128 protein-coding genes, 1 tRNA gene, 3 pseudogenes and 1 riboswitch (2 of these 133 cut by a window edge) are annotated in these 113,207 nt (G+C 44.2%); of the genes and pseudogenes, 101 read left to right on the top strand and 31 right to left on the bottom strand.

The features are described from left to right. The 7 genes from yqgP to MKX71_RS12370 form a co-directional block, all read left to right on the top strand. Nucleotides 1–1,276, top strand: partial view of a rhomboid protease YqgP gene (gene yqgP, locus MKX71_RS12400; RefSeq protein WP_256682876.1) — the 3' portion only. It extends 248 nt beyond the left edge of the window; only the last 1,276 of its 1,524 coding nucleotides appear in the window; its start codon lies beyond the left edge, outside the window; it ends in the stop codon at nt 1,274–1,276. 109 nt (nt 1,277–1,385) lie between these two features. Further along, nucleotides 1,386–1,601 (top strand): YqgQ family protein, encoded by a 216-nt coding sequence (locus tag MKX71_RS12395; RefSeq protein ID WP_004399107.1) that lies wholly within the window; start codon nt 1,386–1,388, stop codon nt 1,599–1,601. A 10-nt stretch (nt 1,602–1,611) separates the two neighbouring features. After that, nucleotides 1,612–2,577: a glucose kinase GlcK gene (gene glcK / locus MKX71_RS12390; RefSeq protein ID WP_003230132.1), complete on the top strand. Its 966-nt coding sequence runs from the start codon at nt 1,612–1,614 to the stop codon at nt 2,575–2,577. Between the two features lie 116 nt (nt 2,578–2,693). After that, a complete protein-coding gene (locus MKX71_RS12385; protein WP_003230133.1) occupies nt 2,694–4,610 on the top strand; it encodes an LTA synthase family protein in 1,917 nt (638 codons plus the stop codon). Between the two features lie 82 nt (nt 4,611–4,692). Continuing rightward, nucleotides 4,693–5,823: a M14 family metallocarboxypeptidase gene (locus MKX71_RS12380; RefSeq protein WP_015251708.1), complete on the top strand. Its 1,131-nt coding sequence runs from the start codon at nt 4,693–4,695 to the stop codon at nt 5,821–5,823. 61 nt (nt 5,824–5,884) lie between these two features. Then, a complete protein-coding gene (locus tag MKX71_RS12375; RefSeq protein ID WP_076458114.1) occupies nt 5,885–6,946 on the top strand; it encodes a hypothetical protein in 1,062 nt (353 codons plus the stop codon). Between the two features lie 2 nt (nt 6,947–6,948). Next, nucleotides 6,949–7,263, top strand: coding sequence for an MTH1187 family thiamine-binding protein (locus MKX71_RS12370; RefSeq protein WP_003230139.1), 315 nt, complete (start codon nt 6,949–6,951; stop codon nt 7,261–7,263). 31 nt (nt 7,264–7,294) lie between these two features. Here the strand turns inward: MKX71_RS12370 and MKX71_RS12365 are convergent, their stop codons facing one another. After that, on the bottom strand, nt 7,295–7,468 hold the full coding sequence (locus tag MKX71_RS12365) for a DUF2759 family protein (protein ID WP_003230141.1): 174 nt from the start codon (nt 7,466–7,468) through the stop codon (nt 7,295–7,297). 156 nt (nt 7,469–7,624) lie between these two features. Between MKX71_RS12365 and MKX71_RS12360 the strand changes: the two genes are divergently transcribed. After that, nucleotides 7,625–8,260: an MBL fold metallo-hydrolase gene (locus MKX71_RS12360; RefSeq protein WP_041850020.1), complete on the top strand. Its 636-nt coding sequence runs from the start codon at nt 7,625–7,627 to the stop codon at nt 8,258–8,260. Nucleotides 8,261–8,299: 39 nt separating this feature from the next. Here the strand turns inward: MKX71_RS12360 and MKX71_RS12355 are convergent, their stop codons facing one another. Next, the gene (locus tag MKX71_RS12355; RefSeq protein WP_003226300.1) at nt 8,300–8,545 is read right to left on the bottom strand and encodes a DUF2626 domain-containing protein; all 246 of its coding nucleotides are present in this window, start codon (nt 8,543–8,545) and stop codon (nt 8,300–8,302) included. A gap of 230 nt (nt 8,546–8,775) precedes the next feature. On the opposite strand from MKX71_RS12355, the gene mgsR reads away from it, so the two are divergent. Continuing rightward, nucleotides 8,776–9,156, top strand: a complete 381-nt coding sequence (gene mgsR, locus MKX71_RS12350) for a transcriptional regulator MgsR (protein WP_003230147.1) — start codon at nt 8,776–8,778, stop codon at nt 9,154–9,156. Nucleotides 9,157–9,222: 66 nt separating this feature from the next. Here mgsR and MKX71_RS12345 read toward each other — a convergent pair. Then, a tRNA-Gln gene (locus MKX71_RS12345) sits at nt 9,223–9,293 on the bottom strand. Between the two features lie 86 nt (nt 9,294–9,379). On the opposite strand from MKX71_RS12345, the gene rsbRD reads away from it, so the two are divergent. Next, complete coding sequence (gene rsbRD, locus MKX71_RS12340) at nt 9,380–10,216, top strand: RsbT co-antagonist protein RsbRD (RefSeq protein ID WP_173614187.1); 837 nt, start codon at nt 9,380–9,382, stop codon at nt 10,214–10,216. Between the two features lie 52 nt (nt 10,217–10,268). Here rsbRD and MKX71_RS12335 read toward each other — a convergent pair whose 3' ends face one another. Then, complete coding sequence (locus MKX71_RS12335; protein ID WP_003230150.1) at nt 10,269–11,597, bottom strand: hemolysin family protein; 1,329 nt, start codon at nt 11,595–11,597, stop codon at nt 10,269–10,271. A gap of 142 nt (nt 11,598–11,739) precedes the next feature. Here MKX71_RS12335 and corA point away from each other — a divergent pair, with 142 nt between their 5' ends. From corA to MKX71_RS12285, 10 genes and pseudogenes are all read left to right on the top strand, one after another. Next, nucleotides 11,740–12,693, top strand: coding sequence for a magnesium transporter CorA (gene corA / locus MKX71_RS12330; protein ID WP_015483432.1), 954 nt, complete (start codon nt 11,740–11,742; stop codon nt 12,691–12,693). 76 nt (nt 12,694–12,769) lie between these two features. Further along, nucleotides 12,770–12,892 (top strand): annotated as a pseudogene (locus MKX71_RS12325) (hypothetical protein); the annotation flags it as partial. Between the two features lie 211 nt (nt 12,893–13,103). Then, complete coding sequence (gene comGA / locus MKX71_RS12320; RefSeq protein WP_069322755.1) at nt 13,104–14,174, top strand: competence protein ComGA; 1,071 nt, start codon at nt 13,104–13,106, stop codon at nt 14,172–14,174. Further along, entirely contained in the window at nt 14,161–15,198 is a 1,038-nt protein-coding gene (gene comGB, locus MKX71_RS12315) for a comG operon protein ComGB (RefSeq protein ID WP_029317912.1), read from the top strand. The genes comGA and comGB overlap by 14 nt, the downstream gene beginning before the upstream one ends. A gap of 13 nt (nt 15,199–15,211) precedes the next feature. Next, a complete protein-coding gene (comGC, locus tag MKX71_RS12310; RefSeq protein ID WP_003230162.1) occupies nt 15,212–15,508 on the top strand; it encodes a comG operon protein ComGC in 297 nt (98 codons plus the stop codon). Continuing rightward, on the top strand, nt 15,498–15,929 hold the full coding sequence (gene comGD / locus MKX71_RS12305) for a comG operon protein ComGD (protein WP_014480256.1): 432 nt from the start codon (nt 15,498–15,500) through the stop codon (nt 15,927–15,929). The genes comGC and comGD overlap by 11 nt, the downstream gene beginning before the upstream one ends. Beyond that, complete coding sequence (comGE, locus tag MKX71_RS12300) at nt 15,913–16,260, top strand: ComG operon protein 5 (RefSeq protein WP_014480255.1); 348 nt, start codon at nt 15,913–15,915, stop codon at nt 16,258–16,260. Before comGD ends, comGE begins: the two co-directional genes overlap by 17 nt. Nucleotides 16,261–16,285: 25 nt before the next feature. Further along, nucleotides 16,286–16,669 (top strand): ComG operon protein ComGF, encoded by a 384-nt coding sequence (comGF, locus tag MKX71_RS12295; protein WP_032726158.1) that lies wholly within the window; start codon nt 16,286–16,288, stop codon nt 16,667–16,669. After that, nucleotides 16,670–17,044, top strand: a complete 375-nt coding sequence (gene comGG, locus MKX71_RS12290) for a ComG operon protein ComGG (RefSeq protein WP_014480253.1) — start codon at nt 16,670–16,672, stop codon at nt 17,042–17,044. 71 nt (nt 17,045–17,115) lie between these two features. Beyond that, nucleotides 17,116–17,295 (top strand): YqzE family protein, encoded by a 180-nt coding sequence (locus MKX71_RS12285; protein ID WP_029726723.1) that lies wholly within the window; start codon nt 17,116–17,118, stop codon nt 17,293–17,295. A gap of 41 nt (nt 17,296–17,336) precedes the next feature. Here MKX71_RS12285 and MKX71_RS12280 read toward each other — a convergent pair whose 3' ends face one another. Further along, complete coding sequence (locus tag MKX71_RS12280) at nt 17,337–17,663, bottom strand: YqzG/YhdC family protein (RefSeq protein ID WP_003246051.1); 327 nt, start codon at nt 17,661–17,663, stop codon at nt 17,337–17,339. A gap of 271 nt (nt 17,664–17,934) precedes the next feature. Between MKX71_RS12280 and tapA the strand changes: the two genes are divergently transcribed. The 3 genes from tapA to tasA all read left to right on the top strand — a co-directional run bounded on the left by tapA (nt 17,935) and on the right by tasA (nt 20,101). Continuing rightward, a complete protein-coding gene (gene tapA, locus MKX71_RS12275) occupies nt 17,935–18,696 on the top strand; it encodes an amyloid fiber anchoring/assembly protein TapA (protein WP_029726724.1) in 762 nt (253 codons plus the stop codon). Then, complete coding sequence (locus MKX71_RS12270; protein ID WP_003230181.1) at nt 18,680–19,252, top strand: signal peptidase I; 573 nt, start codon at nt 18,680–18,682, stop codon at nt 19,250–19,252. Before tapA ends, MKX71_RS12270 begins: the two co-directional genes overlap by 17 nt. A gap of 63 nt (nt 19,253–19,315) precedes the next feature. Further along, nucleotides 19,316–20,101: a biofilm matrix protein TasA gene (gene tasA / locus MKX71_RS12265; protein ID WP_014664586.1), complete on the top strand. Its 786-nt coding sequence runs from the start codon at nt 19,316–19,318 to the stop codon at nt 20,099–20,101. 92 nt (nt 20,102–20,193) lie between these two features. On the opposite strand, the gene sinR is transcribed toward tasA, so the two are convergent. From sinR to MKX71_RS12245, 4 genes are all read right to left on the bottom strand, one after another. Further along, a complete protein-coding gene (gene sinR / locus MKX71_RS12260) occupies nt 20,194–20,529 on the bottom strand; it encodes a transcriptional regulator SinR (protein WP_003226345.1) in 336 nt (111 codons plus the stop codon). Nucleotides 20,530–20,562: 33 nt separating this feature from the next. Next, the gene (locus MKX71_RS12255) at nt 20,563–20,736 is read right to left on the bottom strand and encodes an anti-repressor SinI family protein (protein WP_003230187.1); all 174 of its coding nucleotides are present in this window, start codon (nt 20,734–20,736) and stop codon (nt 20,563–20,565) included. Nucleotides 20,737–20,917: 181 nt separating this feature from the next. Beyond that, nucleotides 20,918–21,712, bottom strand: coding sequence for a YqhG family protein (locus MKX71_RS12250; RefSeq protein ID WP_003230200.1), 795 nt, complete (start codon nt 21,710–21,712; stop codon nt 20,918–20,920). A gap of 20 nt (nt 21,713–21,732) precedes the next feature. After that, nucleotides 21,733–23,406: an SNF2-related protein gene (locus tag MKX71_RS12245; RefSeq protein ID WP_029726726.1), complete on the bottom strand. Its 1,674-nt coding sequence runs from the start codon at nt 23,404–23,406 to the stop codon at nt 21,733–21,735. Between the two features lie 168 nt (nt 23,407–23,574). Continuing rightward, nucleotides 23,575–23,676: riboswitch (glycine riboswitch) on the top strand. A 171-nt stretch (nt 23,677–23,847) separates the two neighbouring features. Here MKX71_RS12245 and gcvT point away from each other — a divergent pair. The 3 genes from gcvT to gcvPB are packed head-to-tail and all read left to right on the top strand — an operon-like array spanning nt 23,848 to nt 27,771. After that, entirely contained in the window at nt 23,848–24,936 is a 1,089-nt protein-coding gene (gene gcvT, locus MKX71_RS12240) for a glycine cleavage system aminomethyltransferase GcvT (protein ID WP_339231175.1), read from the top strand. A gap of 29 nt (nt 24,937–24,965) precedes the next feature. Further along, entirely contained in the window at nt 24,966–26,312 is a 1,347-nt protein-coding gene (gcvPA, locus tag MKX71_RS12235; RefSeq protein WP_029317920.1) for an aminomethyl-transferring glycine dehydrogenase subunit GcvPA, read from the top strand. Beyond that, nucleotides 26,305–27,771, top strand: coding sequence for an aminomethyl-transferring glycine dehydrogenase subunit GcvPB (gene gcvPB, locus MKX71_RS12230; protein WP_339231173.1), 1,467 nt, complete (start codon nt 26,305–26,307; stop codon nt 27,769–27,771). Before gcvPA ends, gcvPB begins: the two co-directional genes overlap by 8 nt. Nucleotides 27,772–27,805: 34 nt before the next feature. Here the strand turns inward: gcvPB and MKX71_RS12225 are convergent, their stop codons facing one another. After that, nucleotides 27,806–28,186 carry a rhodanese-like domain-containing protein gene (locus MKX71_RS12225; RefSeq protein WP_339231172.1) on the bottom strand — a complete coding sequence of 127 codons (381 nt, stop codon included), beginning with the start codon at nt 28,184–28,186 and terminating at the stop codon, nt 27,806–27,808. Nucleotides 28,187–28,376: 190 nt separating this feature from the next. On the opposite strand from MKX71_RS12225, the gene lipM reads away from it, so the two are divergent. The 3 genes from lipM (at nt 28,377) to MKX71_RS12210 (ending at nt 30,742) form a co-directional block, all read left to right on the top strand. After that, a complete protein-coding gene (gene lipM / locus MKX71_RS12220) occupies nt 28,377–29,213 on the top strand; it encodes an octanoyltransferase LipM (protein WP_339231170.1) in 837 nt (278 codons plus the stop codon). A 99-nt stretch (nt 29,214–29,312) separates the two neighbouring features. Then, a complete protein-coding gene (mntR, locus tag MKX71_RS12215) occupies nt 29,313–29,741 on the top strand; it encodes a transcriptional regulator MntR (protein ID WP_003236923.1) in 429 nt (142 codons plus the stop codon). Nucleotides 29,742–29,866: 125 nt separating this feature from the next. After that, nucleotides 29,867–30,742, top strand: a complete 876-nt coding sequence (locus MKX71_RS12210; protein ID WP_015251724.1) for a patatin-like phospholipase family protein — start codon at nt 29,867–29,869, stop codon at nt 30,740–30,742. Here the strand turns inward: MKX71_RS12210 and MKX71_RS12205 are convergent. Then, complete coding sequence (locus MKX71_RS12205; protein WP_003226367.1) at nt 30,739–31,134, bottom strand: SA1362 family protein; 396 nt, start codon at nt 31,132–31,134, stop codon at nt 30,739–30,741. The two genes, MKX71_RS12210 and MKX71_RS12205, sit on opposite strands and share 4 nt — an antisense overlap. A gap of 39 nt (nt 31,135–31,173) precedes the next feature. Then, nucleotides 31,174–32,130, bottom strand: a complete 957-nt coding sequence (locus MKX71_RS12200; protein ID WP_339231168.1) for a DUF1385 domain-containing protein — start codon at nt 32,128–32,130, stop codon at nt 31,174–31,176. Nucleotides 32,131–32,356: 226 nt separating this feature from the next. Between MKX71_RS12200 and MKX71_RS12195 the strand changes: the two genes are divergently transcribed. From MKX71_RS12195 to spo0A, 27 genes are all read left to right on the top strand, one after another. Beyond that, nucleotides 32,357–32,893 (top strand): YqhR family membrane protein, encoded by a 537-nt coding sequence (locus MKX71_RS12195; protein ID WP_003230222.1) that lies wholly within the window; start codon nt 32,357–32,359, stop codon nt 32,891–32,893. An 86-nt stretch (nt 32,894–32,979) separates the two neighbouring features. Next, nucleotides 32,980–33,426, top strand: coding sequence for a type II 3-dehydroquinate dehydratase (aroQ, locus tag MKX71_RS12190; protein WP_003230223.1), 447 nt, complete (start codon nt 32,980–32,982; stop codon nt 33,424–33,426). Continuing rightward, entirely contained in the window at nt 33,423–34,484 is a 1,062-nt protein-coding gene (gene papA, locus MKX71_RS12185; protein ID WP_003230224.1) for an aminopeptidase PapA, read from the top strand. Before aroQ ends, papA begins: the two co-directional genes overlap by 4 nt. A 24-nt stretch (nt 34,485–34,508) precedes the next feature. After that, the gene (gene efp, locus MKX71_RS12180) at nt 34,509–35,066 is read left to right on the top strand and encodes an elongation factor P (RefSeq protein WP_003226377.1); all 558 of its coding nucleotides are present in this window, start codon (nt 34,509–34,511) and stop codon (nt 35,064–35,066) included. A 144-nt stretch (nt 35,067–35,210) separates the two neighbouring features. Continuing rightward, nucleotides 35,211–35,492 carry a YqhV family protein gene (locus tag MKX71_RS12175; RefSeq protein ID WP_106073560.1) on the top strand — a complete coding sequence of 94 codons (282 nt, stop codon included), beginning with the start codon at nt 35,211–35,213 and terminating at the stop codon, nt 35,490–35,492. 75 nt (nt 35,493–35,567) lie between these two features. After that, entirely contained in the window at nt 35,568–36,491 is a 924-nt protein-coding gene (gene spoIIIAA / locus MKX71_RS12170) for a stage III sporulation protein AA (RefSeq protein WP_247470557.1), read from the top strand. After that, the gene (gene spoIIIAB, locus MKX71_RS12165) at nt 36,485–37,000 is read left to right on the top strand and encodes a stage III sporulation protein SpoIIIAB (RefSeq protein WP_339231163.1); all 516 of its coding nucleotides are present in this window, start codon (nt 36,485–36,487) and stop codon (nt 36,998–37,000) included. Before spoIIIAA ends, spoIIIAB begins: the two co-directional genes overlap by 7 nt. Nucleotides 37,001–37,022: 22 nt before the next feature. Further along, the gene (gene spoIIIAC / locus MKX71_RS12160; protein WP_003153142.1) at nt 37,023–37,229 is read left to right on the top strand and encodes a stage III sporulation protein AC; all 207 of its coding nucleotides are present in this window, start codon (nt 37,023–37,025) and stop codon (nt 37,227–37,229) included. 6 nt (nt 37,230–37,235) lie between these two features. Then, entirely contained in the window at nt 37,236–37,637 is a 402-nt protein-coding gene (gene spoIIIAD / locus MKX71_RS12155) for a stage III sporulation protein AD (RefSeq protein WP_003230228.1), read from the top strand. A gap of 18 nt (nt 37,638–37,655) precedes the next feature. Continuing rightward, nucleotides 37,656–38,855 carry a stage III sporulation protein AE gene (gene spoIIIAE, locus MKX71_RS12150; protein WP_003230230.1) on the top strand — a complete coding sequence of 400 codons (1,200 nt, stop codon included), beginning with the start codon at nt 37,656–37,658 and terminating at the stop codon, nt 38,853–38,855. A 13-nt stretch (nt 38,856–38,868) separates the two neighbouring features. Further along, entirely contained in the window at nt 38,869–39,489 is a 621-nt protein-coding gene (gene spoIIIAF / locus MKX71_RS12145) for a stage III sporulation protein AF (protein ID WP_003230233.1), read from the top strand. Next, nucleotides 39,482–40,171: a stage III sporulation protein AG gene (spoIIIAG, locus tag MKX71_RS12140; RefSeq protein ID WP_014477307.1), complete on the top strand. Its 690-nt coding sequence runs from the start codon at nt 39,482–39,484 to the stop codon at nt 40,169–40,171. The genes spoIIIAF and spoIIIAG overlap by 8 nt, the downstream gene beginning before the upstream one ends. Next, complete coding sequence (gene spoIIIAH, locus MKX71_RS12135; RefSeq protein WP_003230250.1) at nt 40,172–40,828, top strand: stage III sporulation ratchet engulfment protein SpoIIIAH; 657 nt, start codon at nt 40,172–40,174, stop codon at nt 40,826–40,828. A gap of 156 nt (nt 40,829–40,984) precedes the next feature. After that, the gene (accB, locus tag MKX71_RS12130; protein WP_076458104.1) at nt 40,985–41,464 is read left to right on the top strand and encodes an acetyl-CoA carboxylase biotin carboxyl carrier protein; all 480 of its coding nucleotides are present in this window, start codon (nt 40,985–40,987) and stop codon (nt 41,462–41,464) included. An 11-nt stretch (nt 41,465–41,475) separates the two neighbouring features. After that, nucleotides 41,476–42,828, top strand: a complete 1,353-nt coding sequence (gene accC / locus MKX71_RS12125) for an acetyl-CoA carboxylase biotin carboxylase subunit (protein ID WP_003230253.1) — start codon at nt 41,476–41,478, stop codon at nt 42,826–42,828. A gap of 20 nt (nt 42,829–42,848) precedes the next feature. Further along, nucleotides 42,849–43,256, top strand: a complete 408-nt coding sequence (yqhY, locus tag MKX71_RS12120) for a fatty acid biosynthesis protein YqhY (RefSeq protein WP_003230254.1) — start codon at nt 42,849–42,851, stop codon at nt 43,254–43,256. Between the two features lie 263 nt (nt 43,257–43,519). Then, nucleotides 43,520–43,915 carry a transcription antitermination factor NusB gene (nusB, locus tag MKX71_RS12115; protein ID WP_003230256.1) on the top strand — a complete coding sequence of 132 codons (396 nt, stop codon included), beginning with the start codon at nt 43,520–43,522 and terminating at the stop codon, nt 43,913–43,915. A gap of 11 nt (nt 43,916–43,926) precedes the next feature. Further along, nucleotides 43,927–44,778 (top strand): bifunctional methylenetetrahydrofolate dehydrogenase/methenyltetrahydrofolate cyclohydrolase FolD, encoded by an 852-nt coding sequence (gene folD / locus MKX71_RS12110; protein WP_003230259.1) that lies wholly within the window; start codon nt 43,927–43,929, stop codon nt 44,776–44,778. A gap of 137 nt (nt 44,779–44,915) precedes the next feature. Further along, nucleotides 44,916–46,262 (top strand): exodeoxyribonuclease VII large subunit, encoded by a 1,347-nt coding sequence (xseA, locus tag MKX71_RS12105; RefSeq protein ID WP_339231161.1) that lies wholly within the window; start codon nt 44,916–44,918, stop codon nt 46,260–46,262. Beyond that, nucleotides 46,259–46,513 carry an exodeoxyribonuclease VII small subunit gene (locus tag MKX71_RS12100; RefSeq protein WP_003226409.1) on the top strand — a complete coding sequence of 85 codons (255 nt, stop codon included), beginning with the start codon at nt 46,259–46,261 and terminating at the stop codon, nt 46,511–46,513. Before xseA ends, MKX71_RS12100 begins: the two co-directional genes overlap by 4 nt. Next, nucleotides 46,503–47,393 carry a polyprenyl synthetase family protein gene (locus tag MKX71_RS12095; RefSeq protein WP_003230262.1) on the top strand — a complete coding sequence of 297 codons (891 nt, stop codon included), beginning with the start codon at nt 46,503–46,505 and terminating at the stop codon, nt 47,391–47,393. The genes MKX71_RS12100 and MKX71_RS12095 overlap by 11 nt, the downstream gene beginning before the upstream one ends. Nucleotides 47,394–47,567: 174 nt before the next feature. Then, nucleotides 47,568–49,469 (top strand): 1-deoxy-D-xylulose-5-phosphate synthase, encoded by a 1,902-nt coding sequence (dxs, locus tag MKX71_RS12090; RefSeq protein WP_003245985.1) that lies wholly within the window; start codon nt 47,568–47,570, stop codon nt 49,467–49,469. Beyond that, nucleotides 49,466–50,311 (top strand): TlyA family RNA methyltransferase, encoded by an 846-nt coding sequence (locus MKX71_RS12085; protein ID WP_003230264.1) that lies wholly within the window; start codon nt 49,466–49,468, stop codon nt 50,309–50,311. The genes dxs and MKX71_RS12085 overlap by 4 nt, the downstream gene beginning before the upstream one ends. Nucleotides 50,312–50,408: 97 nt before the next feature. After that, nucleotides 50,409–50,858, top strand: coding sequence for an arginine repressor ArgR (gene argR, locus MKX71_RS12080; RefSeq protein WP_003230265.1), 450 nt, complete (start codon nt 50,409–50,411; stop codon nt 50,856–50,858). A 36-nt stretch (nt 50,859–50,894) separates the two neighbouring features. Beyond that, nucleotides 50,895–52,625 (top strand): DNA repair protein RecN, encoded by a 1,731-nt coding sequence (recN, locus tag MKX71_RS12075; RefSeq protein ID WP_003230267.1) that lies wholly within the window; start codon nt 50,895–50,897, stop codon nt 52,623–52,625. 174 nt (nt 52,626–52,799) lie between these two features. After that, nucleotides 52,800–54,080: a SpoIVB peptidase gene (spoIVB, locus tag MKX71_RS12070; RefSeq protein WP_004398697.1), complete on the top strand. Its 1,281-nt coding sequence runs from the start codon at nt 52,800–52,802 to the stop codon at nt 54,078–54,080. 275 nt (nt 54,081–54,355) lie between these two features. Then, the gene (gene spo0A / locus MKX71_RS12065) at nt 54,356–55,159 is read left to right on the top strand and encodes a sporulation transcription factor Spo0A (protein WP_003226427.1); all 804 of its coding nucleotides are present in this window, start codon (nt 54,356–54,358) and stop codon (nt 55,157–55,159) included. Nucleotides 55,160–55,623: 464 nt separating this feature from the next. On the opposite strand, the gene MKX71_RS12060 is transcribed toward spo0A, so the two are convergent. After that, on the bottom strand, nt 55,624–56,742 hold the full coding sequence (locus MKX71_RS12060) for an NADH-dependent flavin oxidoreductase (protein ID WP_017696437.1): 1,119 nt from the start codon (nt 56,740–56,742) through the stop codon (nt 55,624–55,626). Nucleotides 56,743–56,814: 72 nt separating this feature from the next. Then, nucleotides 56,815–56,967: a hypothetical protein gene (locus tag MKX71_RS12055; protein WP_339231159.1), complete on the bottom strand. Its 153-nt coding sequence runs from the start codon at nt 56,965–56,967 to the stop codon at nt 56,815–56,817. 306 nt (nt 56,968–57,273) lie between these two features. On the opposite strand from MKX71_RS12055, the gene MKX71_RS12050 reads away from it, so the two are divergent. The 9 genes from MKX71_RS12050 (at nt 57,274) to prpB (ending at nt 65,891) form a co-directional block, all read left to right on the top strand. Next, a complete protein-coding gene (locus MKX71_RS12050; protein ID WP_014480225.1) occupies nt 57,274–57,570 on the top strand; it encodes a hypothetical protein in 297 nt (98 codons plus the stop codon). A gap of 19 nt (nt 57,571–57,589) precedes the next feature. Beyond that, on the top strand, nt 57,590–58,210 hold the full coding sequence (locus tag MKX71_RS12045) for an N-acetylmuramoyl-L-alanine amidase (RefSeq protein ID WP_076458098.1): 621 nt from the start codon (nt 57,590–57,592) through the stop codon (nt 58,208–58,210). Nucleotides 58,211–58,288: 78 nt separating this feature from the next. After that, the gene (locus tag MKX71_RS12040) at nt 58,289–59,020 is read left to right on the top strand and encodes a glycerophosphodiester phosphodiesterase (protein ID WP_251233053.1); all 732 of its coding nucleotides are present in this window, start codon (nt 58,289–58,291) and stop codon (nt 59,018–59,020) included. A gap of 127 nt (nt 59,021–59,147) precedes the next feature. Further along, entirely contained in the window at nt 59,148–60,329 is a 1,182-nt protein-coding gene (locus tag MKX71_RS12035) for an acetyl-CoA C-acetyltransferase (protein WP_106073553.1), read from the top strand. A gap of 24 nt (nt 60,330–60,353) precedes the next feature. Further along, a complete protein-coding gene (locus MKX71_RS12030) occupies nt 60,354–61,217 on the top strand; it encodes a 3-hydroxybutyryl-CoA dehydrogenase (RefSeq protein ID WP_339231155.1) in 864 nt (287 codons plus the stop codon). 27 nt (nt 61,218–61,244) lie between these two features. Next, a complete protein-coding gene (locus MKX71_RS12025) occupies nt 61,245–62,384 on the top strand; it encodes an acyl-CoA dehydrogenase (RefSeq protein WP_032726112.1) in 1,140 nt (379 codons plus the stop codon). 33 nt (nt 62,385–62,417) lie between these two features. Next, nucleotides 62,418–63,536, top strand: a complete 1,119-nt coding sequence (gene mmgD / locus MKX71_RS12020) for a citrate synthase (protein WP_339231153.1) — start codon at nt 62,418–62,420, stop codon at nt 63,534–63,536. Nucleotides 63,537–63,550: 14 nt separating this feature from the next. Further along, entirely contained in the window at nt 63,551–64,969 is a 1,419-nt protein-coding gene (locus MKX71_RS12015) for a bifunctional 2-methylcitrate dehydratase/aconitate hydratase (RefSeq protein WP_080333419.1), read from the top strand. Nucleotides 64,970–64,985: 16 nt separating this feature from the next. Next, nucleotides 64,986–65,891, top strand: a complete 906-nt coding sequence (gene prpB, locus MKX71_RS12010; RefSeq protein WP_003230302.1) for a methylisocitrate lyase — start codon at nt 64,986–64,988, stop codon at nt 65,889–65,891. Between the two features lie 41 nt (nt 65,892–65,932). On the opposite strand, the gene MKX71_RS12005 is transcribed toward prpB, so the two are convergent. Next, a complete protein-coding gene (locus MKX71_RS12005; RefSeq protein ID WP_003230304.1) occupies nt 65,933–66,169 on the bottom strand; it encodes a DUF2627 domain-containing protein in 237 nt (78 codons plus the stop codon). Nucleotides 66,170–66,321: 152 nt separating this feature from the next. On the opposite strand from MKX71_RS12005, the gene MKX71_RS12000 reads away from it, so the two are divergent. From MKX71_RS12000 to bfmBB, 8 genes are all read left to right on the top strand, one after another. Continuing rightward, a complete protein-coding gene (locus MKX71_RS12000; RefSeq protein ID WP_004398669.1) occupies nt 66,322–68,400 on the top strand; it encodes a sigma-54-dependent Fis family transcriptional regulator in 2,079 nt (692 codons plus the stop codon). Between the two features lie 124 nt (nt 68,401–68,524). Beyond that, nucleotides 68,525–69,424, top strand: coding sequence for a phosphate butyryltransferase (yqiS, locus tag MKX71_RS11995; protein WP_015251745.1), 900 nt, complete (start codon nt 68,525–68,527; stop codon nt 69,422–69,424). 11 nt (nt 69,425–69,435) lie between these two features. Next, the gene (bcd, locus tag MKX71_RS11990) at nt 69,436–70,530 is read left to right on the top strand and encodes a branched-chain amino acid dehydrogenase (RefSeq protein ID WP_003230309.1); all 1,095 of its coding nucleotides are present in this window, start codon (nt 69,436–69,438) and stop codon (nt 70,528–70,530) included. Nucleotides 70,531–70,548: 18 nt separating this feature from the next. Next, nucleotides 70,549–71,640 carry a butyrate kinase gene (buk, locus tag MKX71_RS11985; protein ID WP_213420169.1) on the top strand — a complete coding sequence of 364 codons (1,092 nt, stop codon included), beginning with the start codon at nt 70,549–70,551 and terminating at the stop codon, nt 71,638–71,640. Nucleotides 71,641–71,660: 20 nt separating this feature from the next. Next, nucleotides 71,661–73,085 (top strand): dihydrolipoyl dehydrogenase, encoded by a 1,425-nt coding sequence (gene lpdA, locus MKX71_RS11980; RefSeq protein ID WP_213420170.1) that lies wholly within the window; start codon nt 71,661–71,663, stop codon nt 73,083–73,085. A gap of 21 nt (nt 73,086–73,106) precedes the next feature. Continuing rightward, entirely contained in the window at nt 73,107–74,099 is a 993-nt protein-coding gene (gene bfmBAA, locus MKX71_RS11975; protein ID WP_004398565.1) for a 3-methyl-2-oxobutanoate dehydrogenase subunit alpha, read from the top strand. A 13-nt stretch (nt 74,100–74,112) separates the two neighbouring features. Further along, nucleotides 74,113–75,096 carry a 3-methyl-2-oxobutanoate dehydrogenase subunit beta gene (bfmBAB, locus tag MKX71_RS11970; RefSeq protein ID WP_004398638.1) on the top strand — a complete coding sequence of 328 codons (984 nt, stop codon included), beginning with the start codon at nt 74,113–74,115 and terminating at the stop codon, nt 75,094–75,096. 22 nt (nt 75,097–75,118) lie between these two features. Then, complete coding sequence (gene bfmBB / locus MKX71_RS11965; RefSeq protein ID WP_339231151.1) at nt 75,119–76,393, top strand: branched-chain alpha-keto dehydrogenase complex dihydrolipoyllysine-residue (2-methylpropanoyl)transferase; 1,275 nt, start codon at nt 75,119–75,121, stop codon at nt 76,391–76,393. A gap of 54 nt (nt 76,394–76,447) precedes the next feature. On the opposite strand, the gene bmrR is transcribed toward bfmBB, so the two are convergent. The 3 genes from bmrR to MKX71_RS11950 form a co-directional block, all read right to left on the bottom strand. Further along, on the bottom strand, nt 76,448–77,284 hold the full coding sequence (gene bmrR / locus MKX71_RS11960; protein WP_021479988.1) for a multidrug efflux transcriptional regulator BmrR: 837 nt from the start codon (nt 77,282–77,284) through the stop codon (nt 76,448–76,450). Between the two features lie 72 nt (nt 77,285–77,356). Next, on the bottom strand, nt 77,357–78,526 hold the full coding sequence (gene bmr, locus MKX71_RS11955) for a multidrug efflux MFS transporter Bmr (protein ID WP_003230328.1): 1,170 nt from the start codon (nt 78,524–78,526) through the stop codon (nt 77,357–77,359). Nucleotides 78,527–78,626: 100 nt separating this feature from the next. Next, a complete protein-coding gene (locus MKX71_RS11950) occupies nt 78,627–79,520 on the bottom strand; it encodes a diacylglycerol kinase family lipid kinase (RefSeq protein ID WP_167408274.1) in 894 nt (297 codons plus the stop codon). Between the two features lie 160 nt (nt 79,521–79,680). On the opposite strand from MKX71_RS11950, the gene brxB reads away from it, so the two are divergent. From brxB to MKX71_RS11920, 6 genes are all read left to right on the top strand, one after another. Continuing rightward, complete coding sequence (gene brxB / locus MKX71_RS11945; RefSeq protein ID WP_003226477.1) at nt 79,681–80,118, top strand: bacilliredoxin BrxB; 438 nt, start codon at nt 79,681–79,683, stop codon at nt 80,116–80,118. A gap of 267 nt (nt 80,119–80,385) precedes the next feature. After that, the gene (gene artP / locus MKX71_RS11940; protein WP_004398706.1) at nt 80,386–81,153 is read left to right on the top strand and encodes an arginine ABC transporter substrate-binding protein ArtP; all 768 of its coding nucleotides are present in this window, start codon (nt 80,386–80,388) and stop codon (nt 81,151–81,153) included. Between the two features lie 80 nt (nt 81,154–81,233). Next, nucleotides 81,234–81,893: an arginine ABC transporter permease ArtQ gene (gene artQ / locus MKX71_RS11935; protein ID WP_003230340.1), complete on the top strand. Its 660-nt coding sequence runs from the start codon at nt 81,234–81,236 to the stop codon at nt 81,891–81,893. Beyond that, the gene (artR, locus tag MKX71_RS11930; protein ID WP_339231148.1) at nt 81,886–82,608 is read left to right on the top strand and encodes an arginine ABC transporter ATP-binding protein ArtR; all 723 of its coding nucleotides are present in this window, start codon (nt 81,886–81,888) and stop codon (nt 82,606–82,608) included. The genes artQ and artR overlap by 8 nt, the downstream gene beginning before the upstream one ends. Nucleotides 82,609–82,678: 70 nt before the next feature. Further along, nucleotides 82,679–83,647 carry an aromatic acid exporter family protein gene (locus MKX71_RS11925; RefSeq protein WP_339231146.1) on the top strand — a complete coding sequence of 323 codons (969 nt, stop codon included), beginning with the start codon at nt 82,679–82,681 and terminating at the stop codon, nt 83,645–83,647. A gap of 51 nt (nt 83,648–83,698) precedes the next feature. Beyond that, nucleotides 83,699–84,229: a L,D-transpeptidase gene (locus MKX71_RS11920; RefSeq protein WP_116316557.1), complete on the top strand. Its 531-nt coding sequence runs from the start codon at nt 83,699–83,701 to the stop codon at nt 84,227–84,229. 19 nt (nt 84,230–84,248) lie between these two features. Here MKX71_RS11920 and prli42 read toward each other — a convergent pair whose 3' ends face one another. Continuing rightward, complete coding sequence (gene prli42, locus MKX71_RS11915; RefSeq protein ID WP_003226489.1) at nt 84,249–84,341, bottom strand: stressosome-associated protein Prli42; 93 nt, start codon at nt 84,339–84,341, stop codon at nt 84,249–84,251. 89 nt (nt 84,342–84,430) lie between these two features. Here prli42 and mce point away from each other — a divergent pair, with 89 nt between their 5' ends. The 3 genes from mce to MKX71_RS11900 are packed head-to-tail and all read left to right on the top strand — an operon-like array spanning nt 84,431 to nt 87,502. Then, the gene (mce, locus tag MKX71_RS11910) at nt 84,431–84,853 is read left to right on the top strand and encodes a methylmalonyl-CoA epimerase (protein ID WP_004399095.1); all 423 of its coding nucleotides are present in this window, start codon (nt 84,431–84,433) and stop codon (nt 84,851–84,853) included. Further along, nucleotides 84,846–86,369: an acyl-CoA carboxylase subunit beta gene (locus MKX71_RS11905; RefSeq protein WP_074794484.1), complete on the top strand. Its 1,524-nt coding sequence runs from the start codon at nt 84,846–84,848 to the stop codon at nt 86,367–86,369. Before mce ends, MKX71_RS11905 begins: the two co-directional genes overlap by 8 nt. A gap of 17 nt (nt 86,370–86,386) precedes the next feature. Continuing rightward, nucleotides 86,387–87,502, top strand: a complete 1,116-nt coding sequence (locus tag MKX71_RS11900; protein ID WP_003230352.1) for a tripeptidase T — start codon at nt 86,387–86,389, stop codon at nt 87,500–87,502. Nucleotides 87,503–87,542: 40 nt separating this feature from the next. Here MKX71_RS11900 and MKX71_RS11895 read toward each other — a convergent pair whose 3' ends face one another. From MKX71_RS11895 to mifM, 3 genes are all read right to left on the bottom strand, one after another. Next, the gene (locus tag MKX71_RS11895) at nt 87,543–88,271 is read right to left on the bottom strand and encodes a DUF2071 domain-containing protein (RefSeq protein WP_339231144.1); all 729 of its coding nucleotides are present in this window, start codon (nt 88,269–88,271) and stop codon (nt 87,543–87,545) included. Between the two features lie 181 nt (nt 88,272–88,452). Next, nucleotides 88,453–89,280, bottom strand: coding sequence for a membrane protein insertase YidC (locus MKX71_RS11890; RefSeq protein ID WP_003230359.1), 828 nt, complete (start codon nt 89,278–89,280; stop codon nt 88,453–88,455). Between the two features lie 30 nt (nt 89,281–89,310). Next, on the bottom strand, nt 89,311–89,598 hold the full coding sequence (mifM, locus tag MKX71_RS11885; protein ID WP_010886563.1) for a membrane protein insertion/folding monitor MifM: 288 nt from the start codon (nt 89,596–89,598) through the stop codon (nt 89,311–89,313). Between the two features lie 72 nt (nt 89,599–89,670). Here mifM and MKX71_RS11880 point away from each other — a divergent pair, with 72 nt between their 5' ends. Both MKX71_RS11880 and gndA read left to right on the top strand, forming a co-directional pair. After that, nucleotides 89,671–90,915, top strand: a complete 1,245-nt coding sequence (locus MKX71_RS11880; protein WP_004398755.1) for a DNA polymerase IV — start codon at nt 89,671–89,673, stop codon at nt 90,913–90,915. Nucleotides 90,916–91,024: 109 nt separating this feature from the next. Next, entirely contained in the window at nt 91,025–92,434 is a 1,410-nt protein-coding gene (gndA, locus tag MKX71_RS11875) for an NADP-dependent phosphogluconate dehydrogenase (RefSeq protein ID WP_003230365.1), read from the top strand. Nucleotides 92,435–92,559: 125 nt separating this feature from the next. Here gndA and zwf read toward each other — a convergent pair whose 3' ends face one another. Next, nucleotides 92,560–94,029: a glucose-6-phosphate dehydrogenase gene (zwf, locus tag MKX71_RS11870; RefSeq protein WP_014114310.1), complete on the bottom strand. Its 1,470-nt coding sequence runs from the start codon at nt 94,027–94,029 to the stop codon at nt 92,560–92,562. A gap of 226 nt (nt 94,030–94,255) precedes the next feature. Here zwf and rnz point away from each other — a divergent pair, with 226 nt between their 5' ends. Beyond that, entirely contained in the window at nt 94,256–95,179 is a 924-nt protein-coding gene (rnz, locus tag MKX71_RS11865; protein ID WP_004398681.1) for a ribonuclease Z, read from the top strand. Between the two features lie 81 nt (nt 95,180–95,260). Beyond that, complete coding sequence (gene rpmG / locus MKX71_RS11860) at nt 95,261–95,410, top strand: 50S ribosomal protein L33 (RefSeq protein WP_003226511.1); 150 nt, start codon at nt 95,261–95,263, stop codon at nt 95,408–95,410. Between the two features lie 43 nt (nt 95,411–95,453). Here the strand turns inward: rpmG and MKX71_RS11855 are convergent, their stop codons facing one another. Together MKX71_RS11855 and namA are read right to left on the bottom strand one after the other, a co-directional pair. Continuing rightward, on the bottom strand, nt 95,454–96,215 hold the full coding sequence (locus MKX71_RS11855) for an alpha/beta hydrolase (RefSeq protein WP_014477266.1): 762 nt from the start codon (nt 96,213–96,215) through the stop codon (nt 95,454–95,456). Nucleotides 96,216–96,323: 108 nt separating this feature from the next. Further along, entirely contained in the window at nt 96,324–97,340 is a 1,017-nt protein-coding gene (gene namA, locus MKX71_RS11850; protein ID WP_003230377.1) for an NADPH dehydrogenase NamA, read from the bottom strand. A gap of 171 nt (nt 97,341–97,511) precedes the next feature. Here namA and MKX71_RS11845 point away from each other — a divergent pair, with 171 nt between their 5' ends. After that, nucleotides 97,512–99,155, top strand: a complete 1,644-nt coding sequence (locus MKX71_RS11845) for a M20/M25/M40 family metallo-hydrolase (RefSeq protein WP_259266245.1) — start codon at nt 97,512–97,514, stop codon at nt 99,153–99,155. 40 nt (nt 99,156–99,195) lie between these two features. On the opposite strand, the gene proC is transcribed toward MKX71_RS11845, so the two are convergent. Next, on the bottom strand, nt 99,196–100,032 hold the full coding sequence (proC, locus tag MKX71_RS11840; protein WP_029317946.1) for a pyrroline-5-carboxylate reductase: 837 nt from the start codon (nt 100,030–100,032) through the stop codon (nt 99,196–99,198). 404 nt (nt 100,033–100,436) lie between these two features. Between proC and MKX71_RS11835 the strand changes: the two genes are divergently transcribed. The 5 genes from MKX71_RS11835 to MKX71_RS11815 all read left to right on the top strand — a co-directional run bounded on the left by MKX71_RS11835 (nt 100,437) and on the right by MKX71_RS11815 (nt 105,025). Further along, nucleotides 100,437–101,396, top strand: coding sequence for an MBL fold metallo-hydrolase (locus MKX71_RS11835; RefSeq protein WP_151262319.1), 960 nt, complete (start codon nt 100,437–100,439; stop codon nt 101,394–101,396). A 5-nt stretch (nt 101,397–101,401) separates the two neighbouring features. After that, the gene (locus tag MKX71_RS11830; RefSeq protein WP_015483409.1) at nt 101,402–102,181 is read left to right on the top strand and encodes an SDR family oxidoreductase; all 780 of its coding nucleotides are present in this window, start codon (nt 101,402–101,404) and stop codon (nt 102,179–102,181) included. Nucleotides 102,182–102,256: 75 nt separating this feature from the next. Further along, the gene (dsdA, locus tag MKX71_RS11825; protein WP_339231141.1) at nt 102,257–103,603 is read left to right on the top strand and encodes a D-serine ammonia-lyase; all 1,347 of its coding nucleotides are present in this window, start codon (nt 102,257–102,259) and stop codon (nt 103,601–103,603) included. 71 nt (nt 103,604–103,674) lie between these two features. After that, complete coding sequence (gene coaA / locus MKX71_RS11820) at nt 103,675–104,634, top strand: type I pantothenate kinase (protein WP_014480189.1); 960 nt, start codon at nt 103,675–103,677, stop codon at nt 104,632–104,634. 4 nt (nt 104,635–104,638) lie between these two features. After that, on the top strand, nt 104,639–105,025 hold the full coding sequence (locus MKX71_RS11815; RefSeq protein WP_339231139.1) for a VOC family protein: 387 nt from the start codon (nt 104,639–104,641) through the stop codon (nt 105,023–105,025). Here the strand turns inward: MKX71_RS11815 and MKX71_RS11810 are convergent. Beyond that, complete coding sequence (locus tag MKX71_RS11810) at nt 105,022–105,180, bottom strand: hypothetical protein (RefSeq protein WP_004398585.1); 159 nt, start codon at nt 105,178–105,180, stop codon at nt 105,022–105,024. The two genes, MKX71_RS11815 and MKX71_RS11810, sit on opposite strands and share 4 nt — an antisense overlap. Nucleotides 105,181–105,229: 49 nt before the next feature. After that, complete coding sequence (locus MKX71_RS11805) at nt 105,230–106,462, bottom strand: MFS transporter (RefSeq protein WP_339231137.1); 1,233 nt, start codon at nt 106,460–106,462, stop codon at nt 105,230–105,232. Nucleotides 106,463–106,731: 269 nt separating this feature from the next. On the opposite strand from MKX71_RS11805, the gene MKX71_RS11800 reads away from it, so the two are divergent. Beyond that, on the top strand, nt 106,732–106,872 hold the full coding sequence (locus MKX71_RS11800) for a hypothetical protein (protein ID WP_154817153.1): 141 nt from the start codon (nt 106,732–106,734) through the stop codon (nt 106,870–106,872). A gap of 146 nt (nt 106,873–107,018) precedes the next feature. Here MKX71_RS11800 and MKX71_RS11795 read toward each other — a convergent pair whose 3' ends face one another. Next, a complete protein-coding gene (locus tag MKX71_RS11795; RefSeq protein ID WP_015251766.1) occupies nt 107,019–107,225 on the bottom strand; it encodes a YqzH family protein in 207 nt (68 codons plus the stop codon). Nucleotides 107,226–107,390: 165 nt separating this feature from the next. Here MKX71_RS11795 and MKX71_RS11790 point away from each other — a divergent pair, with 165 nt between their 5' ends. From MKX71_RS11790 to MKX71_RS11760, 7 genes and pseudogenes are all read left to right on the top strand, one after another. Continuing rightward, nucleotides 107,391–108,629: a DNA polymerase IV gene (locus tag MKX71_RS11790; RefSeq protein ID WP_076458083.1), complete on the top strand. Its 1,239-nt coding sequence runs from the start codon at nt 107,391–107,393 to the stop codon at nt 108,627–108,629. Beyond that, nucleotides 108,626–108,964 (top strand): YolD-like family protein, encoded by a 339-nt coding sequence (locus tag MKX71_RS11785; protein ID WP_004398477.1) that lies wholly within the window; start codon nt 108,626–108,628, stop codon nt 108,962–108,964. Before MKX71_RS11790 ends, MKX71_RS11785 begins: the two co-directional genes overlap by 4 nt. A 185-nt stretch (nt 108,965–109,149) precedes the next feature. Further along, nucleotides 109,150–109,620, top strand: coding sequence for a GNAT family N-acetyltransferase (locus MKX71_RS11780; RefSeq protein WP_004398668.1), 471 nt, complete (start codon nt 109,150–109,152; stop codon nt 109,618–109,620). A 9-nt stretch (nt 109,621–109,629) separates the two neighbouring features. Beyond that, nucleotides 109,630–109,974: pseudogene (locus MKX71_RS11775) on the top strand (antibiotic biosynthesis monooxygenase). After that, the gene (locus tag MKX71_RS11770; RefSeq protein ID WP_339231136.1) at nt 109,967–110,998 is read left to right on the top strand and encodes a bifunctional GNAT family N-acetyltransferase/GrpB family protein; all 1,032 of its coding nucleotides are present in this window, start codon (nt 109,967–109,969) and stop codon (nt 110,996–110,998) included. The pseudogene MKX71_RS11775 and the gene MKX71_RS11770 overlap by 8 nt, the downstream one beginning before the upstream one ends. Next, entirely contained in the window at nt 110,995–111,318 is a 324-nt protein-coding gene (locus MKX71_RS11765; protein ID WP_003226552.1) for an iron-sulfur cluster biosynthesis family protein, read from the top strand. The genes MKX71_RS11770 and MKX71_RS11765 overlap by 4 nt, the downstream gene beginning before the upstream one ends. A 12-nt stretch (nt 111,319–111,330) precedes the next feature. Then, the gene (locus MKX71_RS11760) at nt 111,331–111,570 is read left to right on the top strand and encodes a YqkC family protein (protein ID WP_003230411.1); all 240 of its coding nucleotides are present in this window, start codon (nt 111,331–111,333) and stop codon (nt 111,568–111,570) included. Between the two features lie 39 nt (nt 111,571–111,609). On the opposite strand, the pseudogene MKX71_RS11755 reads toward MKX71_RS11760, so the two are convergent. Then, a pseudogene (locus MKX71_RS11755) lies at nt 111,610–112,525 on the bottom strand (alpha/beta hydrolase). 159 nt (nt 112,526–112,684) lie between these two features. On the opposite strand from MKX71_RS11755, the gene MKX71_RS11750 reads away from it, so the two are divergent. Next, nucleotides 112,685–112,909: a YqkE family protein gene (locus MKX71_RS11750; RefSeq protein WP_003230416.1), complete on the top strand. Its 225-nt coding sequence runs from the start codon at nt 112,685–112,687 to the stop codon at nt 112,907–112,909. A gap of 31 nt (nt 112,910–112,940) precedes the next feature. On the opposite strand, the gene MKX71_RS11745 is transcribed toward MKX71_RS11750, so the two are convergent. Further along, on the bottom strand, nt 112,941–113,207 hold the final stretch of the coding sequence (locus MKX71_RS11745) for an aldo/keto reductase (protein ID WP_339231135.1). 654 nt of this gene lie beyond the right edge of the window; the window shows 267 of its 921 coding nt (coding positions 655–921); its start codon lies off the right edge, out of view; the stop codon is at nt 112,941–112,943.

Genomic DNA, 113,207 nt, shown 5'->3' with positions numbered 1-113,207 from the left:
GAACGTGTTTTTTTCAACGGAAGCCCCAGTTGATGACTGGGAAGAGATTGCAAAAAAAACTTTTGAGAAGGGAACTGTGTCAGTTGAGCCGGCGATCGTTAGAGGAACGATGCTTCGAGATGATCTTCAAGCGGTTTTTCCATCATTTCGTACAGAAGATTGTTCAGAGGAACACGCTTCGTTTGAAAACGCGCAAATGGCGCAAGAACGCTTCCTTTCGCTAGTGCTGAAACAAGAAGAACAGAGAAAAACTGAAGCGGCGGTTTTTCAAAACGGAAAACCGACTTTTACATATTTATTTATTGCGCTTCAGATCCTGATGTTTTTCTTGCTCGAAATAAACGGAGGCAGCACTAATACGGAGACACTGGTGGCTTTTGGAGCAAAAGAAAACAGCCTGATTGCACAAGGAGAATGGTGGCGGCTTCTGACACCGATCGTGCTTCACATCGGCATAGCGCATTTAGCTTTTAATACGCTGGCTTTATGGTCGGTTGGTACAGCGGTTGAGCGGATGTATGGATCGGGCCGGTTTTTGCTGATTTATCTGGCTGCTGGCATTACGGGTTCGATTGCGAGTTTTGTGTTCAGCCCGTATCCTTCGGCAGGGGCATCAGGAGCCATATTCGGATGCTTAGGTGCATTACTGTATGTTGCTTTGTCTAATCGAAAAATGTTTTTAAGAACCATAGGAACCAATATTATTGTCATTATTATCATCAATCTGGGCTTTGGTTTTGCGGTTTCGAATATTGATAATTCAGGACATATCGGCGGCTTGATTGGCGGCTTTTTCGCTGCAGCAGCACTGGGGTTGCCCAAAGCCGGAGCCTTTGGAAAAAGATTGTTGTCAGCGGTTTTGCTGATTGCTTTGGCTGTTGGATTTTTATATTACGGATTGCATTCGCCTTCACACCAGGAGTCAGCGCTGGTTCAGCAGGCAAGCGAGCTGTATCAGGAAGGAAAGTATGAAGAAGTAACAGAATTGCTGAACGGAGAAGCAGCGCAAAAAGATGCCTCTGCCGATCTTTTGAAAATTCTTGCTGTTTCTGATATTCAAATCGGCGAATATGATCAGGCGGTTTCCCTTTTGGAACGAGCAGTGAAAAAAGAACCTAAAGACCATGCTTCCTATTACAATTTAGCGTTATTGTATGCGGAAAAAAATGAGCTTGCACAAGCAGAAAAGGCCATCCAGACGGCTGTGAAACTGAAGCCGAAGGAGCAGCGCTACAAGGAGCTGCAGCGGCAAATTGAAAACAATAAAGAATCATAGAGGTGGAATATGGAAAGGAAGCTGGCTTTTTTGTCAGCGTTTTCTTCTTGACTGACCGCTTCCTTATGAATACGCTTATGATAGTTAAGTTCAAGAAATGGTGAGGAAAATGAATACATTTTATGATGTGCAGCAGCTGTTAAAAACGTTTGGCCACATTGTTTATTTTGGAGACAGAGAGCTTGAAATTGAGTTTATGCTGGATGAATTAAAGGAATTATACATGAACCACATGATTGAAAAGGAGCAGTGGGCCAGAGCGGCAGCTGTCCTTCGAAAAGAATTGGAACAAACAAAAAACGGAAGAGATTTTTATAAAGGCTAAGGTGATAAAAATGGACGAGATATGGTTTGCGGGCATTGACCTGGGAGGAACGACGATTAAACTCGCTTTTATTAATCAATATGGCGAAATTCAGCATAAGTGGGAAGTTCCGACTGATAAAACCGGCGACACGATTACTGTCACAATTGCAAAAACAATCGACAGCAAGCTGGATGAGCTGCAAAAACCGAAGCACATCATCAAATACATCGGAATGGGTGCACCAGGCCCTGTAGATATGGCGGCAGGAGTGGTTTATGAAACAGTAAATCTAGGGTGGAAAAATTATGCTTTGAAAAACCATCTGGAGACAGAAACCGGCATCCCAGCTGTTATAGAAAATGACGCGAATATTGCTGCGCTCGGGGAAATGTGGAAGGGAGCGGGTGATGGCGCAAAAGACGTCATTCTCGTGACGCTTGGCACAGGAGTTGGCGGCGGCATCATTGCAAATGGTGAAATTGTACATGGTATAAATGGCGCCGGCGGAGAAATCGGCCATATTTGCAGCATCCCTGAAGGCGGAGCGCCCTGCAACTGCGGCAAAACGGGCTGTATCGAAACAATTGCGTCAGCAACCGGAATTGTAAGAATTGCAAAAGAAAAAATAGCAAATGCTAAAAAGACGACACGTTTAAAAGCAACCGAACAATTGTCAGCGCGGGATGTGTTTGAAGCGGCGGGTGAAAATGATGAAATTGCCCTTGAGGTGGTTGATTATGTAGCCAAGCATCTTGGTTTGGTGCTCGGAAATTTGGCAAGCTCGCTTAATCCATCCAAAATCGTTCTTGGCGGCGGCGTATCGAGAGCCGGAGAACTGCTGAGATCAAAAGTCGAGAAAACATTCCGCAAATGCGCGTTTCCGCGGGCAGCCCAAGCTGCTGATATTTCAATCGCAGCACTTGGAAATGATGCCGGCGTTATCGGAGGCGCTTGGATCGCTAAAAATGAATGGCTGAAACATCAAAATTGTTAAAATTGTGTAAATGAAATTGATTTTTTGTTGTGCTCAGGTTAAGATTTAATTTGATGTGTTAATGAGAATGTTGGGAATAGACTGATTTTTTTGAGCGTGCTGCATAGGAGGTTGAAATGCGAAAAACGTTTTTTTCGAAGATTTCATTTATGCTGATTGCCATTTTATTGATGTGGCTGAAAACGTATGCTGTTTACAAAACCAGTTTTCATATTAAAATCGACAATCTAACACAGGAATTTATTCTGTTTATCAACCCATTGAGTTTTTTGTTGCTTATTTTTGGCCTCAGCCTGTTTTTAAAAGGCAAAAACAGAAATCGCTACATTATCGCGATGAGCTGTCTTGTCACGTTTGTATTGCTGGCAAATATGGTTTTTTACCGTTTTTACAATGATTTCTTAACAATCCCTGTTCTTTTTCAAACGAGCAATATGGGTGATCTCGGAAGCAGCATCGGAACACTTCTTGAGCCGACAGACCTCCTATTAGCTGTAGATATTGCGGTTTTAATATGGCTTCACATCCGGCAAAAAGCTTTTCAATCGGACATTCCCTCAACGAAAAATGAACGGGCGGCTTATTTTTTGTTCGTTGCTTCTGTTTATTTCTTCAACCTGGGCTTGTCTGAGGCGGAAAGACCTCAGCTATTGACACGCTCATTTGACAGAGAAATGCTTGTTAAAAACATTAGCCTGTTTAATTTTCATATTTACGATGGCGTTCTTCAGTCAAAGCAATCCGCACAGAGAGCGTTGGCAGACAGCAACAGCCTGACGGAGATTGAAAACTACGTAACCGCTAATGCGAAGGATGCCAACAAACGCTTATTCGGCGCTGCAAAAGGAAGGAACGTCATTCTCGTATCCTTAGAGTCGACGCAAAGCTTCGTGATTAATGAAAAATTGAATGGAGAAGAAATCACGCCTTTTCTGAATGACTTTATAAAACAGAGCTACAACTTTAATAATGTTTACCACCAAACAGGCCAGGGGAAAACCTCGGATTCTGAATTTATCGTGGACAATTCACTGTATCCGCTTGGACGAGGTGCCGTATTTTTTACGAATGCGGGCAATCAATATATGGCCGCTCCTGAAATTTTGAAAAACAGTGGATACTATTCAGCGGTGCTCCACGCTAATAATAAGAGCTTTTGGAATCGTGATTTAATGTACGACTCATTTGGATATGATTCGTTTTTTGATATTAACTCGTATGATGTAACTGACGAAAATTCAGTCGGCTGGGGACTTAAGGATAAAGAATTTTTTGAGCAGTCTTCAGAGCTGATGAAAAATCTGCCTCAGCCGTTTTACTCGAGGCTGATTACACTGACGAACCACTTCCCGTTTGATCTTGATGAAGAGGATCAATTGATTGATGAATATGATTCAAGCAGCCAGACGCTAAATAAATATTTTCCGACAGTGCGTTATCAGGATGAGGCGCTGAAACGGTTTATCGAAAAGCTGAAGGAAGACGGGTTATACGACAACTCTGTTATTGTATTATATGGTGACCATTATGGTATATCAGAAAACCATAATGAAGCGATGGGGCAGTTTTTAGGAAAAGAAATAACCCCATTTGAAGAGGTACAGCTCCAAAAAGTGCCGCTGGTCATTCATATTCCGGGTATTACTGATAAAAAGCCGCAAACCATTGAAACAGTAGGCGGGCAGATTGATATCAGGCCGACGCTGATGAATCTTTTAGGGATTGATACGAAAGATCAAATTCAATTCGGCAACGATCTGCTTTCAGACGAAAAACTGGACTTCACGGTGCTCCGGGACGGGAGCTTTATCACAGATCAGGTTGTTTATACAGACGGTGCGTGTTATGACAAAGAGACGGGAAAACCGTTAGAAGAGACAAAACAATGTGAAGCATTTGCTGATAAAGCAAAACAGGAGCTATCACTTTCTGATGAAATCATTTATGGGGATTTGTTGCGATTTTATGACCAGAAAAGGCTGGACAATTCGTCAAAGCGGAAAGAAAAACAAATGCTTGATCAGGCATCATAATCACAATGTCTCCCGCATCGAAGTGAGCGGGAGGCTTTCTTTTTTTTAATACGCTGTCATATAGTAACAAAAAAGGGGGATGATGATGGCGTTTATTACTGTGAAACCTGAGATCAAGAACAATTTGGCCAATGTGGCGAAAGAACTGAAGATAGACGAGGAATTGCTTAAAAGTGCAAATCGCTCCGCACAAAAACATCAATTGTATTGCCCTGGTTATGTGATAGAGGAGCATAGCGGCAAAGAGCTTCAAACCATTCAGGACATAAAGCGCTTTTTACAGCCTCGGCAGCTGAAACTTTCAGATAGCTGGATTGAGCAAGAGAAAATCTATGATGATTCAGCTGTTGAAAAGGAAATAAAGAAGATTATTGATGTTTTTCCGTTTGTCTCATGCCGGGAAATTGGCCGTTCTGTACTCGGCAGGCCTATCTGGGAGCTGAAGGCTGGTGGGGAGCATGCCGTAAAAAAGGTCCATATGAACGCGTCATTTCATGCGAATGAGTGGATTACAACGTCTGTCCTGCTAAAATGGTTTAAGGAATACTGTATGTCATTATGCTGCAATTCGCCTTTCTTTGGCTTTTCTCCCATAAAGCTGTTTAACAGCACATCCTTATCCCTCGTTCCTCTTGTCAATCCGGATGGCGTTGATCTTGTTTTAAACGGATCAGAAGTCATGGGAGCCAGAAGAGATGAACTCGAAAGGCTAAATGAACATCGTCCAAATTTTAATGAATGGAAGGCGAATATAAACGGGGTTGATTTAAATAAACAATTTCCATCATTATGGGAAATTGAAAAATACCGAAAACCGACAGCACCCAGCTACCGCGATTTTCCGGGAATCTCTCCGCTTACGGAGCCGGAATCTATTGCGATGTACCGGCTGATCACGGAGAATCCGCCTGACAGACTGCTGGCTCTTCATACTCAAGGAGAAGAAATTTATTGGGGCTATAAAGGCCTTGAGCCTGAGGAATCTGCTGCCGTCATAAAGGATTTTGAGGAGTTAAGCGGGAACATTTATAAGGGAGTAAGGGATATAGACAGCTATGCTGGATTTCGTGATTGGTTTATTCACCATTATTTTAAGGAAGGGTATACGGTGGAACTTGGAAAAGGCCAAAATCCTTTGCCGTTTCAGCAGTTTTCACACATATATAACGCCACAAGCGGTATCTTGTGGAGGGCGTTATTTTTTCATGAGTAACTGAAACTTTTTCTTTTTTCTGCCGAAGCAAATATGAGAAAATAAAGATGATCGGAGGGGAATGCTGATGAGATCAGTTTGTTTTATTCTGCTGGCGGTATTGCTGTTTAGTTTATCGGCATGCGAACCATCTCATCAGCAGCAAAAACAGGCATCGGCGGCAAAAGATGAGAAAAAAGACATCATACCGCTTTCCGCGGAAAAAGCGGATGGGGCGGAAGGCTGGCTGAATAACAGCACAATATTATATACTGCGTCTAATCCGACGAAAACAGAGCTTTTTGCGTACCGCATCTTTACAGGCAAAGCGAAAAAGCTCTATCAAACGGATGGTCAAATCGTTGATGTTCAAATCAATGCGAGGGAGCAGATGATTCTGCTGCAAATCACACATAGCCAAAAGACGGCAGTGGTTTTGCTTAATGCAGAAGGAGAGACGCTTTACGAAAAAGATTACGAAACGTATGAGCTTGAAGCTGCTTGGAATCAGTATGATCCTTATCAAATGATGGTGACGGAATTCAATGAAAACTGGGATTTCCATACATATCAGGTGAATGCTAAAAAAGACGAATCTTTCTTAAGCCCAGTACAGGTTCCGTTCATTCATTGGACATCCAAAAATACATTTGATTATGTAAAAGAGGGAAGAGACGATAAAACAGGGCCTTTATATACGTTCGATACAGCTTCTAAGACGGAACAGAAGCTTGAGGATAACGTTCTATTCTTCGATTCTTTCCATCAAATGAGTTTTACTGTCAAATCAGCTTCCGGAGGAAAAGGGACGTATCAGTTTAAAACGCCGCAATCAACATCACCTGTTACAGCGAAATGGCCGCTCCAAGCGAAATATACAAGTTTGGCTCCAATGGAGTATGACTATGATGAAGCAGGAGGCCTGTTTTATACATTCAAACAAAGCGGCGATGCATATAAGCTCGCAGCAGTCAATGTAGCATCGGGAGAGACAAAAGATCTTGTGTCTCTGCGGGAAATGGAGCCGATTCAAATATCTCCGAACGGGAAATATGCGTTATACGGCTTTCATTTTGAGCAAATTATTTTATTGAAATCACATGAAACGAAGCAACTCATCATTGATCAAAAGGAGATGGAATAACGATGGCTATCGCAGATGTAACCATTATCCCAATCGGTACGGAAACACCCAGTGTCAGTGCTTACGTAGCCGATGTGCAAAAGATATTAGAAGGATATCAAGCAGAAGGGAAAATCAAATATCAGCTGACACCGATGAATACGCTGATCGAGGGAGAACTCAGTGACCTTTTTGCAGTCATTCAGGCAATTCACGAAGCGCCATTTCAAAAAGGATTGCACAGAGTGGCAACGAATATCCGCATCGATGACAGGCGTGACAAAAAAACGACGCTTGAGAGCAAAATAGAAAGTGTCAATAAACATTTACAGCCATAAAAATAAACCTGTATCCGATCGGATACAGGTTTTAATGTGCGGTTGGATACCCGCTGTTTATTACGGTCATCACGGTAAACCATCCAAAGACAAATAAGGTGGCACCGGCTAATAAAAACCCGAGTATATTTTTATTTCTAACAGAACGCAAGACTCCCCATAAAGCGAAAAGAGCGACAAGGCCGAAAATCACGACAAGTAACATAACACAGCCCCCTTTACATTGAAAAACCTGCAATTCTTTCCAGTTTTATTCTACCTGTTTTTTATAGGTTTGTCGATAGCGTTTTCATTGCGATTGTTTGAATCTTTTTTAAAAAACCCTCATAATAAGAGCATAAAAAAGAAAGAGGTGATAATAGTGAAATGGAGACGAATGCCAGTAGGGCCGATTCAAGCGAACGCATATTTTCTCATCAGTGATGATCAATGCCTGATTTTTGATCCGGGCGGCGAGGGACATAAAATCAATCAATACATAAAAGAAAAAGGGCTGACGCCTTTAGCCATTTTGCTTACACATGCCCATTTTGACCATATTGGGGCGCTTGATGAAGTGAGAGAAAAATGGGATATCCCTGTTTACCTGCATCAAAATGAAAAAAATTGGCTTGCGGACGCTTCTTTAAACGGCTCCGGCATGCTGCGAGGGATAGAAGTCACAGCTAAGCCTGCAGATCATCTAATTGAAGGCGACGGTGAGTTGAATATCGGGCCGTTTCATTTGGAAACATTATTTACGCCGGGACATTCACCAGGCAGTGTGTCTTACTACGTGAAAGATGCAGACTTGGTCATCTCCGGAGATGTCTTGTTCCAAGGCGGTATAGGACGTACGGATTTAATAGGCGGCGATCAAGAGACGCTGCTGACGTCCATTCATGAAAAACTGCTTACGCTTCCGGAACACACGCTGGTGTTAAGCGGCCATGGACCTGAAACAGACGTACTGACTGAGCAGGACCAAAATCCGTTTTTAAATGGGTTTTCATTGTAAAAAAAGAGACAAACCGATAAGGTTTGTCTCTTTCTGCATTTAATGGCCTCCGCCGCCGGGCACCATAATAAAAATTGAGTAATATGTAAAGCCGGCGAAGAAAATTGTTAAATAAGCGCCAAAAATATAAATATACATGCGTTCGGTTAAGTTCAAATACGATAGAAACACAAATAAGATCGTCTGTCCAAAAAATAAAAGGGAAGCATCTTTCATATCACCTAAATAAAACATGACTGCAAAAATTCCCGTCCAAAATCCTAACACCCGGAACATGCGATTCATTTTATCCCCTCCCGAGAGTCCCTCTGACTGTTATTATAATAGATCACACCTAGAAATGTAAACATTTTCATTATTAATATACAAATGGAATTTGTCCCTTTGATTGTGTTTTCTATTGTATGAATGTTTTTTAAAAAATAATCCGAAAAAAGTTCTGTAAATGGTTTAAATGAAAAATGATCCGGGTAGTTATTCTACAAAGAGATGGTTAACTGAGGAGGAAAAAACGAATGGAACAACAATTAACTTTTTACTCATATCCAAGCTGCACGTCATGCCGAAAAACAAAACATTGGCTTAAAGCACATCAAATTGAATTTAACGAACGGCACTTATTCAGAGAAACCCCGACAAGAGAAGAATTAAAGTACATTTTATCGTTAACGACAGAAGGAATTGATGAAATTTTGGCGACAAGAAGCCAGACTTTCAAAAATTTAAATTTAAACATTGAAGAAATGACGGTAAATGAGGTGCTGGAACTTTTAATCGAGAAGCCGAAGCTTTTGCGACGCCCGATTCTAGTAGACAACAAAAAGCTGGTGATTGGTTATAACCCGGGAGAACTGTTGAAGTTATCGAAGAAGAAAACGGTTCATCAATCTGCATGATGAAAAACCGAAGATCCGCTGATTTATTCGAATCAGCTTATCTTCGGTTTTTCACCTGTTCAGAAACTGGGCTAGCTGGATTCGAACCAACGATCACGGAGTCAAAGTCCATTGCCTTACCGCTTGGCTATAGCCCATTGAATCTAAACATAGTATGTGTAAAGGCAGACGCGTTATACATATATAGCGTACATTTTTCAAAAACAGGAGGGAGCTCATTAAGATGATAGCTCTTGATCAGCACTTAACAGAGCACAAAGAAGATATCACGCAACAATGGCTGGAAGTTTGTACGTCAAACGGCAGCTGGCTGTATTCAGCGAAAGATCAGCAAAAACTAGAACAAAAGTTAAAAGACCAGCATGAATTATTGGTGACCATCGTAGCAAAATCCCTTAGAAAAGAAGACGTAGAGGATGAGCTCAACCGGTGGTCTCTTCAATGCGCCAGAGACCGTGCCGTTCATGAAGTGACGGTTACACAAAGTGTCGGCCAGTTTAACACTTTCAGGCACATCATGTTTGAATGGATTCATAAATTCAGCGAAGCTTCTTCTCAAGACATCAGCATTCAGGAATTTTATGAGTGGAGCCGGATCTTGAATCAAAACATTGATGAGATCATCGAAGTGTTTACGGAAGAATATCACCAGGTGACCATGATACAATTAAACGCGCAAAAAGAAATGATTAATGAATTGAGTGCGCCGATTATGCCGATTACTGATGGAATTGGGATTCTTCCGCTTGTCGGTGAAATTGATACGCACAGAGCGAGGACGATTTTGGAGTCTGTGCTGGAGCAGTGCTCAGCGTTAAAGCTCTCGTATTTATTTTTAGATATTTCGGGCGTTCCTATCGTTGATACCATGGTAGCCTATCAAATTTTTAAAGTGATTGACAGCACCAAATTGCTCGGCATTGAGACGATTATTTCAGGAATCAGGCCGGAAATTGCCCAAACTGTCGTGAAGCTGGGTCTGGATTTTTCGAATGTGAAAACCGAGCAAAGTCTTGCTAAAGCCCTGGCCAATAAAGGGTTTAAAATAAAAGAGTGTTGATGCCTTTGCCATGTTTATCTTGAAAGATAGCAGCTGAACAGCCTTTCACGGGCTATTCAGCTTTTTTAACTTCTATAAATAAAATGTGATGGCTGTTGATGTCTTTTACCTTAAAAGAGTAGCCATCATATTCTATGGTACTTTCAGGCTCAGCGTCTATGTTTTGTGTCAAAAACCAGCCGCCCAAGGTGTCTACTTCTGCGTCCGATAAATCGGTTCCAAGCAGGCTGTTAACATCGCTGATTAATAATTTTGCATTTAACAAGTAATGATCCTTTCCAAGTTCGCGGATATGAGGCACTTCATCCGCATCAAATTCATCACGGATTTCTCCTACAATTTCCTCGATAATATCCTCGACAGTGACCAAACCGGACGTCCCGCCATATTCATCTATGAGGATCGCCATATGAGTGCGTTCCTTTTGCATTTTCAGCAATAGTTTATAAATAGGAATCGTCTCAATGACATGGATAACGGGCTGTACGAAAGGTTCAATTTGATGCTTCTTGATTGAAAAATCTTTCGTCAGCATGGAAAACAGCACTTCTTTCATATTAATCACGCCAATAACGTTATCTTTATCCTCTCTTACAACTGGGTACCGTGTATATTTTGTTTGCTTGACTGTTTCCTGAAGATTTGAAATGGAGTCTTCATCTAGTGACAAACTGACCATTTCATTTCGCGGCACCATAATTTCCTTTGCCATTCGTTTATCAAAGGTGAAGATATTATTCATGTACTTTAATTCACTTTTTCTAATCTCGCCGCTTTTATAGCTTTCAGCCAATAGGACCCGAAGTTCTTCCTCTGTATATGCCAGCTCGTGCTCTGATGCCGGCTTCAGTCCAAACACTCCTGTAATCAATCGGGCAGAGTGGTTCAACAGCCAAATGAATGGAAACATGATCTTATAAAACCAAATAAGCGGTTTAGCGAACAACAAGGTAATGCTTTCTGCTTTTTGAATGGCGAAACTCTTTGGAGCCAGCTCCCCGATAACGACATTTAAATACGTAACCGCTAAAAATGCGATGACGAGTGAAAGCAGGTGGGTAAGCGATTCATTTAAGCCTGCTTTATGAAAAAGCGGTCGAAGCAGAGTTTGCACAGTCGGTTCCCCAAGCCATCCCAGTCCTAATGCTGCGACTGTGATGCCCAGCTGACAGGCTGATAAATATTCATCAAGGTGAGTGATGACATGCTTTGCCGCTTTAGCACCTTTCTTTCCTTTTGCGACAAGCTGATCAATTTTGGACCGCCGCACTTTCACGATTGAAAATTCTACGGCAACAAAAAATCCTGTTAACAAAATGAGAATAGCGACTGCTAGTAAATTGACAAATTCCAAAACAACTGCCTTCTCCAAGGAAGGCATGCACCTCCCTTTTCCGATGTCTTTCTACATTCCATACCACCTGAAAATGCTCATAAAACATGTGTTGAAGCGGCAGACTGGTTTAGTGACGCGGTTATTGGGCAATTAAAGAATAAAGAACAAAAGTTTGGAGGATCTTGACATGAAGGCACATACAGGAAAGGATTGGTTTTGGTACCAAATGGGGCCTCAAGAAAGAAGTAAGGCAAGAGATCTAATCCATTTTTCTCACTGGCCTCAGTGTGAAAAGTGGTTTGAAAATAACCATCACGTTAATTTTTTGCGAGTAGATACAACTGAAACGGAAAATGAAGCGGTATTTGGGTCGATTGTTTATGATCAGGGGCTTGGTGAAGAAAAAGATCATACTGTTTTTCACTTTTATATCACCAGACAATATTTTTTCACAATCAATTTTGATTTTTCGATTTTGAGAGAGATTAAAGGAAAAGAAGTTGTCCGGCAAATGGAAAGAGCGGACAATGCGATAGAGGGGTTTTTAATTCTTCTCGGCGAACTAATGAATGCGTATTTAATCGGTGTTGATGAATTTGAAGTAAAGCTGAGAAAGCTTAGATGGCAGATTAAAGACGACAATAGCAAAAGCATTTTAAACCGTGTCCATCTCCTGCGCCATGAACTGATGATTTGGAAAAATTTGATACTAAGCGCTAAAAAAATTGAAATGGCGTTGAAAGAAACCTTTTTACCTCAAAATGAAGAGAAAAAGGATTATCAGCGGACACAACTGAAGATTGACAGGGGATTTACATACATCAGCGAATTTGAAGGGGAGCTTAACAATCTGCTGCATTCAGAGGAAGTCATTACCTCACATAGGGGGAATGAAATTGTAAAAGCGCTGACCATTTTCACGACGCTTTTTACGCCGATTACAGCTCTGGGGGCCTTATGGGGGATGAACTTTTCAGTGATGCCGGAACTGAATTGGAAATACGGATATCTCTTTTCTCTCTTATTGATTGTCACATCTACAGTTCTGATCTATCTCTATTTGAGGAAAAAAGGCTGGACGGGAGATATGCTGCAGGAGCGGAAGAAGAAAAAGAAACCTCGAAAAAGGCGGACTCTATAGGATGTTTCATATTTTGTACAGCGTGCCCCGTTTTTTCACCAGTCATATCAGGGTGACCGGATACGATGTCAAGGCGCTTATGGCAGAGCATCGAATCCGCCGTTTACCGATTCTTGAATATGGCCAAATTGCCGGTATTGTTGCATTAGGCGACCTTTCCGTTGAGAAAGATACTGGTCAAAAAGCGAAAACAGCATAATGAAAATGGAATCTAGCAGGCATGGTGACCATGTCTGCTTTTTTATTTATAGGGAAAATTATAATGACAGGGGTACATTCAGTTGAAAGTCTTTTTCTTGCCAGAAAGAAGGGATTTTTCAGCATATAACGTCTCACAAAATCACGTTTTCCCTGTTTGATTACCGCTCCTTCTTTTTCTACAATACGCATTGAAAGGAGAGGGAATCAAATTGGATTCAATAGAAAAGGTAAGCAAAAACTTGATTGAAGAAGCATATCTAACAAAGGCTTCTGATATTCACATTGTGCCGAGGGAGCGGGACGCTATCATTCATTTTCGGGTCGATCATGCCTTGCTGAAAAAAAGGGACATGAAAAAAGAAGAGTGCGTAAGGCTGATTTCACATTTTAAATTTCTTTCAGCAATGGATATAGGTGAAAGGCGAAAGCCGCAAAACGGTTCGCTTACGTTAAAGCTGAAAGAGGGAAATGTTCATTTAAGAATGTCAACGCTGCCCACAATTAATGAAGAAAGCCTCGTGATCAGAGTGATGCCCCAATACAATATCCCTTCGATTGATAAATTGTCGCTATTTCCGAAGACAGGAGCCACATTACTCTCGTTTTTAAAACATTCCCATGGCATGCTCATTTTTACCGGGCCAACTGGTTCAGGGAAGACTACCACACTATACTCTCTCGTTCAATATGCAAAAAAACACTTTAATCGAAATATTGTCACATTAGAGGACCCTGTTGAAACAAGGGACGAAGATGTTCTTCAGGTTCAGGTGAATGAAAAAGCCGGTGTAACTTATTCCGCAGGTCTGAAAGCAATTTTGCGCCATGACCCCGATATGATTATTTTAGGTGAGATCAGAGACGCGGAAACAGCTGAAATTGCGGTGCGGGCAGCGATGACGGGACATCTGGTACTAACGAGCCTTCATACGAGAGACGCAAAGGGCGCAATTTACAGACTGCTTGAATTCGGTATCAATATGAATGAAATCCAACAGACTGTCATTGCAATAGCGGCTCAGCGCTTGGTTGATTTGGCTTGCCCGTTTTGTGAAAACGGATGTTCATCAGTGTATTGTCGCCAGTCACGAAATACCAGGAGAGCTAGCGTTTATGAGCTTCTTTACGGGAAAAATCTTCAGCAATGTATCCAGGAGGCAAAAGGAAATCATGCAAATTACCAATATCAAACGCTTCGTCAAATTATCAGGAAAGGAATTGCGCTCGGCTATTTAACGACAAACAACTATGACCGGTGGGTTTATCATGAAAAAGATTAGAAAAGTCTGGTCGTTAAAGGATCAAGCGAGGTTATTAAAGAGGCTCGGTGAAATGACTGCGGGCGGATATACGCTTCTGGATGGATTACGCCTGATGGAACTTCAGATGAATAAGAGGCAGGCGGCTGACTTGACTGGTTCGGTCACTTGTTTGAGGGAAGGGGCTCCGTTTTATCAAGTACTAAAGAGTTTGTCATTTCATAAGGAAGCCGTAGGTATTTGTTATTTTGCTGAAACACATGGTGAACTGCCTGCTTCCATGATCCAGAGCGGAGAGCTGCTGGAACGAAAAATTGCACAGGCAGACCAGCTGAAAAGAGTGCTGCGCTATCCGCTTTTCCTCATCTTTACGGTCGCTGTCATGTTTTATATGTTACAGTCCATCATCATTCCTCAGTTTTCCGGTATCTATCAATCGATGAATATGGAAACCTCACGTTCAACCGATATGCTTTTTGCTTTTTTTCAGCATATTGATCTTGTGATCATTTTGCTTGTTCTTTTTACAGCAGGTATCGGGATTTATTATTGGCTTGTGTTTAAGAAAAAATCACCTGCCCGGCAAATGCTGATTTGTATCAGGATTCCTTTGGTTGGAAAGCTTGTAAAGCTGTTTAACAGCTACTTTTTTTCTTTGCAGCTAAGCAGCCTTTTAAAATCAGGCCTCTCAATTTATGACAGCCTTAATGCATTTAAACATCAAACGTTTCTCCCTTTCTACCGCTGCGAGGCTGAACAATTGATTGAACGGCTAAAAGCCGGTGAGTCAATTGAATCCGCTATTTGTGGAAGCCCTTTTTATGAAACTGATTTATCAAAAGTCATATCTCACGGCCAGCTGAGCGGCCGATTGGATCGGGAGCTTTTCACATACAGCCAATTCATATTACAGCGGCTGGAACACAAAGCGCAAAAATGGACAGGCATCCTTCAGCCAATGATTTATGGATTTGTTGCAGCGATGATCTTACTTGTGTATTTATCTATGCTTGTGCCTATGTATCAGATGATGAATCAAATGTGAAAGGAAGAGGCTGATGAATGAGAAAGGATTTACACTTGTTGAAATGTTAATCGTGCTCTTTATTATTTCGATTTTGCTTTTAATTACGATACCGAACGTCACGAAACATAATCAAACCATTCAAAAAAAGGGCTGTGAAGGCTTACAAAACATGGTTAAGGCACAAATGACTGCATTTGAGCTTGATCATGAAGGACAAACTCCGAGCCTTGCCGATTTACAGTCAGAGGGCTATGTGAAAAAGGATGCTGTCTGTCCAAATGGTAAGCGCATTATCATCACCGGCGGAGAAGTTAAGGTTGAACATTAAATTAAACGAGGAGAAGGGGTTTACCCTTTTAGAAAGTTTGCTTGTGTTAAGCCTTGCCTCTATCCTCCTGATTGCCGTCTTCACCACACTTCCTCCTGCTTATGACAATACAGCTGTCCGACAGGCAGCAAGGCAGCTGAAAAATGATATTATGCTCACACAGCAGACTGCTATTTCCCGTCAACAAAGAACAAAAATTCTCTTTCATAAAAAAGAATATCAATTAGTCATTGGTGATACGGTCATTGAACGTCCGTATGCAACGGGACTTTCTATAGAACTGCTGACATTAAAAGACCGTTTGGAATTTAATGAGAAAGGGCACCCGAATGCAGGCGGAAAAATACGAGTAAAAGGCCATGCCGTTTATGACATAACAGTTTATCTAGGGAGCGGGAGAGTCAATGTGGAGAGAAAATAAAGGTTTTTCTACAATAGAAACAATGTCTGCGCTAAGCCTGTGGCTGTTTGTGCTGCTGACAGTCGTCCCCTTGTGGGACAAGCTGATAGCTGATGAAAAAATGGCGGAATCACGAGAAATCGGCTATCAGATGATGAATGAGAGCATTAGCAAATATGTCATGAGTGGTGAAGGAGCCGCGTCAAAAACAATTACAAAGAACAATCATATCTATGCAATGAAGTGGGAGGAGGAGGGCGAATATCAAAACGTATGTATCAAAGCCACAGCTTATAAAGAGAAATCATATTGCCTCAGCATCCTGCAGACAGAATGGCTATACGCTTCTTAACGTATTATTTTCGCTCTCAGTCTTTTTGCTCATATCAGGATCGTTAGCTGCGATTTTCCATCTGTTTTTGTCTCGACAGCAGGAACATGACGGTTTCACACAGCAAGAATGGATGATTTCGATAGAACAGATGATGAATGAATGCAAGGAGTCACAGGCAGTTAAGACAGCCGAGCATGGGAGCGTGTTAATCTGCACCAATCTTTCCGGGCAGGACATCCGTTTTGACATTTATCATTCAATGATAAGAAAAAGAGTGGATGGTAAAGGGCATGTTCCGATTTTAGATCATATTACTGCCATGAAAGCTGATATTGAAAATGGTGTTGTTTTGCTGAAAATTGAGAGTGAGGACCAAAAAGTGTATCAAACTGCTTTTCCAGTCTATTCGTATTTAGGAGGGGGGTGAATGTATCGTACAAGAGGGTTTATTTATCCAGCTGTTCTTTTTGTGTCAGCGCTTGTGCTGTTAATCGTGAACTTTGCTGCTGCTCAATATATTTCACGCTGCATGTTTGAAAAGGAAACAAAAGAGTTATACATAGGAGAGAATTTGCTTCAAAATGGGGTGCTTCTTTCGATTCGGCATGTTCTAGAGGAACGGAAAGGCCAGGAGGGTACGCAGCAATTTCCATATGGACGGGTTTCTTATTACATTCATGATACATCGATAAAAGAACAAAAAGAAATCAACTTAAGAGTGTCAACGGAGTCGGGAACAGAAAGAACTGCACAGATCGTGTTTGATCAAAAACAGAAAAAACTGCTGAGATGGACAGAATAAAACAGTGTAAAGGGTATAAAAAAAGTCATGTGAGACAACACTTCATAATAATTGAATGATGAGGTGATCACGTGAAAACGAATGATTATGTTAAATATATGACGCAGCAATTTGTCAAATATATAGATACTCCGAGAGATGAGCGAAAAGAACGAAAAGAGGTGCGGAAAGAAACAAAAACGCCTGTTTCCCAGCAGTTGTTCGGTATTTTACCCTATGGCTTCAGACTTTGGCTGAAACGGAAAAAATAACCGCAAATAAACGAATAAGGTCCTTCAAAAAATGGAGGACCTTATTGATATTCTTCTAATATGGCGATTTTATTGACCTTTTGGCTATAAGGATCAAATGAAATCGTCACAAAAACGCCGAATTCTTTTGACCCTTCCCTCAGAGTTAAATGGTATTGCTTCACTGCTTCATCTTTTCTTTTACGGTCCCATACTTTTTGTTTGAACAGTACCTGTGCAAGCGGGTACCTTTTTTTTGCTTCTTTTACAGCAATCTCTTCCCATTTGGACATGTGGCGGGCGGTTACAAGCGGTGTTTCTTCTGCGTGAGCGGCTGTGGTGCCAAAGACGAGAAGAGATAGACAAATCACACATTGTTTGATCATCATGCTGTCACCCTTTCTTTGTTTATTATTACCAAATAATAATGGGATATGCATTTAAATTCTCACATAACAATCCCAAAAATTTCAAAAAAATTGAAAAAATGAGCAATACTGAGCAAGACTTTGTAATATGATGAAAACGTTCTTTTAAACGAACAAAATGAGCGATTTCGGTGTTTTTAAATCTATAAATCGTTGATTATACTCTATTTGTGAAGTTCTTTAAAGAGAACGATTATCATATCAAGTTACAGTGTTTTACAGGAGGTAAGATATGTTTCGATTGTTTCACAATCAGCAAAAGGCGAAGACGAAACTGAAAGTTCTGCTTATCTTTCAGCTTTCAGTCATTTTCAGTCTGACTGCCGCAATATGCTTACAATTTTCCGATGATACAAGCGCTGCTTTTCATGATATTGAAACATTTGATGTCTCACTTCAAACGTGTAAAGACTTTCAGCATACAGATAAAAACTGCCATTATGATAAACGCTGGGATCAAAGTGATTTGCACATATCAGATCAAACGGATACGAAAGGCACTGTATGCTCACCTTTCGCCTTATTTGCTGTGCTCGAAAATACAGGTGAGAAACTTAAGAAATCAAAGTGGAAGTGGGAGCTTCATAAGCTTGAAAATGCCCGCAAACCGTTAAAGGATGGGAACGTGATCGAAAAAGGATTTGTCTCCAATCAAATCGGCGATTCACTTTATAAAATTGAGACCAAGAAAAAAATGAAACCCGGCATTTATGCATTTAAAGTATATAAACCGGCAGGCTACCCGGCAAACGGCAGTACATTTGAGTGGTCGGAGCCTATGACGCTTGCAAAATGCGATGAAAAACCGACAGTCCCTAAAAAAGAAACAAAGTCGGACGTCAAAAAGGAGAATGAAACAACACAAAAGGATATACAGGAAAAAACAATGAAAGAAGAAACATCTCAAGAAGCTGTAACCAAAGAAAATGAAACTCAATCAGACCAGAAGGAAAGCGGGGAAGAGGATGAAAAAAGCAATGAAGCTGATCAGTAATATTTTATACGTGATCATCTTTACTCTTATTATTGTGCTGACACTTGTCGTGATTTCAACACGTTCATCCGGGGGAGAGCCGGCGGTGTTTGGGTATACATTGAAATCAGTTCTGTCAGGTTCGATGGAGCCGGAGTTCAATACAGGTTCCTTAATATTGGTCAAAGAAATCGCTGATGTGAAAGAGCTTCAAAAAGGTGACGTTATTACATTTATGCAGGATGCAAATACGGCGGTCACCCACAGAATTGTTGACATAACAAAGCAAGGAGACCATTTGTTATTTAAAACAAAAGGTGATAATAATGCAGCAGCTGATTCAGCGCCTGTATCGGACGAAAATGTTCGCGCACAATACACAGGTTTTCAGCTTCCATATGCAGGCTATATGCTTCATTTTGCCAGCCAGCCGATTGGAACGGCTGTATTATTGATTGTTCCCGGCGTGATGCTGTTAGTGTACGCTTTTGTGACGATCAGCAGCGCCATTAGAGAAATTGAAAGAAAGACAAAAGCCTTGGAAACAGATACAAAGGACAGCACCATGTCTACTTAACTTCAATTGTAAACCTGGCAACAGGTTTCGATATAAAATCATTCAATAAAAGGGGAGTTTACCATGGGTATGAAAAAGAAATTGAGTTTAGGAGTTGCTTCTGCAGCACTAGGATTAGCTTTAGTTGGAGGAGGAACATGGGCAGCATTTAACGACATTAAATCAAAGGATGCTACTTTTGCATCAGGTACGCTTGATTTATCTGCTAAAGAGAATTCAGCGAGTGTGAACTTATCAAATCTAAAGCCGGGAGATAAGTTGACAAAGGATTTCCAATTTGAAAATAACGGATCACTTGCGATCAAAGAAGTTTTAATGGCGCTTAATTATGGAGATTTTAAAGCAAACGGCGGCAGCAATACATCTCCAGAAGATTTCCTCAGCCAGTTTGAAGTGACATTGTTGACAGTTGGAAAAGAGGGCGGCAATGGTTACCCGAAAAACATTATTTTAGATGATGCGAACCTTAAAGACTTGTATTTGATGTCTGCTAAAAATGATGCAGCGGCTGCTGAAAAAATCAAAAAACAAATAGACCCTAAATTCTTACATGCAAGCGGTAAAGTCAATGTAGCAACAATTGACGGTAAAACCGCTCCTGAATATGATGGTGTTCCAAAAACACCAACTGACTTCGATCAGGTTCAAATGGAAATCCAATTCAAAGATGATAAAACAAAAGATGAAAACGGGCTTATGGTTCAAAATAAATATCAAGGCAACTCCATTAAGCTTCAATTCTCGTTCGAAGCTACACAGTGGAACGGCTTGACAATCAAAAAGGACCATACTGATAAAGACGGTTATGTGAAAGAAAATGAAAAAGCGCACAGCGAGGATAAAAATTAATAACAGCAATAAAAAGAGACGGCCCAGTATTCATATACTGGGCCGTCTCGATGGTTATTGACAAAAGAGGAGTTAGTGCCTCTGCTCAGGCACTACTCCTCTTTTTGGGATTTTCTCCATTTTTGATAATCTAAAAATTCACGAAATTGTTTTTTCGATACCCCGGATGTCATCGCATCGCGAACCAATTTCTCCCATTCACTATCTAATTGACCATCGTATTCGGTTTCATGTTTCTCATCGAGCAAAGTATGAACCGAGACGTCCAGAACAGCGGAGACTTTTTCGAGAAATTGAATGGAGGGGTTCGTTTGTAGATTTCGTTCTATTGAGCTTAAATAAGACTTCGCTACCCCAGCTTTTTCAGCTAGTTCTGATAGTGAGTAGCCTTTTTCTTTACGGTATTGTTTAATACGCTGGCCAATCAATGTCATCACCTTCCTTGTGATATTATAGCACATTCAGAAAGGATTTACGGTATGACTTCTGGCTGCCGGACCAGGATGAGCAGACTTTTTGTTTAAAAGTAAATATTTTCGTATTTCTTCCGGGCTGATATTTGCCTCTTTGGCTTCCACCATTAATTCAACCCATTCTTGATCCAATTCAAAGTGCTCTTGTTTTGCATTCTTCATGCAGTTTCTCCTCCTAAAATACTTGTTTATGTATTTCAGCCAGTCCGGCCATGACTTATTGTATGCTTCATTAGTCTCTGGAAGTCATTTGCCATTAAATCACCAGAATTTTTTTCCAATATACCTTTATTATAATCGTATTTTCTCAAAAAAACGAGAATGATGTCGAATGGTAAAAAAGTTAGCTTGAAATATTATTTTGCAGATAAAACAATCCGCCATTTTCAATTTCAACTGATATCTTTGGTTGATACAAGGTTTTCAGCGCCTGTTTTTCTAGATGGTATTCTTCTGGTTTTTCTTCTATATGCTCGTAAAACTTATCAAGCAATGTCATATCATTCTTCCACCTGTTAACCGCCTGTTCCGCCCAGTCGGACGGCTCCTGCATAGCGGATTTGGAAATATAGTTTTCCATACGCTTAAGTCCGCTTTCTGGTTTGATCATAGGTGAAATGGTGAAGCAATAGTCACATATTTGAGACGTCAGTGAAAACTGGGTCAGCTTGCTTTGAAAATCTTCAATTATCGTTCCAGAGACTAGGTGAAGACCTAGTGACAATAACTTATCCTTTTTCATGTCGGACTGGTATGAAATCGTGACATTTATACCAAGCCAAGGCTGAAGTGGGACTTTAGCTCCGGCTGATTCAATTTTCTCATACATTCTGGTAAATCTCCCATTTTGTTTAACAGCTTTAAATATTTGAAAAAGACGCGGGGCCCCAAAATATATAAATTCACCATCTAGGTCTTTTGGCGCATTTTCTTTATCTGTAATAAAAGTGATTTTCATTGGATTCGGATCACCGCCTGTCTTCTCGCGCCAATGCCAGTAGAAAGGGCGGTTCATGATTTGTTTGTCCATTTCAACTGTAAGCTGCACTGTCATATAGCCTAAGCCTTGATCGACGATTTGGCAGCTGTTTGCTTGAAAAAAACGCAGCAGAAAATCGTGAACCTCTTGCTGTCTCACTAATAAAACCTCCTTACAGGCTAAGATCCTCTTTTTTCAGCAGGCTGCTGTTTTTTATAAGACAAAAATGAGGTTAAGTTATCCATTTTTATTTTCATTTCTTCTTCTGTTGCTGAGTGATACAAAATGTCATGCAGATGCTCTTCAAAATTGTTCACTTGAATTTTCGTTAAAATATCATCAAGTTCACCGACCACTTTTTCAAACAAATGAATTTTTTCATATAAAAGCTTTAGAATATGCTCTTCTACCGTATGTTTTGTCGCCATGTTATAAATATGCACGTCACGCTCCTGCCCGAGTCTGTGAATTCTTCCGATTCTTTGCTCAAGCCGCATCGGATTCCATGGCAGGTCATAGTTGATCATGTGATTGCAAAATTGCAGGTTAATTCCCTCACCGCCTGCTTCAGTTGCAATAAGGACTTGGATTTTTCCGCGGAAAAGATCCTTCATCCAGTCTTTTTTTCCACGTTTAAATCCGCCTCTAAACGGCACAGAACTGATGCCGTTTTGCTGAAGAAACCACTGCAGATAAATCTGGGTTGCACGGTATTCTGTAAAAATGATGACCTTATCGTCGATCTTTTTGATTAAATCAACGACTTGAAGCGCTTTAGAGTTTTGTGTCACTTGATTGATGCGATCTATTAAAACTGAAATCGTATCCTCATCAATGGCAGGTGCTTGTTTCTCTTTTTGATCTAGCATCTTTTTCAGCGTCATATATACCGCTTCTCTGCTCGAACAGCATTCTCTTTGCAAGGTCATAATCGAGAACATGCTGGCTGGTTTATTGATACTGTCCTTCAAGCGAGAAATTTCATCATAAAGCGCCTGCTCTGATGGAGAAAATTGAATCGGCACTGTTTCAACATGGCGCTGTTTCCAATTCAGCCCTGTATCATGCCGCCTGTTACGGATCATGACTTTATTCACAAGATCTTTTAAATGTTCATGCGCTTCTAAACTGGATTTCTTCTTGGCGAACTCCTCCTGAAAGTGATTCTGACTGCCTAAATGGCCGGGTTTTAATAAGGACACCAAATTGAAAATCTCTTCGATACGGTTCTGGATTGGCGTCGCGGTAAGAAGCAGGCAATATTTTTTTACGAGATTCCGGACAAATTCATAGTTCTTCGTTTTGCTATTTTTCAGTTTGTGTGCCTCATCAATAATGACAAGATCATATGGGATAGACAGAACGATTTCTCGATGGGGCGAGCGCTTCGCGGTGTCTATTGATGAGACGACAATATCGCATTGCTCCCACACATAGCTTTTCTTTTGTTCAACAGCCGGAATCAAAAATTTTTCCTGAAGCTCTTTGACCCACTGTGACACAAGGGAAGCGGGCACAAGGATCAAAATTTTTTTTGCTAACCCGCGAATCATATATTCTTTTAGAATCAGTCCAGCTTCAACCGTTTTCCCGAGACCAACCTCATCTGCTAAAATCGCTTTCCCGTTCATTTTTTCAACCACTTTTTGCGCCACTTCAAGCTGGTGGGGGAGCGGCGTAAAGGAAGGCAGATATAAAGGAGCCCGTAAGCCTTCAAAATCTGGAATTGCTAATGTTTTCTGGATTTCTGCAGAGAGCTTGTACAGTTCCCAGTTTGCCCAAGGGCCATCGTTTTTCAGTCTTTCAGCAAATTCTTCAGGCCATTTTGCATCGTAGATCATTTCTGTATTCATTGCTTTGAAACCGCCTTTCTTATTCTTCGATTCTTAAGATGAATAATATAAGAAAAATCTGCCCAAATTGCTGTTGCCCAGCATATAGTGATGATGGTAGGATATGAGTATGTATTTGATGTAAGATATTGCTATAGTATGTCCATAACAGCATGAAAATATGAGCGAATGACAGCAAGGGGAGAGACCTGACCGAAAACCTCGGGATACAGGCGCCGAAGGAGCAAACTGCGGAGTGAATCTCTCAGGCAAAAGAACTCTTGCTCGACGCAACTCTGGAGAGTGTTTGTGCGGATGCGCAAACCACCAAAGGGGACGTCTTTGCGTATGCAAAGTAAACTTTCAGGTGCCAGGACAGAGAACCTTCATTTTACATGAGGTGTTTCTCTGTCCTTTTTTGTATGTTTTTTAGCTGCGCCGTTGATAAAGGGGAGGAATTAGATGCTGAACAGAACGCCGTTATTTGACCTGTATAAGGAATATGGAGGAAAAACGATTGATTTCGGAGGCTGGGAGCTTCCTGTTCAATTTTCTTCTATAAAAAAAGAACACGAGGCTGTCCGAACTGCAGCCGGTTTGTTTGATGTATCTCATATGGGAGAAGTCGAAGTGTCAGGGAACGACAGTCTGTCTTTTTTGCAAAGATTGATGACAAATGATGTTTCCGCGTTAACGCCAGGCCGTGCTCAATATACAGCGATGTGTTACCCGGATGGCGGAACCGTCGATGATTTGCTTATCTATCAAAAAGAAGAGAACCGCTATCTGCTTGTCATTAATGCTTCTAATATAGATAAAGACTTGGCTTGGATGAAAGAACATGCAGCAGGTGATGTGCAGATTGACAACCAGTCAGATCAAATCGCGCTCTTGGCTGTACAGGGACCGAAAGCAGAAGCGATCTTAAAAAATCTGACAGATGCAGATGTGTCTGCATTAAAGCCGTTTGCGTTTATTGATGAAGCCGATATCAGCGGCCGCAAAGCACTTATTTCACGCACTGGCTATACGGGAGAAGACGGGTATGAAATTTACTGCCGCAGTGATGATGCTATGCATATTTGGAAAAAAATCATCGATGCAGGGGATGCATACGGATTGATTCCATGCGGTCTCGGTGCACGTGATACACTCCGGTTTGAAGCGAAGCTCCCGCTCTACGGTCAGGAGCTGACCCGGGATATTACACCGATTGAAGCAGGTATAGGCTTTGCTGTAAAGCACAAAAAGGAGTCTGACTTTTTTGGTAAGTCAGTATTGAGTGAACAAAAAGAAAACGGAGCGAAGCGCAAACTTGTCGGTCTCGAAATGATTGAAAAAGGGATACCGCGGCACGGATATGAGGTTTTCCAAAATGGCAGGTCTGTCGGAAAGGTGACAACCGGCACGCAGTCACCGACATTAGGAAAAAACGTCGGCCTTGCCTTAATTGATTCGGAAACGAGTGAGATCGGGACTGTTGTAGATGTAGAGATACGCAAAAAATTAGTGAAAGCAAAGGTTGTCAAAACACCATTTTATAAACGCTAATATTTTTTCTTGGAGAGAGGAGACAACACATGAAGCACCGTTATTTGCCCGCAACAGAAAAGGATAAACAGGAGATGCTTGCTACTATCGGCGTAAGCAGCATCGATGATTTATTTGCTGATATACCGGAAAACGTCAAATATAAAAAAGAGTATCAAATCAAAAAAGCGAAATCAGAGACAGAATTAACAAGAGAACTGACAAAGCTGGCCTCTAAAAATCGTGATACCGTACAATACGCTTCTTTCTTAGGAGCGGGTGTATATGACCACTATCAGCCTGTCATTGTGGATCATGTCATTTCGCGCTCTGAGTTTTATACCGCATATACGCCTTATCAGCCAGAGATTTCACAAGGAGAGCTCCAGGCTATTTTTGAATTCCAAACGATGATCTGTGAACTGACAGGCATGGATATCGCCAACTCCTCGATGTATGACGGCGGAACAGCCTTGGCAGAAGCAGCAATGCTTGCTTCAGGCCACACGAAAAAGAAAAAAATTGTTGTGTCAAAAACCGTGCATCCTGAATCGCGAGAGGTGCTGAAAACGTACGCAAAAGGTCAGTATATTGATGTTGTTGAAGTACCCGCTGCGGATGGCGTTACGGATCTTGATGCATTGCGTCAAACCGTTTGCGAGAACACAGCCGCAGTGATCGTTCAATACCCGAATTTTTTCGGCCGGATCGAGCCGCTAAAGGATATTGAGCCTATCGCTCATCAAGGGAAATCCATGTTTATTGTTTCAGCCAACCCGCTGGCGCTTGGTCTTCTCACTCCGCCGGGCAAGTTTCAGTCTGATATCGTCGTCGGTGATGCGCAGCCTTTCGGCATTCCTTCAGCATACGGCGGCCCGCATTGCGGCTTTTTTGCCGTTACTAAAAAATTAATGAGAAAGGTGCCGGGCCGTCTCGTCGGACAAACGGAAGACGAAAACGGAAAAAGAGGCTTTGTGCTTACCCTGCAAGCCAGGGAGCAGCATATCCGCCGGGATAAAGCAACATCAAATATATGCTCGAACCAAGCTTTAAATGCGCTGGCAGCATCAGTGGCCATGACTGCTCTCGGAAAAAACGGCGTAAAAGATATAGCCCGCCAAAATCTCTTAAAAGCCAACTATGCAAAGCAAGAAGCAAAAAAAGCAGGCCTTACCGTTATGTTTGATGGGCCGATGTTTAATGAATTTGTCATCAAACTGGATGAGCCGGTGAGAGCTGTGAACAAGCGTTTGCTGGCAAAAGGCATGATTGGCGGATATGATCTTGGATTGACGTATCCGGAGCTTGACTGCCATATGCTGATTGCTGTAACGGAGCTGAGAACAAAAGAAGAAATTGACGCACTCATTCAGGAATTGGGGGATCGCCATGAGTAATCAGGACCAGGCACTTATTTTTGAACTTTCAAGAGAAGGCCGAATCGGCTACAGTCTGCCGGAGCTCGATGTACCGGAAATCGAATTGGAGGACCTCTTGTCAGACACCTATATTCGTGACGAAGACGCAGCGCTGCCGGAGGTTTCAGAGCTGGACATCATGCGCCATTATACAGCGCTGTCCAAACGCAATCACGGGGTGGATTCCGGTTTTTATCCTCTCGGTTCTTGCACGATGAAATACAATCCGAAAATCAATGAAAAAATCGCGCGTATACCTGGTTTTGCTGCGATTCATCCCCTTCAGGATGAAGACACGGTGCAAGGCGCATTAGAGCTTTTATATGATTTAAGCAAGCACCTTGAAGAAATAACGGGAATGGATGAGGTTACGCTTCAGCCTGCTGCCGGAGCGCACGGCGAATGGACGGGGCTGATGATGATCCGTGCCTATCATGAAGCTCGCGGGGATTTCAAGCGGACGAAGGTCATTGTCCCTGATTCCGCGCATGGGACGAATCCTGCATCAGCGACAGTAGCAGGCTTTGAAACCGTTACGGTGAAATCGAATGAAAAAGGGCTTGTTGATTTAGAGGATTTAAAAAGAGCAGTGAATGAAGAAACTGCAGCGCTTATGCTGACGAATCCGAACACGCTCGGCTTGTTTGAGGAGCAGATTACAGAGATGGCGGAAATTGTACACCAAGCGGGGGGGAAACTGTATTATGACGGCGCTAATTTAAATGCCGTTTTAAGCAAGGCGAGACCTGGAGATATGGGATTTGACGTGGTGCACCTCAACCTGCATAAAACATTCACAGGCCCTCATGGCGGCGGAGGCCCCGGCTCAGGCCCTGTCGGCGTAAAAAAAGATCTGATTCCTTATTTGCCAAAGCCAGTTTTAGTCAAAAAAGAGGGGCGCTTTACGTTTGATTATGACCGCCCTCATGCGATTGGCCGTGTGAAGCCGTATTACGGCAACTTTGGCATTAATGTGAGAGCGTATACGTATATTTGCTCCATGGGGCCTGACGGATTAAAGGCTGTTACTGAGAACGCAGTGTTAAACGCCAACTATATGATGAGAAAGCTCGCGCCTTATTACGATCTTCCGTTTGACCGCCATTGCAAGCATGAATTTGTATTATCAGGGAAGCGGCAGAAAAAGCTGGGAGTGCGTACGCTTGATATAGCAAAACGGCTTCTTGATTTCGGCTATCATCCGCCGACGATTTATTTCCCGCTTAATGTTGAAGAATGCATCATGATCGAGCCGACAGAGACCGAATCAAAGGAAACACTGGACGCGTTTATTGATGCTATGATTCAAATCGCAAAAGAAGCGGAGGAGAATCCGGAGCTTGTTCAGGAGGCCCCGCATACAACGATTGTAAAAAGAATGGATGAAACAAAAGCGGCGAGACACCCAGTGCTCAGATACGAGGCGGAAGAAAGATAAATAAAAACAGCTGTCTGGTAGACAGCTGTTTGCTTTATTGCTTCGCTTTAATCTTTCCGCCCCATTTTTTAAAGCCGCCTTTTAGGTTGTAAATCTCAGTGCAGCCGTTTTTGCGCAGGGTTTGTGCCGCGCGTCCGCTGCGGACACTGTTTTGGCAGTACAGGTAAACAGGCTTGTCCGTACGGATCTCATTTTTTCTCTGTTTCAGCTGGGAAAGCGGGATGTTGCGGGCGCCTAAAATATGTCCGCCCTCAAACTCATTTGGCTCACGAACATCAATAAGCTGCGCTTTGCGGTAACCCGCGCGGAATTCTTCTTCGGTAAGTGTTTTCATAATTCGCTGCTGATAGACATATGAAGCAATCATATAGATGATAAACGCAGCAAAAATAATCAAAACGATCATATTAGACAATGTGATTCTACTCCTTTAGCATATAAAATCAAAACCCTGCTTCATAAAACAAGGTCATAGAGCCGTTTTCGACAAATACTATTATAGTAAAGCACAGCGTGATTGTCATCTATAATGGAACTAAAATATTTTTCATTTTCCCGACAGTTTGATAAACTAATTCTATTAAAACGGTAAGGAAGGTCTTAAAATGCAAAAAGAAATTTGGCGGTTTATAGACTCAGGCAATGCAAGTCCTGCATTCAATATGGCGCTTGATGAAGCGCTTTTATATTGGCACAGCGAAAAGAAAATCCCCCCGGTTATCCGTTTTTACGGCTGGAATCCGGCGACACTTTCTGTAGGGTATTTTCAAAATATTAAAAAGGAAATCAATTTTGAAGCAGTACATAAATATAATCTCGGATTCGTCAGACGCCCGACCGGCGGGAGAGGTGTGCTGCACGATCAGGAACTGACATACAGCGTAATTGTTTCGGAAGAGCACCCCGAGATGCCGGCAACTGTTACTGAGGCTTACCGGGTTATTTCAGAAGGCATACTTCAAGGCTTTAGAAATCTCGGTCTGGACGCTTACTTTGCCATCCCGAGAACTGAAAAAGAAAAAGAAAGCTTAAAAAATCCGCGGTCATCTGTTTGTTTTGACGCGCCTTCATGGTATGAGCTAGTGGTTGAGGGGCGCAAGGTGGCGGGAAGCGCGCAAACGAGACAAAAAGGCGTGATTCTTCAGCATGGCTCCATTCTGCTTGATTTGGATGAGGATAAGCTGTTCGATCTGTTCTTATATCCGAGTGAAAGAGTAAGAGAACGGATGCAGCGCAATTTCAAAAATAAAGCGGTTGCCATTAATGAACTCACTGAAAAGCTGGTGACGATGGATGAGGCTCGTAAAGCCTTTAAAGAAGGATTTGAAACAGGTCTTAACATTCATTTGGAGCCATATGAACTTTCTCAGGAAGAGCTTGATTTTGTTCATCACTTGGCTGAAACAAAGTACGCTTCAGATGAATGGAATTATAAGCGGTAAACAGGGCTTTTGACCCGCGGAGCATCCTTGTTTTTTCAAGTTCATTAGTGTAAACTTGTAATGGTTTATAAAGTTAAGGTGCTTTTTGGGAGTGTTTCGATGACAACACCAAGTATGGAAGATTATATTGAACAGATTTATATGCTGATTGAAGAAAAAGGATATGCACGAGTTTCCGATATCGCGGAAGCATTGGCAGTCCATCCCTCCTCTGTAACAAAAATGGTTCAAAAACTAGATAAAGACGAATATTTAATTTATGAAAAATATCGCGGTCTCGTGTTAACGTCTAAAGGGAAAAAAATAGGCAAACGGCTGGTATACAGACATGAATTGCTTGAGCAGTTTTTAAGAATCATTGGTGTTGATGAAGAGAAAATATATAACGATGTCGAAGGAATCGAACATCATTTAAGCTGGAACAGCATTGATCGCATCGGGGATCTTGTTCAATATTTTGAAGAAGATGATGCCCGTAAAAAAGATCTGAAATCAATCCAAAAGAAAACAGAACATCATAATCAGTAAAAAGGCGGTCTCGAAGGAGGCCGTCTTTTTTGATACGCTGACGCCGCCCGTCATTCATTGGTCTATTTCTTCGCGTGTTTTCTTAAAATGGTAATAAACGATCGGATGGAGGGGGAGGGAATGATATGTATATTGACGGTGTGTTTTCCGGCGGAGGAGTAAAAGGCATTGCGCTTGCAGGCGCTTATGAAGCGCTTGAGGAAAAAGGCTTCCGCTTTAAAAGGGTTGCGGGTACAAGCGCGGGCGCCATTATTGCCGCTTTCATTGCGTCAGGTTACACCAGTAAGGAAATCCACGCTTTAATTGAAGAAGTGGACGGAGAGAAATTGCTGGATCAGAGGTACTCTTTTCTCCCCTTAAAAATGCTCCAGTGGGTGTCCATCTACTGGCGTCTTGGCTTATACAAAGGCGATACGATAGAAAAATGGATTGCTGATCTGTTAAGAGCGAAAGGCATAAGGGTTTTCGGCGATTTACAGAAAGGGTCTCTGCGCCTTATTGCTTCTGATCTGACAAACGGCACCATGATTGTTTTGCCGGACGATTTGGCCCGTTACGGGTTAAATCCCGATATGTTCCCGGTTGCCAGAGCGGTCAGAATGAGCTGCAGCATTCCGTATTTTTTTGAACCGATAAAATTAAAAACGGACACAGGCACCGCCACGGTTGTCGACGGAGGTGTGTTAAGCAATTTCCCCATCTGGCTGTTTTCAAAGGAAAGAAAGCGCCCTGTGATCGGTGTGACGCTTGCGCCGCGTGAAAGAGAGCGTCCGAAAAAAAATATCCGCAACGCTTTTGAACTGTTCGGCGCCCTGTTTGAAACGATGAAGGATGCCCATGACGCAAGGCACATTGCATCACGCTATGAACAAAATATCATTTTTCTCCCGGTTGATGGCGTAATGGCAACTGATTTTCATTTAACACAACAAAAAAAACTAGCCCTGATTGAGCTAGGTAAAAGACGGACAGAGCTGTTTTTAAAGCAGTGGACCTATTAAAAAAGCGCTCTGTTTTTCTTTTTATTTTTTTTCCCTTCTATAACAGTCAGCTGAGTCTGGCTTTTTTTCTTGAGAATCATCGGCTTAGGCTTGCTGGCGCTCGGAACGCTTCGCAGGTGGCTGACACGTCCCTTATGTCCGGCGCGGTGTTTTGCTTTTTGTTCTTTCATCCGGCGCCGCGATTGTTTCGCCGCTTTTTTGAAGGCTGCTCCTTCGCTGCCCGCATTTCGATTCATTACATATTTCACAATAAAATAAATAATGATACCTGCCACGATGACGGTTACCGCCATTTTTGCCATTTCTCCGGGATTGGTTACCAGCACATAGAGGAAACCGAACGCTCCCAGCGCAATTAATACAGCAATAATAGGTTGTACACGATGATTCATAACTGTCCACCTCCGAAAGTAATAGCAGGGCAACGGATTTTAGATGACGTTGTGAGAAGGCTTCTGATTTTGCTCAGACAATGCTTCGAGTCTGAGAAGTTCGTTAAAGCTTTCGATGGCAACTTCAACCTGTTCATCCTTAGGTTCCTTTGTGGTTAACAGCTGAAGCCACAGTCCCGGGTACCCAAGTAATTTCAGACCGGGAATGTCACGCACTTTGTTGGTCAGCTGCAGAACTTCAAAGGATATACCAAGCACGACCGGTATCAGTGCGACACGATCTATAACACGCAGCCAAAGCGGATCTGTCGGAACGAGTAAATAAACAAACATGCCGACAATAATCGTAAATAAAATAAAGCTTGATCCGCAGCGGTAATGAAGCCGAGATTGGTTTTGGACGTTCTCCACAGTAATTGGCAAATTCTGTTCATAACAGTTTATGACTTTATGTTCGGCTCCATGATATTGAAACACTCTTTTAATAAGCGGTGTCATGGACAAAAAAAAGATGTAACCGAGCAGCAAAATCAACTTAAACAGGCTTTCAACCGCGATTTGCGCCGTGTCCGAGGAAAAAATCGGCCTTGTCAGTTCAGCTAAGAAAACTGGAACCAATGTAAATACGAATTTACTGAACAAAAATGATAGGACGCCTATAACTGCGAGGCTGAGATACATAGACAGCCCGGAGGATTTTTTTTCTTCCTGCTCAAGTGTCTCGTCTTCAGATGGATCGAGCCCGTAACGTTCGCTTGAAAAATTCAAATGCTTTGTGCCGTTTGCACTCGCTTCGATAATGGCCGCGATCCCCCGTAAAAACGGGATCTTTTTCACGATGTTCAGTTTCGGGTTGTGTTTGCGTGGAAGCTTAAAAAAGTCAATGCTTCCATCCGTTCTTCTGATGGCTGTAACGTAATGATGCTTTCCGCCAAACATAACGCCTTCCACAACAGCCTGCCCGCCGTAAGCGGGCGGAACTTTATGTTTTGACATATTATCAACCTGCCTATTTCTTTAGGATTGCTAACCATTTCCTTTCACTCTATTGTACAGGAAACAGCGCTAAACCTCTAGATTGACAAGCTGAAAAAATTGCCATAGCCTTGCTTTTTCTACATGCATTATACCCGTTATTTTCAAATTTTACTCGCAGCTGTCAAAAAGTGTGAGCTTTTTTATTGACATTTCTTTTTTTGGGCACACTTTAACTGGAGGTGCCATGATGACAAGCGAAAAAGATACAGAACAAAATGAAGAATTGAATGAGAAGCAAAAGCCGCCTGTTTCAATGGCCGGCAGGGTGGCGGCAACAGGTTTTTGCGGAGGCGTACTTTGGAGTTTCGTTGCTTATATCGCATATTTGTTTCATTTTTCCGAAATCAGCCCGAATATGATATTGCAGCCGTTTGTGCTCGGAGAGTGGAAAAAACATGGGCTGGGAACGGTAATCAGCATCATTTTGATTGGAGTAATTTCAATTGGCGCAGCATTTCTTTATTTTCTTCTATTGAAACGTTTAAAAACAATGTGGCCGGGTATTTTATACGGCTTGGTGCTTTGGCTGCTCGTGTTTTTTGTTTTTAATCCGATTTTTCCAGATGTGCGCACGGTGACCGAACTGACATCAGATACAATTATTACGACCATTTGCATTTATTTGCTTTACGGGCTGTTTGTCGGGTATTCCATTTCATTTGAATACAATGAGCTGAATTCGGAAAAGCTTGCACGTGCGCTGGGAATGCATAGAGAATAGTGTATAATCCTTTTCCAGTATGATAAAATGTTCACGAGAAGTGAACATTTTTTACATGAGAAACCCTCGCAAAAAGGAGAGATTATGTGCCTCATTTTTTGATTTTGAACGGACCGAATGTTAACCGGCTTGGGAGTCGTGAGCCTGAAGTATTCGGCCGCCAGACACTGACCGATATTGAAACAGATCTTTTTCAGTTTGCTGAAGCCTTACATATCCAGCTCACTTTCTTCCAGTCTAATCACGAAGGTGATTTGATAGATGCGATACATGAGGCTGAGGAGCAATACAGCGGGATTGTTCTGAACCCCGGCGCCCTGAGTCATTACAGCTATGCGATCAGGGATGCTGTTTCAAGCATCAGTCTTCCTGTGGTAGAGGTGCATTTATCAAACTTATACGCCAGGGAAGAATTCAGGCATCAGTCGGTTATCGCTCCTGTTGCGAAAGGGCAGATTGTCGGTCTTGGAGCTGAAGGCTACAAGCTTGCTGTTCGCTACTTATTAAGCCAGCAAGGGGGAGAATCAAGATGAAGCTAGAGAAATTAAGAAACCTGTTTGGACAGCTGGGAATTGACGGCATGCTGATTACAAGCAACACGAATGTACGCTATATGACAGGGTTTACAGGTTCGGCGGGTTTGGCTGTTATATCGGGTGACAAAGCAGCGTTTATTACGGATTTTCGTTATACTGAGCAGGCGAAGGTTCAGGTAAAGGGTTTTGAGATCATTGAACATGGCGGCAGCTTGATTCAGACCACTGCCGACACTGTTGAATCGTTTGGCATCAAGCGTCTCGGCTTTGAACAGAACAGCATGACATATGGCACTTACGCTTCATACAGCGCCGTTATCAGTGATGCCGAATTAGTGCCTGTGGCTGAATCCGTGGAAAAGTTGCGCTTGATTAAGTCTAGTGAAGAGATTAAGATATTAGAGGAAGCTGCGAAGATTGCAGATGATGCCTTCAGACATATCTTGACGTTTATGAAACCCGGCATTTCTGAAATCGCTGTTGCCAATGAGCTGGAGTTTTATATGAGAAGCCAGGGAGCAGACAGCTCTTCTTTTGATATGATTGTCGCCTCAGGCCTTCGTTCAAGCCTTCCGCACGGTGTGGCCAGTGACAAACTGATTGAAAGCGGAGACCTTGTTACGCTTGATTTTGGCGCTTATTATAAAGGATATTGTTCTGATATTACCCGGACGGTCGCTGTAGGTCAGCCCAGTGATCAATTGAAGGAGATCTATCAGGTTGTATTTGATGCTCAGGCGCTTGGCGTCGCACATATTAAGCCGGGAATGACAGGAAAAGAGGCTGACGCCCTCACAAGGGATCATATTGCTGCAAAAGGCTACGGTGACTATTTCGGCCATTCAACCGGGCACGGGCTCGGCATGGAAGTTCATGAATCGCCGGGATTATCCGTCAGATCTTCAGCTATCCTTGAACCGGGTATGGTGGTCACAGTGGAGCCGGGCATTTACATACCAGAAACAGGCGGTGTCCGCATTGAAGATGACATCGTGATTACAGAAAACGGCAACCGGACAATCACCCATTCCCCAAAAGAACTTATTATTTTGTGATTGGAATATAGGAGGACATTAAACATGATTTCAGTTAACGATTTCCGTACAGGATTAACAATTGAAGTAGATGGCGGCATTTGGCGCGTCGTTGACTTCCAGCACGTAAAACCTGGAAAAGGTGCGGCATTTGTCCGCTCTAAACTCCGCAACCTTCGCACTGGCGCCATTCAGGAAAAAACATTCCGCGCTGGTGAAAAAGTAGCGAAAGCGCAAATCGAAACCAAAACAATGCAATATCTATATGCAAACGGAGATCAGCACGTATTTATGGATACTTCTTCTTATGAGCAGCTTGAACTGAGCGCAACTCAAATCGAAGAAGAATTAAAATACCTGCTAGAAAACATGTCTGTGCATATCATGATGTACCAGGATGAAACACTTGGTATCGAACTTCCAAACACAGTTGAGCTGAAAGTTGTTGAAACTGAACCTGGTATTAAAGGTGATACAGCGTCAGGCGGTACAAAACCTGCGAAAACTGAAACCGGGCTTGTTGTAAACGTGCCGTTCTTTGTGAATGAAGGCGACACACTTGTTGTCAATACATCAGACGGTTCTTACGTTTCAAGAGCATAGAAAGAAAAAAAGAAGTCTGTTCCCAAATGGGAGCAGGCTTTTTTTGTGCCCAAAAACAGAATCTTTCTTTTATACGAAAATGACAAGACTACTTCAGCAAGCTAGAGCATATCATATAAAAAAATGGGAGGTTGGGAGAGTGCTATGAAATTTTTACTTGGAAATATCAATTCTACTGTTTTAACAATGGCGGGATTACGAGTTTTATCCTCTATGATTGAGCTGACGGCAGCAATTGTCATGCTTGTAACCAACGATGTCCGGAAGGCGGTTGTGGTTAACGGCATTCTCGCTATTGTCGGTCCGTTGATTTTTATCATTACGATGACTGTCGGAATCTACCAAATTGCCGGGCAGCTTTCGTATGCAAAGCTGATTCTGATTTTTACGGGTGTTGTTTTGATTTTGGCGGGTGTTCATAAATAAAGAGAGGCTTGTCATAAAGTCTGCCTCACGTCATACATTTTAAAGAAGCCAATCGGTAGAAAGGAGGAGGCTCTGTTGAATGAAATCGCTGAGGTTCTCCCTGAATCCATGAAAAACGCCCTTTCTGAAATACCGGAACAACAATGGCTGGAAATCGAAGAAGTCAGAATTCGGATCAACCGCCCTGTTGAATTGATTCGAAGAGGACAACCTGTTTATTTGTCCTATGCGGGCACGGCCGAGGATGCCCATCTGATCCTGAGCCGGCTCAGCAACTATAGTATGTATACACTAGAAGAAGAGCTAAAGAAAGGGTATGTCACGATCAGAGGCGGCCACAGAGTCGGACTGGCGGGCAGAGTCATTACGGAAAACGGAGGTGTGAAAGGCCTCCGTGACATCGCATCTTTTAATATACGAATTGCCCGGCAAAAGCTGGGGATTGCGGAGCCGCTGCTTCCATATTTATATCAAGACAGCTGGCTGAATACGCTGATTATCGGACCGCCCCAAACCGGCAAAACAACACTTCTCCGGGACCTTGCGAGGCTCTCAAGCACCGGCAAAAAAACCATGCTGCCCGTAAAGACAGGAATCGTCGATGAACGGTCAGAAATTGCCGGATGTCTTCGCGGTATTCCGCAGCATCAATTTGGTCAGAGAATTGACGTGTTAGACGCCTGTCCAAAAGCTGAAGGGCTGATGATGATGATTCGATCCATGAGCCCTGAGGTGATGATTGTCGATGAAATCGGGCGTATGGAAGATACAGATGCACTTCTGGAGGCGCTGCATGCCGGTGTTTCAGTAATCGTATCGGCGCATGGCTGGAGCATATCCGACCTGATGAAGCGGCCTTCATTGAAGCGTTTGTGGGAAGAAAGAGCCTTTGACCGCTATTTGGAATTATCAAGAGCAAAAGGGCCGGGCACAGTGAGCCAAATTTATGACAAAGACGGAAATGTGCTGTCTAGGACGACGGGCGTGAAAACATGCTGAAGCTGCTGGGCGCTGTATTTATTGTGGTAGCGACAACATGGACAGGTTTTGAGATGGCGAAGATTTATACAGAACGGCCGCGGCAAATCCGCCAGCTGCGTGCGGCGCTTCAATCCCTCGAGGCTGAAATCATGTACGGCCATACACCGCTTCATACTGCTTCACAGCAGATTGCCAAACAGCTCGCACAGCCTGTTTCAGCTCTTTTTTCCGAATTCAGTGATCAGCTGGACAAGGGAAGTGATTCCGCGAAAACGGCGTGGGAGCAAAGCTTAAAGAAGGTATGGGACACCCTGTCTTTGAAAAAAAGCGAATACGAAGTGCTGAAGCAGTTTGGCGAGACGCTCGGGATTCATGATCGAATCTCTCAGCAAAAGCACATCAAGCTGGCGCTGACACATTTGGAAGCCTCTGAAGCGGATGCTGAGCAGGCGCAAGCGAAAAATGAAAAAATGATAAAAAGTTTGGGCTTTTTAGCGGGCTTGTTACTCATTCTTCTATTGATGTAAACGTGAGGGGAGCAAAAATAAAATGGGAGTAGACGTGAATGTCATATTTCAAATTGCCGGAGTGGGAATCGTGGTCGCTTTTTTACACACGATATTGGATCAGATGGGCAAGAAAGAATACGCTCAGTGGGTGACGCTGTTAGGTTTTATCTATATTTTATTTATGGTCGCCACGATTGTAGATGACCTATTTAAAAAGATAAAAGCTGTGTTTTTATTCCAAGGATAGGGGGGCTTGCAGATTGACATTGTTCAAATTGTAGGTTTAGGGCTGATCGCCACCTTCCTTTCTTTAATTGTAAAAGAACAAAAGCCGACTTTTGCGTTTTTAATCGTCGTTTTTGCCGGATGTGCCATTTTTCTTTATTTGGTAGACCAAATCTACGACATTATTCGAATGATAGAAAAAATTGCGATTAATGCAAATGTCAACATGGTCTATGTTGAAACCATTTTAAAGATTATCGGAATCGCCTATATTGCTGAATTCGGGGCACAGCTCACAAAAGATGCCGGTCAAGGAGCCATCGCCTCGAAAATAGAATTGGCGGGGAAAATTTTAATACTCGTAATGGCTGTGCCTATTTTAACCGTCATTATCGAAACGATTCTCGGACTTATACCTTCTATGTCATAACCGAAAGGAGGCGGTAGATTGAAGCGCTTTCAATGGGTTTTGCTTTTGGCCGTGCTGATCATAGCAGGCCGTGCAGAAATTGTACAAGCAGCTGGTAATGCAGAACAAACGGAAGACCATGCTGAAACAGCCGAGCAATTAGCGGAAAGGACAGCAGCCTCGCTTGAAACAGATAAGATCGGGGAATTTTGGAATGACATTATGACAGAATACGGCGGACTGCTGCCGGAAAGCCAAAAAGGCAGCTTAATGGAGTTTATCAATGGCGATAAATCATTCTCACCGCAAGAATGGCTGAAAGCTCTCTTTTCTTATTTGTTTCATGAAGTGCTTGCCAACGGAAAGCTGCTGGGCACATTGATTTTGCTCACGATTTTTTGCGTCATTCTGCAGCTTTTGCAAAATGCTTTTCAGCAAAGCACCGTCAGTAAGGTCGCTTACTCAATTGTGTACATGGTGCTGATTATCCTTGCGCTTAATAGCTTTCATGTGGCAATTAACTATGCAACTGAGGCGATTCAAACGATGACCAGCTTTATCCTGGCGCTCATTCCGCTCCTCTTGGCGCTTTTGGCTTCCTCAGGCGGAGCTGTATCTGCTGCCTTCTTTCATCCTGTTATCCTCTTTCTGATGAACACAAGCGGTCTCTTGATTCAGAATATCGTCATGCCGCTGATTTTCTTATCAGCAATTCTGAGCATTGTCAGCACCATGACCGAACAATACAAAGTAACACAGCTGGCCAACCTGCTCAGAAATATCGCCATCGGAGCACTGGCTGTTTTTCTTACCATCTTTCTCGGCGTCATCTCTGTTCAGGGAGCCTCCGCTGCAGTGACAGACGGCATTACGCTCAGGACGGCTAAATTTATAACCGGAAATTTTATTCCTGTGCTTGGCCGAATGTTTACAGACGCAACAGATACAGTAATCAGCGCCTCTTTACTGCTGAAAAATACGGTAGGGATTCTCGGTGTCGCTATTTTGATCTGTATCGCGGCATTTCCGGCAATCAAAGTGCTTTCCCTCGCTTTTATTTATAAGCTGGCAGCCGCGATTCTTCAGCCGCTTGGAGGCGGGCCCGTCATCACCTGCCTCGACGTCATCAGCAAAAGCGTCATTTATATTTTTGCAGCTCTCGCTATTGTGTCTCTCATGTTTTTTTTAAGCCTTACTGTCATAATCACAGCCGGAAACCTCACGATGATGATGAAATGAAGGAGGCAGGCGAATGAGTTTTTTAACGGAATGGCTTACCACTATCGTGTTGTTTATCCTATTTGCAATTGTGATTGATATGCTGCTTCCGAGCTCCAGCATGCAAAAGTACGCAAAAATGGTAGTCAGCCTGCTCTTGATTGTCGTCATGCTTACGCCGATTTTTAAACTTTTCAAGACAGACCCCGAAGTCATCTTTGAATACCTCACAAAAAACGGGCAGTCAGAGTCTGCCGACATAAAAAATCAAATCAATTCAAAAAAAATAGAAATACAAGCTTCCCAGCGCGCATATATTCTAGAAGAAATGGCTGTCCAACTAAAAAAGAAAGCGGAGGAGAGATTCAGTCATGATGAATATAAAGTAGGCCGCATCAAACTCACGGCAGGAGAAAAGGTAGATTCAGAAGAGGATATTAAAACAATCAGCGTGTATATGGCCCCGTCTTCTGAAAAAACGGTCCAAACGGTCGCGCCGGTCCACATTGATACAGATCATGCATACGTAACGAAAGAAGCAGCCGAACAAAAAGAAGCCAAACAGATACAAACGCAGCTCGCGGACATTTGGGAAATCGGAAGTGAGAAAATTACGGTTCATATGGAAGGCGGGGAGAGTGTCGGCAATGAATAAAAACGGATTATGGAATGTATTGAAAAAGCAGTTTCTTCCGGGACAAACGAAGGACGGCGAAAAGCCGAAGCTGACCAAATATCATTACTTTCTATTCGTTTTTGTTCTCGGAGTTTCCTTTATGCTTGTCAGCCAGCTGTTTTCTTCACCTGAGAAAACAGAAAACGCCAAAACGATAACGGCCGTATCATCGCAACATTCCGCAGACAGCAAAGAGAAAACAGCCGAAGTGTTTAAAGCCTCAAAATCTGATAAACCTAAAGACTCGATCGATGACTATGAAAAAGAGTACGAAAATCAGCTGAAAGAAATCCTTGAAACAATCATTGGTGTGGACGATGTCTCGGTTGTCGTGAATGTAGATGCAACGTCGCTGAAAGTATACGAAAAAAACAAATCAAACAAAAATACAACCACTGAAGAAACTGACAAAGAAGGCGGAACAAGAAGCGTTACAGACCAAACATCGGAGGAAGAAATCGTCATGATCAAAAACGGCGATAAAGAAACACCTGTCGTCGTCCAAACGAAAAAACCTGATATACGCGGTGTACTCGTTGTTGCTCAGGGAGTGGACAACGTTCAAATAAAACAAACAATTATCGAAGCGGTGACACGGGTCCTGGATGTTCCAAGCCACCGGGTTGCGGTTGCCCCTAAAAAAATAAAGGAGGATTCATAAATGCTTAAAAAACAAACCGTTTGGCTATTAACAATGCTCAGTCTTGTCGTGGTGTTAAGCGTCTACTATATCATGTCGCCGGAAAGCAAAAACGCCGTGCAGATGCAAAGTGAAAAAAGCGCGTCTGACAGCGGAGAGGTCGCAACTGAAAAAGCGCCTGCCAAGCAAGACACGAAAGAAAAAAGCGGTACAGAAACTGAAAAAGGAAAAGAAGATGGAACAAAGGGAACGAAAGATTCATCAGCAGACAAGGAAACATCCGCTGAAGCCAGTGAAAAAGGAACTGTTGTTACGGAAACAGCCGATGATGATCTGTTTACAACGTACCGTCTTGATTTAGAAGATGCCAGAAGCAAAGAAAGAGAAGAGCTGAATGCCATTGTATCAAGCGATGATGCAACAGCCAAGGAGAAAAGCGAAGCATACGATAAAATGACGGCTCTCAGTGAAGTGGAAGGAACAGAAAAACAGCTGGAAACGCTGATTAAAACACAAGGTTACGAGGATGCGCTCGTTAATGCTGAAGGAGATAAAATCAATATTACAGTCAAATCAGACAAACACTCCAAATCGAAGGCGACAGCCATTATAGACCTTGTGGCAAAAGAAATCAAAACAATGAAAGATGTCGCTGTCACGTTTGAACCATCCAAGTAAGAAAGAGGAAAAAGAAGCCCGCTAAACAAGCGGGCTTTTTGCGTTGCTGTCATATTAGAGTTGAATTCAAAAGTCCGCTCCTGTAAGATGAACATAGTATGTACTTTTAGTAGTAACCTATAAAAAAAGAAATTTCATACATAGGAGTGCGATTGAATGTTAAATATCAAAGAAATCCACGAGCTGATTAAAGCAATTGACGAGTCTACAATTGACGAATTCGTATATGAAAATGAAGGTGTATCCTTAAAACTGAAAAAACACGAAGCAGGCACGGTTCAAGTCATGCAGCAGGCACCGGCAGCACCTGTACAAGCACAGGCTCCGCAGGCAGTTCAGACGCAAGCGCAGCAAGCAGCGGCACCTGCCCAAGAAGCACCAAAGCAAGATGAGAATCTGCATAAAATCACTTCACCAATGGTAGGAACATTTTATGCTTCTTCATCACCGGAAGCTGGCCCGTATGTAACAGCCGGTTCAAAAGTAAATGAAAACACAGTTGTCTGCATTGTAGAAGCGATGAAGCTTTTCAACGAAATCGAAGCAGAAGTGAAAGGCGAAATCGTTGAAGTATTAGTAGAAAACGGCCAGCTGGTCGAATACGGACAACCTCTATTTCTTGTAAAAGCGGAGTAAGGAGACTTAACATGATTAAAAAGCTATTGATCGCCAACAGAGGAGAAATTGCTGTCAGAATCATCAGAGCCTGCAGAGAGCTCGGAATTGAGACTGTCGCTGTTTATTCAGAAGCTGATAAAGATGCCCTTCATGTTCAAATGGCCGATGAAGCTTTTTGTATCGGACCGAAAGCATCAAAAGACAGCTATTTAAACGTTACAAATATTGTGAGTGTTGCAAAGCTGACTGGCACGGACGCCATTCATCCGGGATACGGATTTTTAGCTGAAAATGCTGATTTCGCTGAATTATGTGAAGAAGTTAATGTCACGTTTGTCGGCCCGAGCGCTGACGCCATTTCAAAAATGGGAACAAAAGACGTTGCGCGGGAAACGATGAAACAGGCCGGCGTGCCAATCGTACCGGGTTCACAGGGAATTATAGAAAATGTGGAAGAAGCGGTTTCGCTTGCTAATGAAATTGGGTATCCTGTAATTATAAAAGCCACCGCAGGCGGAGGCGGAAAAGGAATTAGGGTTGCCCGCACTGAAGAGGAACTGATTAATGGCATTAAGATTACACAGCAGGAAGCGGCAACTGCATTTGGGAATCCAGGTGTATACATCGAAAAATACATAGAAGATTTTCGCCACGTTGAGATCCAAGTGCTTGCTGATAACTACGGAAATACGATCCATTTGGGCGAACGCGACTGCTCGATCCAAAGACGCCTGCAAAAGCTTTTGGAAGAATCACCATCTCCTGCCCTTGATTCAGAAATCAGGGAGCAAATGGGAGATGCAGCAGTAAAGGCTGCAAAAGCGGTTGGCTATACAGGTGCTGGAACAGTTGAATTTATCTATGACTACAATGAACAGCGCTATTACTTCATGGAAATGAACACGAGAATCCAGGTGGAGCACCCAGTCACAGAAATGGTGACGGGAACTGACCTGATCAAGGAACAAATCAAAGTGGCTTCAGGAATGGAACTGAGCCTCAAGCAAGAAGATGTTGAATTTGAAGGCTGGGCCATCGAATGCCGAATCAACGCAGAAAACCCAAGCAAAAATTTCATGCCGTCACCTGGAGAAATTAAAATGTACCTGCCTCCTGGCGGTCTTGGTGTCCGTGTCGATTCAGCTGCGTACCCTGGCTATTCCATCCCACCGTACTATGACAGCATGATTGCAAAGGTCATCACATACGGAAAAACGAGGGATGAAGCGATTGCCCGCATGAAGCGCGCATTGAGCGAATTCGTCATCGAAGGCATTGAGACAACAATCCCTTTCCATTTAAAACTGCTTGAACACGAAACATTTGTGAGCGGAGAGTTTAATACGAAATTTTTAGAAACATATGATGTAATGGGCTCATAATTTTTACGGAGGTGAATTGAATGAAAGACAACAGCTTGCTTAAAATGGATCACGAAGATACGCATTTGGGTAAGGTTGAGATTGCACCGGAGGTCATTGAGGTCATTGCCGGCATTGCAGCATCAGAAGTTGATGGAGTTGCCGAAATGCGCGGAAACTTTGCGACAGGCGTCGTTGAGCGCTTTGGCAAAGTGAATCATGGCAAAGGTGTCAAAGTCGACCTGGCGGATGACGGAATTACGATCGATGTATACTGTGTCGTTACATTTGGCGTTTCGATTCCGAAAGTTGCAGCATCCGTTCAGGAAAACATTCGTCAAACCTTATTAAATATGACGTCTCTTTCGATTAACGAGATCAATATTCACATCGTCGGCATTCAATTTGACACAAAAGCCCAAGAAGTCCAAATCGACGAAGAAATGTAAATGGCTTAACACGAAACCAAGGGGAGGGCGGCCCTTTGGTTTTTTTACACGTTACCCTTTATTTCAAAGCATGAAGAAAGCCGGCTTACATAGCCGAGTTTCTTCATGAACGTGAAATCCGAATAATCATATTAAGGTGTGTGAAAATATTCGGTAATAGGGTAAAAAAACCTTGATTTCAATATGCGGATACGAAAAAAATATGTTATGATCTCTTTGTGGCTTAACGACAAGCGGATAAAGAGGATCAAAGGAGAAAGAAAATGAAAAGAAGAACAGCAAGAGAAAAAGCTTTGCAGGCACTATTTCAAATTGATGTCAGCGATATTGCAGTGAATGAAGCCATAGAACACGCACTGGATGAAGAAAAAACAGATCCTTTCTTTGAACAGCTTGTACACGGGGTATTGGAACACCAAGACCAGCTGGATGAAATGATCTCCAAGCATCTGGTGAATTGGAAGCTCGATCGGATTGCCAATGTTGACCGTGCGATTTTGCGCCTGGCAGCATATGAAATGGCATATGCCGAAGACATTCCGGTGAATGTCTCCATGAACGAAGCGATTGAGCTGGCAAAACGGTTTGGTGATGACAAAGCGACAAAGTTTGTAAACGGGGTTCTTTCTAACATTAAATCTGATATTGAACAATCATAGGAGGAAAGAAAATGACTGCAACAATCATCGACGGAAAAGAAACGGCTAGAGAAAAACGCGAACAATTGGCAAAAGAGGTAGAAGAGCTTAAAAAGCAAGGCGTCACTCCCGGACTGGCGGTTATTTTGATTGGAGATGATCCTGCTTCTCACTCTTACGTGCGAGGAAAGAAAAAAGCGGCAGAAACAATGGGAATGAATTTCAAGCTCGATCAATTTGACAGCAGCCTCACAGAAGCTGAACTGCTTTCCATTATTGATCAATATAACCAAGACCCTGAGTTTCATGGCATTCTCGTTCAGCTTCCTCTCCCAGACCATATTTCTGAAAAAGCGGTGATCGAACGTATCTCTCCTGATAAAGATGTAGATGGTTTTCATCCGTTAAACGTAGGGAAAATGCTGCTTGGCGAAGATACGTTTCTTCCTTGCACGCCTCATGGAATTGTTGAGCTTTTGAAGAAAACCAATATTGACCTTTCCGGTAAAGAGGTTGTTGTAGTCGGCCGAAGCAACATTGTCGGCAAACCTGTCGGCCAGCTTTTATTAAATGAAAACGCGACGGTTACTTACTGTCATTCAAGAACAGAAAATATTACTGAACATACGAAAAAAGCGGACATCCTGGTGGTGGCAGTCGGCAGAGCCAACTTCATCAGTGCAGACCAGATCAAAGAGGGCGCTGTTGTCATTGACGTCGGCGTTAACCGTCTGGAAAACGGAAAGCTTTGCGGAGACGTTGAATTTGAAGGGGCAAAGGAAAAAGCGTCCTTCATCACGCCGGTTCCGGGCGGAGTAGGTCCGATGACCATCACGATGCTTGCGCATAATACTGTTAAATCTGCGAAACGTACGTTATCATAGATAATTGGAGATATTCACAGGCGAAATGTTTACCCGCCTTGAATATGAGCACGATACCCGCTTCTTCAGGCTCCTAAAGCCAGGGCGGGTTTTCTTTAGTTATGGTGCAGGAATGCTTAGGAGAGGAGTTTTTAGACATGGGTGAAGCAGCGTATGTGACCGTCTCAGCGCTGACAAAGTATATAAAACGAAAATTCGATGTAGATCCTCACCTTGGAAATATTTGGATTAAAGGCGAATTGTCGAATGTAAAGATACACACACGAGGGCATATTTATTTCACTTTAAAAGACGAAAACGCAAGAATGCAGTCGGTGATGTTCGCGAGACAAAGCGAGCGTCTGCCTTTTAAACCTGAAAACGGAATGAAAGTGCTGGTAAGAGGCGGAATTTCCGTATATGAACCGAGCGGAAACTATCAATTATATGCCAAAGAAATGCAGCCTGACGGGGTTGGAGCGCTTTATTTAGCGTACGAAGAATTAAAAAAGAAGCTTGCCGGAGAAGGTTTATTTGACGACCGCTACAAAAAACAAATCCCCGCATTTCCAGCCACAATCGGGGTTGTGACATCTCCAACGGGTGCCGCTGTCAGAGACGTTATTACAACTCTAAAAAGAAGATATCCCCTTGTAAAAGTCATTGTTCTTCCAGCGCTCGTACAAGGTGAAAATGCGAGCAGATCCATCGTTACGCGCATTGAAGAGGCAAATGAAAAAGAGATTTGCGACGTATTAATTGTCGGGAGAGGCGGCGGTTCGATAGAAGAACTGTGGGCATTCAATGAAGAAATTGTAGCACGCGCCATCTTTGCTTCCAATATTCCGATTATATCGGCAGTCGGACATGAGACGGATTTTACGATCAGTGATTTTGTCGCCGATATCAGAGCCGCGACGCCGACAGGAGCAGCTGAGATTGCTGTGCCTCATACCACTGATTTAATCGAACGCACAAAAACAGCGGAAGTCAGAATGACAAGAGCGATGCAGCAGCACCTCGGCCAGAAAAAAGAACGGATTCAAACGCTGCAATCGTCCTATGCCTTTCGTTTTCCAAAGCGTTTGTATGCGCAAAAAGAGCAGCAGTTTGACCTCGCGTACCAGCAGTTTCAAGCACAGCTGACCGCTCTTTTAGATCGGAAAAGCAGACAGCTGGAGCGTGAAACGTACAGATTAGAGGCACTGCATCCTCATGAACAGCTGAAACAAGCGAGAACACGATACCAGGAACAAACAAATCAGCTGAGAAAAAATATGAATATCCAAATGAAGCAGCTGCATTCCCAATTTCAAACCGTTCTTGGCAAGCTGAATGCACTAAGTCCTCTTCAAGTGATGGAAAGAGGATACAGCTTGGCTTATAAAGAAGATAAACTCATTAAAAGTGTCAGTCAAATAGAAGAGCAGGACCGGCTTGAAGTCAAGCTGAAGGATGGCGTGCTGACCTGTGAAGTATTAGAAAAGAGAGGGGAAGAAAAATGACAGACGTGAAAAAAAATGAAAACATGACATTTGAAGAAGCGATGAAAGGGCTTGAGAGCATTGTATCAAAGCTTGAAGAGGGAGATGTGCCTCTAGAGCAAGCCATTAACTATTTCCAAGAAGGCATGGCTCTGTCAAAAATGTGCCATGAAAAGCTGCAAAAAGTCGAAAAGCAAATGGACTTCATTTTAAAAGAAGACGGCGAACTGGCACCTTTCAGTGTTCAGGAGGAAGACGAAGGTGACAAATAAATTAACGAGCTTTCTGGCGGACCGGAAAAAAACAATTGAAAATCAGCTTTCTGTCTATACAGAAAAGCTTGATATGCCGGACTCATTAAAGAAATCTATGCTGTATTCTCTACAGGCCGGCGGAAAGCGGCTGCGGCCTCTGATTGTACTGGCTGTTTTAAATGCATATGGAAAAAGCGAAAAAGACGGCATTCCGGTGGGCTGTGCTGTCGAAATGATTCACACGTATTCGTTAATTCATGATGATCTTCCATGCATGGATGATGACGATTTGCGCCGCGGGAAGCCGACAAACCATAAAGTGTTTGGTGAAGCGACGGCAGTATTAGCGGGTGACGGGCTGCTCACAGAAAGCTTTAAGCTGATTACCTCCCACGTGTCAGACGAGGTGTCAGCAGAAAAGCGCCTGCGGCTTGTGAATGAACTGATTTCAGCGGCAGGCACCGAAGGCATGGTCGGTGGGCAAGTAGCTGATATGGAAGCGGAAAACCGACAAGTCACGCTTGAAGAGCTCGAATCCATTCATGAACGGAAAACTGCCAAGCTCCTTGGCTTTTGTGTAATCGCCGGTGCTATTTTGGCTGATGCGCCTGAGGAAGACATTGAAACACTGCGTACCTTCAGCAGCCACATTGGAATCGGATTTCAAATCAGAGACGATATTTTAGATTTAGAAGGCAGTGAAGAGAAAATCGGCAAACGTGTCGGCTCGGATACCACAAATGACAAATCGACATACCCGTCGCTTCTTTCATTGGAAGGGGCCAAACATAAATTGGATGTTCATATAAAAGAGGCGAAGCGATTGATCGGCGGACTCTCTCTTCAAAAAGACCTTTTATATGAGCTTTGTGATTTAATTGCGGCAAGAGATCACTAAAACGATCCTAATTTGAAGCGGCTGCACGAGGTATGGTAAAATGTAAGCAGTTTATATGAAAAATGAAAAGGAAAAGCGCGTTTGTCTTTTTTTATGTCTGAGATTAATGTCAGCTCGGCATGCAAAAGACATGTATCATTGCAGAAATTCATGCTGAAAGTGAGTTGATCCGCTTTGGATCTTTTATCAATACAGGACCCGTCGTTTTTAAAAAACATGTCCATTGATGAATTAGAGAAATTAAGTGATGAAATCCGTCAGTTTTTAATTACAAGTTTATCCGCTTCCGGCGGCCACATCGGCCCAAACTTAGGTGTCGTAGAGCTTACTGTTGCCCTGCATAAGGAATTTAACAGCCCGAAAGACAAATTTTTATGGGATGTAGGCCATCAGTCGTATGTCCATAAGCTGCTGACAGGACGCGGAAAAGAATTTGCGACGCTTCGCCAGTACAAAGGGCTTTGCGGATTTCCAAAGCGGAGTGAAAGCGAGCACGATGTTTGGGAAACCGGGCACAGCTCGACTTCTCTGTCAGGCGCGATGGGAATGGCAGCTGCCCGTGATATTAAAGGAACGGATGAATATATTATTCCGATCATTGGTGACGGCGCGCTGACTGGCGGTATGGCGCTCGAAGCCCTTAACCACATCGGCGACGAGAAAAAAGACATGATTGTCATCCTTAATGATAATGAAATGAGTATTGCGCCAAACGTCGGTGCCATTCACTCTATGCTCGGACGGCTCCGCACTGCGGGGAAATACCAGTGGGTCAAAGATGAGCTTGAATACTTATTTAAAAAGATTCCGGCAGTTGGGGGCAAGCTTGCCGCCACGGCGGAACGGGTCAAAGACAGCCTGAAATACATGCTCGTCTCCGGAATGTTTTTCGAGGAGCTCGGTTTTACGTATTTGGGCCCAGTGGACGGACATTCTTATCATGAGCTGATTGAGAATCTTCAATACGCCAAAAAAACGAAAGGCCCTGTTCTTCTGCACGTCATTACGAAAAAAGGGAAGGGGTACAAACCGGCTGAGACCGATACGATTGGGACATGGCATGGTACCGGACCATATAAAATTAATACCGGTGACTTTGTAAAGCCGAAAGCCGCAGCTCCTTCGTGGAGCGGTCTTGTCAGCGGAACTGTGCAGCGAATGGCGCGCGAGGACGGACGCATTGTAGCCATTACGCCGGCTATGCCTGTCGGTTCAAAGCTTGAAGGCTTCGCAAAGGAATTCCCTGACCGGATGTTCGACGTAGGAATCGCAGAACAGCATGCCGCAACGATGGCGGCAGCTATGGCAATGCAGGGTATGAAGCCGTTTTTGGCGATTTACTCAACCTTCCTGCAAAGGGCATATGACCAAGTTGTTCATGACATCTGCCGCCAAAACGCCAATGTGTTTATTGGAATTGACCGTGCAGGACTCGTTGGCGCTGATGGAGAGACACATCAAGGCGTGTTTGATATTGCGTTTATGCGCCACATTCCAAACATGGTCTTAATGATGCCGAAAGACGAAAATGAAGGCCAGCACATGGTTCATACAGCACTTAGCTATGACGAAGGCCCGATAGCGATGCGTTTTCCGCGCGGAAACGGACTCGGCGTAAAAATGGATGAACAGTTGAAAACGATTCCGATCGGTACGTGGGAGGTGCTGCGTCCAGGGAACGATGCTGTCATCTTAACATTCGGCACAACAATCGAAATGGCGATTGAAGCAGCCGAAGAGCTGCAGAAAGAAGGCCTTTCCGTGCGCGTTGTGAATGCGCGTTTTATTAAGCCGATTGATGAAAAGATGATGAAGAGTATCCTAAAAGAAGGCTTGCCAATTTTAACAATTGAAGAAGCGGTCTTAGAAGGCGGTTTCGGAAGCTCGATTTTAGAATTCGCTCATGATCAAGGTGAATATCATACTCCGATTGACAGAATGGGTATACCTGATCGGTTTATTGAACACGGAAGTGTAACAGCGCTTCTTGAGGAAATTGGACTGACAAAACAGCAGGTGGCAAATCGTATTAGATTACTGATGCCGCCAAAGACACACAAAGGAATTGGATCATGACGTCAAAGAAAGAACGATTAGATGTATTATTAGTGGAAAGAGGGCTGGCGGAAACGCGTGAAAAAGCCAAAAGAGCCATTATGGCGGGGATCGTCTATTCAAACGAAAACCGCTTGGACAAGCCTGGAGAAAAAATTGACCGCGACCTTCCGTTAACTGTCAAAGGAAACCCGCTGAGGTATGTGAGCAGGGGCGGCTTAAAGCTCGAAAAAGCGTTGAAGGAATTTCCCGTCTCTGTCAAAGATAAAATTATGATTGATATTGGCTCCTCCACCGGCGGTTTTACGGACTGCGCTTTGCAAAATGGAGCTAAACAGTCATACGCTGTGGATGTAGGCTATAATCAGCTTGCATGGAAGCTTAGACAGGATGAACGGGTCGTCGTGATGGAACGGACGAACTTTCGTTATGCAACACCGGCAGACTTTACAAAGGGCATGCCGGAGTTTGCCACAATTGATGTGTCCTTTATTTCACTGCGGCTCATCCTGCCTGTCCTAAGGACTTTGCTCGTACCGGGCAGCGACTGCATGGCTTTAGTTAAGCCTCAGTTTGAAGCGGGACGGGAATCCGTCGGCAAAAAAGGGATTGTTAGAGATCCTAAAGTGCATGCTGATGTGCTCAAGCGAATGATCAGTTTTTCTGCCGCTGAAGGCTATATCTGTAAAGGCTTGTCATTTTCTCCAATCACGGGAGGAGACGGAAATATTGAGTTTCTCCTTCATTTGCATTGGCCGGGAGAGGGACAGGAAGGCCAGGAACTGCCGGAAGAAGAGATCATGCGCGTTGTAGAAGAAGCACATAAGACGTTAAAAGAAAAAAAAGCAGATGTACCGGAATAATAGGGCGCTATTATTCCTTTTTTCTGCATTCATGTACAATGTGCAGAGAATCATATAACATAAAAGAACAGATAAGCTTGGAAATAGAGGTGCTTACATGAACAAAGGCCAGAGGCATATTAAAATCAGAGAGATCATTACAAGCAATGAAATCGAAACGCAGGATGAATTGGTCGACATGCTAAAGCAGGATGGATACAAAGTAACGCAGGCCACGGTATCACGGGATATTAAAGAACTTCACCTTGTAAAAGTTCCTACAAATAATGGTTCTTACAAATACAGTCTTCCGGCGGACCAGCGTTTCAATCCGCTGTCAAAGCTAAAGCGGGCATTGATGGACGCATTTGTGAAAATAGACTCAGCAAGCCATATGATTGTGCTGAAAACGATGCCGGGCAATGCCCAGGCAATCGGGGCGCTGATGGACAATTTGGACTGGGATGAAATGATGGGGACCATTTGCGGAGATGATACGATTTTAATTATTTGCCGGACTCCTGAAGATACAGAAGGCGTAAAAAACAGGCTCCTTGAACTGCTGTAACAGAAAATCTAACAAAGATAAGAGGTGTAATGCTGTTTGTTAGCTGAACTATCGATTAAAAACTTTGCCATTATTGAGGAACTGACGGTTTCTTTTGAACGCGGGCTTACGGTTTTAACAGGAGAAACCGGAGCCGGCAAATCCATCATCATAGATGCCATTTCTCTTTTAGTCGGAGGCCGCGGATCATCTGAATTTGTTAGATATGGGGAAGCAAAAGCCGAACTTGAAGGGCTGTTTCTGTTGGAGAGCGGCCATCCTGTTTTAGGCGTATGCGCTGAGCAGGGAATCGACGTTTCAGACGAAATGATCGTCATGAGAAGGGATATCAGCACGAGCGGGAAAAGCGTTTGCCGTGTCAATGGCAAGCTTGTCACGATTGCTTCACTAAGAGAGATCGGCAGGCTTTTATTAGATATTCACGGGCAGCACGATAACCAGCTGTTAATGGAAGACGAAAATCATCTCCAGCTTTTGGACAAGTTTGCCGGAGCCGAAGTGGAAAGCGCGCTCAAAACGTATCAGGAAGGGTACCAGCGGTATGTGAAGCTGCTCAAAAAGCTTAAGCAGCTTTCTGAAAGCGAACAGGAAATGGCCCATCGTCTTGATCTTATTCAATTTCAGCTCGAAGAAATCGAATCGGCAAAGCTTGAGCTTAACGAAGATGAACAGCTCCAAGAAGAGCGCCAGCAAATTTCAAACTTTGAGAAGATATATGAGTCGCTGCAAAATGCATATAACGCGCTTCGCAGTGAGCAGGGCGGATTGGACTGGGTTGGAATGGCATCAGCGCAGCTTGAAGATATATCTGATATAAACGAACCGCTGAAAAAAATGTCTGAAAGTGTTTCGAACTCCTACTATTTGCTTGAGGATGCCACATTTCAGATGAGAAATATGCTGGATGAGCTTGAATTTGATCCGGAACGCCTGAACTATATTGAGACGCGACTTAATGAAATCAAACAGCTGAAACGAAAATACGGTGCCACTGTTGAAGACATTTTGGAATATGCTTCTAAAATTGAAGAAGAGATTGACCAAATTGAAAACAGGGACAGCCACCTTCAAAGCTTGAAAAAGGAGCTTGACTCCGTCGGCAAAGATGTCGCAGTGGAAGCGGCAAATGTGTCACAAATCCGAAAAACATGGGCGAAAAAGCTGGCTGATGAGATTCATCGGGAATTAAAAAGCCTGTACATGGAAAAATCAACTTTTGATACGGAATTTAAGGTCAGAACAGCGTCACGCAATGAAGAGGCGCCGCTTGTAAACGGCCAGCCCGTTCAGCTGACTGAACAAGGGATTGACCTGGTGAAGTTTTTAATTTCAACCAATACAGGCGAGCCGCTAAAATCCCTTTCGAAAGTCGCTTCAGGTGGAGAGCTGTCACGGGTGATGCTTGCCATAAAAAGCATTTTCTCCTCACAACAGGATGTGACATCGATCATTTTTGACGAGGTTGATACCGGTGTAAGCGGCAGGGTCGCACAGGCAATCGCTGAGAAGATCCATAAGGTGTCAATAGGTTCACAAGTGCTGTGCATTACACACCTGCCTCAGGTGGCTGCCATGGCCGATACGCATCTTTATATTGCGAAGGAGTTAAAAGACGGCAGAACGACGACACGTGTCAAGCCGCTGTCTAAGCAGGAAAAGGTAGCGGAAATCGGGCGCATGATTGCAGGTGTCGAGGTAACCGATTTAACGAAACGCCATGCGAAAGAACTTTTAAAACAAGCGGATCAAGTCAAAACAACTGGGTAAGCTGCGCGAGAAGCGCAGCTTATTTTTTTCGTGCACATCCATTCGTTCATCAGTATATCCAATGTTTTTCTTCATATGACAGTTATAAATAAGCCGTCAGAAGGCAAAATTAAATGATGTAGCAGCAAGTCATAAAGAAGGTGTGGGATAGGAGCGAGGAGAGTGAAGTAGTGAATGCCCGATAACATCAGAAAAGCAGTAGGTTTAATTCTCCTTGTTTCGTTATTAAGTGTAGGTTTATGCAAACCGCTAAAAGAATATTTACTGATTCCAACGCAAATGAGAGTATTTGAAACCCAAACACAAGCGATTGAAACGAGTTTATCGGTAAACGCTCAGACATCAGAATCCTCAGAAGCGTTTACAGTAAAGAAAGATCCGCATGAAATCAAGGTGACGGGCAAAAAATCAGGTGAGTCAGAATTGGTATATGATCTTGCCGGATTTCCAATTAAAAAAACAAAAGTGCATGTTCTTCCTGATTTAAAAGTTATACCTGGCGGACAATCAATCGGTGTAAAACTTCATTCCGTCGGTGTTCTTGTCGTCGGATTTCATCAAATCAATACAAGTGAAGGCAAAAAATCTCCGGGAGAAACGGCAGGAATTGAGGCGGGCGACATCATTATTGAGATGAATGGACAGAAAATTGAAAAAATGAATGATGTAGCCCCATTTATTCAAAAGGCTGGGAAAACTGGTGAATCTTTAGACTTACTGATCAAACGTGATAAACAGAAAATCAAAACGAAGCTGATCCCAGAAAAGGATGAAGGAGAAGGCAAATACAGAATCGGGTTATATATCAGAGATTCTGCTGCCGGCATAGGCACTATGACCTTTTATGAACCGAAAACAAAAAAATACGGAGCACTTGGCCACGTGATTTCCGATATGGACACAAAGAAACCAATTGTAGTGGAGAATGGAGAAATTGTTAAATCCACTGTAACATCAATTGAAAAAGGGACAGGCGGTAATCCGGGAGAAAAACTGGCGCGATTTTCCTCAGAACGCAAAACGATCGGGGATATTAACAGAAACAGCCCGTTTGGGATTTTCGGCACACTGCATCAGCCGATTCAAAACAACATATCAGATCAAGCATTGCCGGTTGCGTTTTCTACCGAAGTCAAAAAAGGGCCGGCTGAAATTTTAACGGTTATTGATGATGACAAAGTAGAAAAATTCGATATTGAAATCGTCAGCACAACGCCGCAAAAATTCCCTGCGACAAAAGGAATGGTGTTGAAAATTACCGATCCAAGGCTGTTGAAAGAAACAGGAGGCATCGTACAGGGGATGAGCGGAAGCCCGATCATTCAAAATGGAAAAGTGATCGGTGCTGTCACCCATGTATTTGTAAATGACCCGACAAGCGGCTACGGTGTTCATATTGAATGGATGCTGTCAGAAGCAGGAATCGATATTTATGGAAAAGAAAAAGCAAGCTGACTGCCGGAGTTTCCGGCAGTTTTTTTATTTTGATCCCTCTTCACTTCTCAGAATACATACGGTAAAATATACAAAAGAAGATTTTTCGACAAATTCACGTTTCCTTGTTTGTCAAATTTCATTTTTAGTCGAAAAACAGAGAAAAACATAGAATAACAAAGATATGCCACTAATATTGGTGATTATGATTTTTTTAGAGGGTATATAGCGGTTTTGTCGAATGTAAACATGTAGCAAGGGTGAATCCTGTTAACTACATTTGGGGAGGAAGAAACGTGGAGAAAATTAAAGTTTGTGTTGCTGATGATAATCGAGAGCTGGTAAGCCTGTTAAGTGAATATATAGAAGGACAGGAAGACATGGAAGTGATCGGCGTTGCTTATAACGGACAGGAATGCCTGTCGCTGTTTAAAGAAAAAGATCCCGATGTGCTCGTATTAGATATTATTATGCCGCATCTAGACGGACTTGCGGTTTTAGAGAGGCTGAGGGAATCAGATCTGAAAAAACAGCCGAATGTCATTATGCTGACAGCCTTTGGGCAGGAAGATGTCACGAAAAAGGCCGTCGATTTAGGCGCGTCCTACTTTATTCTCAAACCGTTTGATATGGAAAACCTTGTCGGCCATATCCGCCAGGTCAGCGGAAATGCCAGCAGTGTGACGCATCGTGCGCCATCATCGCAAAGCAGTATTATACGCAGCAGCCAGCCTGAACCAAAGAAGAAAAATCTCGACGCGAGCATCACAAGCATTATCCATGAAATCGGCGTCCCAGCCCATATTAAAGGCTATCTCTATCTGCGCGAAGCAATCTCAATGGTATACAATGACATCGAATTGCTCGGCAGCATTACAAAAGTCCTCTATCCGGACATCGCCAAAAAATTTAACACAACCGCAAGCCGTGTAGAAAGAGCGATCCGTCATGCAATTGAAGTGGCATGGAGCAGAGGAAACATTGATTCCATTTCCTCGTTGTTCGGTTATACTGTCAGCATGACAAAAGCTAAACCGACAAATTCGGAGTTCATTGCAATGGTTGCGGATAAGCTGAGGTTAGAGCATAAGGCTTCTTAAACATGAGCTTATTAAGTGGTCATTAAATCAAACGTCTTTTATTTATTAGTTTGCGCTGATAAATAGGAGGCGTTTTGTTTTGGGGACATTTGTTAGTATGGGAGAAGAATATTAAGTATCCGCATATAGTAAAGGATGGGTTTGAAAAGTAAGGAAAGCAAATGGCGGTATTACCTGCACTCTTGGTCCATTCATACATCTTATAGGATCACGAAGCATGATCGACCCTAGATGTTTCCGTTATAAAATGAAACCTTTCTCCTGCAAAATCGTAAGTAAGGCGTATTCATGTAAAAAGGAGACGTACGAATGAAAAAGAAAAAAGCAAGAAAGCGTGAGGGGTTTTTCCTGGATTTTCTTTTCGAAGTTGGTGGGGAGCTCTTTCTTTTGCTGTTTAGATGTGTACACAAACTATTTATATAAAGGGAAAAAGACTGCCGAATCGTTTCGGCAGTCTTTGCACATTAATCTTTATAAGGCACCCAGCCTGGCGTGTTCACAATTGCTTGCCATAGCGGTTCAGGCAAATGATATTTTTCTTTATCTGTGCCTTTGATCACTGTTTCGATTTGCTTTTCACGGCCTTCTTTTACTTTTACCGTCCAGTCAGGGTCAACTAGAATTTCGCGTCCCATAGCGACCAGCGGAATACCGTTTTCGATGACGGCAAGCGCGTCATCAGCGGAATGGATGGAACCGACGGCGATCAGCGGCACTTTGTTTCCGACACGTTCATTCAATAAGTCCATGCGTGTGCGAGTCGGATCTGCACCGCGGCGCGCTTTTGAGTTCACGTCCATCAGTGAGATATGAAGATAATCCAATTCTTTATCCCCTAAAGCATCAACAAGCGTATAAGTTTCAGTCATTGTCAATCCCGGTGTCTCAGGTTCTTCCGGAGACAGGCGGTATCCGACTAAGAACGCACCCTTCGCATGTTCTGAAGCGGCTTTTTTCACTTCATCGACAATAGCGAGCGGGAAGGCTAATCGTTTTTCATCGCTTCCTCCCCAGCGATCCGTGCGCTGGTTGGTTTTCGGAGAATAAAACTGCTGAATTAAGTAGCCGTTTGCACCGTGAATTTCGACACCGTCAAAGCCGGCTTCAATGGCGCGTCTTGTCGCTTCTCCAAACGCCTTCACAATGTTTTCCACTTCTTCTTCTTTTAATGCGCGAGCAATTTGTTTGCCGTTATCAAACACGTCACTTGGCCCCACAACATCTTGTTGAGGAACGAGCTCAGACGGGCACTCAATACCGCCGTGATGAATTTGTACAACGGCTTTAGCGCCTTGTGCCTGAATGGCTTGTGCTAACTTTTTTAAACCTGGAATGTTGGAATCGTCATGGATGGCCGGCTGCCCGGGGAATGCTTTTCCGTCCGGTGTAACATTTGCGCAGGCTGTAATCACCATTCCCATCTCTTTTGAACGGGGGATGATGTAGTCGAGCTCCGCTTCAGATATTGTACCGTCTTCATTAGAAGCGTAATGAGTCATTGGTGCTACTGCGATCCGGTTGTCGATTGTAACGCCGCTTTTAAACGTAAATGGTTCAAACAGTGGCTTATACTTAGGATTCATTTGATCATCTTCTTTCGTTTGGATTCGCACATATTCTAGCCTATATGTAAAAATTAATGCAATTGATCTGCTTTACTGACTGAATATCTTGAGTACAGAGTGATGTTTTCGCCGCTCTTTTTCGGGGCCTTTGTAGCCGCCGCTTATTTGGTGGCCGATGGAGCATGTGATGACAGCTGCCGCCAGCAGCAGAACGAATTTTTTCATGGCTTTAACTTCTTTCAATAAAGTAAATATCCTTTAAAAGGTTACGCCTGGCTGACCCACCCGTCAAACGATTTGCTCACCTATTCTCAAATTTTTTAAAATGAATAAAAAGTTGCTTCTTTCCGCTAATTTTTTCTAGTTGGCGCCTCAATTAGACCCATCCTCATAGACAAATCTGCTCGTTATCTTTCTAACAACAGGAAATGATCGGGTCGTATAGCCCTTTTGAAAATCATGGAACTTACTCGCCTGCATTCGCGTTGTCTTTACAAATTCGCCATTCTGGTCAAAGATAAAAGCCAAACATCAGGAAGAGGTGGTCATGTGAAACAAACGGTTCTTTTGCTGTTTACTGCGCTCTTTCTTTCGGGGTGCAGTGTTGCAAGTGCGGATGACTCAGTGCCAAGGTTTACCGAAGAGGGAAAATACATTGGCTCGGCTGATCCTCATACGATTGCGGTGTCTCTTAATGGAGAAGAAACCATGATACAAGTTCCGAAGGATAAACGTGATGAATGTGAATCACTGCCAGATCAGACACATGTCCTGGTGAAATATACAAAGAAGGATAATGGAACTTTACAGCTGGAAGATATTCAGCTGCGAAAGAACTCGTCATAAAAAGACCGGAGGGAGTAAGTTGAGAATGTTATGGAGGAGCTTGGCGCTGTGCGGATTGGCTTTGACGCTCGCGCCTTGTGCACAGGCAGCAGAGCCGATAGAAGGGAAAACAGTGTATATTGATGCCGGACACGGCGGTGAAGATAGTGGAGCGGTCGGAAACGGGCTCTTTGAAAAGGATATTAATTTGGCTGTCTCAGAGCATGTGACAGACAAACTAAAAGAGGAGGGAGCCAAACCTGTTGCATCCCGGTCTGACGATCATTTTCTGACCTTGGAGGAAAGAGTGGCTAAGGCAAGTGCCAATCAGGCTGACCTTTTTGTCAGCATTCATGTGAATTCAGGGGTTGCTTCAGCTTCAGGAACAGAAACGTATTTTCAATCTGATTATGAAGGGGAGAACAGCCGGCGTCTGGCATCCGATATTCAGTCAGAGCTCGTTTCTTCCTTACAAACGAGAGACAGGGGCGTGAAAGAATCAGACTTTTACGTCATTACATATTCACAAATGCCAAGTGTGTTGGCGGAGCTTGGGTTTATCACTAACAGCTCTGACGCGGACAAGCTGGGAAGTGAAGAATACCAGCAAAAGGCCGCAGATGCGATTGTCAATGGCATTGATTCTTATTATGATCAGTAGATTGATACAGCCTTAATCCTAGAGTGGAGCCGACAAAATAAGTATAATGGAGAAAACTTTAGGGTTTGAGGTGAAACGATGACAAAGATTTTTGCCCACCGGGGGGCATCAGGTCAATTTCCCGAAAATACAATGCTTGCATTTGAAAAAGGAATTGAAGCCGGAGCGGATGGGATAGAGCTTGATGTACAGCTGACGAAAGACGGACGCATTGTTGTAATTCATGATGAAAGACTTAATCGCACGACATCACTTAAAGGATTCGTGAAGGATACAACCTATGATGAGGTAAAGACTGCGAATGCGGCCGCTGGTCACGATCAAGCGTACAGCGATATAAAAGTGCCGCTGCTAGAAGATGTGCTCTCGTGGGCGGTAAAAAAGGATTTTCTCATCAACATTGAATTAAAAAACAGCGTGATCCGCTATGAGGGAATGGAAGAAAAAGTGCTGGAGGCAGTGAAGCGATTCAATGTAGAGGACAGAGTCATCCTATCCACCTTTAATCATGACAGCTTGGCGCTATGCGCCCGGCTTGCGCCGCATATTGAACGGGCAGTATTAACTTCAGATGTGCTTTATCAGGCAGATCGATATATCGCGTCTATTCCGGCTTCCGGCTATCACCCGAAGCTAAACAGCCCAGGAGTCACAGATGAAGTGCTGAAGAAAATGAGGAACAGTTCGATTAAGGTAAGGCCGTATACAGTTAATCGTCTGGAAGATATGAAGCGTCTCATTGAAGCGGGAGCAGACGGCATGTTTACCGACTTTCCAGAAAAGGCTTCGGCATTGCTGAAAAATGAATAGTTGTTTAGAAGGAGGCTGTTTGACGCAGCCTTCTTTTTTCATTCATTCATGTCCGTTTCAAAGCATACATTCATAGAAGACAACTAGAAATTGTAAGCGCTGTCTATCTTCTGAATGAGGTGAAACCATGAGGAAAACAGTCATTGTAAGTGCTGCAAGAACGCCATTTGGCAAATTTGGCGGAGTATTGAAAGAGGTGAAAGCTGCTGAGCTTGGGGGCATTGTGATGAAGGAGGCGCTGCAACGGGCTGGAGTCTCTGGAGATGATGTAGAAGGAAACGTCATGGGCATGGTTGTCCAGGCCGGCTCAGGGCAGATACCTTCCCGTCAAGCTGCCCGTCTGGCGGGAATGCCTTGGAGTGTGCCGTCAGAAACACTGAATAAAGTCTGTGCTTCCGGCCTTCGCGCTGTCACTTTATGTGATCAAATGATTCGGGCGCAGGATGCGGACATACTTGTTGCGGGGGGGATGGAAAGCATGAGCAATATTCCGTATGCCGTTCCCGCCGGGCGCTGGGGAGCACGGATGGGGGACGGCGAGCTTAGGGACTTAATGGTGTATGACGGATTAACGTGCGCATTTGACGAGGTGCACATGGCTGTTCACGGAAATACAGCTGCCAAGGAATATACAATCTCACGAAGAGAGCAGGACGAATGGGCGTTGAGAAGTCATGCAAGGGCAGCTAAGGCCGCCGATGAAGGGAAGTTTCAGGATGAAATTGTTCCCGTCAACTGGATCGGCCGAAAAGGAAAACCAAACGTTGTTGATAAAGATGAAGCGATTCGCCGTGACACAAGTCTGGATCAGCTCGCAAAACTTGCTCCGATTTATGCAAGTGACGGTTCTATCACAGCCGGCAATGCTCCTGGAGTCAATGACGGAGCCGGCGCGTTCGTGCTGATGTCTGAGGAAAAAGCTGCTGAGCTTGGCAAACGGCCTCTGGCTACAATTCTTGGTTTTTCAACTACGGGAATGCCAGCGCACGAGCTGGCGGCAGCGCCGGGGTTTGCCATTAACAAGCTCCTGAAAAAGAACGGTTTGACTGTCCAAGATATTGACTTGTTTGAAGTAAATGAAGCTTTTGCTTCAGTTGTTTTGACATGTGAAAAAATCGTAGGTTTCGATCTTGAAAAAGTAAATGTGAATGGCGGTGCGATCGCGCTCGGCCACCCGATCGGCGCGAGCGGGGCGAGAATTCTCATGACGCTTGTTTATGAATTAAAGCGCCGGGGAGGGGGTCTGGGCGTTGCCGCTATTTGCAGCGGGGCAGCACAGGGAGACGCCGTCTTAGTGCAGGTTCATTAAAACATGATGAAAAAGGGGATTTGAATGGAAATCAAACAAATCATGGTAGCTGGCGCAGGTCAGATGGGGAGCGGAATTGCTCAAACAGCCGCCGACGCGGGCTTTTATGTGCGGATGTATGATGTGAATCCAGAGGCCGCGGAGGCAGGATTGAAACGGCTGAAGAAACAGCTGGCCCGTGATGCTGAGAAAGGAAAAAGGACCGAGACGGAAGTGAAGAGCGTAATCAACCGCATTTCGATTTCTCAAACGCTTGAGGAGGCAGAGCATGCGGACATTGTGATTGAGGCTATCGCAGAAAACATGGCGGCAAAAACTGAGATGTTTAAAACACTTGATCGCATTTGCCCGCCTCATACGATTTTGGCCAGCAATACATCTTCCTTGCCTATTACAGAAATCGCTGCTGTAACAAACCGGCCTCAACGGGTTATTGGCATGCATTTTATGAATCCCGTCCCTGTAATGAAGCTGGTAGAAGTGATTCGAGGCTTGGCTACATCAGAAGAAACGGCCTTAGATGTTATGGCATTAGCGAAAAAGATGGGGAAAACAGCGGTAGAAGTCAATGATTTTCCTGGGTTTGTTTCCAACCGTGTGCTTCTTCCAATGATTAATGAAGCCATCTATTGCGTGTATGAGGGAGTGGCGAAGCCGGAGGCAATAGACGAAGTGATGAAGCTGGGCATGAATCATCCGATGGGTCCGCTTGCATTAGCGGATTTTATCGGACTGGATACGTGTTTATCAATTATGGAAGTCCTTCACTCAGGCCTTGGCGATTCCAAATACCGTCCATGCCCGCTGCTCCGCAAGTATGTCAAAGCAGGCTGGCTTGGCAAAAAGAGCGGACGCGGTTTTTATGACTATGAGGAGAGGACTTCCTGAAGTCTATTCCATCCGGGGGTGGCCGAGTTGCATGTAACCCAAGAGCAAGTCATGATGCGAAAAATGGTGCGTGATTTTGCACGAAAAGAAATTGCTCCCGCTGCGGAAATCATGGAGAAAACGGACGAATTTCCCTTTCAGCTGATCAAAAAAATGGGTGAACACGGACTGATGGGAATACCGGTGCCGGAACAATACGGCGGTGCCGGGGCGGACGTTGTTTCTTATATTTTGGCGATTCATGAGATTTCTAGAATCAGTGCGGCTGTCGGCGTGATTCTCTCCGTTCATACCTCGGTCGGCACAAATCCGATTCTGTATTTCGGCAACGAAGAACAAAAGATGAAATATATACCAAAGCTCGCGTCAGGAGACCATTTGGGCGCATTTGCACTAACGGAGCCTCACTCGGGGTCGGATGCCGGGAGCCTCCGCACAACAGCAATCAAAAAGAACGGCAAATATCTATTAAACGGATCGAAAATATTCATAACGAATGGCGGAGCAGCTGATATCTATATCACATTTGCTTTAACAGCTCCAGATCAAGGCAGGCACGGGATTTCGGCTTTTATTGTTGAAAAAAACACACCCGGTTTTACCGTTGGAAAAAAAGAAAGAAAGCTGGGGCTTTATGGCTCCAATACTACGGAACTGATTTTTGATAATGCAGAAGTGCCTGAAGCCAATTTGCTTGGCAAAGAGGGGGATGGCTTTCACATTGCCATGGCGAATTTAAATGTCGGCCGGATCGGCATTGCGGCACAGGCCCTCGGAATTGCAGAGGCGGCTCTTGAGCATGCCGTTGATTATGCGAAGCAGCGAGTGCAATTTGGAAGGCCGATCGCAGCCAATCAAGGCATATCATTTAAGCTGGCTGACATGGCGACTAGGGCAGAGGCGGCAAGACATCTTGTCTACCACGCCGCAGACCTTCATAACCGCGGCCTGAATTGTGGAAAAGAAGCGTCTATGGCTAAACAATTTGCTTCCGATGCAGCCGTGAAGGCAGCGTTAGACGCCGTTCAAATTTATGGAGGATATGGCTATATGAAGGATTATCCGGTTGAGCGCCTGCTTCGCGATGCAAAGGTGACGCAAATCTATGAAGGGACGAACGAGATTCAAAGACTGATTATTTCTAAGTATTTGCTTGGCGGAACCTGATAGACAAAAAACGCATAAACGGAGGTTGAGGATATGGAGGAGAAACAGCATTATTCTCCAGGGTTGGACGGTGTGATTGCGGCAGAAACTCATATTTCTTATCTTGACACGCAGTCCAGCCAGATTTTGATAAGAGGCTATGATTTAATAGAACTTTCTGAAACAAAAAGCTATCTGGAGCTTGTCCATTTATTGCTGGAGGGCAGGCTGCCAGAAGAAAGTGAAATGGAGACGCTGGAACGTAAAATAAACAGTGCCTCAAGCCTGCCTGCTGATCATCTCCGTCTGCTTAAGCTGCTCCCTGAGGACACTCATCCAATGGATAGTCTGCGTACCGGCCTGTCGGCACTTGCTGGCTATGATCGGCAAATTGATGATCGGTCTCCTTCCGCAAACAAAGAACGCGCCTATCAGCTTCTTGGGAAAATGCCTGCCCTCACTGCTGCCAGCTACAGGATCATTAATAAAAAAGAACCAATTCTTCCGCTTCAAACCCTATCCTACAGTGCGAATTTTCTCTACATGATGACAGGGAAATTGCCGTCTTCATTGGAAGAACAGATTTTTGACCGGTCGCTCGTCCTGTACAGTGAGCATGAGATGCCGAATTCAACCTTTGCGGCCAGGGTCATTGCATCTACACATTCAGATCTTTATGGGGCTTTGACTGGGGCTGTCGCTTCCCTGAAAGGGAATCTTCACGGAGGAGCAAACGAAGCTGTGATGTATTTGCTTTTGGAGGCAAAAACGACATCTGATTTTGAGCAGCTTTTGCAAACAAAACTGAAAAGAAAAGAAAAAATCATGGGCTTCGGCCACCGGGTGTATATGAAAAAAATGGACCCGAGAGCACTCATGATGAAAGAGGCGCTGCAGCAATTATGCGATAAAGCCGGTGACCATCGTTTATATGAGATGTGCGAAGCGGGTGAGCGGCTGATGGAGAAGGAAAAAGGGCTTTACCCGAATTTGGATTACTATGCTGCCCCAGTGTATTGGATGCTCGGCATACCGATTCCTTTATATACGCCGATCTTTTTCAGCGCGAGAACGTCCGGTTTATGCGCCCATGTGATCGAACAGCATACCAATAATCGGCTCTTCCGTCCCCGTGTCAGTTACATGGGCCCGCGATATCAAACAAAACCATGAAAGGAACTGGTAGAATGCCGAAAACGGATCGTGTTATCGAAGAAATCACAGACTATGTGCTTGAGAAAGAGATTACTAGTGCCGAAGCGTATACAACAGCGGGGCATGTATTGCTGGATACCCTGGGCTGCGGGATCTTGGCGCTACGGTATCCGGAATGCGCAAAGCTGCTTGGCCCGATTGTTCCAGGAACGACTGTGCCGAATGGAAGCAAAGTGCCGGGAACGTCATATGTTCTCGATCCTGTGAGGGCAGCGTTTAATATCGGCTGCATGATTCGCTGGCTCGATTACAACGATACGTGGCTGGCGGCGGAGTGGGGGCATCCATCCGATAACTTGGGAGGGATCCTTGCCGCTGCTGATTATGTATCAAGAGTGAGGCTGTCTGAAGGAAAAGAGCCGTTAACGGTACGCGACGTACTTGAGATGATGATCAAAGCACACGAGATCCAAGGTGTGCTGGCGTTAGAAAACAGCTTAAATCGAGTTGGCCTTGACCATGTGCTGTTTGTCAAAGTTGCGACAACTGCTGTTGCGGCAAAGCTTTTGGGCGGCGGAAGAGAAGAAATCAAAAATGCGCTTTCGAATGCATGGATTGACAATGCAGCATTGAGGACATACCGCCATTCACCAAATACAGGCTCGCGTAAATCATGGGCGGCAGGAGATGCAACGAGCAGAGGTGTTCATTTGGCGCTGATGTCGTTAAAAGGGGAAATGGGTTATCCGACAGCCTTGAGTGCACCGGGTTGGGGGTTCCAAGACGTTTTATTCAATAAGAAAGAGATCAAGCTTGCCCGTCCGCTCGACGCTTATGTCATGGAAAATGTGTTATTTAAAGTGTCTTATCCTGCGGAATTTCACGCCCAGACAGCGGCGGAGTGCGCCGTCATTCTTCACCCGCAGGTAAAGAACCGGATTGATGAGATTGACCGAGTTGTCATCAGAACGCATGAATCCGCTATCCGAATCATTGATAAAAAAGGCCCGCTCCACAATCCGGCAGACCGTGATCACTGCCTCCAATACATTACAGCAATCGGTTTGCTTTTTGGTGATATCACCGCACAGCATTATGAAGCTGAAACAGCGAGTGATCCGAGAATAGATAAACTTCGTGATAAAATGGAAGTGACTGAAAATAAAACATATACCGAGGATTATTTGAAACCTGATAAACGTTCCATCTCAAATGCCGTTCAGGTTCATTTTAAAGACGGAACGAGCACGGAAATGGTGGAATGTGAGTTTCCCCTCGGCCATCGTTTTCGAAGAGAGGAAGCAGTGCCGAAACTGCTGGAAAAGTTTTCTGACAATCTCAAAACCCATTTTCCTGATAAACAGCACAAACACATTTATGAGCGCTGTACCAGCTATGAGACATTACAAACGATGCGCGTAAATGAATTCGTAGACATGTTCTGCATGTAAAAGGGGGATTTGTTTCATGTCGTGGATCGTCAATAAGCAATCGTCACAAGAGGAGCTTGCCGGGCGTTTCCGCAAGCTGATGTCAGCACCGGACATTCTTCAAATTCCCGGCGCCCATGACGGGATGGCCGCTTTGCTTGCGAAAGAAGCCGGTTTTTCTGCTATTTATTTGTCCGGTGCTGCCTATACAGCCAGCAGGGGGCTGCCTGATTTAGGGATCATCACATCGGCAGAGATAGCTGAACGGGCCAAAGATCTTGTACGTGCAGCTGATCTGCCTCTGCTTGTGGATATCGATACGGGATTTGGCGGTGTCTTAAATGCCGCCCGAACAGCCCGGGAGATGCTTGAAGCAAGGGTAGCAGCCGTTCAAATAGAAGACCAGCAGCTTCCAAAAAAATGCGGACATTTAAATGGCAAACAGCTAGTTCCGATAAAGGAAATGGCGCAAAAAATAAAAGCCATTAAACAAGCGGCACCCTCCCTTATTGTTGTTGCCCGTACTGATGCCAGGGCGCAGGAAGGGCTTGCTGCCGCAATAAAACGTTCAGAGGCTTACATTGAGGCGGGAGCGGACGCAATTTTCCCGGAAGCGCTACAGGCGGAGAATGAATTCCGCCAGTTTGCTGAGCGTATCCCCGTTCCGCTCCTTGCGAATATGACTGAATTTGGGAAAACGCCATATTATCGTGCCGATGAATTCGAAGATATGGGGTTTCACATGGTGATATATCCTGTCACCTCGCTTCGAGCGGCGGCAAAAGCTTGTGAGCGGATGTTTGGTTTGATGAAGGAGCACGGCTCACAAAAAGAAGGACTTCATGATATGCAGACACGAAAAGAACTGTACGATACGATTTCTTATTATGATTATGAAGCGTTAGACAAAACGATTGCCAAGACCGTTTTGCCTGACGAATAGTGCAACAAAAAAAGCCGGAGCATTCTCCGGCTTTTTTTCAGCTATCGTTTTCTGAATCGCGGGCTGACTTGATTGCGTTTTCTGTCTCTGTATAGAATGAACCCGGCCAGCACATAGAGGCCGATCGCAAAAAAGATGAATCCTGACAACCCTTGGAGCCAAAGAGCTGAAAATGGCTTGATTGTATGGCCGAAAAGTGTATCTCTCATCAGTTTAATGCCTAAAGCAGAAATAGCCCCGGGGATGACTAATATTAAAAGCGCAAGAAGTCGGCTCATCTTCAGAAAACCCCTTTATCTTTTCATTTCCTTTATTGTCCAGCGGAAAAAATATTTTGTCAAGAGAAGAAAACGTGGTAACATAGGGTTGTGCAAATTATTGCAACGGAATAAATAGGTGTGCAAAATTTTTCATGCAAAGGGGTATCGGGATGCAAAAGGTACTGATAGTAGGTGCCGGCAAAAGGGGAACGGCGTTATTACATATTCTGATTAAAACAGCCATCATAGATATCATTGCCGTAGTTGACAAAGACCCCGAGGCGCCGGGATTGAAAGAAGCAGAACAGTATGGGATTGCCGTATCATCTGATTGGAAACCTTACATACAACAAAAACCGGATATCGTCATTCATACCACCGGCGATCAAGCCGTGTTTGACGAGCTCCTTCAAAGAAAGCATGAAGATACCATTGTCATGCCGGGAAAAATGGCATACATCGTTTTTCAGCTGATGGAAGAAAAGCAGCACCTGATTCAAATGCTAAAAGAGCAAACCTATAAATATGACAGAATTTTTAATTCCACCCATGATGGAATGATTTTTATTGATATCAATGAAGAAATCATTCTCTTTAACCATATGGCCGAAAAAATGGTCGGAAAAAAACGTGAGGAAGTCATTGGGCGCCCAATAAAAGAAGTGATTCCGAGCACTAAGATGCCGCGGATTTTAAAAACAAGAGTGCCTGAATACAACCAGAAGCAACTGTTAGGCGATCATTTGCAAATTGTGACCACAAGACTGCCGATTATTGATGAAGGCGGACGTCTGCTCGGTGCTCTTTGTGTGTTTAAAGATATCACTGATGCGGTCGAGCTGGCAGAGGAAGTGACCAACTTAAAGCAGGTCCGTACGATGCTGGAGGCGATTATTCAATCCTCCGATGAGGCGATTTCTGTCGTTGATGAAAACGGCATCGGCCTGCTAATCAATAAAGCATATACGAAAATGACGGGGCTTTCTGAAAAAGAAGTCATCGGCAAGCCTGCAAACACTGATATTTCCGAAGGCGAAAGCATGCATTTAAAGGTGCTTGAAACAAGACGTCCTGTCCGCGGTGTCAGAATGAAGGTCGGCCCGAATGAAAAAGAAGTGATCGTTAATGTAGCACCGGTGATTGTGGACGGGATTTTGAAAGGCAGCGTCGGCGTGATTCACGATGTTTCCGAAATTAAAATGCTGACAGCGGAGCTTAACCGCGCCAGACAAATTATTCGCACGCTTGAAGCGAAATACACGTTTGACGACATTATCGGCAAAAGCGAGCAAATGCTGGTTGCGCTTGAGCAGGCGAAGCTCGGTGCGAAAACACCGGCAACCATCTTGCTGCGAGGGGAATCAGGAACAGGAAAAGAACTGTTCGCCCATGCCATCCATAACGAAAGTGACCGGAAATACAATAAATTTATTCGCGTGAATTGTGCAGCCCTTTCTGAAAACCTGCTCGAATCAGAATTGTTCGGCTATGAGGATGGTGCGTTTTCAGGAGCGAAGCGCGGCGGTAAAAAGGGTTTATTTGAGGAAGCAAATAACGGCAGTATTTTCTTAGATGAAATCGGTGAGCTGACACAAAATATGCAGGCCAAATTGCTGCGCGTCCTTCAAGAAAAGGAAATCGTCAGAGTGGGCGGCACGAAAGCGATCCCTGTCAACGTCAGAGTGATCGCGGCGACAAATGTAAATATTGAAAAGGCGATGGCGGACGGAACATTCCGGGAAGACCTGTATTACCGGATCAATCGCTATCCGATCTCCATCCCGCCTTTGCGGCAGCGGTTGGAGGACATTGAAGCATTGAGCGTCAGACTTATCCAAAAGATCAACCGGGATTACGGCAGGAATGTAAAAGGGCTCTCACAGCAAGCCTTGCGCGCCTTATCTGCCTACCATTGGCCTGGGAATGTCCGGGAGCTTGAAAATGTCCTTGGACGAGCCATGATTTTTCTGAATCCGCATATGGAATGGATTGAAAAAGATCACTTGCCTGTATTCGAACTTGAGCAAAAAGAAAATGACACAGACCAGGGAACAGGTTTTGATTTTCCGGATATTGAAGGCGAAAAGCTGTCTGTCGCAGTAGAAAAATTTGAAGCACATTTGATCCAGCAAACGCTTGAAAAGCATCATTTTAACCGGACAAAAACAGCAAAAGCTCTCGGTGTCAGCATTCGGAACTTATATTACAAAATGGATAAATATGGCCTTGCAAATGAAGGCATGCAATAATTTGCAGAATAAACGCAAACATCTGCACGAATGTTTCAATATACCTGGTATGACAGCACCCTTAAGAGCTGGCATGGAACTTGCATAATAAAAGGCGGAGTCGAAACAAGAAAGGTGGTAACAGATGAAGCTGAAAGATTTAATCGGCAAAGCGTCGATACACAAAAATAAGACCATTGCGGTTGCTCATGCTGAGGATGAGGAAGTGATCCGGGCTGTAAAGCTGGCAGCCGAGCACCTATCCGCCCGTTTCTTGTTAACGGGCGACAGCACAAAACTGAACGAGCTGACATCATCCATGCAAGGGCATCAAGTGGAAATCGTCCATGCCGATACTCCTGAGGAATCAGCGAATTTAGCGGTTCGTGCTGTGCATCATAAAACAGCGGACGTTTTAATGAAAGGCAATGTGCCGACTTCTGTTTTGCTTAAAGCGGTATTGAACAGACAGGAGGGGCTTCGGTCAGCAAGTGTCCTTTCCCACGTGGCTGTCTTCGATATACCGGATTTTGACCGGCTGATGTTTGTGACAGATTCGGCAATGAATATTGCTCCTTCGCTGGAAGAGCTCCGGCAGATTTTGCAAAATGCCGTTCACGTGGCCCATGCAGTGGGGAACAATATGCCAAAAGCAGCTGCCCTTGCAGCGGTCGAAACGGTGAACCCTAAGATGGAAGCGACCGTGAATGCAGCTGCTCTAGCTCAAATGTACAAAAGGGGCCAGATCAAAGGCTGCATTGTTGATGGACCGCTTGCTTTGGATAACGCAGTTTCTCAAATTGCCGCGGCCCAGAAAAAAATTTCGGGAGACGTAGCGGGCAACGCAGATATCCTTCTCGTCCCAACAATTGAGGCCGGCAATATTTTATACAAATCTCTGATTTATTTTGCCAAGGCCAGCGTGGCGGCTGTCATTACAGGAGCCAAAGCACCGATTGCCTTAACAAGCAGAGCGGACTCTGCTGAAAATAAACTGTATTCCATTGCGCTGGCAATATGCGCATCTGAAGAATACACACATTAGGAGGAACGAACATGGAACTTTTTAAATATATGGAGAAATATGATTACGAACAATTGGTATTCTGCCAGGATGAACAATCTGGATTAAAAGCGATTATCGCCATTCATGATACAACGCTTGGTCCGGCGCTTGGCGGAACGAGAATGTGGACATATGAAAATGAAGAAGCGGCAATTGAAGATGCGCTCAGATTGGCAAGAGGCATGACCTATAAGAACGCGGCGGCAGGCTTAAACCTTGGCGGCGGAAAAACAGTCATTATCGGCGATCCGCGCAAAGACAAAAATGAGGAAATGTTCCGCGCGTTTGGCCGCTATATTCAAGGGCTGAATGGCAGATACATCACGGCTGAAGATGTGGGTACAACGGTCGAGGATATGGATATCATTCATGATGAGACAGACTATGTCACAGGGATTTCTCCTGCTTTCGGCTCTTCTGGAAATCCGTCCCCAGTCACAGCGTACGGGGTGTACAGAGGAATGAAGGCAGCAGCTAAAGCTGCTTTCGGAACCGACTCTCTTGAAGGAAAAACCATTGCTGTACAGGGTGTTGGGAACGTAGCCTATAACCTTTGCCGCCACCTGCATGAAGAAGGAGCAAACTTAATCGTTACGGATATCAACAAACAATCTGTACAGCGTGCAGTTGAAGATTTTGGCGCCCGTGCTGTAGATCCTGATGACATTTATTCACAAGACTGCGATATTTATGCGCCGTGTGCCCTTGGTGCGACTATTAACGACGACACCATTAAACAGCTGAAGGCGAAAGTGATCGCAGGTGCGGCTAACAACCAATTAAAAGAGACACGCCATGGTGATCAAATTCACGAAATGGGCATTGTTTATGCACCGGATTACGTGATTAACGCGGGCGGTGTTATCAACGTGGCAGATGAGCTTTACGGCTATAATGCAGAACGTGCATTGAAAAAAGTCGAAGGCATTTACGGCAATATCGAGCGTGTACTAGAGATTTCTCAGCGTGACGGCATTCCTGCATATTTAGCGGCTGACCGCTTGGCAGAGGAACGGATTGAACGCATGCGCCGCTCAAGAAGCCAGTTTTTGCAAAACGGCCACAGTGTATTAAGCAGACGTTAAGAAATTGATCTGGAGGTTATGAAAGTGCTACATGACGAAAAACGCATTCTCACAATTAATCCAGGCTCAACTTCAACGAAAATCGGTGTTTTTCATAACGAAAGAAGCATTTTTGAAAAAACATTGAGACACAACATAGAAGAGCTGCAGCGATTTGACCGAATTATTGATCAGTATGAATTTCGTAAAAACCATATTCTCGAAACGCTTCATGAACAGGGAATCAATATTTCAAAGTTTGATGCAGTCTGCGCAAGAGGCGGCCTTCTCCGGCCAATTGAAGGCGGGACCTACGTAGTGAATGATGAGATGATTGAGGATTTGAAAAGCGGCTACGCCGGTCAGCATGCTTCTAATCTCGGCGGCATTATCGCGCGGGAAATCGCTGATGGCCTGAATATCCCTTCGTATATCGTCGACCCTGTTGTCGTAGACGAAATGTCAGTGCTTGCGAAAGTGTCAGGCATGCCTGAAATTGAACGGAAAAGCATTTTCCATGCGTTAAACCAAAAAGCTGTCGCTCGTAAAGCGGCAGCCTCTCTTGGCAAACGATATGAGAACATGAAAATGATTATTACCCATATGGGCGGAGGTATTACAATTGGCGTCCATGACCGCGGGCGAGTGGTAGATGTCAATAACGGCCTGCACGGCGAGGGACCATTCAGTCCTGAACGAGCAGGAACAGTGCCTGCGGGAGATCTTGTTGATCTATGTTTTTCAGGGGAATATACAAAAGAAGAAATCATGAAAAAGCTTGTTGGCACCGGCGGACTTTTAGGCTATCTCGGTACTAATGATGCAGTAAAAGTGGAACAGATGATTCAAGGGGGCGATGAAAAAGCCCGCTTCATTTATGATGCCATGGCATATCAGGTAGCAAAGGAAATCGGGGCAGCCAGCGCGGCGTTAAAAGGCGAAGTTGAAGCGATTGTGCTGACGGGAGGCCTTGCGTACGGCAAAAGCTTTGTTTCTGCTATCAGATCATACATAGATTGGATTTCAGACGTTTTAGTCTATCCGGGTGAAAATGAACTGCAGTCTCTTGCCCAAGGGGCGCTCAGAGTATTGCAGGGCGAAGAGCGATCCAAACAATATCGTATTGAATAGACAGACAGGAGTGAGTCACCATGGCAACTGAGTATGACGTAGTCATTCTGGGCGGCGGTACCGGCGGTTATGTTGCGGCCATCAGAGCCGCTCAGCTCGGCTTAAAAACCGCCGTTGTGGAAAAGGAAAAACTCGGAGGAACATGTCTGCATAAAGGCTGTATCCCGAGTAAAGCGCTGCTTAGAAGCGCAGAGGTATACCGGACAGCTCGTGAAGCCGATCAATTCGGGGTGGAAACGGCTGGCGTGTCCCTCAACTTTGAAAAAGTGCAGCAGCGTAAGCAATCCGTTGTTGATAAGCTTGCAGCGGGTGTAAATCATTTAATGAAAAAAGGAAAAATTGACGTGTACACCGGATATGGACGTATTCTTGGACCGTCAATCTTCTCTCCGCTGCCGGGAACAATTTCTGTTGAGCGGGGAAATGGCGAAGAAAATGACATGCTGATCCCGAAACAAGTGATCATTGCAACAGGATCAAGACCGAGAATGCTTCCGGGTCTTGAAGCGGACGGTAAGTCTGTACTGACTTCAGATGAGGCGCTCCAAATGGAGGAGTTGCCACAGTCAATCATCATTGTCGGCGGAGGGGTTATCGGTATCGAATGGGCGTCTATGCTTCATGATTTTGGTGTGAAGGTAACGGTTATTGAATACGCGGATCGCATATTGCCGACTGAAGATCTAGAGATTTCAAAAGAAATGGAAAGTCTTCTTAAGAAAAAAGGCATCCAGTTCATAACAGGGGCAAAAGTGCTGCCTGACACAATGACAAAAACATCAGACGATATCAGCATACAAGCGGAAAAAGACGGAGAAACCGTTACCTACTCTGCTGAGAAAATGCTTGTTTCCATCGGCAGACAGGCAAATATCGAAGGCATCGGCCTAGAGAACACCGATATTGTTACTGAAAATGGCATGATTTCAGTCAATGAAAGCTGCCAAACGAAGGAATCTCATATTTATGCAATCGGAGACGTAATCGGTGGCCTGCAGTTAGCTCACGTTGCTTCACATGAGGGAATTATTGCTGTTGAGCATTTTGCAGGTCTCGATCCGCATCCGCTTGATCCGACGCTTGTGCCGAAGTGCATTTACTCAAGCCCTGAAGCTGCCAGTGTCGGCTTAACCGAAGACGAAGCAAAGGCGAACGGGCATAATGTCAAAATCGGCAAGTTCCCATTTATGGCGATTGGAAAAGCGCTTGTATACGGTGAAAGCGACGGTTTTGTCAAAATCGTGGCGGACCGAGATACAGATGATATTCTCGGCGTTCATATGATCGGCCCGCATGTCACCGACATGATTTCTGAAGCGGGTCTTGCCAAAGTGCTGGACGCAACGCCGTGGGAGGTCGGGCAAACGATTCACCCGCATCCAACGCTTTCTGAAGCAATTGGAGAAGCAGCGCTTGCCGCAGATGGCAAAGCCATTCATTTTTAAAAGCATAAAGGAGGGGCTTGAATGAGTACAAACCGACATCAAGCACTAGGGCTGACTGATCAGGAAGCCGTTGATATGTATAGAACCATGCTGTTAGCAAGAAAAATCGATGAAAGAATGTGGCTGTTAAACCGTTCTGGTAAAATTCCATTTGTAATCTCTTGTCAAGGACAGGAAGCAGCACAGGTAGGAGCGGCTTTCGCACTTGACCGTGAAATGGATTATGTATTGCCGTACTACAGAGACATGGGTGTCGTGCTCGCGTTTGGCATGACAGCAAAGGACTTAATGATGTCCGGGTTTGCAAAAGCAGCAGATCCGAACTCAGGAGGCCGCCAGATGCCGGGACATTTCGGACAAAAGAAAAACCGCATTGTGACGGGATCATCTCCGGTTACAACGCAAGTGCCGCACGCAGTCGGTATTGCGCTTGCGGGACGTATGGAGAAAAAGGATATCGCAGCCTTTGTTACATTCGGGGAAGGGTCTTCAAACCAAGGCGATTTCCATGAAGGGGCAAACTTTGCCGCTGTCCATAAGCTGCCGGTTATTTTCATGTGTGAAAACAACAAATACGCAATCTCAGTGCCTTACGATAAGCAAGTCGCATGTGAGAACATTTCCGACCGTGCCATAGGCTATGGGATGCCTGGCGTAACTGTGAATGGAAATGATCCGCTGGAAGTTTATCAAGCGGTTAAAGAAGCACGCGAAAGGGCACGCAGAGGAGAAGGCCCGACATTAATTGAAACGATTTCTTACCGCCTTACACCACATTCCAGTGATGACGATGACAGCAGCTACAGAGGCCGTGAAGAAGTAGAGGAAGCGAAAAAAAGTGATCCCCTGCTTACTTATCAAGCTTACTTAAAGGAAACAGGCCTGCTGTCCGATGAGATAGAACAAACCATGCTGGATGAAATTATGGCAATCGTAAATGAAGCGACGGATGAAGCGGAGAACGCCCCATATGCAGCTCCTGAGTCAGCGCTTGATTATGTGTATGCGAAGTAGGGAGGAAGAACAAATGTCAGTAATGTCATATATTGATGCAATCAATTTGGCGATGAAAGAAGAAATGGAACGAGATTCTCGCGTTTTCGTCCTTGGGGAAGATGTAGGAAGAAAAGGCGGTGTGTTTAAAGCGACAGCGGGACTCTATGAACAATTTGGGGAAGAGCGCGTTATGGATACGCCGCTTGCTGAATCTGCGATCGCAGGAGTCGGTATCGGAGCGGCAATGTACGGAATGAGACCGATTGCTGAAATGCAGTTTGCTGATTTCATTATGCCGGCGGTCAACCAAATTATTTCTGAGGCGGCTAAAATCCGCTACCGCAGCAACAATGACTGGAGCTGTCCGATTGTCGTCAGAGCGCCATACGGCGGAGGCGTGCACGGAGCCTTGTATCATTCTCAATCAGTCGAAGCAATTTTCGCCAACCAGCCCGGACTGAAAATTGTCATGCCATCAACACCATATGACGCCAAGGGTCTATTAAAAGCCGCAGTTCGTGACGAAGACCCGGTGCTGTTTTTTGAGCACAAGCGGGCGTACCGTCTGATAAAGGGAGAGGTTCCGGCTGATGATTATGTCCTGCCAATCGGCAAGGCTGACGTAAAACGGGAAGGCGACGACATCACAGTGATCACATACGGTCTGTGTGTCCACTTTGCCTTACAAGCTGCAGAACGTCTCGAAAAAGATGGCATTTCAGCGCATGTGGTGGATTTAAGAACAGTTTACCCGCTTGATAAAGAAGCCATCATCGAAGCTGCGTCCAAAACTGGAAAGGTTCTTTTGGTCACAGAAGATACAAAAGAAGGCAGCATCATGAGCGAAGTAGCCGCAATTATATCCGAGCATTGTCTGTTCGACTTAGACGCGCCGATCAAACGGCTTGCAGGTCCTGATATTCCGGCTATGCCTTATGCGCCGACAATGGAAAAATACTTTATGGTCAATCCTGATAAAGTGGAAGCGGCGATGAGAGAATTAGCGGAGTTTTAAAGACGTAAGGGAGGATACAATCATGGCAATTGAACAAATGACGATGCCGCAGCTTGGAGAAAGCGTAACAGAGGGGACGATCAGCAAATGGCTTGTCGTCCCCGGTGATAAAGTGAACAAATACGATCCAATCGCGGAAGTCATGACAGATAAGGTAAATGCAGAGGTTCCGTCTTCTTTTACTGGTACGATAACAGAGCTTGTGGGAGAAGAAGGCCAAACCTTGCAAGTCGGAGAAGTGATTTGCAAAATTGAAACAGAAGGCGCGAATCCGGCTGAACAAAAACAAGAACAGCCAGTTGCTTCAAAAGCCGCTGAGACGCCTGCTGCAAAAAGTGCCGAAGCAGCTGATCAGCCCAATAAAAAGCGCTACTCGCCAGCTGTACTCCGTTTGGCCGGAGAGCACGGCATTGACCTCGATCAAGTAACAGGAACAGGTGCCGGCGGGCGCATCACACGAAAAGATATTCAGCGCTTAATTGAAACAGGCGGCGTACAAGAACAGAAGGCTGAGGAGCCGAAAACAGCAGCTCCTGCACCGAAGTCTGCATCAAAACCTGAGCCAAAAGAAGAGACGTCATATCCTGCGTCTGCAGCCGGTGATAAAGAAATCCCTGTCACAGGTGTAAGAAAAGCAATTGCTTCCAATATGAAGCGAAGCAAAACAGAAATTCCGCATGCTTGGACGATGATGGAAGTCGACGTCACAAATATGGTTGCATATCGCAACAGTATAAAAGATTCCTTTAAGAAGACAGAGGGCTTTAATTTAACGTTCTTCGCCTTTTTTGTAAAAGCGGTCGCTCAGGCGTTAAAAGAATTCCCGCAAATGAATAGCATGTGGGCGGGCGACAAAATTATTCAGAAAAAGGATATCAATATTTCAATTGCAGTTGCCACAGAGGATTCTTTATTTGTTCCGGTGATTAAAAACGCTGATGAAAAAACAATTAAAGGCATTGCGAAAGAAATTACCGGTCTTGCCAAAAAAGTAAGAGACGGAAAACTCTCAGCAGATGACCTGCAGGGAGGCACGTTTACCGTCAACAACACAGGTTCGTTCGGGTCTGTTCAGTCGATGGGCATTATCAACTACCCTCAGGCTGCGATTCTTCAAGTAGAATCCATCGTCAAACGCCCGGTTGTCATGGACAATGGCATGATTGCTGTCAGAGACATGGTTAATCTGTGTCTGTCCTTAGATCACAGAGTGCTTGACGGTCTCGTGTGCGGACGATTCCTGGGACGAGTAAAACAAATTTTAGAATCGATTGACGAGAAGACATCTGTTTACTAAATAAGAAAAAAGAGCATTTTTTGAAGTTTTGTTTCAAAAAATGCTCTTTTTCTATTATTCAGCGATTCGTATTTTCATTTCGACACGATATTCTTCTTGTTTTTTCGGGGAGTAATGAATCGGTATGATTAACTCGTATACATCACTGACAACTGTTAATTGGCGGTCTGCGATATATTTGATAAGCTTCTGTAAGTTGAGAAAATAATGTTCAGGCGAAAAATTATACGCGATACACGCATACCTCCCTTTAGGGATCGTTGTGATTTCCATATCCGGCGTAATTGATGAAATCTGTTTATTCGTCAATACAGGCGTGAAAATATGACGGTAAGTCATTTCATCAATGCTGGTGTAGGGCTGAAAAGAGAAAGTAGCGCCGTAGCTATTGTTCGTAAATCCATCTGCTGACTCGATAAATTTTTTTAATTTGCTGTAGGAGGCGTTGAGCACGTTTTCAGGCCCGATTCCTTCTGCCTCTGTCTGAATAATCCGTATTTCTTCTTCATCTAAAACAAAAACCTCACCGAGCGCGGGATATTCCATCTGCCGTTTCATCCGCTTTTTCACCAATGAAATGGTTTGCTCCAGTGCTGATAAAAAGTCTAATTTCTCCCTGATTTGCCTCTCCTGCTCGGTATAAAAAGCAAACAGTTCTCCCATCTCTAAGTCCTGTGCTTTTTTCATTTCTTCCAAAGGTGTGCCGATATATTTCAATGATTTGATCAAATCCAGATGAATGAGCTGAGCATCTGTATAATAGCGGTAGCTGGTATCCGGGTCGACGTAGGCTGGTTTAAATAAATCAATTTTATCGTAATAACGGAGCGCTTTAATCGACACGTTTGCCAGTTTTGAAACTTCCCCAATTGAGTAATACGATTCCTTCATGCCATCACTCCTTCTATCATCAGTATAAAGAAGAAGCGCATTCTTTGCAGTACACAAAGAATGCGCTTCTTATCACGTGCTGGCTTTAAGATGTGCAGGCGCTTTCCAAGCAATGGTCAGTGCAATCCCTATGGCTAAGGTGACCGTTGCAAAGTAGAAGGGATAGTTTACATCAATATCGAACAGCATTCCGCCGATAATAGGCCCGAATACATTGCCGATACTTGTAAACATTGAATTCATACCGCCGGCAAACCCCTGTTCATTTCCCGCAATCTTTGACAGGTAAGTCGTTACCGCAGGCCGCATGAGATCAAATCCGACAAATACGGTGACTGTCACCAGCAGAATCGCAACATATGAATGTACCGTTGTCAGCAAGAATACCAGACTCGTAGAGAGAATTAAGCTGTACCGAATTAAATGGATTTCACCAAACCATCTTGTGAAGCGGTCGAATAAGACGACTTGCGTAATGGCGCCAACAATCGCTCCTCCTGTAATCATAATGGCAATGTCGCTGGCCGTAAATCCGAATTTATGATCCACGAATAATGCAAATAAAGATTCAAATGATGCTAAACCAAAAGACGAAATTAAGATAATGAGAAAAGCTATGAAATACATGGGGGCAAAAATTCGTTTAAAGCCTGTCTTCTGCCCTTTTATTTCCTGATTTTCAGGGTTTCGTTCCGGCTCGCGCAGCGTGAGGATTGATAAAATGGCTGCTAACAGTGCAAAAGCTGCCGCAAAGAAAAAAGGCAGCCGGGAATGGACTTCTGCTAAAAATCCCCCGATGCCGGGGCCGATAATAAATCCTGTTGAAATAGCGGCTGACATATAACCGAGTGCTTTCGGCCGTGTTTTAATGGTCGTGATATCTGCGATAAAAGCCGTGACCCCGGGCATAATGAAGGCAGCGCTGATACCGCCCAGCATACGGGAGATAAATAACATCTCAACTGTTTTTCCAATGCCGAACAAAAACTCCGACACACTAAAGAACAACAGGCCGATTACGATCATGATCTTGCGCCCGAAGCGATCAACCCATCGTCCGGCTATTGGTGAGACAATGAGCTGTGTAATAGCGAAGCAGGCAACCATATAGCCGACCGCGGTCCCCGATAAATGCAATTCATTCATAATGGTCGGCGTTACTGGAATCACAAGCCCGATCCCCAAAAAAGCAATAAATAAATTGGTTAATAATATAGTTAAGGTAATATTTTTCTTCTCCATATGACTTCCCCTTTTTCAAGTGTGTATCCCTTATACTGTAAGACCTCCTCCTAGGGGAGAGTCAACGGATTTGCAAAATCTTTCTAAAGCCTTATGACAGTTATTCATTTGCGGGAACAAGCATGTCGATATGCTGCGGCAGGACCTGAATGACTGCGGGTGTATGTGTATAAACTTCTCCATCCATATCCGCCTTTTTGGCAGTGTCTGTTTCAATTTCGATACGGGAGGCCTGGACATAGGACAGCTCTCCGGTAAAACGATCAATTGAGCCCTGTTCCATGCTCATCAGCTCCCGCAACGCGGTGAGGTTGGTGTTGCGGCATATGAGAACATCAAGTAAGCCGTCTTCAATACTGGCATCGGGCAGAGGAATTCGATTCGTTCCAATGTATTGGCCATTCATCACAAGCAGCATAACGGCTTCTTCTTTAATTTCTTTTCCGTCAATTTTTAATGTCATCGGAAACGATGCAGCGGATGAGACGGTTCGCAACGCACTTGTAAAATAGCTGATTTTTCCCAATAATGCTTTTTCCGTTTCATTAATTTGATTCGACGTTTCTGCAATTAAGCCGATCCCCCAGAAATTTAAAAAATAACGGTCATTCATCTGACATACGTCTACGCTGGTTTTTTTTCCTGCCATAAGTGCTTCCGCGGCCTTTGCAAGATTTTGAGGGATGCCAAGCACTCTTGAAAAGTCATTGCACGTGCCGCCGGGCAAAATTCCGACCGCGGGTTTTCTTTCTAGAGCGCTGATAGCATTTATGCATTGATGGATCGTGCCGTCGCCGCCGAGAATGAAGACGGTGTCGACAGAATCATCAATGGATTGGCAAAAATGATACGCATCATCCTTTTTCTTTGTCTGCTTAATAATCACCTCATCTAAATGGTGAGATAAAACCGGCACCACAGCACCAAGTGCTTTTTCTATATTTTTGTTACCGGCATTTCCGTTATGAATCAGTAACGCTTTCCTGTGGCTCATATACAACTGCTCCTTTATTTTACTTCTAGTTATATAATCCCCTTTTTCTGTAAGCAGTAAACGAAGAGCAAAAAAAGTGCACGGCGAAGCAAAGTCATTTGCCGATATGGACGTTTCCTTGCTATCATAAGAACAGATGATGAAAAAGGAGAGGTCTTCATTGAACATGGACTTTAATTTATTTATGAATGATATTGTTCGCCAAGCGAGACAAGAAATAACAGCTGCCGGATACACCGAGCTTAAAACAGCCGAAGAGGTGGATGAGGCACTTACGAAAAAAGGAACGACGCTCGTCATGGTAAACTCTGTTTGCGGATGCGCCGGAGGAATTGCAAGACCGGCAGCCTACCATTCCGTTCACTATGATAAAAGACCTGATCAGCTCGTCACCGTTTTTGCCGGACAGGATAAAGAAGCGACAGCGCGTGCGCGTGACTATTTTGAAGGTTATCCGCCATCTTCTCCGTCCTTTGCGATTTTGAAAGACGGAAAGATCATGAAAATGGTAGAGCGTCATGAAATTGAAGGCCATGAGCCGATGGCCGTAGTGGCAAAGCTGCAGGAAGCCTTTGAAGAATATTGTGAAGAAGTATAAGACGAACAACCCGGATGCTCAAAGCAGCCCGGGTTTTTTTGTGCATAAATTTCCAAGGATATATGAATAAATATTAAGGGATTATTCAATCGGATTGTACAGCGATTTAATTTTTATCTAGTAATATCAGAAGAGATCACTGGAAAGATAAGCTTAAAGATAATTTTTAAAAATAGTATTGCATAAAAATGAGAAACTGTTTAAAATACAAATTAACGAATAAATATTCAAATACACCAAAAGTAATGAATACGGGGGAAATGGATCATGAAAAAATGGCTCTTATTACTTGTAGCTGCTTGCATCACCTTTGCATTAACTGCGTGCGGCTCAAGCAATTCAGGTTCAGAAAGCGGAAAGAAAAAATTAATTATGGGTACTTCGGCGGATTACAAACCGTTTGAATATAAAGAAGGAGATAATATTGTCGGCTTTGATGTAGAGCTGGCAAAAGCTCTGGCAAAGAAGGCAGGCTATGAAATTGAAGTGCAGGATATGGACTTCAACAGCTTAATTACAGCGCTTAAATCAAAACAGGTGGATCTCGTTCTGTCAGGAATGACACCAACGCCTGAGCGTAAAAAACAAGTTGATTTTTCCGATGTGTATTACACAGCGAACCATATGATTGTCAGCAAAAAAGACAGCGGCATTCAATCTTTGAAAGACCTGAAAGGAAAAACAGTTGGCGTTCAGCTTGGCTCTATTCAGGAAGAGAAGGGGAAAGAGCTTTCTCCGGAATATGGTTTTAAAACAGAAGACCGCAACAGAATTTCTGATTTGGTGCAGGAAATCAAATCTGACCGTTTCGATGCCGCGATTATTGAAGACATTGTTGCAGAAGGGTATTTCAAATCAAATGATGACCTGCAAGGCTTTGTGATTCCTGATGCGAAAGCGGAAGAAGCCGGTTCAGCAATTGCTTTCAGAAAGGACAGTGAACTGACAGACAAATTCAATAAAGCGCTCAAGGAAATGGAAGATAACGGAGAGCTTGAGAAATTGAAGAAAAAATGGTTCACTGGCGAGAAGTAAAAAAAAGCGGCTCAACTTTTTCGTTGAGCCTTTTTATTGAATAGGAAACTTTTTTCCTGTAAGAAAAGGAGACAAAGGCTATGAATTTGGATTTTTCAGCAACGATCCCCCAAATTCCTTTTATATTAGAAGGCTTGGCAATTACATTAAAAATTGTTGTTGTATCTGCTATTATCGGACTTATACTCGGTATTGTGCTAAGCTTATGCAAGATCAGCACATTCCGCCCGTTTATCTGGATCGCTGATTTTTATACATCAGTGTTCCGAGGCACGCCTTTAGTGCTGCAGCTTATGATTGTCTATTTTGGCCTTCCTCAGCTGCTCGGATTTCAAATTGACCAGTTTTGGGCTGCGGTTGTCGCATTGTCTTTGAATTCCGCCGCTTATGTATCGGAAATTATCAGAGCCGGAATCAATGCCATTGATAAAGGGCAAAAAGAAGCTGCTGTTGCACTCGGTGTCCCGTATGGAAAAATGATGAAGGATCTGCTGCTGCCGCAGGCCTTCAAAAATATATCACCTGCAATTGTGAATGAATTAATTACGTTAACAAAAGAATCGGCTATCGTTACCGTCATCGGGCTTGGTGATGTCATGAGACGCGCATATCAAGCTGGCGCCGCCACTTACAATTACCTTGAGCCGCTCATTATCGCGGGATTGATTTATTATGTGCTTGTCCTGATTTTAACGTTTATCGGCAAGGCTGTAGAAAGGAAGCTGAAATCCAATGATTAAGGTTGAAAAGCTGTCAAAATCATTTGGGAAACACGAAGTATTAAAAAACATTTCAACAACAATCGCTGAGGGTGAGGTTGTTGCCGTGATCGGTCCTTCAGGCTCAGGCAAATCAACGTTCTTACGCTGTTTAAACCTGTTGGAAAAGCCTAACGGCGGAACCATTACAATAAAAGACACAGAGATTACGAAGCCAAAAACCAACACATTAAAGGTCCGGGAAAACATCGGGATGGTTTTTCAGCATTTTCATCTCTTTCCGCACAAAACGGTTCTCGAAAACATCATGTACGCGCCTGTCAATGTAAAAAAAGAAACAAAACAGGCTGCACAGGAGAAAGCTGAGGACCTGCTCCGCAAAGTCGGTTTGTTTGAAAAGCGAAATGACTATCCAAACCGTTTGTCTGGCGGACAAAAACAGCGTGTCGCGATTGCCAGGGCTCTTGCGATGAATCCGGACATCATGCTGTTTGACGAGCCGACCTCCGCCCTTGATCCAGAGATGGTCAAAGAAGTGCTACAGGTGATGAAAGAGCTGGTCGAAACCGGCATGACCATGGTGATTGTCACACATGAAATGGGCTTCGCAAAAGAAGTGGCAGACCGTGTGCTGTTTATGGACCAAGGAATGATTGTCGAAGACGGCAATCCGAAGGAATTTTTTATGTCGCCAAAATCCAAAAGAGCGCAGGACTTTTTAAAGAAAATATTATAGAATATAAAAAAGAAGAAGGCTGGCCGCCTCTTCTTTTTTATTGAAGAAACAAATAGAAATGGAGTCCGACATGTTTAAAATTGGTTACCGCACAACAAAGACCGCGCTTGGAACAGCTTTGGCTATTTATATAAGCCAGTTATTGCATTTGCAAAACTTCGCATCAGCAGGAATCATCACCATTTTGTGCATACAAATCACACAAAAACGGTCGCTTCAGGCCTCGTGGGCCCGCTTTGCGGCATGCTGTCTGGCAATTGCTTTTTCTTGTCTCTTTTTCGAGCTTATTGGCTACCACCCGTTTGTGATCGGAGCGCTTCTTTTGATATTCATTCCGATAACGGTTCTGTTAAAAATTAACGAGGGTATCGTCACCAGTTCTGTTATTATCCTTCATTTATACATGTCCGGCGGCATTACGCCTACTTTCATCTGGAATGAAGTTCAGCTGATTACGGTCGGCATCGGCGTCGCTCTATTGATGAACTTGTATATGCCGAGTCTTGATCGGAAGCTGATTGTTTACCGTAAAAAGATAGAGGATAACTTTGCTGTCATTTTTGCAGAAATCGAACGGTATTTGTTAACTGGTGAGCAAGATTGGTCAGGAAAAGAAATTCCGGAAACGCACCAGCTTATTACGGAGGCTAAAAACCTGGCATATCGAGATGTGCAAAACCACATTTTACGTTACGAAAATCTGCATTATCATTATTTTAAAATGAGAGAAAAGCAATTTGAAATTATTGAACGCCTTCTCCCTAAAGTGACATCGATCTCCATCACGGTAGATCAGGGAAAAATGATCGCTGAATTTATTCATGATTTGCGGGAGGCGATACACCCTGGGAATACAGCGTATAAATTTCTGAAAAGACTTGCTGACATGAGAAAAGAATTTGAGGAGATGCCGCTTCCTGCGACTAGAGAGGAATTTGAAGCGAGGGCCGCTCTCTTCCATATTCTCGGCGAAATGGAACAATATTTAGTGATTAAAAGTTATTTTAAAGGAATAAAAGCGCAAAAATCACTCGGATGATTCGCATGAGCTCTTCCTTCATTGGTCAACCTAATGAAAAAGGAGGAGCTTATGCGTTTTTTCTTATGTTCGATTTTCATGATGATTTCACCGATTTGGCCGCTCGGCGAAAATCCGCTGCCGGGTGATCCGTATGTTATTGTCAACAAGCGAACAAATGAACTTGCTGTTATCCTCGACAACAAAGTAGAAGGCGTGTATAGTGTGGCGACTGGAAAAACAGATGATTTGACGCCTGAAGGAGAGTTTTCGGTAACGGTAAAAGCGGAAAATCCTTACTACAGAAAGAAAAATATTGAAGGGGGATCTCCTGATAACCCGCTTGGGGCAAGATGGATCGGATTTGACGCGAAAGGAACGGACGGGCGGATTTATGGAATTCATGGGACAAACCGAGAGAAATCAGTAGGAAAATTTGTGTCTAACGGCTGTATACGTATGCATAACGATGAGGTTGTTCATTTGTTTCAAACGATACCAGTAGGAACGAGAATGCTGATCACGGACGACAACCGCTCTTTTGAGGAGATTGCCATCGAGCATAAAGCTCTGATAAAAAAGCAGGATATTCCCATTGAATAAGGCGCCTGCTTTTTTATCGTTATAGAAACATGACGATTCCTGAGAGTACAGTTGAAAGAATAAAAACTCCCAAAATCACGATCAAAACGCTTTTCATCAGTTTTTGAGACATGATTTTCACTCCTTAAACAATCTGTCTATATTTTAGCGTGTTTTGAATGGGTGGACAAGCGATATCTATTAGCGAAAGCAGGGATGCAAATGAACAGGCTTGACCATATCGGGATAGCCGTTTTTTCGATAAAAGATGCTAGAAGCTTTTATGAAAATGTATTGGGGCTTGCATTTCTTCATCAAGAAACGGTTGAAGAGCAAAAGGTGAATGTTGCTTTTTTTCAAGCTGGTAGCGTCAAACTTGAGCTGATAGAGCCGTTGACAGCTGACAGCCCCGTCCATTTATTTTTGGAGAAGAAAGGGCAGGGACTGCATCATATTGCGTTTTTGTGCAACTGCCTATCTGAACAGCTTCAAGCATTGTCTGACCAGCATGTTCAATTGATTGACAGGTTTCCAAGACAGGGAGCGAACGGGAAAAAGATCGCGTTTATTTCCCCTCGGGAAACAAACGGTGTTCTTGTAGAGCTTTGTGAACCGAAAGGAGACCAACACAATGAGCATGAATGAGCACATGGATCATTTATACACGAAACGCAAGCAGGCAGAAGAAGGCGGAGGACGGGAAAAGCTGGCTCAGCAGCGGCAAAAGGGCAAGCTCACTGCTCGGGAAAGGATCATATTTCTTCTAGATCAGGACAGCTTTATCGAATTACACCCCTTCATGGAAAGTCAAGTGTTAACAAGAGAACAGCGCATGTTAGGGGATGGGGTCGTGACAGGGTACGGCACAATTGACGGCCGCTCAGTTTATGTATTTGCGCAAGACTTCACAGTGTACGGAGGGGCGCTTGGCGAAACCCATGCCAGGAAAATCTGCGCTTTGATGGATCTGGCAGCAAAAAATAAGGCGCCGATTATCGGGCTGAATGACTCAGGTGGTGCGAGAATTCAAGAGGGTGTGTTATCATTAGATGGATACGGTCACATATTTTACCGAAACGTCTTATATTCCGGAGTCATTCCGCAAATATCGGTTATTTTAGGGCCGTGCGCTGGAGGCGCTGTATATTCTCCGGCACTCACAGATTTTATATTTATGGCTGAACAGACCGGCCGGATGTTTATTACCGGCCCGAAGGTGATTGAAAAAGTGACAGGGGAACAGGTTGATGCGGAGAGCTTAGGCGGAGCGGGGATACATAATGCCGTCAGCGGAAACGCCCACTTTTCCGGGCATACGGAGAAGGAGGTTCTGACAGGGGTGAGAAAACTGCTGTCTTATTTGCCGCTGAATGGCCGGACAACAGAGCCGAAGCCAGAGAAAGAGGCGTCCAGACCGTTATTAAACCGTCTTGTCCCTGCTGATACGACAAAGCCTTATGATGTTCGGAAGGTGATTAGGGAGCTGGCTGACCCGCAATCTTTTTTTGAGATTCAGCCATTTTTTGCGAAGAACATTGTCATTGGGTTTGCAAGGCTGGGTGAAAAAGCAATCGGCATCGTGGCGAGCCAGCCGAAGCATCTGGCGGGAAGCCTGACGATTGACGCTGCTGATAAAGCAGCAAGGTTCATCCGTTTTTGTGACGCATTTGATATCCCGCTGTTGACTGTCGAAGATGTCCCGGGGTTTCTGCCGGGTATTCAGCAAGAGCACAATGGAATCATCAGGCATGGAGCAAAATTATTGTTTGCTTATGCTGAAGCGACTGTCCCAAAAGTCACACTCATCATTAGAAAAGCGTACGGCGGCGCCTATGTGGCCATGAACAGCAAAGCGATCGGAGCGGACCTTGTGTTTGCATGGCCGAATGCTGAAATCGCAGTGATGGGTCCAGAAGGTGCGGCATCGATTTTGTATGAAAAGGAAATCAAAGCTTCAGCTGACCCGCAAAAGACGAAACGCGAAAAAACAGCTGAATACAAAAAGCAAAACGCCGGCCCATACAAAGCGGCCGCTTGTGGAATGGTCGATGACATCATTTTGCCGGAAGAATCAAGGGGAAAACTGATTCAAGCTTTTCATATGCTTGCACATAAGACAGAAGAGAGACCGAAAAAAAAGCACGGTAACATACCGCTTTAATATGGAGGGACTTACAAATGGTGAATGAAAAACGCCTGCTGGAAGAATTTTTAGAGCTTGTCCAAATTGACTCAGAAACAAAGCACGAAGCTGAAATCTGCAAAGTGCTGAAACGAAAATTTTCTGATTTAGGTGTGGACGTTAAAGAAGACGATACAATGGATATCACGGGCCACGGAGCCGGTAACCTGATTTGCACGCTAAAAGGGACAAAACAAACAGATACGATCTATTTTACATCTCATATGGACACAGTTGTACCCGGAAACGGCGTAAAACCAGTTGTAGAGAACGGTTACGTCAAAACTGACGGCACGACGATTTTAGGCGCTGATGATAAAGCGGGATTGGCTGCAATGTTTGAGGCGATTAAGGTGCTGAAAGAAGAAAACATTGAACACGGCACGATTGAATTCATCATCACAGTAGGGGAAGAATCGGGTCTGATCGGAGCGAAGGCGCTTGACCGTTCTATGATCACTGCATCCTACGGCTATGCTCTTGATTCAGACGGAAAAGTCGGAAATATCATTGTGGCCGCGCCGACACAGGCGAAGGTAAGAGCGGCAATTTTCGGGAAAACCGCGCACGCCGGGGTTGAACCTGAAAAAGGGATTTCAGCGATTACAATCGCTAGCAAAGCCATTTCAAAAATGCCATTGGGCCGTATCGATGAAGAAACAACAGCTAATATCGGCCGGTTTGAAGGCGGCACACAAACAAATATTGTGTGCGACGAAGTTCATATTCTTGCTGAAGCGCGCTCTTTAGTTCCTGAGAAAATGGAAGCTCAGGTTCAAAAAATGAAAGCTGCTTTTGAAGAGGCAGCTGCTGATATGGGCGGACGCGCAGAAGTCGAAATTGAGGTTATGTATCCGGGCTTTAAATATCAAGACGGCGACCAAGTTGTTGAAATCGCGAAAAAAGCGGCTGCTAAAATCGGACGTCCAAGCGAGCTGCAAACGAGCGGCGGCGGAAGCGACGCGAACGTAATCGCTGGTCATGGCATCCCGACGGTCAATCTTGCTGTCGGTTATGAGCAAATCCATACAAAAAATGAAAAAATGCCGATCGAAGAGCTCGTTAAAACGGCAGAAATGGTTGTTGCCATTATTGAAGAGGCGGCAAAATAAAAAAAGAAAACCCGAGTGCGATTTCCCGCATCGGGTTTTTTTAGCTCCATTTCCTAAGCGGCCAAAATAACACATCCTGTTTTTTAGCATAATGAAGCAAGGGGTCTGACTCCGGCAATGTAATACCGTGAGCATCAGTCACCGTATTGACTGAAATTTCTGCTTCGGCGTTTTGCAGCAGCCACGGATGATGATGGATGTCTTCGTAATAGAGCTTATTGCGATAAGTGGTGTAGAGCCTGTATCGTTCTGTCAGCCAGTAATCGAGCGAATCCTTTTCTGCTGTAAAAGGCGCTGAAATGGGCCGGTATGCGGCCTGGAATGCTGCTTCTTTGTCATTTTTCCGCTTGCTGACATAGTCAATGGCATCACCGTTTTTTTCGGCTTTCATATCCGCGTAAAAATAAGGCAGATGAAAGAATGTGCGAGCGCCAAGGACCGCCAGACGATGATCGGCATCTAAGCTTAAAAAATAAATGCCGGGCTTGCCTTTATACGTGACATAGGTGCGGAGATTAAGCTCAGGAAATGCACGCGCACCGGGAATGACAGGAAGATAACGCGCCCTCAGGTTCGTGAGCATAAAGGGAAGCATGCTGATCCAAGCTTGCCCGTTATATGTATCTAATTCTAAAACGGACGGTACCAAAGCGCGAAGGATAGAAACATCAACAGGCCAGTGAGCAAATAAGACATCATTCCAGGTTTGTCTCATGATCCAGATTCCATCAGGTACAGAAATATTTTTTTGCTGAAAGCGTTCCGTCAACGTATATGCTCCTTTCGGTTGGAGGTGAGTAAAGGTATTCCCGATTTCCTTCTTTTTAAACGATACGGCTATTTTTTAGGATGGCCATTTCTGCTTCAGCCATGATAAACAAGACTGTTTGGCGCGGTATGCTTTGCAAGTAACAAAAAACAACCCCGGCTTTTCGCACGGGGTTGCTTTTTTATTTCACCGACTCAGTAAGAGCGGCTGTTTTTTTACTTTTATGATGCGTCATCTGAAGGACGATGTTTTGCACTGTCAAAAACAGTCCGCTTGTAAACCAGTACAGCGGAAGGGCTGCCGGCACATTAAGCGAGAAAATCGTCATCATCACAGGGAAGATGAACACCATCAATTTTGCGGATTGCTGCGCCGCAGGGTTTTGCGGGACAGCGGAATATTTCGCGCTCAGTTTTTGAGCGATATAGGCTTGGACAAAATACATAATCCCTGCACTAAGGGACATGAGAATATCAGATTGCCCTAAACTGAACCATAGAAACGAGTGTGACGCAATTTCAGGTGTTGAGCGAATCGCGTAATAAAGCCCAATCATAATCGGAGACTGAATCAGCATTGGAAGACAGCCCATCGCAAGCGGGTTGATATTATGCTCCTGATACAGCTTCATCATTTCCATTTGCAGCTCTTTTTGCTTTTCCGGGTCCTTCGTCTTTTTCAACTTAACCTGGATACTGTCAACCTGAGGTTTAATAACGGCCATTTTCTCTTGGAAGATGCGCTGTTTTTTGAACTGATTGACAAACAAAGGCAATACAACTATACGCACAATAATGGTTACGAGGATAATAGAGAGTCCGTATTCTCCGTGAAACAGCCCGGCAACACCCTTAAGCAGAGCGGAAAACGGTTCGATTAAATAATCGTGGAAAAAACCTACGTTGCTGAGGCCTCCCACCTGATTAGTCGCTGCAAATGCAGCATTGCCCGAGCATAATACGATCAAAAAGATACCCATAGCCAAAAGTTTTTGATATGTTTTTAACAATTTTGTTCTCCTCCTTTTTATAAATGCGGTTTATAAAAGAAGAGAACCGGCGTCTTCCTCATCGTTCACAGGCGAATTCATGCGGAAGACTTTACGTATCCAAGTTGTAATGCGATGATATATAATAATAAGAAAGTCTGTTCGGTTAATGTGAAAGACCGTCTGATGTTCATCTGTTCGTTTTGATTTCCATTGCTCGCCCGCACGGCACTCCCGTAAGAGGAATGCAATCCCGATTGCCGTTAGAGCAGGAAGAATAATTGTGAAAAAATCGACTAAGAATAAAACGTCATTTATCGATTCCACAAACATTGTCATCACATCCATTCAATAGCTTCATTTTACTATATGTACAAGCTGTTGTCTAATGACCGAAAAGGAGATTTGTTTATGCCGGGAAAGAGCCGAATTATTTTCCATATTGATATGAATAGCTTTTATGCGTCGGTTGAAATGGCATATGATCCGGCTCTCCGGGGAAAGCCGGTTGCAGTTGCCGGAAACGTAAAAGAGCGAAAGGGCATTGTGGTAACATGCAGCTACGAAGCAAGAGCGCGCGGCGTCAAAACAACGATGCCGGTTTGGCAAGCGAAGCGCCATTGTCCTGAGCTCATCGTTCTTCCGCCGAACTTTGACCGCTATAGAAACTCTTCACGAGCGATGTTTACCATTCTTCGTGAATATACTGACCTGGTGGAGCCTGTCTCCATCGACGAAGGCTATATGGACATGACCGATACACCATACAGCAGCCGCGCTCTAGAGACGGCAAAAGAAATCCAAAGCAGGCTGCAAAAAGAGCTGCTGCTCCCGTCAAGCATAGGGATTGCACCGAATAAATTTCTCGCTAAGATGGCGTCTGATATGAAAAAACCGCTTGGAATTACGATCTTAAGAAAGAGGCAAGTGCCTGATATCCTGTGGCCGCTTCCTGTTGGAGAGATGCACGGAGTCGGCAAAAAGACAGCGGAAAAACTGAAGGGACTCGGCATCCATACAATCGGAGAGCTAGCTGCAGCTGATGAACACTCGCTGAAGCGCCTGCTTGGCATCAACGGTCCGCGCCTTAAAAATAAAGCAAATGGCATTCACCATGCGCCGGTTGACCCGGAGCGCATTTACGAATTTAAAAGCGTCGGCAACTCATCGACACTTTCCCATGATTCCAGTGATGAAGAAGAGCTGTTAGGCGTCTTTAGAAAGCTTGCCGCTTCTGTGAGTGACCGTTTACAGCGCAAGGAAGTCATGGCTTCGAAGCTTTTTATTATGATTAGATATGCGGATTGGAGAACCATCACAAGAAGCACTACGCTGAGAAACCCGATTGATCAAAAAAATGACATTTTGAAAGAAGCGGAGCACCTCTTTTTTAAACATTGGAATAAAAATCCTGTCAGGCTGCTTGGCATTACCGGAACGGATTTAGTAGAAAAAGAGCAGGCCTATAAACAGCTCGATTTGTTCAGCTTTAATGAAGATGCGAAGGATGAGCCCATTCAGCAGATGATGGAAAAGCTGAATAAAAAGTACGGTACCAAACTGATCAGAAAAGGGGCAACGTTAAAAAAAGAGGAGAGCAAAACAAAGGGAACAAGCTTTAATAAAGATTTTTTTCAAGATGAAAAGAAAAGCTGAATCGCTTGAAAAAAAGGGTGAATGTATGGTAATTTCTTTATTATAAATATCATTTTATTTTAATTTAAATTTTAAAATGATTAAACGTTTGCAGAAGGGACGTTAGAATATGTCAAAACAACAAATCGGCGTTATCGGACTTGCGGTCATGGGTAAAAATCTGGCTTTAAATATCGAAAGCCGGGGATTTTCTGTTTCTGTTTACAACAGATCAAGCAGTAAAACTGAGGAGTTTTTACAGGAGGCAAAAGGAAAAAATGTTGTTGGCACTTACAGCATTGAAGAATTTGTCCAATCCTTGGAAACACCGCGCAAAATCTTATTAATGGTTAAAGCGGGAACTGCAACAGATGCGACAATTCAATCTCTTCTTCCTCATCTAGAGAAGGATGATATTTTAATTGACGGCGGTAATACATACTATAAAGATACACAGCGCCGTAACAAAGAACTCGCTGAAAGCGGCATTCATTTTATCGGAACAGGCGTTTCCGGCGGAGAAGAAGGGGCGCTTAAAGGACCTTCTATCATGCCTGGCGGACAAAAAGAAGCACATGAGCTTGTAAAACCGATTCTTGAAGCCATTTCTGCAAAAGTTGACGGAGAACCTTGTACGACATATATCGGGCCGGACGGCGCCGGCCATTACGTAAAAATGGTGCACAACGGAATTGAATACGGAGATATGCAGCTGATCTCTGAATCATATTTCATTCTGAAACAGGTGCTGGGCCTTTCTGCTGATGAGCTTCATGAAGTTTTCGCTGAATGGAATAAAGGTGAGCTTGATAGCTACCTGATTGAGATTACGGCTGACATCTTCACAAAAAAAGACGAAGAGACAGGCAAACCGCTTGTTGATGTGATTCTTGATAAAGCAGGCCAAAAAGGAACAGGAAAATGGACAAGCCAAAGCGCACTTGACTTAGGCGTTCCGCTTCCGATTATTACTGAATCTGTATTCGCACGCTTTATCTCAGCTATGAAGGAAGAGCGTGTAAAAGCGAGCGGACTTCTTTCAGGACCAGAAGTGAAGCCTGTTACAGAAAATAAAGAAGAGCTGATTGAAGCGGTCAGAAAAGCGTTGTTCATGAGTAAAATCTGTTCATACGCGCAAGGATTTGCCCAAATGAAAGCTGCTTCTGAAGAATACAACTGGGATCTGAAATATGGTGAAATCGCTATGATCTTCCGCGGTGGCTGCATCATTCGTGCGGCATTCCTTCAGAAGATCAAAGAAGCTTACGATCGCGAGCCTGAGCTTGACAACCTGCTTCTTGACAGCTATTTCAAGAATATTGTAGAAAGCTACCAAGGAGCGCTTCGCCAAGTGATTTCACTTGCAGTTGCCCAAGGTGTGCCGGTGCCATCATTCTCAAGCGCATTAGCCTACTATGACAGCTACCGCACAGCCGTACTGCCTGCAAACTTAATCCAAGCACAGCGCGACTACTTTGGCGCTCATACTTATGAGCGTACTGACAAAGAAGGCATCTTCCATACTGAATGGATGAAGTAATCAATAGAAACCCCCGAAGCTCTAGAGCTTTGGGGGGTTTTGTTATTAAAAAGATTGTTATACCTTTGTGGCAACTGCAAAAAAGCCGAAAATGCTTACAAGCATTTTCGGCTTTTTTCTTCTTATTATATATTCCACCAGTGTAAGCCGTCTTTCGCCAAAAGATCATCAGATTCTTTCGGTCCCATTGAGCCTGATTCGTAGTTAGGAGATAAGGTTTTGTTTGCTGCCCATGTTTCAGAAATAGAGTCGACAAAGCTCCAAGAAAGGGCAACTTCATCCCAGTGTGCAAAGTTTGTTGCATCGCCAAGAAGACAGTCGTGAATTAGTTTTTCATATGCTTCAGGGGTGTTCAACTCGTCATTGCAATTGCTGCAATAATCGAGTTTGATTGGCTGTGCGTGTGCTGCTCCGCCAAGCTTTTTAGCATTTAAGTAAAGCGTAATGCCTTCGTCAGGCTGAATATGAATGACAAGCAAGTTCGGATTCATGTTGTTTTCATTACCGTAGTACAGGTTCATCGGAATGTCCTTAAATTGAACGACAATTTTTGTGGACTTTTCTTTCATTCGTTTTCCGGTTCTGATGTAGAATGGAACACCAGCCCATCTGAAGTTGTCGATCAAGAGCTTGCCGGCAACAAAGGTTTCTGTATTGGAGTCAGGAGCGACATTATCTTCATCTGTATAAGCAGGAACCGGTACACCGTCAATTTCACCAGCTTGATATTGTCCGCGCACAAAGTATTCATCCACTTCGTCTTTTGCAATAGGACGCAGTGCTCTCAGCACCTTCACTTTTTCGCTGCGGATTTCTTCTGTGTTCAATTTGATAGGCGGCTCCATTGCAAGAAGGGCAACCATCTGCATAATATGGTTTTGCACCATGTCGCGAAGGGCGCCTGATTTTTCGTAATATCTTGCGCGGTCTTCAACGCCTAGTGATTCGCTAGATGTGATTTGAATGTTTGAAATGTAGCGGTTTGTCCAAAGCGGTTCGAAAATCGCATTGGCAAATCGAATCACTTCAATGTTCTGAACCATTTGTTTGCCTAGATAATGGTCGATTCTGTATATTTGATCTTCCGTAAATGCTTCGCGGATTTCTTTATTCAATGCCTGTGCGCTTGGCAGATCATGGCCGAACGGTTTTTCGATGACAAGGCGGGACCAGCCGGTTGTAGCTGTTACACCCTCTGATTTTAATGTTTTTGCAATCGTTCCGAAGAATTCAGGAGCCATTGCCAAGTAGAACATTCTGTTGTTAGGAATTTGATATGTATCTTCCAGCTGGTTAAGCAATACGTTTAGCTCTTGATAAGAACCAGGGTTTGTCACGTCAAACGGGTGATAGTAAAAATGAGACGTGAAATCATCTATATGCTTATCTGCAGATGAGGAAATGGATGTTTTAACAGTTTGGCGAAGATCCTCATTAGACCAAGGTCTTCTTCCAACTCCTACCACTGCAAACTCTTCTCCGATTTGTCCGTTTTGATATAAACGGTGAATAGACGGATACAATTTTCGTTTTGCTAAATCTCCAGTTGCACCGAATATGACAATTACTGCTTTTGGTTGTTGGTTTGTTTTCACTAAAAGTACCTCACTTTATTCGAAGCTTTATTTTAGTACACCCCGTATATTTCCTTCATTTTAAATCTAAAATTCAACGAAAGCAAACATTTAAGCCCTTTTTTAAGCAGAATGCTGAAAAAATGTTTCTAGCACGAAAGGATTGTTCTTTTCAGAGGCAAGATTCACATTTTCCGCTTGATCCTGTATTCTTGTAGGTATCTGGTTCTAGTAGGAGGAAGGAAACGTGGAATTACTTTTTTTAGGGACGGGAGCCGGCATCCCCGCCAAGGCGAGAAATGTAACGTCGGTGGCATTAAAATTGCTTGAAGAAAGGCGTTCGGTATGGCTTTTTGACTGCGGGGAAGCCACACAGCATCAAATTTTACATACAACGATTAAACCTCGTAAAATAGAGAAAATCTTTATTACACACATGCACGGCGATCATGTATACGGACTTCCGGGGCTTCTGGGGAGCCGTTCCTTTCAAGGCGGAGAGGACGAGCTGACAGTGTACGGACCTAAAGGGATCAAGGCGTTTATTGAAACAAGCCTTGCCGTCACGAAAACCCATTTGACATATCCGCTTGCGATCCAGGAAATTGAAGAAGGAATCGTGTTTGAGGACGATCAGTTTATTGTCACAGCGGTATCTGTTATTCATGGAGTGGAAGCCTTCGGGTACCGTGTGCAGGAAAAAGACGTACCGGGTTCCTTGAAGGCTGACGTATTAAAAGAAATGAACATCCCGCCCGGACCTGTATATCAGAAAATCAAAAAAGGCGAAACGGTAACGCTTGAAGACGGACGAATCATCAATGGGAATGATTTTCTGGAGCCTCCTAAAAAGGGAAGATCTGTTGTGTTCTCCGGTGATACGAGAGTAAGTGACAAACTAAAAGAGCTTGCGAGGGATTGTGATGTGCTTGTTCATGAAGCAACCTTTGCTAAGGAAGACCGTAAACTTGCTTATGATTATTATCACAGTACAACGGAACAAGCGGCTGTAACAGCGAAAGAAGCAAGAGCGAAGCAGCTCATTTTAACCCATATCAGCGCAAGATATCAGGGAGATGCTTCTTTGGAGCTTCAAAAAGAAGCGGTTGACGTTTTCCCCAATAGCGTGGCAGCATATGATTTCTTAGAGGTAAACGTCCCGCGAGGCTGAAGGCGGAGCTCTTATTTGACAATTTGTGATGACGTTGTATAATAAAACGTAATCATTACGCTTTATAAGGAGATGTTAATTATGAGAGTAAATGTTACTTTAGCCTGCACTGAAACGGGAGACCGAAATTACATCACAACAAAAAATAAACGCACCAATCCAGACCGTTTGGAGCTGAAAAAATATTCACCGCGTTTAAAGAAATATACCCTTCACCGTGAAACAAAATAATATAAAAGACCGGGAATCCCTTACGGCCCGGTCTTTTTTTACGTTAATTGACTGCCTGGTAAAGAGGAGCGGCCTGCTGGCACGCAGCGCACCATACGTCATAAATAGCCAAGTGAACGATATGAGGTTCATCATGATGGATGTTGTGGGAGCTGTTTTTAGCTTGAATCCAGCCGCTTTGGTTAGATAGAGACAATATGCTGCTGTGCAAGTTTTGCCACTCCTGTTCAGCAGCGAATTTCTCAGTCCGTTCTCCTGATGACAACACAAGGAGAGGCATGTTTCCTAAGTGGACTTGCCGCTTTTTGAGCTCCTGCAGACTTTTTGAAAACTCTGCATGCGTGCCCTCAAGCATCATCTTTCTCGTATGTGATTTGTGCATTTCTTCGGGTATAAAGGTAAAGCTGGCGCAATCGCCTAAAGCTGGGTCAAGAAGGACCATGCCGATAATATCATACTTGTTTTTGCAGGCCCATAAACCGGTGATGACAGCTCCGTATGAGTGTGAAACAGCCAAATAAGGAGGTTTTACATCAGCTGCTTTAAGCAAACTCTCCAATTCTTTCACTTGTTGATCAGCTGTTCGTTTAGCTCTGCTTTGCCCGCTTTTTCCTATGCCTGCCCGATCATATGTGAAAATGCCAAATTCATCATCAATGTCCGCCATTAATGGTTTCCACGTCTCAGAAGAAGTACCATAGCCGGCCTCAAAGACAATCGTTACACCGCTTGATCCTTTCCGGTGCTGTGTATGAAACGCACATCCGTCAATTGTATATGTCTTTTCCATCCAAGCTGATTTCATTGGAGTCATCTCCTCTAATTGGTTCTACTAGGGAGACGGAGAACCTTAGCCGATCGTTTCTCTAAAAATAAAAAAAGAGATATCCTCTACAGGATATCTCTTATGGCATTACCAGCCTCTTTCGTATTGAACAGGGGCCGGAATCTCTGTATTGAGCTGTTTCGCAGCAGTTCTTGCAAAGAATGGATCCCGCAAAAGCTCTCTGCCGATAAAGATGAGGTCGGCACGTCCGTTTTGCAGAATTTCTTCAGCCATTGAACCGTCTGTAATCATGCCGACGGCACCAGTAGCCATGTCCGCCTGTTCACGGATTTTCTCAGCGAAGCTGACCTGATAGCCAGGGAATACGTTAATGTCTGCGTGAACAAGGGCGCCTGAGCTGCAGTCAATTAAGTCAACACCCTGCTCCTTCATCCATTTTGCAAAACCGATGTGATCGGCAATGTCTAAGCCTTTATCAGTGTAGTCAGAAGCAGATACACGGACAAATAAAGGACCGTCCCATACTTGTTTGACTTCATCAATGATCTCTCTCAAGAAACGATAGCGGTTTTCAGGTGAGCCGCCATATTCATCTGTGCGATGGTTGGAAAGCGGAGACAAAAATTCATGAATTAAATATCCGTGCGCCGCATGAATTTCAATCACATCAAAGCCGGCTTCTTTTGCGCGGGCAGCCGCTTGCTTGAACTCCTGGACCGTTTCTTTTACTTTTTCTGCTGACATTTCTACAGGTGTTGCTGATTGTTCGTCAAACGCAATCGCCGATGGAGCGAAGATATCTCCTTCAAGCTCAGCTTTACGTCCGGCATGGGCAAGCTGAATGCCGATTTTTGAACCTTGTTCTTTGACCTGCTCAGTCAGTTTTGCAAAGCCTTCAATATGCTCGTCGCTCCAAATGCCTAAGTCTTGGTCAGTGATTCGTCCTTGAGGGTTAACCGCTGACGCCTCTACAATAATCAGTCCGACCTGGCCGATTGCGCGCGATATGTAATGTGCCATGTGGAACGGTGTTAATTTTCCGTCCTTTTCATGAGAAGAATACATGCACATTGGCGACATGACAATGCGGTTTTTTAACGTCATATCTTTAATTGTAATAGGTGTAAATAATTTTCTGGCCATTTCTTTCGCCTCCCGTAAGGTTTTTAGAGATTGATTATATCAAGTCATTTCTTTCCCGTCATATAAACTGCTCAAATGAACCGCTTTTGTCAAACATTTCTGTATAATAGACGAGAAATCAGTTTATTTTTCAGTATAGAAGCATTTTTATTCATAGGAGGGGCGGAATCAATGAATTGGCAGACGAAGGACGAATTGCTGGCACTTTTAACTTCTCTTGTGCAATACGAAAGCATCACCGGTTCAAAGGGCGAGGCAGCGCTTGCAGAGTATCTTTATTTTATTTTGAAGGACAAGCCCTATTTTCAAAAGCACCCTGATGATGTAACACTTCATCCGATGGACGATGGCAGATCTTTTCTTACGGCTCTAGTCAAAAAGAAGAATGTCAAAAAGACAGTGCTTCTGCTGAGTCATTTTGATGTCGTTGACATAGAAGATTACGGCGAATTTAAACATATGGCTTGCAAGCCTGCTGAGCTTTTGAGCTCCTTTTTAGAGAAAAAAGAGCTGCTCCCGGAACGGGTGAGAAGAGATGCCGAAAGCGGAGACTGGCTGTTCGGAAGAGGGACGATGGATATGAAAGCGGGGCTTTGTGTTCAACTGTCGATGCTGGAGAGGGCAATGAACGGGCATTTTGAGGGCAATCTGCTGTTGATAACGGTTCCGGACGAGGAAGTGAATTCAAGAGGCATGATTGAAGCGGTTCCTGCATTGAAGGAAATGGAGAAAAAGCATGATATCACATTAACCGCTTGCCTGAATGCCGAACCGATGTTTGAAAAATTTCCCGGCGATCAGCAGCAATATTTTTATACAGGAAGCATTGGCAAGGTGCTTGCGGGTTTTTTCTGCAAGGGGATTGAGACACATGTTGGAGAGCCGTTTTCAGGCCTAAACGCAAATTTAATGGTATCTGAGATTAACCGTTTGCTTGAACTGAATGCTGATTATTGCGAAAAGGTTGATGGCGAGGTCACTCCGCCGCCGGTAAACTTAATGCAAAAGGACTTGAAAGAGGCATATTCAGTCCAGACACCGCATACAGCTGTCACATTATTTAATGTGCTGTCAATGAAACGCTCAGCTAGTGAGCTGCATCAGATGCTGCTTAAAACAGCAGAACAGGCGGCGGAGGAAATCATGTCGAACGTTCGGAAGAAAACACAGGATTTTCAACAATTTGAGCCATTTCAGCCGATTGAGCGGGACGTCACTGTTTTGACATTTGATGAGCTGGTCTCGCGTGCAAAAAAGTGTGCGGGGATCTCGGAAACAGAGCGGGCTCTAAATTATGCCTTTGCTAACAGGGGCGAGCTTGGAGACAGGGATTTTTCGACGAAAATTGTTTCTGAGCTTGCTTCGCTTTGTAAGGAGGATGCGCCGCTCATCGTTCTGTTTTATAGTCCGCCGCTTTATCCAGCTGTTTCTTCAAAGGATGATCAATTGATCAGGAATACAGCAGATCAGTTAAAGCATTATGCGGCTGAGCGATACGGCATTGCATTACGGGAGGTTCAGTACTTCCCCGGACTTTCGGACTTGAGTTATCTTCAGCTGAAAAAGCAGGAGGTTGATGCATACACAAGCAATATGCCGCTCTTTAACAGAGGATATTCATTGCCAAGCGGTAAAAATCAGGCTTTATATGTCCCAGTTTTAAATGTCGGTCCGGCTGGTAAAGACCCGCATAAATGGACGGAAAGATTGTATATGCCTTATTCCTTTGAAGTGCTTCCCGATTTGCTTTCATTTACGATCTCCGCGCTATTAAAGCAATCAGAATCTGCCGGCCAGCTGCTGCGGGAAAAATAAAAAACAGAAGGCACTGTGCCTTCTGTTTTTGTCCTTACATCTAAGAATGTCTCTCTAAGGCGGCACCGGCAAACTGTTCTTTGATTTCTGCGCTCCGTTTAGCTGTTTCTTCAATACAGTGAATAATTGCTTCTTCAAAGCGGGAGTCCTGTAAAGCGCGAAGACCTGCCTCTGTAGTGCCCCCAGGACTGGTGATTTCTTTACGCAGCTTTTCCGGCTGTTTGCCGCTTTGAAGGAGCATATCTGTTGCCCCTGCCATTGTCTGCAAAATGAGTGCTTTTGCCGTTTCTTTATCTAATCCTACTTTTTGTGCTGCTTTTTCCATCGCCTCAATATAACGATACACATAGGCCGGGCCGCTGCCTGCGATTGCAGTGACAGCGTCAAGATGCCGCTCCTCAACCAGTGTTGCATCACCGATTGTTTCCAATAGAGCTTTTGCGGCAATAATATCATTCTTGCTTGCTTCCGTGCTTACGGAAAATCCGGTTGCTGATTTTCTGATTGCCGCTGATGTATTAGGCATGACGCGAATGACTGCGAGCTTTCTGCCAAAATAATGCTGAATGGTTTCGATGGTAAGGCCTGCAAGTACTGAAATGACAAGCTGGTCCTTGATATACGGCCGGATGCTGTCGATGCTTTCCGCCGCGTCTTTCGGTTTGAAAGCGAGGATAATGATATTGGTGTGAGTGAAAAACTCATTTTTATCTCTGCATGGACGCACGCCGTACGTTTCCTTTAATTCAATCAGACGCTCGTCATTTGAGCGATTTGTAATATAGATATGTTCTGGTTTTGTGATGCCGCTTTGCAAAATGCCGTTGATCATTGCTTCTGCCATTGACCCGGCGCCGACAAATCCTATCTTTTTCATTGATATCCTCCTTCTATCAGAACAACAAAAAACCTTTTCATCACGTAAAGGACGAAAAGGTTCGCGGTACCACCCTCATTAGCACAAATTGTGCTCAGCTCAAATCCCCGTAACGCGGGAAACGTTTAGGTTTTCCTAACCGCGACTTGAGGGCAGGTTCTACAAACAAGCGGGCCGCAACACCTTTCAGCCGGGGGTATCGCTCTCTTAGGCCATTGCCTTGTATACTATTCCTCGTCATAGCGTTCCAATGGTTCTCGTTTTAGTTTGTTGTTCATTATGCAATGGCGGACAAGCTAATGTCAATAGCTTTTTCAAAAAGGTTTGTTCTCATTCTGCAATAATGACACAAGACCGAGAAAAAGCTAAAATATGAATAATGAATGAAGACAAGGAGCGAAAGGATGACAACTGAAGATGTAATTGCGATCCGCGTCCCGACGCCGTTTGCTGTCGGCGATGTTATCGTTTACCTCGTAAAAGGTGATGCGCTGACACTTATCGATGCCGGGCCGAATACAAAAGAGGCTGCCAGAGCCCTACAAGAGCAGCTTGCCGCTGTAAATGTGAAAATATCAGATATCGAGCAGGTTGTACTGACTCACCATCATGCTGACCATGCAGGCTTGCTTGATGTCTTTTTAGATGAAATCGAAGTGATTGGGCATGCGTTCAACGAACCTTATATCAGCCGAAATCAAGCCTTTATGGATTGGCAAAAACGTTTTTTTCAAAAGCTGCTGCCTGAATTAGGCGTTCCATTTGATACGGGGAAGGTAGAAAAGCTGATTCGATCAGCGTACGCATTTTCCTGTACGAGATCTCTGACAAAATCAATTAGAGAAGGTATGGGCATAGATGGGCTTGAGGGCTGGTCTGTGTTGGAGATGCCTGGACATGCTGAATCGCATATCGTTCTGTTCCATGAAAAAAGCGGAAGGATGCTTGGAGGCGATCTACTGCTGGCAAACAGCTCGTCTAATCCGATTTTGGAAGCACCGAAAGCGGGTGACGTCAGGTCAAAGCCTTTAGTGGATTATCAGCGGTCATTGCGAAGGCTGTCTCAACTTGATCCAACAATCGTATTTCCTGGTCACGGCGAGCCTATCACCAGTGTACAAGCGCTGATTGAGAAGCGTTTTGACAAGCAGAGGAACAGGACGGAGGATGTGCGTCGCATGCTGGATGAAAAGCCGATGACCGCTTTTCAGGTCTGTCAGCAGCTTTTTCCTGCTGTATATGAAAAGGAATTGTTTTTAACGATGTCAGAAACGGCAGGTCACCTTGATGTGTTGGAGGCTGAAGAAGCCATCACGTCATATTGGGAAGGAAATACCGCATACTTTAAAACAATGAAGAGGTGAAATGGGTGAAACATATAGCGGGAAAAAGGATTTGGATAACCGGCGCTTCAGGAGGGCTTGGTGAAAGAATCGCATACTTATGCGCGGCTGAAGGAGCCCATGTCCTGCTGTCGGCTAGACGCGAGGATCGTTTGATAGAAATCAAAAGGAAAATAACCGAGGAATGGAGCGGACAGTGTGAGATTTTTCCTCTGGATGTCGGCCGCCTAGAGGATATTGCCCGGGTCCGCGATCAGATCGGCTCGGTTGATGTACTGATTAACAATGCGGGCTTCGGTATATTTGAAACGGTTTTAGACTCTACATTGGATGACATGAAAGCGATGTTTGATGTGAATGTCTTCGGCTTGATCGCCTGTACAAAAGCGGTGCTTCCGCAAATGCTTGAGCAAAAAAAGGGCCATATCATCAATATCGCCTCTCAAGCGGGGAAAATCGCAACACCGAAGTCGAGCCTGTATTCCGCGACCAAACATGCCGTGTTAGGTTACTCAAACGCTTTGCGGATGGAGCTTTCGGGAACCGGCATTTATGTGACAACAGTCAACCCGGGACCAATTCAGACGGACTTTTTTTCCATTGCTGATAAAGGCGGGGACTACGCCAAAAATGTCGGCCGCTGGATGCTTGATCCTGATGACGTGGCAGCTCAAATTACAGCTGCAATTTTTACGAAAAAGCGGGAGATCAATCTTCCGCGTTTAATGAATGCCGGCACTAAGCTGTATCAGCTGTTTCCAGCTCTTGTAGAAAAGCTGGCAGGACGCGCGCTCATGAAAAAATAATGATGGAACTGCCTGTGGTGGAGTGGCTTGTTTCTCACGAGGCAGCTTTTGATAGTGGAAGGGAGAGATTGTTGAATGTCAGTTCATTCAGAAGTCCTTCATGCTCTGCTTAAAGATCCGTTTATTCAGAAACTGATTGATGCAGAGCCTGTATTCTGGGCAAATTCAGGCAAGAAAGAGGGGCCAATACCCCGTGCAGATGAGTGGGCAACCGAGATAGCGGAAGCGGAAAAAAGAATGCAGCGGTTTGCACCTTACATTGCCGAGGTGTTTCCTGAGACGAAAGGCGCTAAAGGAATCATCGAGTCTCCGCTTTTTGAGGTGCAGCATATGAAGGGAAAGCTGGAAGCGGCATATCAGCAGCCATTTCCCGGAAGATGGCTTTTAAAGTGCGACCACGAGCTTCCGATTTCAGGATCGATTAAAGCGAGGGGCGGGATTTATGAAGTGTTAAAGCATGCTGAAAATCTCGCACTTCAAGAAGGAATGCTTCAGGAAACCGATGATTACCGCATCTTACAGGAAGAGCGGTTTACCGGGTTTTTCTCCCGCTATTCGATTGCTGTCGGTTCGACAGGAAATCTAGGTTTAAGCATCGGCATCATCAGCGCGGCACTCGGCTTTCGCGTGACAGTGCATATGTCCGCCGATGCTAAGCAGTGGAAAAAGGATCTCCTCCGCCAAAAGGGAGTCACTGTTATGGAGTACGAAACAGATTACAGTGAAGCGGTGAACGAGGGGAGACGGCAGGCGGAACAAGATCCATTCTGTTATTTTATTGATGATGAACATTCTCGTCAGCTGTTCTTAGGATATGCTGTTGCCGCAAGCCGATTAAAAACACAGCTTGACTGTATGAATATAAAGCCAAGTCTTGAGACGCCCTTGTTTGTGTATCTGCCGTGCGGAGTCGGCGGAGGACCGGGCGGTGTAGCATTTGGGCTGAAGCTTTTATACGGAGATCATGTTCATGTGTTTTTCGCAGAACCAACTCATTCACCTTGTATGCTGTTAGGGCTTTATTCAGGACTTCACGAAAAGATCTCCGTCCAGGATATCGGCCTGGATAATCAGACTGCTGCTGACGGACTTGCCGTAGGGAGACCGTCAGGATTTGTCGGCAAGCTGATTGAACCGCTTCTGAGCGGCTGTTATACGGTAGAGGACAATACGCTTTATACTTTGCTTCATATGCTGGCTGTATCTGAAGATAAATATTTAGAGCCCTCTGCTCTTGCGGGCATGTTCGGGCCGGTTCAGCTTTTTTCGACAGAAGAGGGAAGGCGCTATGGTCAGAAATATAAGATGGAACATGCCGTACATGTCGTCTGGGGAACGGGAGGAAGCATGGTTCCAAAAGATGAAATGGCTGCGTATAACCGAATTGGTGCTGATTTGCTAAAAAAACGAAATGAAAAATAAGCAGACAGTGAAAAGGTTTTCCGTTACAATCTTTGTAAGGGTTTTAACCTACAGAGAGTCAGGTGTAAACAGTGAAAAATAAAGAACTTAACCTACATACTTTATATACACAGCACAATCGGGCGTCTTGGTCTGGTTTTGGGGGGCATTTGTCGATTGCTGTATCTGAAGAAGAGGCAAAAGCTGTGGAAGGATTGAATGATTATTTATCTGTTGAAGAAGTGGAAACAATCTATATTCCGCTTGTTCGCTTGCTTCATTTGCATGTCAAGTCTGCGGCTGAACGCAATAAGCATGTCAATGTTTTTTTGAAGCACCCACATTCAGCCAAAATTCCGTTTATTATCGGCATTGCTGGCAGTGTCGCAGTCGGAAAAAGCACGACGGCGCGGATCTTGCAGAAGCTGCTTTCGCGTTTGCCTGACCGTCCAAAAGTGAGCCTTATCACGACAGATGGTTTTTTATTTCCTACTGCCGAGCTGAAAAAGAAAAATATGATGTCAAGAAAAGGATTTCCTGAAAGCTATGATGTAAAGGCGCTGCTCGAATTTTTGAATGACTTAAAATCAGGAAAGGACAGCGTAAAGGCCCCGGTGTATTCCCATCTAACCTATGACCGCGAGGAAGGTGTGTTCGAGGTTGTAGAACAGGCGGATATTGTGATTATTGAAGGCATTAATGTTCTTCAGTCGCCCACCTTGGAGGATGACCGGGAAAACCCGCGTATTTTTGTTTCCGATTTCTTTGATTTTTCGATTTATGTGGATGCGGAGGAAAGCCGGATTTTCACTTGGTATTTAGAGCGTTTTCGCCTGCTTCGGGAAACAGCTTTTCAAAATCCTGATTCATATTTTCATAAATTCAAAGACTTGTCCGATCAGGAGGCTGACGAGATGGCAGCCTCGATTTGGGAGAGTGTCAACCGGCCGAATTTATATGAAAATATTTTGCCGACTAAATTCAGGTCAGATCTCATTTTGCGTAAGGGAGACGGGCATAAGGTCGAGGAAGTGCTGGTAAGGAGGGTATGAAATTGTGCATCATATTGAACTGTATGTCTCTGATTTGGAGGCGTCTAGGCGGTTTTGGGGCTGGTTCTTAAAAGAACTTGGTTATAAAGAGTATCAAAAATGGAGCTCAGGCATCAGCTGGAAGAAAGATCGTTTTTACCTAGTGATTGTGCAGGCGAAAGAGTCATTTCTAGAGCCGAAATACCATAGATGCCGAGTCGGTCTGAACCATCTCGCATTTCATGCTGAATCCAAGCTTCAAGTCGATCAGATGACTGAAAAATTGACGGCAAAAGGTTATCGTGTGTTGTACCAAGACAGGCATCCTTTTGCCGGAGGAGACGGGCATTATGCAGTCTTTTGTGAGGATCCAGACCGGATTAAGGTAGAGCTCGTTGTCCCAAGCTGTTAATCGTGATCTTCGGACAGGCTGTTCAGCTTTTTCTCAATGCGATCCAGCTGCGCTTTTCGGTTTTTCGCATACTTGAAGCCTGTAACAGCCGCAAAGACGACAGCGGCAAATATAATAAATACAAACAGCTGAAACATCACATCGCCTATATTCATGTTTTTCACCTCATGTTTGCGGGAGAGATTCATTTTCTCCCATTTTTATTTAGAGCTGCTTTTCCAGACGGGAACCGTGTTTTGTAGTTCCCGTTTTCATTTGCCGATAGGCGAACGCTAAAAATGGCAGGCCGAGCAGGGTAATGCCGCTCAGGACAGAAAAAATATAAATCGGCCGGCCAGCGCCAAATAGGTCTATACATATCCCCCCGACCCAAGGGCCGATGACGTTTCCGAGCTGTGAAAAACCGATTGCCCCGAAATAAGTGCCTTTTAATCCTGGTTTTGCAATCTGGTCTACATACAAATCCATCATAGAGAATAAAAGAACTTCGCCGATTGTAAATGTGATGACAATCATTACAAGTGATGGAACACCGTGTGATGCGGTGAAAATGGCCATGCTGATGCTAACCATCACATTACCGAGCATCAGAGAACAAAGCGGCGAAAACCGTTTTGCAAAATGGACAATGGGAAATTGCGTCGCCAACACAACGATTGCGTTTAATGTCAGCATCAGCCCATACAGCTTCGTTCCATTGCCGATCAAGGGGTTCTGCGCCATATACTGAGGGAATGTGGAACTGAATTGTGAGTAGCCGAAGGTGCATAGCGTAATGCCGACCAAAGCAATGGTAAAAAGATAATCCTTTTGCGTGACCATAAACGCTTCCCGCACGCTCATATTTCGGGACTGGACTGGTGCTGATAAGGATGGATGTTTTTTAAATTGGAGGGCAAGCACAATTCCGTATAGTCCGTAAATGACTGCAGGCACCAAAAAGGGCGTAGTCGATTGCGATGAGCCGAAATATAGGCCAAGCACAGGTCCGAAGACAACGCCGATATTAATAGCTGCATAGCGTAAATTAAAAACTAGCAGTCTCGTTTTTTCTTCTGTCATATCAGACAGCAAGGCCTTTGAAGCGGGCTCAAACAGTGATTTGCAAAGACCGTTTAATGCGTTAACTACAAAAAACACCCAGAGATGAGATGCTGCCGCAAAGCCTGCAAATACCAGCATCCATCCGAAAATCGATACAAGCATCATGTTTTTTCTGCCGAATTTATCTGAGATATATCCGCCGTAAAAGCTTGCGAGGATGCCGACTGATGAGCTCGCGGCGATGACCAGCCCTGCATAGGAAGCTGATGCGCCTTGGACGGCTGTCAAATAAATCGCTAAAAAAGGAATGCTCATCGATGTTGCCATTCTGCCGAAAATGGTTCCGATTATAATTGTCCAGCTGATCGGGTGGATATCTTTCCATTTCTTCATGAATTATATTCTCTCCTGTATGTATGATCTTTCTCTATCATATATGAAAAAATTTCCTTCTCCAATAGATCGTTCAAAATATTTCGTTATTGACATGTAGTATGCCTGATTGTATGGATGGCAATATACTATGCGTTGAGGATGCGTGTGGCGGGGGTTACATCTTGAAATTGAAGGTGATGACAGAAGGAAAATGACGGTATGTCCGAATTCAGTGAGGGTGTGTTTGAAACATTAAAAGAGTTTAAGCCGCCAGGACGTGGATCATATTGGCAGTGAAACCGGCTATGAGATCAAGATGTACGCTGAAAACCGGCATGGACCGCATGACAGAACAAGAGAGCACATCTCTTCGAAAAAGTGTATACGCGGGATCATGGACAGCTTATTCCGTTTTGCGCGAGTTCTGAGGGGGAATTTTACGCCAGGCCATATGAATCTATGGAGCGTGAGAAAATCCTGCTTTTTTCTGTAAGCCTGAGACTGTTTATTTGTTTCAGGCGGTGTTTTCAAAGGGAAGCCGCATCAGCGGCTGAAAGAACTGACAGTCATGCGTTTAAGAGAACAGACCTTGGTTTGTGACATAGTCATAAATGATATCTTCTATATGCGCATGCAAATCCTCATCCGGTTCTTCATTCCGTCTCTCTTGTAGAGCCGCTTTCAGGCTTTGTTTTTCATACGGGCTTAACGGGTCTATAGCAACGTTTCTGCCGTATTGACGCAATGCCTGTCCCATCATTTTTTCGACAAATTTCTCCATCATGACTCTCCTATCCTTATGCTTCGCTTTTATTCTACTAAATGTTTTTCTTCTCTCAAACCCTTGGATCATATTTTCTGTCAGACAAGAATCATTTACCAGTATAAAACGAACATACTTTCGCATATAATGAAAAACGAACATAAGTTCTTTTTAGAGGTGTGTATGATGAAAGAAAAAGTGATTTTTCTCGTTGACATGCAATCGTTTTATGCATCTGTAGAGAAAGCGGAAAATCCACATTTGAAAAATAAGCCTGTCATTGTTTCGGGTGACCCTGAAAAAAGGGGCGGAGTGGTATTGGCTGCCTGCCCGCTGGCGAAACAAAAAGGTGTGGTGAATGCTTCACGGCTGTGGGAGGCGCAGGAAAAGTGTCCTGAGGCTGTTGTGCTCCGGCCGCGTATGCAACGGTATATTGATGTATCACTGCAAATTACGGCCATTCTCGAGGAGTATACAGACCTTGTGGAGCCTTATTCTATCGATGAACAGTTCATTGACATTACAGGCAGCCAGAAGCTGTTTGGGACGCCGATGGAGATCGCGAAAAGCATTCAGAGCAGAATCATGCGGGAGATCGGCGTTTATGCACGGGTGGGAATCGGCCCTAACAAAGCGCTGGCCAAAATTGCGTGTGACAATTTTGCCAAAAAGAATAAGAACGGTATTTTTACCTTAACGAAAGAAAATATGAAAACCGAAATGTGGCCGCTCCCGGTGGGCAGCATGTTTGGCGTCGGGAGCCGCATGAAGCATCATTTAAATCGAATGGGCATCAGCACGATCGGCGGGCTCGCGGCTTTTCCGCTCGATCTTTTAAAAAAGAAATGGGGCATTAACGGCCACGTGCTGTGGATGACGGCAAACGGAATCGACTATTCCCCTGTGTCAACTTCGTCTCTGGACGGGCAAAAGGCGATAGGTCATGGAATGACTCTCCCGAGAGACTACGAACACTTTGACAAAGAAATCAAGGTCGTATTGCTTGAGCTGAGTGAAGAGGTGTGCAGGCGAAGCCGAAACGCCGGGGTCATGGGGCAGACAGTGTCAGTGAGCTGCCGGGGTGCTGATTTTGATTGGCCGACGGGCTTCAACCGGCAAGTGAAGCTGGCAGAGCCGACTAATTCTACGCAGGATGTATATGAGGCTGTACGACGGCTGTTTCTTACATTTTGGGACGGGAAACCCGTCCGCCGCCTCGGTGTCAATCTGTCTCAGCTCTCATCTGATGACATATGGCAGCTCAATTTATTTCAGGATTATGCAAAGAAAATGAGCCTAGGCTATGTGATGGATGGCATTAAAAATCGATTCGGCGATACAGCAATCATCAGGGCGGCGTCACTGACAGCGGCAGGCCAGGCATTTGAACGTGCGGCTAAAATAGGGGGGCATTATAAATGAACGACCATTTAAAAAGGGGCAACCTGCTGTGGGAAGGGAGCAGGATGTTTCTGCCGGAACATAAGCAAAGCCTGCTGGAGAGAAAGCGACTTAAACAGAAGCTGCAAAAGCCGATCCTTGACCCCGATAAGCTGGAAGAGATGAATCAAACGCTTTGCGCCGCGATGGAGTTTGCTCAGGATATCACTGTCAGCTGCTTTCAGGACGGTGAGATTGTCTGCTGCACCGGGAAAATCTGCCGGTATGAAGAGTTTGAAAAAGCAGTATGGATAAAAGGAGACGAGGATCAGCTTTATAAGCTGAAACTTGATCAAGTGCTTGATATTGTGCTGTAAAGTCTCTCCTCCTGTTTGGGGGAGAAATAGGCGTAAAATGATCAAACATTGTTCCCTCGGCAGTCTGGAAACGTATGATACAGGAAAGAAGGCATTTACAATTCCAGCCAGGCAAAATATAATTTTTATATTGTGAGAAAAAGAGCTGACATTCGTTTTGCCAGACGGAGGGAGATCAAATCGTAATGGATATTCGAACAATCACGTCTTCAGATTATGAAATGGTAACGTCTGTACTGAATGAATGGTGGGGCGGCAGACAGCTGAAAGAAAAATTGCCGAGACTATTTTTTGAGCATTTTCAGGACACAAGCTTTATTACATCCGAACATAACAGCATGACGGGATTTTTAATCGGATTTCAATCGCAATCCGATCCTGAAACGGCGTACATTCATTTTTCCGGTGTGCATCCGGATTTCAGAAAAATGCAAATCGGGAAACAATTGTATGATGTATTTATCGAAACAGTAAAACAAAGGGGCTGCACCCGGGTGAAGTGTGTCACTTCACCTGTGAATAAGGTATCAATCGCATATCACACAAAATTGGGGTTTGATATTGAAAAGGGCACCAAAACGGTAAATGGCATCTCAGTGTTTGCAAACTATGATGGCCCGGGCCAAGACAGGGTACTGTTTGTCAAAAACATATGAGGGGGAAATATGATGGATTTTTTATAAAAAACACCTGAGCCTCCTTACTATGCAGTCATTTTTTCTTCTGTCAAAAGCGAAAATGACACAGGATATGGAGAAACAGCGGAGCGGATGGTATCACTTGCGGCGGATCAGCCTGGATTTTTAGGCGTGGAAAGCGTACGTGAAGCGGATGGAAGGGGCATCACAGTTTCCTATTGGGACAGTATGGACGCAATTAACCATTGGAGGCATCACACTGAACATCAAGCAGCAAAAGAAAAAGGAAGAAGCGTTTGGTACGAGTCGTATGCAGTCCGCGTCGCAAAAGTCGACAGACAGCGGCTGTTTCAGGAGAACACGAATGATTGAATTTCTCCAGCATAAGGAAGCCACTATAGCGCGTGAGATTTTAGCCGTACAGATCCCCGCCTACATAAAGGAAACAGAGATTATCGGTTTTGACGGTATTCCCGCCTTACAAGAGAAGGTGAAGGATATTCAAGCATCCCATGAACGGTTTGCGGGATATCGGAAAAACGGCAAGCTGATCGGTGTCATTTCATATGAGAAAAACATGCATCATCTCACCATTTGCAGGCTTGTTGTGCATCCTGACGGTTTCAGAAAAGGAATTGGACGATCACTTCTGCAATTTGTCATTGATCATAATGAAGACGCTGAGAAAATCGAAGTAGTCACAGCCGAGAACAATACCCCGGCCGTGTCACTCTATACACAGGCTGGATTCCAAAAGGCAGAAACCGTCAAAGCAGCGCAGGGTCTATTGCTGTCGGTCTTTCATTTGTATCCGAAAAGAAAAGTTGAGGTCATTCTCTACAACGAAAAATGGGCAGAATGTTTCGATGAAGAAAAAGAACGGCTGAAACTTGTGTTCGGGCCGGAGATTATCGCTGTTCATCACATCGGAAGCACATCGATACCGAACATGGCAGCGAAGCCAATCATTGATATGTTAATTGAAGTCAGAAGCATTGAAGCCGTGAGCCAATTTGATGAACAAATGAAGGCTAACGGCTATATACCAAAAGGTGAGAACGGCATAGCGGGCAGGCGTTATTTCCAAAAGGGCGGAAATAAACGCACTCATCATGTCCATATGTACGAACAGGGAAACCCTGCTATTGAAAGGCATCTGTTATTCAGAGATTATCTCAGAGCTCATCCAAACATAGCGAAAGAATACGCCGTTCTCAAAAAACGGCTGGCGGCCCAGCATCCTGACAGCATCAATCAGTACATACAAGGGAAAGATGAGTGGATCAAGACTGCAGAAGAAAATGCGAAGCGGTGGAAAAAAGGCAGAAACCATGCGAATGGCAGTGTTGTATGCTACAATAGCGAAAATGATGAAAACGGGGGTTTCACCTTATGAACATACATGTGACAGATGCAGCAAAACAGGCACTGCAGCAGGCGTTTGACGCCAACCCGGGAAAAAAAGCCCAGCTTCGTTACGATGCAGAAGGATGCGGCTGCGCTGTAAGCGGTGTCCCGACAATCTGGCTGGCAGAAGAATTAACGGGACAGTGCGAGCAGCTGGAAACGAACGGCATTCCGCTGTATATCCAATCGTCGCAAAAAGTGTTTTTTGACGATCAAATGACGATCGATTACAATGAAAAAGCCAAAACATTGGCGCTGAAAAGCCCGGCTGAAATGCTCAGCCCCAGAATGAGCATATTAGTAAAGTAGGAGACGCGAAACGTGGAACAAAAGCTGAAGGCAATGAAGAACACAGCACAAAATAAAACGTGGGTATCCTTCCTGAATCAAAACCATCCCTATACCTTGCTTCACTGGTCAATCGGAGGAGCAGAGTCCATCAAGAAAGATGTCTGGCTATTGCAGGATGAAATGACCTTCGAGACGCAGGAGTTTACAACGATAGATCTTGCGATTGAATGGATCAGAGAAAATATGGATGGCATTACCGACGTTCTGTAACATAAAAAAGCGAAAGAGCCGAAGAGGCCTTTCGCTTTTTTATTCTGTTGAATCATTCATGCTGTCTAAAAACTCCTGCACTGTTTTTCGGTACGTATGCCGATTCTTGGTATATGACATGGCGTGTTCACCGTTCTCGGCAATGTACAGCGCTTTCGGCCCGCGTTTCTTTTTATAAAGCCGCTCGGTTGAAGAAACAGGAATGTAGTCATCATCCTTACTGTGAATAAAGAGGACCGGCTTTTCGATTTTATCAATGACAGCAAGCGGAGATACTTCGCGTGCGCGATAGCCGCCCCTCAGCTTCAAAAAGAAGTCGGCGATAGGGAGCAGGGGCCAAGACGGGAGCCTGTATTCCGCTCTCAGCCGGTAGGCAAGCTGTTCATCAAAACATGCGAACGGACAATCGGCAATATAAAAATCAGCGCCATCGCTGCAGTGCACCAGCATAAAGCAGGGCGGTCACAGCCCCCATCGACTCACCGTGAATTCCGATCAATCCGCGATGATTTGTTTTGTTTTTGAGCCAGCTGACAACCTTATTGAGATCATCTTTTTCGTAAAACCCGTAGCTGGTCGTCTTTCCGCCGCTTTGGCCATGCCGGCGGTGGTCATAAATGAGCACATTCCAGCCGAGATCAAGAAATAAATGCATATACTTAAGAGAATTCAGCACATTCATGGTTACCCCGTGGCAGATGATGATAGTGTTAGGTGTGTCATGCGGTGCGACATGGTATCCTTTTATGCCATACCCGTAAGCGGAGGGTATCACAAAAGCGGTTTTCTCCATTTGCTCAAATGATTCAAACACATCATGTCCGTTGTCTGTCTCTCTTTTGATAATGTCTTCATCCGTTTTTTTCTTGATGAATAGAATCATATTTGAAAAAACAATTCCGATTGCGATGACAACTGTTACGAGAGCGCCAATGGCCAAAAGGATTTTCTTCAAAAGTCACAGCACCTTTCAACTAAATATAGGTAATTCGTGTTTAAAATCATTATACCTAAACACTGCTCCGCTGAGAAAGTGACCAGAAGAGAGTCTGCTTGTTCAGTGTATATGCTCCGTGATAAACTGTCTTCAAAACAAAACATGGGGGAAGTCTGAATGAAAAAACAAAAATCCGCTGACAAACACCAGCTAAAAGACGGCCTTCAATCCGATATCAAAGCAAAGCTTATGGAGATGAAGAGCCAATTGAAGGAAGAGGATGAAAAGAGGCAGGAAAGAGAAAAAGCAGAACAGATCAGAAAGAAAAAAGAGATCGAAAAAAATAAGAGCTTTGAAGAACTCCTAAATGAAAGCCAAATGGATTGGCATCAATATAAATAAACCAGCACCTGTACGGGTGCTGGTTTTTCTGCTATGAGCGATGAACTTTGTAAATGTCTTGTTTCGTATGAGATTGGAGCGCTTTGATTTCCTCCTCGGTTAAACGCCGTGCATTTGCTGCCTGAATATTTTCCCGTAACTGCTCAATCTTACTGGCGCCTGTAATCACTGAAGCGACAGCCGGCTGTGCTAGCAGATACTGCAGCGACTTTTCTGTCATGGAAAGATCGGGAGCCACTTCCTCCATTGCCTTGCGGGCATTTGTCAGTTCCTCGAATGAATAGGACAAGTACCCGTT

Source organism: Bacillus sp. FSL M8-0071 (assembly GCF_037975455.1).
In the GTDB taxonomy this organism is placed as follows: domain Bacteria; phylum Bacillota; class Bacilli; order Bacillales; family Bacillaceae; genus Bacillus; species Bacillus subtilis.
This window is presented reverse-complemented; position numbering and strand designations above follow the sequence as displayed.

Bases quoted from the DNA above. Each gene is read 5' to 3' on its own strand.
- MKX71_RS12395 (WP_004399107.1), top strand. From the start codon at position 1,386: ATGAATACATTTTATGATGTGCAGCAGCTGTTAAAAACGTTTGGCCAC.
- glcK (WP_003230132.1), top strand. From the start codon at position 1,612: ATGGACGAGATATGGTTTGCGGGCATTGACCTGGGAGGAACGACGATT.
- MKX71_RS12385 (WP_003230133.1), top strand. From the start codon at position 2,694: ATGCGAAAAACGTTTTTTTCGAAGATTTCATTTATGCTGATTGCCATT.
- MKX71_RS12380 (WP_015251708.1), top strand. From the start codon at position 4,693: ATGATGGCGTTTATTACTGTGAAACCTGAGATCAAGAACAATTTGGCC.
- MKX71_RS12375 (WP_076458114.1), top strand. From the start codon at position 5,885: ATGCTGATGAGATCAGTTTGTTTTATTCTGCTGGCGGTATTGCTGTTT.
- MKX71_RS12370 (WP_003230139.1), top strand. From the start codon at position 6,949: ATGGCTATCGCAGATGTAACCATTATCCCAATCGGTACGGAAACACCC.
- MKX71_RS12365 (WP_003230141.1), bottom strand. From the start codon at position 7,468: ATGTTACTTGTCGTGATTTTCGGCCTTGTCGCTCTTTTCGCTTTATGG.
- MKX71_RS12355 (WP_003226300.1), bottom strand. From the start codon at position 8,545: ATGAATCGCATGTTCCGGGTGTTAGGATTTTGGACGGGAATTTTTGCA.
- mgsR (WP_003230147.1), top strand. From the start codon at position 8,776: ATGGAACAACAATTAACTTTTTACTCATATCCAAGCTGCACGTCATGC.
- rsbRD (WP_173614187.1), top strand. From the start codon at position 9,380: ATGATAGCTCTTGATCAGCACTTAACAGAGCACAAAGAAGATATCACG.
- MKX71_RS12335 (WP_003230150.1), bottom strand. From the start codon at position 11,597: ATGCCTTCCTTGGAGAAGGCAGTTGTTTTGGAATTTGTCAATTTACTA.
- corA (WP_015483432.1), top strand. From the start codon at position 11,740: ATGAAGGCACATACAGGAAAGGATTGGTTTTGGTACCAAATGGGGCCT.
- comGB (WP_029317912.1), top strand. From the start codon at position 14,161: ATGAAAAAGATTAGAAAAGTCTGGTCGTTAAAGGATCAAGCGAGGTTA.
- comGC (WP_003230162.1), top strand. From the start codon at position 15,212: ATGAATGAGAAAGGATTTACACTTGTTGAAATGTTAATCGTGCTCTTT.
- comGE (WP_014480255.1), top strand. From the start codon at position 15,913: ATGTGGAGAGAAAATAAAGGTTTTTCTACAATAGAAACAATGTCTGCG.
- comGG (WP_014480253.1), top strand. From the start codon at position 16,670: ATGTATCGTACAAGAGGGTTTATTTATCCAGCTGTTCTTTTTGTGTCA.
- MKX71_RS12280 (WP_003246051.1), bottom strand. From the start codon at position 17,663: ATGATGATCAAACAATGTGTGATTTGTCTATCTCTTCTCGTCTTTGGC.
- tapA (WP_029726724.1), top strand. From the start codon at position 17,935: ATGTTTCGATTGTTTCACAATCAGCAAAAGGCGAAGACGAAACTGAAA.
- MKX71_RS12270 (WP_003230181.1), top strand. From the start codon at position 18,680: ATGAAGCTGATCAGTAATATTTTATACGTGATCATCTTTACTCTTATT.
- tasA (WP_014664586.1), top strand. From the start codon at position 19,316: ATGGGTATGAAAAAGAAATTGAGTTTAGGAGTTGCTTCTGCAGCACTA.
- MKX71_RS12255 (WP_003230187.1), bottom strand. From the start codon at position 20,736: ATGAAGAATGCAAAACAAGAGCACTTTGAATTGGATCAAGAATGGGTT.
- MKX71_RS12245 (WP_029726726.1), bottom strand. From the start codon at position 23,406: ATGAATACAGAAATGATCTACGATGCAAAATGGCCTGAAGAATTTGCT.
- gcvT (WP_339231175.1), top strand. From the start codon at position 23,848: ATGCTGAACAGAACGCCGTTATTTGACCTGTATAAGGAATATGGAGGA.
- gcvPA (WP_029317920.1), top strand. From the start codon at position 24,966: ATGAAGCACCGTTATTTGCCCGCAACAGAAAAGGATAAACAGGAGATG.
- gcvPB (WP_339231173.1), top strand. From the start codon at position 26,305: ATGAGTAATCAGGACCAGGCACTTATTTTTGAACTTTCAAGAGAAGGC.
- lipM (WP_339231170.1), top strand. From the start codon at position 28,377: ATGCAAAAAGAAATTTGGCGGTTTATAGACTCAGGCAATGCAAGTCCT.
- mntR (WP_003236923.1), top strand. From the start codon at position 29,313: ATGACAACACCAAGTATGGAAGATTATATTGAACAGATTTATATGCTG.
- MKX71_RS12210 (WP_015251724.1), top strand. From the start codon at position 29,867: ATGTATATTGACGGTGTGTTTTCCGGCGGAGGAGTAAAAGGCATTGCG.
- MKX71_RS12205 (WP_003226367.1), bottom strand. From the start codon at position 31,134: ATGAATCATCGTGTACAACCTATTATTGCTGTATTAATTGCGCTGGGA.
- MKX71_RS12200 (WP_339231168.1), bottom strand. From the start codon at position 32,130: ATGTCAAAACATAAAGTTCCGCCCGCTTACGGCGGGCAGGCTGTTGTG.
- MKX71_RS12195 (WP_003230222.1), top strand. From the start codon at position 32,357: ATGATGACAAGCGAAAAAGATACAGAACAAAATGAAGAATTGAATGAG.
- papA (WP_003230224.1), top strand. From the start codon at position 33,423: ATGAAGCTAGAGAAATTAAGAAACCTGTTTGGACAGCTGGGAATTGAC.
- efp (WP_003226377.1), top strand. From the start codon at position 34,509: ATGATTTCAGTTAACGATTTCCGTACAGGATTAACAATTGAAGTAGAT.
- MKX71_RS12175 (WP_106073560.1), top strand. From the start codon at position 35,211: ATGAAATTTTTACTTGGAAATATCAATTCTACTGTTTTAACAATGGCG.
- spoIIIAB (WP_339231163.1), top strand. From the start codon at position 36,485: ATGCTGAAGCTGCTGGGCGCTGTATTTATTGTGGTAGCGACAACATGG.
- spoIIIAC (WP_003153142.1), top strand. From the start codon at position 37,023: ATGGGAGTAGACGTGAATGTCATATTTCAAATTGCCGGAGTGGGAATC.
- spoIIIAF (WP_003230233.1), top strand. From the start codon at position 38,869: ATGAGTTTTTTAACGGAATGGCTTACCACTATCGTGTTGTTTATCCTA.
- spoIIIAG (WP_014477307.1), top strand. From the start codon at position 39,482: ATGAATAAAAACGGATTATGGAATGTATTGAAAAAGCAGTTTCTTCCG.
- spoIIIAH (WP_003230250.1), top strand. From the start codon at position 40,172: ATGCTTAAAAAACAAACCGTTTGGCTATTAACAATGCTCAGTCTTGTC.
- accB (WP_076458104.1), top strand. From the start codon at position 40,985: ATGTTAAATATCAAAGAAATCCACGAGCTGATTAAAGCAATTGACGAG.
- accC (WP_003230253.1), top strand. From the start codon at position 41,476: ATGATTAAAAAGCTATTGATCGCCAACAGAGGAGAAATTGCTGTCAGA.
- yqhY (WP_003230254.1), top strand. From the start codon at position 42,849: ATGAAAGACAACAGCTTGCTTAAAATGGATCACGAAGATACGCATTTG.
- nusB (WP_003230256.1), top strand. From the start codon at position 43,520: ATGAAAAGAAGAACAGCAAGAGAAAAAGCTTTGCAGGCACTATTTCAA.
- folD (WP_003230259.1), top strand. From the start codon at position 43,927: ATGACTGCAACAATCATCGACGGAAAAGAAACGGCTAGAGAAAAACGC.
- xseA (WP_339231161.1), top strand. From the start codon at position 44,916: ATGGGTGAAGCAGCGTATGTGACCGTCTCAGCGCTGACAAAGTATATA.
- MKX71_RS12100 (WP_003226409.1), top strand. From the start codon at position 46,259: ATGACAGACGTGAAAAAAAATGAAAACATGACATTTGAAGAAGCGATG.
- MKX71_RS12085 (WP_003230264.1), top strand. From the start codon at position 49,466: ATGACGTCAAAGAAAGAACGATTAGATGTATTATTAGTGGAAAGAGGG.
- argR (WP_003230265.1), top strand. From the start codon at position 50,409: ATGAACAAAGGCCAGAGGCATATTAAAATCAGAGAGATCATTACAAGC.
- spoIVB (WP_004398697.1), top strand. From the start codon at position 52,800: ATGCCCGATAACATCAGAAAAGCAGTAGGTTTAATTCTCCTTGTTTCG.
- MKX71_RS12060 (WP_017696437.1), bottom strand. From the start codon at position 56,742: ATGAATCCTAAGTATAAGCCACTGTTTGAACCATTTACGTTTAAAAGC.
- MKX71_RS12040 (WP_251233053.1), top strand. From the start codon at position 58,289: ATGACAAAGATTTTTGCCCACCGGGGGGCATCAGGTCAATTTCCCGAA.
- MKX71_RS12035 (WP_106073553.1), top strand. From the start codon at position 59,148: ATGAGGAAAACAGTCATTGTAAGTGCTGCAAGAACGCCATTTGGCAAA.
- MKX71_RS12030 (WP_339231155.1), top strand. From the start codon at position 60,354: ATGGAAATCAAACAAATCATGGTAGCTGGCGCAGGTCAGATGGGGAGC.
- mmgD (WP_339231153.1), top strand. From the start codon at position 62,418: ATGGAGGAGAAACAGCATTATTCTCCAGGGTTGGACGGTGTGATTGCG.
- MKX71_RS12015 (WP_080333419.1), top strand. From the start codon at position 63,551: ATGCCGAAAACGGATCGTGTTATCGAAGAAATCACAGACTATGTGCTT.
- prpB (WP_003230302.1), top strand. From the start codon at position 64,986: ATGTCGTGGATCGTCAATAAGCAATCGTCACAAGAGGAGCTTGCCGGG.
- MKX71_RS12005 (WP_003230304.1), bottom strand. From the start codon at position 66,169: ATGAGCCGACTTCTTGCGCTTTTAATATTAGTCATCCCCGGGGCTATT.
- MKX71_RS12000 (WP_004398669.1), top strand. From the start codon at position 66,322: ATGCAAAAGGTACTGATAGTAGGTGCCGGCAAAAGGGGAACGGCGTTA.
- yqiS (WP_015251745.1), top strand. From the start codon at position 68,525: ATGAAGCTGAAAGATTTAATCGGCAAAGCGTCGATACACAAAAATAAG.
- bcd (WP_003230309.1), top strand. From the start codon at position 69,436: ATGGAACTTTTTAAATATATGGAGAAATATGATTACGAACAATTGGTA.
- buk (WP_213420169.1), top strand. From the start codon at position 70,549: ATGAAAGTGCTACATGACGAAAAACGCATTCTCACAATTAATCCAGGC.
- lpdA (WP_213420170.1), top strand. From the start codon at position 71,661: ATGGCAACTGAGTATGACGTAGTCATTCTGGGCGGCGGTACCGGCGGT.
- bfmBAA (WP_004398565.1), top strand. From the start codon at position 73,107: ATGAGTACAAACCGACATCAAGCACTAGGGCTGACTGATCAGGAAGCC.
- bfmBAB (WP_004398638.1), top strand. From the start codon at position 74,113: ATGTCAGTAATGTCATATATTGATGCAATCAATTTGGCGATGAAAGAA.
- bfmBB (WP_339231151.1), top strand. From the start codon at position 75,119: ATGGCAATTGAACAAATGACGATGCCGCAGCTTGGAGAAAGCGTAACA.
- bmrR (WP_021479988.1), bottom strand. From the start codon at position 77,284: ATGAAGGAATCGTATTACTCAATTGGGGAAGTTTCAAAACTGGCAAAC.
- bmr (WP_003230328.1), bottom strand. From the start codon at position 78,526: ATGGAGAAGAAAAATATTACCTTAACTATATTATTAACCAATTTATTT.
- MKX71_RS11950 (WP_167408274.1), bottom strand. From the start codon at position 79,520: ATGAGCCACAGGAAAGCGTTACTGATTCATAACGGAAATGCCGGTAAC.
- artP (WP_004398706.1), top strand. From the start codon at position 80,386: ATGAAAAAATGGCTCTTATTACTTGTAGCTGCTTGCATCACCTTTGCA.
- artQ (WP_003230340.1), top strand. From the start codon at position 81,234: ATGAATTTGGATTTTTCAGCAACGATCCCCCAAATTCCTTTTATATTA.
- artR (WP_339231148.1), top strand. From the start codon at position 81,886: ATGATTAAGGTTGAAAAGCTGTCAAAATCATTTGGGAAACACGAAGTA.
- MKX71_RS11925 (WP_339231146.1), top strand. From the start codon at position 82,679: ATGTTTAAAATTGGTTACCGCACAACAAAGACCGCGCTTGGAACAGCT.
- MKX71_RS11920 (WP_116316557.1), top strand. From the start codon at position 83,699: ATGCGTTTTTTCTTATGTTCGATTTTCATGATGATTTCACCGATTTGG.
- prli42 (WP_003226489.1), bottom strand. From the start codon at position 84,341: ATGTCTCAAAAACTGATGAAAAGCGTTTTGATCGTGATTTTGGGAGTT.
- mce (WP_004399095.1), top strand. From the start codon at position 84,431: ATGAACAGGCTTGACCATATCGGGATAGCCGTTTTTTCGATAAAAGAT.
- MKX71_RS11905 (WP_074794484.1), top strand. From the start codon at position 84,846: ATGAATGAGCACATGGATCATTTATACACGAAACGCAAGCAGGCAGAA.
- MKX71_RS11900 (WP_003230352.1), top strand. From the start codon at position 86,387: ATGGTGAATGAAAAACGCCTGCTGGAAGAATTTTTAGAGCTTGTCCAA.
- mifM (WP_010886563.1), bottom strand. From the start codon at position 89,598: ATGACAATGTTTGTGGAATCGATAAATGACGTTTTATTCTTAGTCGAT.
- MKX71_RS11880 (WP_004398755.1), top strand. From the start codon at position 89,671: ATGCCGGGAAAGAGCCGAATTATTTTCCATATTGATATGAATAGCTTT.
- gndA (WP_003230365.1), top strand. From the start codon at position 91,025: ATGTCAAAACAACAAATCGGCGTTATCGGACTTGCGGTCATGGGTAAA.
- rpmG (WP_003226511.1), top strand. From the start codon at position 95,261: ATGAGAGTAAATGTTACTTTAGCCTGCACTGAAACGGGAGACCGAAAT.
- MKX71_RS11855 (WP_014477266.1), bottom strand. From the start codon at position 96,215: ATGAAATCAGCTTGGATGGAAAAGACATATACAATTGACGGATGTGCG.
- namA (WP_003230377.1), bottom strand. From the start codon at position 97,340: ATGGCCAGAAAATTATTTACACCTATTACAATTAAAGATATGACGTTA.
- MKX71_RS11845 (WP_259266245.1), top strand. From the start codon at position 97,512: ATGAATTGGCAGACGAAGGACGAATTGCTGGCACTTTTAACTTCTCTT.
- proC (WP_029317946.1), bottom strand. From the start codon at position 100,032: ATGAAAAAGATAGGATTTGTCGGCGCCGGGTCAATGGCAGAAGCAATG.
- MKX71_RS11835 (WP_151262319.1), top strand. From the start codon at position 100,437: ATGACAACTGAAGATGTAATTGCGATCCGCGTCCCGACGCCGTTTGCT.
- dsdA (WP_339231141.1), top strand. From the start codon at position 102,257: ATGTCAGTTCATTCAGAAGTCCTTCATGCTCTGCTTAAAGATCCGTTT.
- MKX71_RS11810 (WP_004398585.1), bottom strand. From the start codon at position 105,180: ATGAATATAGGCGATGTGATGTTTCAGCTGTTTGTATTTATTATATTT.
- MKX71_RS11805 (WP_339231137.1), bottom strand. From the start codon at position 106,462: ATGAAGAAATGGAAAGATATCCACCCGATCAGCTGGACAATTATAATC.
- MKX71_RS11795 (WP_015251766.1), bottom strand. From the start codon at position 107,225: ATGGAGAAATTTGTCGAAAAAATGATGGGACAGGCATTGCGTCAATAC.
- MKX71_RS11790 (WP_076458083.1), top strand. From the start codon at position 107,391: ATGATGAAAGAAAAAGTGATTTTTCTCGTTGACATGCAATCGTTTTAT.
- MKX71_RS11785 (WP_004398477.1), top strand. From the start codon at position 108,626: ATGAACGACCATTTAAAAAGGGGCAACCTGCTGTGGGAAGGGAGCAGG.
- MKX71_RS11780 (WP_004398668.1), top strand. From the start codon at position 109,150: ATGGATATTCGAACAATCACGTCTTCAGATTATGAAATGGTAACGTCT.
- MKX71_RS11770 (WP_339231136.1), top strand. From the start codon at position 109,967: ATGATTGAATTTCTCCAGCATAAGGAAGCCACTATAGCGCGTGAGATT.
- MKX71_RS11765 (WP_003226552.1), top strand. From the start codon at position 110,995: ATGAACATACATGTGACAGATGCAGCAAAACAGGCACTGCAGCAGGCG.
- MKX71_RS11750 (WP_003230416.1), top strand. From the start codon at position 112,685: ATGAAAAAACAAAAATCCGCTGACAAACACCAGCTAAAAGACGGCCTT.